Below are 92,262 nucleotides of genomic sequence, written 5' to 3'. Positions count from 1 at the left end.
GGGCGACCGCCGGCGCAGCGCCCGCGCCGAGATAGATGTGGTTGAAGTCATACTGGCCCTCAGGATCCAACGCCTTGAGTCGGCGCACCCCCTCTCGCACCGAGACGCCCGTCGGCAGGCCCAGGGTCACGGTGCTGAGGTCCAGCCCCTCCAGCCGTGTCTCCGAGCCCACGTGGAACCCAGCCTTGCTGGCGATGGCCAGGGACTGCTGGGATGGCGATAGGATCAAAACCTCCCCGCGCACCACCGCCTGGCCCTGGTCGTCCACGTCGATGAGGTCGGCATGCTCGCGGATCAGGGCCTGGACCTGCTGGCCCCGTAGGGCGGTCAGGGCCTCTGCCGCCAGAACCTCAGTCTGTCCGACCAGGCCGCGCACCGTGGAGGGCAGGGCCGACGCCGCTGGCAAGGGGAGGGACGGGGCCGGCGCCCTCGGTGCGCGCGGCGCCATCGGTGTGCGTGGCAGGTCGGGCAGTCCGCCCATCGGCGATCCGCCGCCAACGCCGCCGGGCAGTCCGCCACCGACCCCAGGCATCGACGGCAGACCTACGCCGCCCAGTTGCGCGCTGGCCGGCAGGGCCATCACGCTCAACGCCACGACGCTCAGCGAGCGGACGATCCAGCGATGACAAGGCCCCATCGTGAATTCCTCTTCCCGACGGACCTCTAAGCACGGCAGTGGCGTTTTGTTCCGCATAAGCGTTTTCAGACGAAGTGGGCGCAGGCTCATCGTTGAAAAACGCGACCGGCTAGAGGGGGCGATGGATGAAACGACCCGGCGTCGTCGTTTCATCCCCAGACAGAGGCGAGGTCTTGGAAGGCTTTCAGCGTGAGATCGTCGAACTGCTTCCCCGGCTGCGCCGTCTGGCGCGGGCGATCACCCGGGACGTCGCGGACGCCGACGACCTGACGCAACTCACTGTGGAACGCGCCCTCGTGCGCGCCGATCAGTGGGCGCCGGGGACCCGCCTGGATAGCTGGATGTACAAGATCATGAAGAACGCCTGGATCGACGAAGCCCGCGCCCGGACCCGCCAGAGCCGCGTCTTCGCGCCGGAGGAGCAGGGGCTGAACATCGGAACCGATGGCGCGGCGGCCATGGAGGCTCACCTGCAGGCCGCCTCGGTGGAACAGGCCATGGCGCGCCTGCCCGCCGATCAGAGAGTGGCCGTGGCGCTGGTGCTGGTGGAGGGATTATCCTATCGCGAGGCGGCGGCGGTGCTGGAGGTTCCGGAAGGAACCCTCACCAGCCGCCTGGTCCGGGGCCGCAACGCCCTGTTGGCCGATCTCAGGGGTGCTGCATGAAAATCGATGACCGCAAACTGATCGCCTATGTCGACGGCGAACTCGACGCCGTCGGCCGCGCCCAGGTCGAGGCCGCCGTGGCGGCCGACCCGGTGCTCGGCGTGCGGCTGGAGGAACACCGTCTGCTGCGCTCCAAGGTCGCCGGAGCCTATGCCGGCGTCGCTCAGGAAAGCGTGCCGGCCCAGCTCATGGCCGCCGCCAAGCTCGATTCCGACAATGTGGTGAAGCTCGCCGACCGCCGCAAACCGCCGCCTGTCGCCAAGCCGCAGGTGAAGGTCTCCTTGCCCGCCTGGAGTTCGGTGGCCGCGACCCTGATGGTGGGGGTGGTGGCCGGCTATCTGATCTCGCAACAGAACGCCGGCGTGCTGGCGCCCAGCATGGACGGGTCCCTGGTGGCGCGCGGCGGCCTGGCCCGGGCGTTGAACAACAATCTATCGGCCAGCTCCGGACCGGCTCGCCTGGGCCTCAGCTTCAAGACCGCCGACGGCCGCTATTGCCGCACCTTCCAGGCCGACGCCCAGCGCATCGCCGGGATCGCCTGCCGGGAGGGCCCACGCTGGATCGCGCGCATGACCACCGCCGCCCCGGCGCCCACCAAGACCCACGACTACCGGATGGCGGCCAGCGCGACGGCGCCGGCGGTGCTGGCGGCCGTGGACGGCATGATCGAGGGCGAGCCCCTGGACCGCGCCGGCGAAATGGCGGCCAAGGCGCGTCGCTGGCGGAGCTAGGTCCGAAGGTCGAACAGGGTGCCCTGCGCCTTGTCCTGCACGCGCTGGCGCGTGACCTGTTCGTCCGTCTCGCGATTTTTTACCTGGTCAGGCTTGGCCTGAAGGTACTCGCGCATATCGCCATTTTTGGTCACCGGCGTCTCCATGCCCTCGGGGCGGGACGAGGCGGGCGGTGCGACGATCTTCGGCGCGGCAGTGTCGCGGGGCCGAACGGGGTAGTCTGCATAGGATGAGGTGGCGCGGGTTGGGTCCATGGGCGGAGAATGACAGCTCAGCCATAAGCTTTCGTTCATCTTTGGCGTTAATTGGCGCCAACCATATCGCGGATATGCGAACGGCCGACCCGTTGTCGGGGCCGGCCGTTCCATTGTCGGACCGCTCAGCGGTCCCGCAAACCTGAAGCGCTTACGCGCAAGCCTCGTAAGCGGAGGCCCAGATCACGGTTTCCACCTGCGGATGAAGACAATGAGACACTGGGTCACCTCCTTTCAGTTGTTGAACAAGACCTCGAATATGGGACCGATTTGATCGTTCCGCAAACGGCGCTGTTGACTCATGCCGATTTCGTGTTCCGGCGCCTGTTTCCTCCCCTGTGCAGCGGAGCGGAACGGGGGTCGAAGGCGGATTACAAAACGCATCGCGTTTTGCCGCCGGAGCGGACCGCGCCGCAGGCGTGGTGGAGGGGGCGAGCGGCAAGCTCGGCGCCCGGTCGGGCCCCCTCCACCGCCGGTCGGCGGTCCCCCTCCCCCATAAATGTAGGGCTATCGCATATCGAAGATCCTCCCCCAGGCCGCAGGCCGATGTGGGGGAGGTGGCGCGGACCTTTAGGTTCGCGACGGAGGGGGATCAACGTAGTTGACCCTTACGACCCCAAAACAAGAGTCAAAGTCCCCCTCAGTCAGCTTCGCTGACAGCTCCCCCAGGAGGGGAGCATCTCGCGAGCGTGAGCCAGAGTTCATATGCGATAGGCCTGCCCGCAAATTGGGGAGGAAAACCTACCGTCGGCCGCTGGCCAGCGCCTTCTGTCGCAGGCTCGGCCGCCGGCGCAGATCGGTGACGGGCACGCTCAACTTGTCGAGCGCCTGGTTCATCGCCTTGTAGCCGCCGGCCACGGCGGGGTCATAGGCGGCCCAGTCGCGAATTTCCACGCCGGTCACGTCCGGCGTCACCAACACGTCGGTGGCGTCGCGGGCCGCGGCCAGGTCGCGGCCGGAGGAGACGGTGGCCGCCCGCATCAGCAGCGACACGATGGGCGGGCCCTTGCGCCACTGTCCGGAGAAGATCCAGCGCCAGACCGAGGACGGGCGCGCCACGTCGGCGGCGGTGATCGAGCGCCCGCGCGAGACGTCGATGCCGATGATCGGCCCCAGCTCGTTGATCCGCATCACGTCGGCGGGGAAGTTCTTCATCACCGCCCCGTCCACCAGCACATCGTTGTTGTGGGTGGCCGGCGGCAGGACGCCAGGCAGGGAGATGGTGGCCCGCAGGGCTTCGCGCAGCAGGCCGCGGCGGTGCAACTGGTAGGTGCCGGTGGTGAGGTTCGAGGACAGGCAGAAGAAGGGCAGCCACAGGTCGGCGATCTGCACGTCGCCGAAGTGCTCGGCGAGCCGCTCGCGCACCTTTTCGCCCCGGGTCATGGCCAGCAGGGGGATGGCGATGTCGTCCAATGGACTGGTGTTGACGAAGGCCGCGCGGATCCGCCGCTCCATCTCGGCATCGTCCCACCCCAGCCCGACCCCGGCGGCGACGATGGCCCCCATGGAGACCCCGCCCACGAAGTCGATGGGCACCTTGCGCTCGCGCAGCGCCTTCACGGCTCCAATATGGGCGTAGGCCCGGGCGCCGCCCCCCGATAGCACCAGGCCCACCGCCTGGCCGGTCAGGACCCGGGCGATGCGCTGAATGTCGCCGGCGTGGTCGCGGCGCATGTGGAACAGCCGCGCGGGCTTGGCGGCGTCCATCCAGGCCTCGGAGCCGACGGGCTTGGCCGCCCCGCGCTTCTGGACGAGAATCAGGTCCACCAGGTTCTGACCCTGCAGCGGTTCGTTGACATGGGGATGGGTGGCGGGCGGAGTGACGTCGCCGCGCCCGATCCGGAACAGCCGGTCCACCTGCCGCCCCACCACCTGGCGCCAGCCCAGGTCTGCGGCCTCGGCGCAATAGAGGACGAAGTCGTAGTCGCGCTCGACCTCGGAGAACCATTCGGTGGGGGCGTGCTGGGCTTCCACCCCCACGACGGTGACCGAATAGCCGAGCTTGCCGACCTCGCGCGCGATGCGGTCCACCTGCGGACGCACGGCCACGGGCTCGCCGATGGTGACGAAGCCGAACACCGAGGGCGCGGCCCCCGAGGATTTGGTGGCCGCCTGTCGGCTGCGCAGGATCATCAGGCGGGCCAGTTCGACCATCACCTCGGAATCGTCGTCGCAGGCGTCGAAGAAGGCTTCGCGGGGCAGGGCGAAGATTTCCGAATCGCGCAGGGCCACCACGTGGCCCGAATGCGGCACGCCGGAGATCATCGACATTTCGCCGGCCGGCTCTCCTGGACGGATCACGCCCAGGAACTGCGGCTCGTGGCCTTCCTCGCGGCGGAAGGCGCCCAGGCGCCCGGCGCGCACGAAATACAGATGATCGGCCGGTTCCCCGGCGTCGAACAGGGTCACGCCGCCCGGCAGGGAGAACCAGGTGGCCTCGCCCTGGGCGCGTTCATCCTCGAACAGCCGCGAGAGCGCCGAGTCGGTCGATATGCCGGGAAGGTTCGCCACGAAGCGGGAGCCTAAGGTGCGTCCGGCCGGGTGGAAACCGATTCTGCGTGGCGCGCCCTCGGCAGCCGACGGGTGGCCGGTTTGATCTGCCGCATGGTGGGCTTCGGCGATCGGCGCCAGGATCGCCTCATGACTCAAAGCTCTCACTTTCGGCAGCTCCTCGAGGCCGCCGCCGCCCAGCCCGATCCGCAGCGCCTGCTGTTCGTCTTCGCCGCCGCCGAACTGCCCGACGGGGCCACCGAGGCCCAGCGTGAGCGCTTCCTGGCCGGGGAGGGCGGCGCGCTCGCGCCCCTGATGTGCGTCGACAAGGCCCCAGGCGAACTGGCGAATTTCGAGGCGCTGTTGGCGGAATCCCGACGCGCCGGGCCGCCTTGGCAGGTGGCCTTCGCCGCGAGCCTGTCCGGATCGGGCGGGGCGGCGCCCACCACGGCCCAGATCGAGGTGGCCCTGCAGGCCATGGTCGACGCCGTCCGTGTCGGCGGTGTCGGTCGCTTCGCCGCCTACGACCCGGACGGCGAGCCCATCCTCTTCCAATAGGGCGCGAGGGGCGCGGCCCTAGCCTGCATCGCCGGGCCCGGCTATGCCTTGGCCATGCCCATACTGAAGTCCGTCATCGACACGAACGGCGAGGCCTTCCAGGCCAATGATCAGGTCAATCGCGCCCTGGCGGCGCAACTGCGCGAGCGAGTGGCCGCCGCGGCCCTCGGCGGGCCCGAGGAGTCCCGCAAGCGCCACGAGGCGCGCGGCAAGCTGCTGCCCCGCCAGCGGGTGATGCGCCTGCTGGACGCCGGATCGCCCTTCCTGGAGGTCGGCGCGCTCACCGCCCACGGCCTGTATGATGGCGAGGCGCCCGGCGCGGGCGTCATCACCGGCATCGGCCGGGTCTCCGGCCGCGAGGTGATGATCGTCGCCAACGACGCTACGGTGAAGGGCGGGGCCTACTTCCCCCTCACCGTAAAGAAGCACCTGCGAGCCCAGGAAGTGGCCATGCAGAACCGGCTGCCCTGCATCTATCTGGTGGATTCCGGCGGCGCGAACCTGCCGCACCAGGCCGAGGTCTTCCCCGACCGCGACCATTTCGGCCGCATCTTCTTCAACCAGGCCCGCATGAGCGCCGAAGGCATCGCCCAGATCGCCTGCGTCATGGGCTCCTGCACCGCCGGCGGGGCCTATGTGCCGGCCATGAGCGATGAGACCGTCATCGTGCGCGGCGCCGGCGAGGAGAGCCAGGGGACCATCTTCCTGGGCGGCCCGCCCCTTGTGAAGGCCGCCACCGGCGAGGTGATCAGCGCCACGGAGCTCGGCGGCGCCGACACCCATGGCCGGCGCTCGGGCGTGGTGGACCATGTGGCTGTGGACGACGAACACGCCCTGCAGATCGTCCGCTCCATCGTCGCCAATCTGAACACCCGCAAACCTGACCAGGTGGTGCTGGCGCAGCCGCGGGAGCCTCTATTCGATCCCGAGGAGCTCTACGGCATCGTCCCCACCGATGTGCGGGCCCCCTATGACGTGCGCGAGGTGATCGCCCGCATCGTCGATGGCTCGGAGTTCGATGAGTTCAAGGCGTTGTACGGCACGACCCTGGTCACCGGCTTCGCGCGCATCTGGGGCCAGCCGGTCGCCATCCTGGCCAACAACGGGGTGCTGTTCTCGGAAAGCGCGCTGAAGGGCGCCCACTTCATCGAGCTGGCCTGCAAGCGGGGTATCCCGCTGGTGTTTCTGCAGAACATCTCCGGCTTCATGGTGGGCGGGAAGTACGAGGCGGGCGGCATCGCCAAGGACGGCGCCAAGCTGGTGACGGCCGTCGCCTCCGCCGAGGTGCCCAAGTTCACCGTCCTGATCGGCGGTTCCTTCGGCGCCGGCAACTACGGCATGTGTGGCCGCGCCTATTCCCCGCGCTTCATGTGGAGCTGGCCCAACAGCCGGATCAGCGTCATGGGCGGCGAACAGGCCGCCAGCGTGCTGGCCACCATCCGCCGCGACGGGGTCGAGGCCCGGGGCGGCGAGTGGCCCGCCGCCGAGGAAGAGGCCTTCAAGGCCCCGATCCGCGATCGCTACGAGAGCGAGGGCGACCCCTATTTCGCCACGGCCCGGCTGTGGGACGACGGCATCATAGATCCGGCCCAGACGCGTGATGTCCTGGGCCTCTCGATCTCGGCGGCCCTCAATGCGCCGATCCCGGAGACCAGGTTCGGCATCTTCCGCATGTAGCGGGCCTGGCGAGCGGACGCTCTGGTGCGCCCGGACTAGCCGCCGATCAGGGCGCGGCCGAGCCCGCCCACCAGCATGCCGAGGCTGACCGCGGTGGCCATGACGCCCACGGCCAGGGCCAGTTTGGCCGTCGCGCGCCGCGCCGCGGTGGCCCGCATGCGGGGGGCCATGCCAGGCGTCCGGGCGGCGAGGCGAAGCATCTGGGTCAGGGACGGGGCGTCGCTGGTCATGGGCATGGCTCGATCCTTCGCGCGGCGGTGTGGGAGGTCGCCGCGCCTCGTCCCGCTCTTTCGGATAGAGCCGCGTCGTGATCAACCGGCATTCGACCCGCAATGGGGTCTTCGCTAGGGTCTGGTGACAGAATCGACACGTCTGCCTCAGCGCGGCCGTCGGCCTATGTCCAAGTCAGCGCGTTCGGCCTATGTCCGCACCACGCAGTTCTCAATGAGGCTCCCATGACCAATCCCATCGCCGATCCCCTGGTCGAGGTTCCCGACACCGACGTGGATGAGACCCTTGTGCAGATCGAGGCCACGGTCGAAGGCGTCGCCATGGTGACGATCAATCGTCCGGAGCGGCGCAACGCCTTCGACGCCCGGCTGATCGCGGCCCTGCACGAGGCCTTCGAGACCCTGCAGGGCGCCGAGGGCGTGCGGGTGGTGTTCCTGCGTGGCGCGGGCGGAATCTTCAGCGCCGGCGCCGATCTCGACTGGATGCGCGAGGCCGTCGACCGCACCGAGAGCGACAACCGCGAAGACGCCTACGCCATGGCCAAGATGCTCAAGAGCCTCTGGGACATTCCGGCTCTGACGGTCGCCCTGGTGGAAGGCGGGGCCTTCGGCGGCGGCGCCGGCCTGGCGGCGACCTGCGACCTGGCCGTCTCCACGGCGGACGCCAAGTTCAGTTTCTCCGAGGTTCGCCTGGGCCTGATCGCCGCCACCATCAGCCCCTATGTGGTGGGTGCGGTGGGCCCTCGGACGGCGCGCGCCCTGTTCGCCACCGGTTCGGTGTTTGACGCCGCCTATGCCGAGAAGGTCGGCCTGATCACCGAGGTGGTGGCCGACACCGCGGGCCTCGACGCCGCCTGCGCCCGCATCGCCGCCGAGATGATGGCCTGCGCCCCCGGCGCGGTCGCCGACTCCAAGAAGCTGGTGGAAGATGTGGCCTACAAGCCCATCGAGGATGTCATGGAAGAGACCGCCAAGCGCATCGCCCGCACCCGGGTCAGCCCGGAAGGGCAGGAAGGCGTCCGCGCCTTCCTCGAAAAGCGTAAAGCCTCCTGGGTCGTTTGATCCGCCGCTGGCAGGACTCTCCACGGCCAACTAGGATCGCGGCATGATCAGTTCCGTGCTCGTCGCCAATCGTGGAGAGATCGCCCGCCGCGTCTTCAGGACCGCCCGGCGCATGGGGATCGCGACGGTGGCGGTCTATTCCGAGGCCGACGCCGACGCGCCCCATGTGCGTGAGGCCGACCAGGCCGTGCTGATCGGCCCTGCGTCCGCGCGCGAAAGCTATCTGGCGGGCGAGAAGATCATCGCCGCCGCCCTGCAGACCGGCGCCGAGGCCATCCACCCCGGTTACGGCTTCCTGTCGGAGAACGCCGCCTTCGCCGAGGCGGTTATGGGCGCCGGCCTGATCTGGATCGGCCCGCCGCCCGCCGCCATCAAGGCCATGGGTTTAAAAGACGCCGCCAAGTCCTTGATGCAGAAAGCTAATGTTCCGGTGACGCCGGGCTATCTGGGAGACGACCAGTCCCTGGAACAACTGCAGGCGGTGACCAAAGATATCGGCTACCCCGTCCTCATCAAGGCCGTGGCCGGCGGCGGCGGCAAGGGCATGCGCAGGGTCGACCGGCCCGAGGACTTCGCCGCCGCGCTCGCCTCCTGCCAGCGCGAGGCCGCCGCCAGCTTCGGCGACCCCAAGGTGCTGATCGAGACCTACGTTTCCCGGCCCCGCCACATCGAGGTGCAGATCTTCGGCGACAGCCACGGAAACGTCGTCCACCTGTTCGAGCGCGACTGCTCCCTGCAGCGCCGCCACCAGAAGGTGATCGAGGAGGCTCCCGCGCCGGGGATGAGCGCCGCAGCCCGCGAGGCGGTGACCCAGGCCGCGATCAAGGCCGCCAAGGCCGTCAATTACATCGGCGCGGGCACGGTGGAGTTCATCGCCGACGCCAGCGCGGGCCTAGCGCCCGACCGTATCTGGTTCATGGAGATGAACACCCGCCTGCAGGTGGAGCATCCGGTCACCGAGGCGGTCACCGGAGTCGATCTGGTAGAGTGGCAGTTCCGCGTCGCCTCTGGCGAGCCCCTGCCGCTGACGCAAGGTCAGATCCAGCTGAACGGCCATGCGGTGGAAGCCCGCCTGTATGCCGAGAACCCGGCGGCAGGCTTCCTGCCCTCCATCGGCGTGCTGGAGCACTTCGTCCTGCCAGGTGGCGTCCGGGTCGACACCGGCGTGGAGGAGGGCGGCGAGGTCAGCCCGTTCTACGACCCGATGATTGCCAAGCTGATCGGCCATGCCCCGACCCGGGAGGGCGCCAGCGACCAACTCGCCCAGGCCTGCGCCGAGGTGGAGATCTGGCCGGTGAAGACCAATGCCGGCTTCCTGGCCCGCTGCCTGGACCATCCCGAGTTCATCGCCGCCGAGATCGATACGGGCTTCATCGAGCGTCATCTCGACGCCTTGGCGTCCACGCCCGCCCCGTCGGACGAAGCTCTGGCGGTGGCCGCAGCCGCGGCCCTGGCCGAGGGGGACGACGACGCGGCTGGCCCCTGGAAGGGCCTCACCGGCTTCCGCATGAACGCCGCGCCGCAGACGTCGGTGCGTCTGTTTCTCGATGGTCGGCCCGTCGACGCCCCCTTGCCGGACGGCGATATCGAGGCCGACATCCTGATGACGGAGGACGGCGAGGTCGTGGTCTTCGAGGGCGGCGAGACCTATGTGCTCGCCACCCGGCCGCCCCTGCGCGACCTGGACGACATGGCCGGTGACGCCCAGGTGCGCTCCCCCATGCCGGGCAAGGTGGTGGCCGTGGCGGTCTCCGTCGGCGACGCCGTGGTGCGCGGGCAGCCCCTGCTCACCCTCGAGGCCATGAAGATGGAACACGCCCTGACCGCGCCCTTCGACGGGGAGGTGGAGGCTCTGAACGTCTCGGTCGGTGACCAGGTCAGCGAGGGTGTCACCCTGGCCCGCCTGAAGGCTTCGAGCTGATGGCCCTGCACATGCTGCGGCTCTGCGTCGGCTGCGACACCATCGAGGATTTGCTGGCCTATCACCCCGACGACAGCGAGCCCTGGCTGCTGCATACCCGGATGAGCCCCAAGCGCGCCGATGAGTTGCTGGACGGCGGCTCCCTCTACCGGATCTTCAAGGGCATGATCCTCTGCCGCCAGCGGATCCTGGCGGTGCGCACCGTGGGCGAGCACCCCAACGCCCGCTGCGAGATCACCCTGGAGCCCGAGATCATCCGCGTCGCCCCGACACCGCGCCGCGCCTTCCAGGGCTGGCGCTATTTCGATCCCAAGGACGTGCCGCCGGACCTCGACACCAGCGCGGACGGCGAGATTCCGATGGAGCTGGCCCGCCAGCTTCGCGAGGTCGGCGCCTGGTAGGCTAGACCGCCATGTTGTCGATCAGCCGGGTCTTGCCCAGGATCCCGGCGGCCAGGACCCGGGCCGGCCCGGTGATGGGCCCCGGGCCAAGTTCCGCCAGGCTCGCCGCGTCGCGGACCTCGAAATAGTCGATGCGGCTGAAGCCGGCCCGCTCCAGGGCTGCGCGGCCGGTGTTCTCCACCCGATCCACAGGTGTCCCGGCGCGCAGGCGCTCCACGGCGTCACGCAGGGCGGCGGCCAGGCTGGGGGCGGCCTCGCGTTCGGCCGTCGTCAGGTAGGCGTTGCGGGAGGACAGCGCCAGGCCGTCCTGCGCCCGCGCCGTGGGTGCGCCGATCACCTCCACGGGGATGTCCAGGTCAGCCACCAGCCGCTTGATCACCTGCAGCTGCTGATAGTCCTTCTCGCCGAACACCGCGACGTCGGGTCCGCACTGCAGGAGCAGCTTGCTCACCACGGTGGCCACGCCGGCGAAATGGCCTGGCCGCGCTGCGCCGTCCAGAGGCTCGGAGACCCCGCTCACCGTCACGGTGGTGGAAAAGCCCGGCGCGTACATCTCGGTCACGGTCGGCGCGAACAGCAGGTCACAGCCCACGCTCTCCAGCAGGGCCGCGTCCTTGGCCTCGTCCCGGGGATAGGCGTCGAAGTCCTCATGCGGCGCGAACTGGGTCGGGTTGACGAAGACGCTGGCGACCACCCGCTGGGCTCGGGTCTTGGCCAGGGTCACCAGGGACAGGTGGCCCGAGTGCAGCGCCCCCATGGTGGGAACCAGGCCGACGTTTTCCCCGGCCCTGCGCCAGGCGGCGACCTGGGCTCGGAGGTCTGCGACCGTGCGGACGATGGCGAGGGGCATGGGGGGAGGCTCCGTCACGAAAAGGCGGGCCGCTTATGACTTTGAAGCGGGCATCCGTCCACAGGCGGCGGCGTCTGGCGCGTTGACGGGGCAGGGGTGGCGGCCTCACCTGTTAACCAATCGAATCAGCGCAACGACGCTGGCTGAGATGGTGTGGAGTTTTAAAGAACCATGTCCCAACCCAAGGTTATTGTGGTCGGTAACGAGAAGGGTGGCGCGGGCAAGTCGACGCTGGCCATCCACATCGCCACGGCCCTGCTGCACGCCAACGCCCGGGTCTCGGTGCTGGACCTCGACCTGCGCCAGCAGTCCATGGGCCACTTCTTCGCTCACCGCGCCGCCTGGCTGTCCGCCAACGGCGTCAGCGCCCCGATGCCCGTCGAACACCCGCTGAGCGCCGATCTGGCCAAGGCGTCCGACGAGGAGGCGCTCGCGCGCTTCGAGGAAGCCTTCAACGCCGCCGAGGCCTCCGACTACATTTTGATCGACACCCCGGGCGGCGACACCGCCGTCAGTCGCGCCGCCCACGGCATGGCCGACCTGATCGTCACCCCCATGAACGACAGCTTCGTGGACTTCGACATGCTGGGGGTCGTCGATCCCGTCACCCTCGATCTGAAGCGCCCCAGCCTCTATTCCGAGACCGTCTGGAACAGCCGCAAGATCCGAGCTGCGGCCAGCGGCAAGTCCATCGACTGGGTGGTGCTGCGCAACCGACTGGCCCCAACCGAGGCCCGCAACCGCCGTCGGGTGGATGAGCGCGTCCAGGCCCTCTCGCGTCGGGTCGGGTTCCGCGTCGGACCGGGCCTGCGTGACCGCGTGATCTATCGCGAGCTCTTCCCCTTCGGCCTGACCATCGCCGACCTCTCCCCCACGATTCGTCCCGTGGCCATGTCGCTGCAGCACGTGGCCGCGCGCCAGGAGCTGCGCGCCCTGGTGGGGTCGCTCGGCCTGGACGTGGGCGATGAGCTGATGGCCGCCCAGTAGTGTCCTATATCGCGCTGGGTTGCGTGATCCTGGCGCTGCTGATGTGGGCGGGCGGCGGCAAGGCGATGCTCAAGCGCCGCGAGTGGCGCTTCATCTCCGGCGGCTTTGCAATCATGGCCTTCGCCGGCGCGGCCTATGTGGGCCTTGTAGGGAAGTGGGGCTCGGCCATCGTCCTGGTGGTGCTGGGCCTGGGGCTGGCGGTCTCCACCCGGCGTACGGGGGTCATGCCGCCCAGCAAGGGCGCGACCATGAGCGAGACCGAGGCCCGCTCGATCCTCGGGGTCGGGGCCAATGCCACCGTCGAGGACGTCCAGGCCGCCTATAGCCGCCTGATGCGCCTGGCCCATCCCGACAAGGGCGGCACCGATGGCCTGGCCGCCCAGCTCAATGCGGCCCGCGACAGGCTGACCCGCAGATAGGGCGTCAGCCCGGCTTCACGACCATGCAGGGGACCTTCTTGGCCTTCAGGGCGCCGCAGGCGTCCTTGGCGGAGGCCTCGGTGAATCCCTTGAAGCGGGCGCGATAGGTGCCGCCGACGGAGTCGGTGGCGCCGTCGGCCTTGCCGAAGTACTTGCCGAACCGCTTCTCCACCAGGGTGAGCTGTTCCTTGGCCAAGGCCTTGGACTTGAAGGCGCCGACCTGGACCACCCACTTGCCGGCCGGCTTGCGATCTTCCTTCTCGGCCTTCTTGCTCTCGGTCTTGGGCTTGTCGGCCGATTGCGAGCCGCGCAGCAGGTTGCGGGTGGGGGAGACGAAGTCGTTGCTGGAGAAGGAGGGCGGCGGCGGGGCCGAGGCCAGTACGATCCTCAACCCGTCCTGCTCGCCATCGCCCTGTTCGACCGACGGACGCTCGATGGGGCCGATGGGTTCGGGCTCGAACAGGTTCTGGGCGATGGTGATCTTCTCGCCGCGGGCGCGGCGGTTCATCACGTCAAAGCCGGTGAGCAGCAGGTCCTCGGCGTTGTTGTTGCGCTTGGCGGTGGACGGCGCGCCCAGCACCACGGCGATCAGGCGGCGGTTGTCGCGCACGGCCGAGATCGCGATGTTATAGCCCGACGCGTTCGTATAGCCGGTCTTCAATCCGTCCACGCCGGGCATCGCGCCCAGCAGGCCGTTGTGATTGCGCATCGGCGTGCCGCGGAAGGTGAACTGCTGCTGGCTGAACAGCCGGTAGTACTGCGGATAGTCGCGCATCACGGCGCGTGACAGGATGCCGAGGTCGCGGGCGGTGGAGACCTGGCGGCTGTCGGGCAGGCCCGAGGCGTTCACGAAGCGGGTATTGGCCATGCCCAGCTCCTGGGCCCGCAGGGTCATCATGGCCGCGAAGCGGGCTTCGGATCCTCCCAGCTTCTCGGCCATCGCCACGGCGATGTCGTTGGCCGACTTGATGGCCAGGGCCTGCATCGCCTCCTGGACCGTCAGCGACTCGCCGGCGGAAAGGCCCAGCTTGGTGGGCGCCTGGGCGGCCGCGCGCGGCGAGATCATGATCCTGTCGTCGGGCTGCAGGCGGCCTGAGCCCAGGGCCTCGAAGGCCAGGTACAGCGTCATGATCTTGGTGATGGAGGCGGGATAGCGGGGGCTGTCGGCGCGCTTCGCGTAGAGAACTTCACCGGTCTTCGCATCCACGACGATGGCCGCGTACTTCGGCGCCGTGGTGGGCAGGGACGGCATCGAGAGGTAGGGGATCTGCGCCTGGGCTGAGGTCGCCAGGGGCGAGACCGCCGTCAAGGCGGCGGCGCCAAGGGCGAGGAACAGGCGGCGGGCGCGCTCGAACATTGCGGTTCGTCCGTCGAATCAAAGGGTTGGGCGACCCCCCGGTCGCCGTACTGAAACCCTATCATGACAGGTAGGAGCTTGCGCGAGAGTAAACACCTCTTGAGCGAGCGCTTTTGTCGCGTTTCAGGTTATGCGGGCGCCAGGACGAATTCGCGCAGACGGCGATTGTGCACTGCAACAAAGTGGCTTGACTGCTGCACTGCAACATGAGAAATAGGCTGCGAGATCAAACAGCCGCAACGCCCGACTGGTGCGACGCGGCATAGCCCGTCAACCACGTTCCCCGGAGTCTTATCATGGCCGCCGCCGAAACCGTCAAGAACACCGTCGAGCAGTTCACCACCGCCGGCAACACCGCCTTCAAGGACGCCATCGAAAAGTCGCTGGCCGGCCTCAATGAAGCCAACGCCCATTCCAAGAAGAACCTGGAAGCCGTCATCGCCTCGGTGACCGCCGCCACCAAGGGCGCTGAAGCGCTCGGCGCCCAGGCCACCGCCTATTCCAAGAAGGCCGTGGAAGCCAACGTCGCCGCCGCCAAGTCGCTCTCGGGCGCCAAGTCGATCCAGGAAGTGGTCGAGCTGCAAACCAGCTTCGCCAAGTCCGCCATGGAAGCCTACATGGCCGAGCTCTCCAAGATGGGTGAGATCGTGCAGGCCTCGGTGAAGGACTCCATGAAGCCCCTCAACGAGCGCGTCACCGCCGCCGTCGAGAAGCTGCAGGCCGTCCGCTAAGCCTTCTAAAGTCCCTCCAGCCGCGCCTGCGTATTTGGCGCGGACCCTGCGGAGGCCCGGACCGGAAACGGTCCGGGCCTTTTGCGTATTCAGCTCCTGACAGGACCCCTGAATCCCCGGCGAGGCTTTGGATCAGATGGACTTCCAACTGATCTGATCAAAAGGCTCGAATTTGAAGAATTAGAGCGCGTCGGACGGGCGAACCGGCTTCCACTTCGCCCTGTCGCGCTCTAGACCGTTGGTCATGTCACAGGTCGAAGAACGCTTGGCTGCGCAGGGGATCACCCTCCCGCAGCCCGTCGCCCCGGTCGCCAACTATGTCCCGTTCGTGCGGGTCGGCGACCTTGTCCACATATCTGGTCAAGTATCCTTGGATGCCAGTGGGGGCGTCCGCGGGATCGTCGGCGAGGATGTCGACATGGAGACCGCCAAAGGCGCCGCGCGCCTGTGCGGAATCAACCTGATCGCCCAGATGCGCGCCGCCTGCGACGGCGACCTCGACCGCGTCGTCCGGGTGGTCAAGCTCGGCGGCTTTGTGCAGGCCGGGCCCGGCTTCTTCGAGATCCCCCAGGTGGTGAACGGCGCCTCCGATGTGATGGTCGCCGCCTTCGGGGACGCCGGAAAGCACGCCCGCTCGGCGGTGGGCGTCTACCGCCTGCCGATGAACTTCGCCGTCGAGGTCGACGCCGTGGTGGAAATCCGATGAAGGACCTCAAGAACACCTTCGGCGAGGCCTGGGACTTCCTGTTCCACCCGCCTGTCGCCCACCGTGGCCTATGGTCTCCGGACGGCGCGCCGGAGAATTCCCTGGGCGCCTTCCAGGCCGCCTGCCAGGCCGGCTACGGCGTCGAGCTGGACGTCCACCTCTCCGCCGACGGCGAGGCCATGGTCTTTCATGACCACAGCCTGAAGCGGATGACCGGGGTCGAGGGCAAGCTCCGGGACCGCACCGCCGCCGACCTTGGCGAACTGCGGCTCAAGGGGACCGACGAACGCATTCCCACCCTGATGGAGACCCTGGCCCTGATCGGCCACCGGGCCATGGTCCATGTGGAGCTGAAGACCGACTTCGGCGCCGTGGGCCCCCTGGAGCAGCGGGTGCACGAGATCCTCATCGACCACGCCGGTCCGACCTGCGTCATCGGCTTCAATCCCTATTCCCACGCCTGGTTCGCCGACCGCTTCCCCGGCGTCCTGCGCGGCCTGGACAGTTACAGCTGGGAAGAGGACACGCCCCACCTCTCCGCCGAGCAGCGCAAATCCTTCGCCCGGCTGGAGCAGGTCTCCATCGCCCGGCCGCACTTCCTGGCCATGAGCCTGGACATGGTCCGGAGTGACGCCGCCGTGAAGCACCGCGCCGAGGGCATGCCCGTCGTCGCCTGGACCGTGCGCAAACCCGAGCAGTGGGACGCCCTGAAGGACCACTGCGACAACCTGATCTTCGAGGGCTGGGCCGCGTGAGTCTGAAGGCGGCGGTGAAGGTCAGCCGCCGGATCGCCGAGATTGGCCGCGAGGGCTGGGAGGCCTGCGCCGGCAATCCGGACTACGCCGCCAACCCCTTCGTTTCCTTTGATTTCCTGGACATTGTCGAAGAGTCCGGCTGCGCCGTCGAGCGCATGGGCTGGGGCCCGCAGCACCTGTCGGTGGACGACGAAGACGGCAAGGTGGCGGCGGTGATGCCGCTCTATCTGAAGTCCCACAGCCAGGGCGAATACATCTTCGACCATAGCTGGGCAGAGGCCTATGAGCGGGCGGGCGGGCAGTATTATCCCAAGCTGATCTCCGCGGCGCCCTTCACCCCGGCCACCGGCCCGCGCCTGCTGGTACGGCCGGACGTCGACGTCGAGACCGCCCGCAAGACCCTGCTGACCGGCGCTGTCACCCTCTGCGAGCGCTACGGTTCCTCGGGCGTCCACATCAACTTCCCGACGGACGACGAGTGGACCTGGCTGGGCGGGCAGGGGCTCTCGATGCGCGAGGGCCAGCAGTACCATTGGGAAAACGCCGGCTACGCCGACTTCGACGCCTTCCTCGCGGCCCTGTCCTCAGGCCGCCGCAAGACCATCCGGCGTGAGCGCCGTGAGGCGCAAGGTGCTGTCGAGATCCTGCCCCTGACCGGCGCCGACATCACCGAGGAACACTGGGACGCCTTCTACGGCTTCTACATGGACACCGGGTCGCGCAAGTGGGGCCGGCCCTATCTGAACCGGCTATTCTTCTCCCTGCTGGGGGAGCGGATGGCCGACCGGGTGCTGCTGTTGATGGCCCGGCGCAATGGCCGCTGGGTGGCCGGCGCGCTCAACCTGATCGGCGGCGACTGCCTCTACGGCCGCAACTGGGGCTGCGTCGAGGACATCCCCTTCCTGCACTTCGAGCTCTGCTACTACCAGGCCATCGAGTGGGCCATCGGCCGGGGCCTGGCCCGGGTGGAGGCCGGCGCGCAAGGCCAGCACAAGATCGCCCGCGGCTACCTGCCGAGCCCCGTCCGCTCGGCCCACTTCATCGCCGACCCCATGCTGCGCGGCCCCGTCGAGGACTTTGTAGCCCGCGAGCGTGAGGCGGTGGAGGGCGAGATGGAGTGGCTGGCGGAAGAGTTTTCGCCCTTCCGCCAGGAACCCGATCAGTAGCGCAGGGTGAAGGCGAGGCCGCCGCCGATAGTCAGCTGGCCTCCCAGGCCTGCCTGATCAGCGCCACGAGCTTGGCGTCCAGGTCGGCCGGAGAGGTCAGGGTGAGCTTGGACTTCAGCCGCTCCGACCAGCCCTCGGCCTTGGCCGGCGTCAGCCTGGGATCGGCGTCGGGGGGCACGGCCAGGCCCAGCACCACCTGGCCGCCCTTGGCGGGCTTGGCCGAGGCGAACTGGAAGTTGCGGGAAAATCCGGTGAAGGCCTTCCGCTGGCCGGTGACCACGTCGGGCAGGGCGGCCGCCGCGCGCTCGATGGCCTCGAAGATCGCCGTCGCGGCCGGATCGCTCCACACCTGGGCTCGCAGCGTCTCCGGCTGGTCCCAGCCCGCGCCGGTGGGGAAGGCGGCCGACATCACCATGTTGGCGCGGTTCATCCCCAGGCCGTGATGTTCCTTCATCCAGGCGATCCGGGTCATGGTCTTGGTCTCGGGACAGGTCCTGGCGATGGCCACCCACTCGTCCATCGTCCTGCCGGTCTCTTTCTCGAGGCTGGCGCGGGCGGTGGCGAAGTACTTCTGCTGGCGCGGGCTCAGGCCCTTGGTGTTGTCGGCGTCACCGGTTCCCATACAGGGCCCCCTCTGTGCTAGGACGCTTCCAAGACCTCAGCAGGAGCGCGCCATGAGCTTGGACGGGACCTATGACGACGGCAATATCTTCGCCAAGATCCTGCGCGGTGAGATGCCGAGCGCGCGGGTGTTCGAGGACAGCCACGTCTACGCCTTCATGGACGTCTTCCCCCAGGCCCGTGGCCACACCCTGGTGATCCCCAAGCACTCCACGGCCCGCAACCTGCTGGAGGAGGACCCCGCCACCCTCGCGCCTCTGATCCTGGGCGTGCAGCGGGTGACGCGGGCGGTGCGCGCGGCCTTGAAGCCGGACGGTATCGTGGTCACCCAGTTCAACGGCGCGCCGGCCGGCCAGACCATCTACCACCTGCACTTCCACATCATCCCGCGCTGGGAAGGCCAGGCCCTGGGGCGGCACGGGGAGGGCGGGATGGCCGATCCCACGGAGCTGAAGGCCTTGGCGGACCAGATCGCCGCTCAGATCGCCTAGGTTTCTCAGGCGGTGGCGGTCTCCGGCCATGAGGGGCCGGCCGCCGCTCGCCAGGGATGAACGGCAGCGGCCACCAGCTGCTCCTGCTCTATGGGCTTGGGGAGGTGGGCGTTCATGCCGGCCTCGTGGCAGCGGACCACATCCTCAGGCAGGGTGGCTGCTGTGATCGCCACCACGGGGGTGTTGGCCCTGTCGCCTTCCAGGGCCCGGATCGCGCGGCAGGCTGCCAGGCCGTCCATGACCGGCATGTGGATATCCATGAACACGACGTCGAAGGGGCGGCTGCGCACCGCCTCCACCGCCTGAGCGCCGTCCTCGGCTGTCTCCACGTCGAACCCCGCGGCCAGCAGCATCATCGAGGCCACCTGACGGTTCACGGGATGGTCGTCGACCACCAGGATGCGACCGGCGCCGAGACTGCTGCTCTCGGCCGAGGGGGCCTCAGCTGACGCTTCAAGGCGGGGCAGCGGGATCTCGAACCAGAATTCCGAACCCTCGCCGAGAACGCTCTCGACCCCGATCCGCCCTTGCATCTGCTCGACCAGGGACTTGGAGGTGGCCAGGCCCAGGCCGGCGCCCTCGAACCGGCGCGTGGCGCTGGTGTCGGCCTGGGTGAAGGGCTGGAACAGCTGGGTCATCGCCTCGGGGGCGAGGCCGACGCCCGTGTCGCGCACACTCACCCGCACCCGGTCGGCGCCCGTCTCAGGCGACAGCGTCACCCGCACCGCGATATGACCCTGGTCGGTGAATTTCACAGCATTGCCCAGCAGGTAGAGAAGGAGCTGGAGGATGTGGTCCTCGTTACCTTCATGGACCACGCCCTCGACCGCCGAGACATCAACCCTCAGGGTCAGGCGCCCCAGGCTCGGCCCTACGATGCCGCCGGCCGTCCGTACGAGGTCGGCGAGGACGAGGGGGGCAGGGGCGGGGAGGGGCGCACCGGAACCCAGCCGCGAATAGTCCAGGATATTGGTGATCAGGGAGAGCAGCACCTGGCATGAGGCCTGGATCACACCCAGTTGCTCCCGCGCCTGGGGCGCCAGGTCGGCGCGCGCGGTCAAGAGTTGGGCATGGCCCTTGATGCCGTTCAGGGGCGTGCGCATCTCGTGGCTCATGATCGCCAGGAAACGCCCCTTGGCGCCGTCGGAGGCCACCGCGTCGCGGCGGGCGGCGCGCGCCACGGCGAGGGCCCGGCGCAGGCTGACCTGGGCCGCGGCGCGCTGGGCCAGCACGCTGGACAGGATGAGGGCCGAGCTCACCAGGGTGGCCAGATAGAGCTGCAGCACCAGTATCTGGCGCGGCATGTCACCCGGGAACTGGGCCACGATGGGCCCTTGGCCCGCCACGGTGGCGCTTGCGGCGATGAACGACACCAGCATGGCCATCAGCGCCGTGTAGGGACTGCTGAGCCGGATCACCACCAGCAGGCCCAAGGGAAACATCAGGAAGAGGGCGGGCAGGGGCGTGGCGAAGATCAGGGCGGCCGCCCCAAGCACCAGGCCGATCAGGCCAAAGGTCTCGAAGCGCGATGCCGCCGCGCCGACGTCATAGCGTCGGAACCGCGCCAGCAGCAGGGCGGCCGGCGCCCCTACGATCATCCCCAGGGAGTCCCCGAACACCCAGGTCTTCCAGGCCGTCACGAAGTCGTCCCTGAACATCAGGGCCGCGAGGCAGGCGCCGAGGGTGCCCACGGTGACCGTGGCCGGAAGGGCCGCCAGCAGGACGAAATTCCGGAACCGGGGCAGGACATTCATGTCCAACCCGGCGCCGCACACGCGTCGGGCCAGGATCGCGGCGAGGACCGCTTCGGTTAAGTCGCACCCTGCGATGAGCGCGGCCCGCAAGGGCGCGCTGCCGCTATTCAGAGCGGCCAGAAAGTCGATGGTCGTGCACAGGACGGCCAGCGCGATGGCCTGTTGACGCGGCAGGAGGAGCAGGCCGGCGGTCAGTAGGCCGTTGCAGATCCAGAGCACGGCGAGGCCGTTGATGCTGGTGGTCCAGGCGTAGGCCAGCAGGGCGCAGATCGCGTAGGCCGCCAGGAAGGCCAGGTCCAGGCCATCGGCGCGAGGGGCCTGGGCCGGTCGAAAGAGCTCGATACGCGACGCCACTGAACCACCCCCTGGTTGGCATAGACCCTAGGCCTGGGCTCAATCGTGGGTCGGGAAGTACGACCATGGTGGAGGTTATGGGTGGGCGGTGTGATTCGGCCACCACCCGTAGATGGCGCAACAAAGAACCCCAGGCTGAGGGCCTGGGGTTCGATTGTGCTCGAAGTCGGGAGTCTGTCCTTAGCCGGCCAGCTCCGGCGCGGCGTTGGCCGCGTCCTCGGCGGGGTTCTCGATGATCGGCGCGCCGGGCTCGGTGTTCTCGCCCTCGATCTCGAAGGCCAGCTTGGAGTCCTTCAGCACCACCTTCACGTGGCCACCCTTCACCAGCTTGCCGAACAGGATCTCGTCGGCCAGCGGCTTCTTGATGTGCTCCTGGATGACCCGGGCCAGCGGCCGGGCGCCGTAGAGCTCGTCGAACCCGTTCTTGGCAAGCCAGTCGGCGGCCTCGTCCGTGGTCTCGATGGTGACGTGACGGTCGGCCAGTTGCGCTTCCAGCTGGATGACGAACTTCTGAACCACCTGGCGGATGATGTCCTGGGTCAGCGGCTTGAACGCCACCACCGCGTCGAGGCGGTTGCGGAATTCCGGCGTGAACAGGCGCTTCAGGGCTTCGTCGACCTCGTCAGCCTGCTTCCCGCGGCCAAAGCCGATGGCGTTGCGCTGGGCGTCGGAGGCGCCGGCGTTGGTGGTCATGATCAGGACAACGTTACGGAAATCGACCTTCTTGCCGTTGGAGTCGGTGAGAACCCCGTGGTCCATGACCTGCAGCAGGATGTTGAAGACGTCCGGGTGGGCCTTTTCGATCTCGTCCAGCAGCACCACGCAGTGCGGGTGCTGGTCGACGGCGTCGGTCAGCAGGCCGCCCTGGTCGAACCCGACATAGCCGGGAGGCGCGCCGATCAGGCGGCTGACCGTGTGGCGCTCCATGTATTCCGACATGTCGAACCGCAGCAGCTCGATGCCCATGGTGCCGGCCAGTTGCCGCGCGGTCTCGGTCTTGCCGGTGCCGGTGGGGCCCGAGAACAGGTAGCAGCCGATCGGCTTGTTGGGATCGCGCAGGCCGGCGCGAGCCATCTTCATGGCCGCCGACAGTTGCTCGATGGCGTCGTCCTGACCGTAGACGGCGCGCTTGAGGTCCTCGTGCAGCTGCTTCAGCGCCTCGGTGTCGGTCTTGGAGACCGACTTCGGCGGGATGCGGGCGATCTTGGCCACGACGGCCTCGACCTCCTTCAGGCCGATGGTCTTCTTGCGACGACCCTCCGGCAGCAGCATCTGGCTCGCGCCCGCCTCATCGATGATGTCGATGGCCTTGTCGGGCAGCTTGCGGTCGGTGATGTAGCGGGCCGACAGCTCCACCGCCGCCTTGATGGCGTCGTTGGTGTAGCGGAGCTTGTGGAAGTCCTCGTAGTAGGTCTTCAGCCCCTTGAGGATCTTGATGGTGTCCTCGATGGTCGGCTCGTTCACGTCGATCTTCTGGAAGCGCCGGACGAGCGCCCGATCCTTCTCGAAGTGCTGACGGAACTCCTTGTAGGTCGTCGAGCCCATGCAGCGCAGGGAGCCCGAGGCCAGGGCCGGCTTCAGCAGGTTGGAGGCGTCCATGGCCCCGCCGCTGGTGGCGCCGGCGCCGATCACCGTGTGAATCTCGTCGATGAACAGGATCGCGTCGGCGTGGTTTTCCAGTTCCTTGACCACCTGCTTCACGCGCTCTTCGAAGTCACCGCGATAGCGGGTGCCCGCCAGCAGGCTGCCCATGTCGAGCGAGAAGATGGTGGCGTTGGCCAGCACCTCGGGGACCTGGTGATTGACGATCTTGCGCGCCAGGCCCTCGGCGATGGCGGTCTTGCCCACGCCGGGGTCGCCCACCAGCAGGGGATTGTTCTTGGTGCGGCGGCACAGGATCTGGATGCAGCGCTCCACCTCGGACGACCGCCCGATCAGGGGGTCGACCTTGCCCTGCTTGGCTTTCTCATTGAGGTTGACGCAGTAGGCCTCAAGGGCCTCGCCACCGGTCTTCACCGCGGGCTTTTCCTCGTCTTCCGAACCCTTGACGGGCTTGGCCGCGCCCTCGGCGCCGGCCTTCTTGGCGATGCCGTGGGCGATGTAGTTCACCGCGTCATACCGCGTCATGTCCTGCTCCTGCAGGAAGTAGGCGGCATGGCTCTCGCGCTCGGAGAAGATGGCCACCAGCACGTTTGCGCCGGTCACTTCTTCGCGGCCCGAGGACTGCACGTGGATGACCGCGCGCTGGATCACGCGCTGGAAGCTGGGCGTGGGCTTGGCGTCCTCGCCATCGTCCACCACCAGCGAGCGCAGCTCGTTGTCCACATAGTTGGTCAGGGTCGTCTTCAGCGACGGAAGCTCGACGTCGCAGGCTTTCATCACGCCAGCGGCGTCCTCATCGTCAATGAGGGACAGGAGCAGATGCTCCAGGGTCGCGTACTCGTGCTTTCGCTGGTTGGCGAAGGCCACCGCGCGGTGGAGGGATTCTTCTAAGTGGCGTGAGAATGACGGCAATCTGGGCCTCAATCCTTTTCCATAGTGCATTGCAACGGATGCTGATGCCGGCGCGCGGTATCAACGACCTGGGCCACCTTTGTTTCCGCCACTTCGTAGGTGAACACGCCGCAGACGCCCACACCGTGTTGGTGGACATGCAGCATGATCGTCGTCGCCTCTTCGCGCGACTTATGGAAGTACTGCTCAAGCACATAAACGACGAACTCCATCGGAGTGTAGTCGTCGTTGAGGAGCAGCACCCGGTACAGAGACGGCTTTTGCGTCTTCGGCTTGGTCTTGGTGATGACCGCCGATTTTACGCCCGTCTCCTGATCACCTTGCTTTCGCTCGGCCATCGAACAGGTCTCCTCGGCGGTCACGGGACCGCCCTACAGATGGATTAGATATGGAAAAGACGGCCGTATGGAAGGGTCGAAATGGTCGCGCGATGCGAGTTCGTCCGAAAGGCCACAGTTTTTACCATGCTAACAGGCTGGCAGATGGGCGCCGGCCCCCTGGTATTCAATCCTGAGCCGAGGATTTCCCGCGCAAGGCGCGCGCGGAGGTCAGCGCTGTGGCTCCGAATCGCGCCCGGATCGCGTCAGCGGTCTTCTCTCCGGCCAGGGTCCGGCGTTCGTCGCCCCCGAAGAAGTCGTCCTCCACGTCCTGCGGTTCGATGAGATCGGTGATGCCGACCCCGATCAGCCGCCAGGAGCGGTTGGCGCCACCGCTCTTCAGTTCGGCCGCCAGCAGTTCCTTGCCGATGGCCAGGATGGACCGGGTCGTCTGGGTGGGGACGGGCAGGGTCTTGCGCCGGGTGATGATCTTGAAATCGGCGCCGCGCAGTTTCAGCGTCACCACCCGGCCGGCCACATTGCCGCTCCGGGCCTGACGCCCGACCTTTTCCGCCAGCCACGGAAGTTGCTCCTCCAGGTCGGCCTGCCTGCGCAGGTCTTCGTTGAAGGTGGTCTCGGCGCTGATCGACTTGCGGATCTGGTCGGGATTGACCACCCGGGTGTCGCGGCCATGGGCCAGGGCGTGCAGGCGCAGGCCGTTGGGGCCAAACCGGGCGGCCAGGTCCTTGATGTCGGCGCGCGCGATATCCCCCACGGTGACGAAGTTGGAGCTTTCCAGGCTGGACACCATGGCCGGTCCCACGCCCGGCAGGATGCCCACAGGCTTCCGGGCCAGAAACTCGGTCGCCTCGGACCCGATCACCGAGAAGCCGCGCGGCTTGTCCAGATCCGAGGCGATCTTGGCCAGGAACTTGTTGGCCGCCAGGCCGATGGAGACGGTGATCCCCACCTCGGACTCAATGCGGGTCTGCAGCCGGGCCAGGGTCTCGGCGGGCTTGGCGCCGTGCAGGCGCTCGGTTCCCGACAGGTCCATCCAAGCCTCGTCCAGGGACAGGGGCTGAACCAGAGGCGTCAGGTCGGCCATCATCGCCATGATCCGCCGGCTCTCGGTGCGGTACTTGTTGAAATCCGGCTTGATGATCACCGCCTGGGGGCAGGCCTTGATGGCCTTGAACATCGGCATGGCCGATCGCACGCCATTGATCCGGGCGATGTAGCAGCAGGTGGTCACCACCCCGCGCCGGCCGCCGCCGACGATCACCGGCAGGTCCCGCAGCTCGGGCCGGTCGCGCTTCTCCACCGAGGCGTAGAAGGCGTCGCAGTCCATGTGGGCGATGGACAGGCTGTCCAGCTCGGCGTGCGCGACGATCCGCGGCGAGCCGCAGGCGGGGCACCTGCGCTCGAAGTCGCCATGATGGAAGCAGTCGCGGCAGAGCGCGCTCACGACTCTTTCTCCACGGGGCCGGTCATGCGGGCGACCATACCCGTTTTGTTCTGCTAGCCGATAGTCTGCTCGATGGCCGCCCGCAGTTCGTCCCAGTCGTCGATGCGGGTGTGCAGGTCCGGCTTGGACGGGGCTAGCGGGCGCAGCCTCGGGTCGGCCACATGCTGGAAGCGGGTCACGTGAGGGGCCACCTCCGCCACCGAGTCGAGGTTGGAGATCAGATCGTCGATGAACACCGAGGGCCCGGCGGTCTGGGCCGCGAGGCCGGCCGCCAGCGGGCCCTTGGGTCCGGTGTTGAGGATCAGCGGATAGTCCATGCCGTGCCGCCCCAGCCAGCGGGCGCGGGCCAGGCGGGCAGGGCCCGGCGCATTGGTCAGGATCACGATGGCCGCCTGCTCCGACAGGCCCTGCAGGGCCTGGGCGCCGCCCGGCGTCGGCGTCATGTCGCCGCAGCCATATCGAAAAAAGTCCTCGTAGTGCTTACGTCCGTCGTCGATCGCCAGGTGTTCGCTCTCGCCTGGACGGTAGATGTTCTGAAACAGCGCGAACTTGTCGACCCGGAACTCCAGGCCCCGGCCCTCCAGAAAGGTCCCAAAGCCTTGCATGAACAGGCCCAGCACCTCGTCGACGTCGACGATCAGCAGCGGCCTGTCGGTCTTGACGCCCAGGTCGGAGAGCCGAGGGGCGCGGGGCTGTTCGGCCACGGGGGGCCTCCGAATGCGACTAACGCGGATTTAAGGATATCCGTGGGATCAAGGGGCTCAAGGTGAGGTCGGTTACCGATTCGCCAGACCAAGGATCGTCAGACGAAAATGGCCAAGAAGGTCCTCATCGTCGAGGATAACGAGCTGAACATGAAGCTCTTTCATGATCTGCTCGATGCCCAAGGCTACGAAACGCTGCAGACCCGTGAGGGATTGCAGGCGCTGGCGCTCGCCCGCGAACACCGCCCGGACCTGATCCTCATGGATATCCAGCTCCCCGAGATCTCGGGCCTGGAGGTCACCAAGTGGCTGAAGGAAGATGACGAACTGGCCCACATCCCCGTGGTCGCCGTCACCGCCTTCGCCATGAAGGGGGATGAGGAGCGTATCCGCGAGGGCGGCTGCGAGGCCTACATCTCCAAGCCCATTTCAGTGTCACACTTCCTCGACACCATCCGTCGTCTTTTGAGTTAGCCGCCATGACCGCGCGCATCCTTGTCGTCGACGATATCGAAGCCAACGTCCGGCTCCTCGAAGCCAAGCTCTCGGCCGAGTACTACGAAGTGCTCATCGCTTATGACGGTCCGACCGCGCTCGCCATCGCCGCCAAGGAAAAGCCCGACATCGTCCTGCTGGACGTCATGATGCCCGGCATGGACGGCTTCCAGGTCTGCCGCCGGCTGAAGGACGATCCCGAGACCCGCCATGTGCCGGTGGTGCTGGTGACCGCCCTGGACGGCCGCGCCGACCGCATCGCAGGCCTCGAGGCCGGGGCCGACGAATTCCTCACCAAGCCCATCGACGACGTCATGCTGTTCGCCCGGGTGCGCAGCCTGACCCGCCTGAAGATGGTGATCGACGAACTGCGCGACCGCGAGGCCTCGGGCCGTCGCATGGGGGTCATCGCCGGCGCCGCCTCGCGGCTCGGCGGCTCTGGCGGCCGGGTGCTGATCGTCGACGATCACGAACGCCAGGCCCAACGCGTCGCCTCTGAACTGGCCATCGAGCACCGTCCGATCATCGAGAGCGATCCCGAAAAAGCCCTGATGACCGCCAAGGGTCCGGTGGACCTGGTGATCGTCAATGCGGCCGCGCGGTCCTTCGACGGTTTGCGCTTCACCGCCCAGCTTCGCTCCGACGAGGCCACCCGTCACCTGCCAGTCCTGGCCATCGTCGACTTCGACGAGCGTCAGCGCCTGGTGAAGGCCCTGGAGATCGGGGTCAACGACATCCTGGCCAAGCCGATCGACCCGCAGGAGCTGTCGGCCCGCGCCAAGACCCAGATCCGGCGCAAGCGCTACACTGACTATCTGCGCGACAACCTCGATCACTCCCTGGAACTGGCCGTCACCGACCAGCTCACCGGGCTGCACAATCGCCGCTACATGGTGGGACAGCTGGAGGCCCTGGTGAAGCGCGCCACCCTCGGGGGCGATCCCGTCGCCTGCCTGCTGATCGACATCGACCACTTCAAGAAGATCAACGACGGCTACGGCCACGATGTCGGCGACGAGGTGCTGCGCGAGTTCGCCGTGCGCCTGGCCTCCAACGTGCGCGCCATCGACCTGCCGTGCCGCTACGGCGGCGAGGAGTTCGTGGTGGTCATGCCCGACACCAAGATCGAGGACGCCGAGCGGATCGCCGAACGCATCCGGCTGCACGTCGCCGGCTCGCCCTTCCGGGTGATGAACGGCGCCGAGCTGCTGACCGTCACCATCTCCATCGGCGTGGCCGCGACGCTCGGGGCCGAGGACCGCCCCGAAGCCCTGCTCAAGCGCGCCGACGAGGCCGTCTACGAGGCCAAGGCCTCAGGCCGCAACAAGGTCATCGCCCGGGCGGCCTAGGCTCTCGGCTTGCCACTCTCGTCCGTCATCCATCTCCGCATCCTAGGCCTTGTGCCTAGGATGACGGCGGAAGAACGAAAAACGCCCGGTCTCGCGACCGGGCGTTTTTTAAATCTCGTGTCGGTCGGCAGATCTACTTGATCTTGCCTTCCTTGAACTCGACGTGCTTGCGCACGACGGGGTCGTACTTCTTCATGACCAGCTTGTCGGTCTTGGTCCGCGCGTTCTTCTTCGTCACGTAGAAGAAGCCGGTGTCGGCCGAGGAGTTCAGGCGGATCTTAATTGAGGCGGGCTTCGCCATGGTCGGTCCTCGCGCGGCCGGCTGCGCAGTCGCGCCGGCTGGGTTCTAAAGAGCCGCGGACAATACGAATCCCGAACCCAAAGTCAATCGGCGCCTAGAGAATCCTTGGCTTTGTCGGTCCGGAGCGGAAGCGCATGTAGGGGATGGGCCGTTCCGGCTCGTCCAGGCGCGCCATCACCTCGGTGATCACCGAGCGGGTGACCATGGGCAGCTTGAGGTCCAGCGCCTCCTGGAAGTCGAACCAGGCGATCTCCTCCAGCTCGCCGCAATCGGGCTGGCGCTCCAGGCTCACCAGATGCTCGGCGTCGGCCATCAGGAACCAGGTGTCGAACCGCTTGGCCAGCATCGGCGGCGTCACGGCCCGGTAGACGAGGCTGAGCGCCTCCAGGTCGGGCGCGGCGCCATGGGCCATGAACTCGCGCCAGGGGCCCAGGGCGGGGCGGGCCTCCACAGGCTTGGCCAGCAGCAGGCCGGCCTCCTCGAAGGTCTCGCGGATCGCCGCCAGGCCCAGGGCGCGGGCCTTGCCCGGCGTGACATGGGCGTGGAACTTGGCCGCCACCTCGGGCCGCAGGTCAGTGGCGAAGGGGCCTTTGAAATCGGTCTTGTCGACCCGCCCACCCGGGAAGACCCACAGGTTGGCCATGAAGTCGTGCCCGCCGTGGCGCTTGCCCATCAGCACGCGAGGCTTGGGGCCATCGCGCCGAATGATGAACAGGGTGGCGGCGTCGCGCGGCTTGACGGCCTTGACGCCGGCTTGGCGCACACGGTTGCCCTCGGTGGGACGGGAAGCTTGGTTCGCATCGGTCATGAAACAACTGTATGACCCGAGTCTCCCCGAGGGAACGGCGCCGTAGGGTCACAGGCGAAATTTCTGACCCTCAGCCTAGCGTCGCTTGCCCTTTCGGACCCCCTTGGGTGGGCCACCCTTGCGCTTGGCGTCGAAGGAGCCGGGCGCGCGGCGGATGGCGCCGATGCGCGGCCGGGCGGCGTTGGGATCGCGGGGTTGCGGCTCGCTCAGCATCTCAAACAGCAGGCCTCCCGTGATCGGCGTGGCCTCCACCAGCTTGACCTCCACCTGCATCCCCAAAGGCCAGCGGGCGCCGGAACGCTCCCCCACCAGGGCGTGGCTGCGGTCGTCGTGGATGAAGAACTCGCCCCCCAGCTTGGACACCGGGACCAGGCCGTCGGCCCCGGTCTCGGCCAGGCGGATGAACAGCCCAAACCGTGTTACCCCGGTGATTCGCCCGGCGAAGGTCGCCCCGACCCGGTCAGCCAGGAAGGCGGCCACATAGCGGTCGGTGGCGTCGCGCTCGGCGGCCATGGCCCGGCGCTCGGCCACCGTGATCTGCTCGGCCGTGGACTTCATCTGGCTGATGTCCTGGTCGCTCAGCCCGTCGTCCCCCAGCCCCAGGGACCGGACCAGGCCCCGGTGCACGATGAGGTCGGCATAGCGACGGATCGGCGAGGTGAAGTGGGCGTAGCGGGCCAGGTTCAGACCAAAGTGACCGATGTTCTCGGTGGAATAGATCGCCTGCATCTGGCTGCGCAGCACCACCTCATTGATGATGTCGGCGTTCGGCCCCTCACGGGTCTCGGCCAGCAGCTTGTTGAAGCGGTCGGTGCGCGGCGCCTCGCCCTTGTTCCAGGGGATATCCAGGGTGGCCAGGAACTCGGCCAGGGACTGCACCTTCTCCTGGCTGGGGGTGTCGTGGATCCGGTAGATCAGCGGGGTCTTCTTGGCTTCCAGCGTCTCGGCCGCGCAGACATTGGCCTGCACCATCATCTCCTCGATCAGCTTGTGCGCTTCGAGCGCGGCGCGGGGCGTGATCGCGGTGATCTCGCCTTCGGGATTGATCAGGATGCGGCGCTCGGCGCTCTCGATGGCCAGGGGGGAGCGGGCGAGCCTGCCCTGCAGCATGCACCGATAGGCGGCCCACAGGGGCTCCAGGATGGGCGCCAGCAGCGGGCCGGTCACATCGTCCGGCTCGCCGTCGATCGCCGCCTGGGCCTGCTCGTAGGAGAGCTTGGCGGCCGAGCGCATCAGGCCGCGCACGAACCTGTGGCCCTTCTTGCGGCCCGACTTGTCGAACACCATCCGCACGGCGATGCAGGCGCGGTTCTCGCCCTGGCGCAGGGAGCACAGCCCCGCCGACAGGCGCTCGGGCAGCATGGGCTCCACCCGGTCGGGGAAGTAGACGCTGTTGGCCTTTTCCCGCGCCGTGACGTCCAGGGACGAGCCGGGGCGCACATAGGCCGCCACATCGGCGATGGCGACCCAGACGATCCAGCCGCCCTTGTTTCCCGCGTCATCGTCAGGCTCGGCATAGACGGCGTCGTCGTGGTCGCGGGCGTCCGGCGGGTCGATGGTGATCAGCGGCACCTGGCGCAGGTCCTCGCGCCCAGTGAGCGTCGGCGGCTGGGCCGCTTCGGCCTCGGCCTCCGCGGCCGCCGGGAAGCCGGTGGGGATGCCGTGGGAGTGGATGGCGATCAGGGAGGCGGCGCGCGGCTGGTCCTCGCGGCCCACCACCTCCAGCAGCTTGCCTCTCTTCGGCCCATAACGCTGCTCGGAGGTGCCGACCTGGGCCAGGACCAGGTCGCCGTCCCGCAGCTCCTGGGCCTTGGGATCGGTGAGGATCAGGCTCTCCTTGGACTTGCGGTCCACCGGCTCGACCCGCACCTCGCGGTTGGACTTGCGGACCACGCCCAGGATCTTGTGGACGCTGGCCCCCAGCCGCTTGATCAGGCGTGCCTCGGTCTCGCCGTTCTCCAGGGTCTCGAACCGCACCAGCAGGCGGTCGCCGACCCCGGGGGCCGGGCCGATGGGATCGGCGCGCCCAGGCGCCAGCCGCACCAGGCCCGTGTCGTCGCCCTTGGTCAGGCGAACCATCAGGTCGCCGTCGGTGTCCTTCTCGATGACGTCCACAACGCCCACCGGGGGCAGGGCGCCGGCCTGGGCCAGGCCGCGCCGGCCACGACGGCCCAGCTCGCCACCCTCCTGCAGCTCCTTGAGCATCTCGCGCAGGGCCTTGCGGTCGGCGCCCTTCAGCCCGAACGCCTTGGCGATCTCGGCCTTGTCGGTCTCACCCGCCTCGCGGATGTATTTCAGCAGGGTTTCGCGGTCGGGCAGGCCCTGGGTCGGCTTGGCCGCGGAGGACTTGAAGCGGGACGCCTTGGGCGCACGAGTCTTGGGCATGGGCTCTTGTAACGCGCCTGCGCCAAACTCGCTTCCTCAAACGATGCGGGCGACTATCCCGGCAGGCGCTCGAAGCTCGGAATGCCGGCGGGCACGTGATGGAAGGCTTGCTGATCCACCGTGAAGATCGCCATGCCCGGGGTGAACACGCTGGGGTCGTCCAGGGAGCCGACCTTCAGGATCACCGCCGGAAAGCCCGGCGAGCGGGCCAGGATGTGCGACCCGCACTCCGCGCAGAACTCCCGGGTGACCGGACGCTCCAGATCGGGGCGCGTGAAGCTCTTGGGGGCGCCCTTGGTGTAGCGGAAACCCGGGATCGGCATGGCGATGAACACATTGGGCGAGCCGCCGCTGATGTGCTGGCACTCCCGGCAATGGCACTGGGCCTGCATCATCGGCTCGCCCTCGGCCTCATAGCGCAGGGCGCCGCAATAGCATCCGCCTTCAAGTTTCATGGTGTCCTCCCGACCTGTTGGCGGAACTCTAGGCGCGGGGAGGGGACTGTAAAGCCTGTCCCTCAGTCATCCTCGCGGAAGGTCCCCAGCCGGGTCAGGCCCTTGATGGTGGTGGCGCCGTCGGTCTTGGTCACTGTCCGCACCGAACCCACCGTCGTGGCCGCGATCTCGGCGGCCAGGGCCTCGGAGTGGGTCACCAGCCAGAGCTGGGATCGGTCGGCGGCCTGGCCCACCAGGCGGGCCAGGGGCTTCATCAGGGCCGGATGCAGGCTGGACTCCGGCTCGTTCAGGGCCACGAAGGCGGGCAGGCGATAGGCCATCAGGGCGCCGGCCAGGGCCAGGAACTTCAGCGTCCCGTCCGACAGCTCGGCGGCCTCGAACACGCGGCGGGGAAAGTCCGGGAAGCTCATGCCGAAACTGGCGGTGCGGTCCGGCTGCGGAACCACCAGCCGCGCGCCCGGAAAGGCCTGGTCGATCACCGCGTCCAGGTCGGCGGTGTCCTCGCGGATATGGGCCAGGGTCGCGAACACGGCCGCCAGGTTGGAGCCGTCCGACGCCAGGGTGGGGCTGGCCACCGCCGTGCAGGGCCGCCGCAGCGGCGAGGCCGCATCGGTGCGCAGGTCATGGTAGAACCGCCACTCCAGCAGGGTGCGTCGCACGATATCCAGGCCGGGATACTTGCCGGGGTCCTCCAGCCGGGCCAGCACGGTCTCCGAGGCCAGCAGGTCGATGTCCACCTCCTGCGGACGGCCCTCCTCGTCGCGGGCCATCACTGAGGCGTTCTTGCGGTCCAGCAGCCGCACCGGCCGTCCGCCGCTCAGATAGGACAGCTGCTCGGTCTTGATCTGCGGCTCGGTGGGAAAGGCCGGCGCGGTCGGGAAGGGGAAGCCGACCTCCACCTCGTAGCGGTAACCCACGGCCGGGCGGCCCGGCACGGCCAGGTCGACGGAAAAGCTCATCCGCGCGGGCTCGTTCTTCCGCCGCGGCCCCGCCCAGAAGGCCGCCGCCATGCCCTCGCGGGCCAGCTCGGCGCCCAGCGTATTGGTGGCCGCCGCCCGCAACAGCTCCAGGGCCCGGTACAGGTTGGACTTGCCGACTCCGTTGGCGCCGACGAAGACCTCCAGGTTGGTGACCGGATAGGCGATCTGCGCCAGCGACCGGTAGCCCGAAGCGGAGAAGTCGCTGACGGGCAGCAGCATCGATTCCTAGGCCTTTACCGCCTTCTTGGCCGCCGGCTTCTTCGCGGCCGGTTTCTTGGCGGCGGTCTTCTTGGCCGCGGGCTTCTTCACCGCCGCCGTCGCCCCGGCCTCCGCCTTGGGCTTGGCCGCCGCCTTGGCCTTGGGGGCCGCCTTCTTCTTCGCGGGCTTCTTGCCGCCGCCCTTTTCCACTCGCTCGGCGATCAGCTTGACGGCCTCTTCGAGGGTCAGGTCTTGCGGGTCCGACCCCTTGGGCACATTGGCGTTGGTGGAGCCGTGCTTGATGTAGGGCCCATAGCGGCCGGCCAGCACCTTCACGGGCTGACCGTCCACCGGGTGGGCGCCCAGGTCCTTCAGGGCCGCGGATTCGCCGCGACCGCCCCGGCCGCCAGCGCGCTTCTCGGCCAGCAGGGTGACGGCGCGGTTCAATCCCACCTCGAACACCTCGTCGGCGGTGGGCAGGTTGGCATAGGTGCCGTTGTGCAGGACGAAGGGCCCGAACCGGCCGATGCCGGCGGTGATCATGATCCCGTCTTCCGGGTGGGCGCCGACCTCGCGGGGCAGGCGCAGCAGTCGCAGGCCCTTCTCCAGGTCCATTGCGGCGGCCGACCAGCCCTTGGGGAGGCTGGAGCGCTTGGGCTTCTCGCCGTCGCCCAGCTGGACATAGGGACCAAAGCGGCCGGACTTCAGGAACACCGTCTCGCCGGTCTCCGGGTCGACCCCCAGTTCGCGGTCGCCGCTCTCGCCCTCGGCGTCATCCGCCGACTGGGCGATGGGCCGGGTGTAGCGGCACTCCGGATAGTTCGAGCAGCCGATGAAGGCCCCGAACTTGCCGGTCTTCAGGGACAGCTGCCCCGCCCCGCAGGTGGGGCAGGCGCGCGGATCGGAGCCGTCTTCCTTCTGCGGGAAGATGTGGGGGCCGAGCGCCTCGTTGAGCGCGTCCAGCACATGGGTGACGCGCAGTTCGGCGATCTCGCCGACGGCGGCGTGGAAGTCCTGCCAGAACTCCCGCAACAGGGCCTTCCAGTTCAGCTCGCCGGCCGAGACCAGGTCGAGCTTTTCTTCCAGGGCGGCGGTGAAGTCGTACTGGACGTAGCGGTTGAAGAACTGCTCCAGGAAGGCGGTGACCAGCCGTCCCTTGTCCTCCGGGATGAACCGGTTCTTGTCCATGCGGACGTATTCCCGGTCGCGCAGCACGGTCAGCACCGAGGCGTAGGTCGAGGGCCGGCCGATGCCGAGCTCCTCCATCTTCTTCACCAGGCTGGCTTCCGAATAGCGCGGCGGCGGTTCGGTGAAGTGCTGGTCGGCGCGGGCGGTGATCACCTTGGCGGCGGCGCCCTCGTTGACCTGGGGCAGGCGGCCGCTCTCCTCGTCGCCCTCGTCGTCGCGGCCTTCCTCGTAGACGGCCAGATAGCCGTCGAACAGCACCACCTGGCCGGTGGCGCGCAGGCCGGTCTTGCCGTCGGCGCTCTCCAGCTCGATGGTGGTCCGCTCGATGCGGGCGGCCTCCATCTGCGAGGCGATCATCCGCTTCCAGATCAGTTCATAGAGCCGGCCAAGGTCGCTCTCCAGCCGCAGCGAGCCGGGGTTGCGGGCCAGGCTGGTGGGGCGGATGGCTTCGTGCGCCTCCTGGGCGTTCTTGGCCTTGGTCTTGTAGATCCGCGCGGTCTCGGGAACGTATTCCTTGCCGTAGACGCCGCCGATCACCTCGCGCGCCTCGTCCAGCGCCTCGGGCGCCGACTGCACGCCGTCGGTCCGCATATAGGTGATGAGACCCACGGTCTCGCCGCCGATGTCGATGCCTTCGTACAGCTTCTGGGCGGCCTGCATGGTGCGCTGGGTGGAGAAGCCCAGCTTGCGGGCGGCCTCCTGCTGCAGGGTCGAGGTGGTGAAGGGCGGGGCAGGGGACCTGCGCGCTGGCTTCTTTTCCACCGAGGCGATCTTCAGGGTCGCCCCGTCCACCGCGGCCTTGGCGGCCAGGGCGGTGGTCTCGTCGCCCAGGTCGAACTTGGTCAGCCGCTTGCCGTCATGTTTGACCATGCGGGCCAGGAAGGGGTCGCCCCCGGCGCTGACATCGGCCTCGACCGTCCAGTATTCCTGGTTCTTGAAGCGCTCGATCTCGATCTCGCGGTCGACCACCAGACGCAGGGACACCGACTGCACCCGGCCCGCCGAGCGCGAGCCCGGCAGCTTGCGCCACAGCACCGGCGAGAGGGTGAAGCCCACCAGATAGTCCAGGGCGCGGCGGGCCAGATAGGCCTCCACCAGCTCCATGTCGATGTCGCGCGGATGCTTCATCGCCTCGGTGACGGCGGCCTTGGTGATGGCGTTGAACACCACCCGCTGGACGGTGGCGCCCTTGATGGCCTTCTTCTTCTGGAGAACCTCCAGCACGTGCCAGGAAATGGCCTCACCCTCGCGGTCGGGGTCGGTGGCCAGGATGATCTTGTCGGCGGTCTTGGCGAAGTCGGCGATCTCCGACAGCCGCTTGGCGGACTTGGCGTCCACGTCCCACAGCATCAGGAAGTCCTCGTCGGGCTTCACCGAGCCGTCCTTGGCCGGCAGGTCGCGCACGTGGCCGTACGAGGCCAGGACCTTATAGTCCGAGCCCAGGTACTTGTTGATGGTTTTGGCCTTGGCCGGGCTCTCGACGACGACGAGGTTCATGCGGTTTTAAGGGTGGTCCAAGGGCCGAAGCGCCCGAAATTCAAGGGCCCGGAAGGTGGGGTGTCCGCCTAGGCCCTGTCAACGGGCCGATTGCACTTCAAGCTCTACAAGTCAGGATTGAGGCGGGGCCTGCCCGCCCCCGGGCTGCCCGCCGCACGGCCGGGTCAGGCGCGCGACACCATGCCGCCGGGCAGCAGCTCCGCGCGGCCGGCCAGGGACAATTCCATCAGCGCCGCCAGGACGGCGGGCAGGGGCGCCCGCGCCGCGCGCACGATCTCGTCGCGCGACACCGGGGTGGGGGAGAGCAGCTCGGCGATGGCCTCGCGTAGCTTTTCCGCCGCAGCATCCGAGATGTCGGCGGTCACGGCGTAGCGGTCCTGGTCCGGCTCGCGGAAACCGCCGAAGCCCTCCAGCGCCCGCAGCACGTCCTCCGCGCCCTCGCAGATCGCCGCCCCCTGACGGATCAGGTCGTTGGTCCCCTTGGCGCGCGGGTCCAGCGGCGAGCCCGGCACCGCCAGCACCTCGCGCCCCTGCTCGGCGGCGAGCCGCGCCGTGATCAGCGAGCCCGACCGGATCTCGGCCTCAACCACCACGACCGCTCGGCTGAGGCCCGAGATGATCCGGTTGCGGCGGGGAAAATCCTTGGCCTGGGCGGTCTGCCGGGGCCGGCTCTCGGAAACCACGCAGCCGGCCTCGACGATGCGGGCGTGCAGGTCGCGGTGCTCCGGCGGATAGATGTCGGCGATCCCGCCGCCCAGGACGGCGATGGTCCCGGTGGGCAGCGACCCCTCGTGCGCCGCGCCGTCCACGCCCCGCGCCAGGCCCGAAACGATCACCTGTCCCGCCTGCCCCAGGTCGCTGGCCAGGCCGCGAGCGAACCTCTGTCCCGCGGCCGAGGCGACCCGCGCCCCCACCACGGCGACGATCGAGCGCTGCAGAAGCTGGGCGTCCCCCCAGGCCCATAGCACCGGTGGCGGTGGATCGAGCGCCGCCAGGGGCTGAGGGAATTCCGCCTCGCAGGCGCAGAGCAGGCGGGCGCCCAGGGCGGCGCCGTCGGTCAGCTCGGCCTCGACATCCTCGACGCTCGGCACGCCGAGCGGCGACACCCGCCCCCCGCGCCGCGCGAGGTCCGGCAGGGCGGCCAGGGCCAAGGAGGCCTCGCCATAGCGGGAGATCAGCTGGTCGAAGGTGACCGGCCCCACATTCTCGGTGCGCGCCAGCCGTAGCCAGTCGCGCCGCCCGGCCTCGGTCAGGGTTCGGCTCAAGCGGGGTCCTTCTTGTCGCCCCCGATGCGCGGCTCCTCGCCCTTCAGCAGGCGGCGGATGTTCTCGGCGTGGCGGAAATAGATCAGCACCGCCATGAACAGGGCGAGCCAGGCGATGGGCAGGGGCCGGTCGAAGACGAAGGCGGCGTAGATCGGGGCGAGCGCTACGGCGGTCAGGGCCGCCAGCGAGGAGATCCGGAACAGGAAGGCCATGACGATCCAGGTCGCGCCCGCCGCGATCCCCACGGGCCAGGCCGCCGCCAGCAGGGTGCCGAAGAAGGTGGCCACCCCCTTGCCGCCCTTGAACTTCAGCCAGACGGGGAACAGGTGTCCCAGGAAGGCGCTCGCCGCGGCGATGGAGGTCAGCAGGGCCTGGACGTCCTTGGTGCTCTCCCGCGTCGCCAGCCAGGCGATCAGCACCGCCACCGCCCCCTTGCCGCCGTCCCCCAGCAGGGTGATGGCCGCCAGGTCCTTGCGGCCGGTGCGCAGGACGTTGGTCGCCCCGATATTGCCCGAGCCGATATTGCGCAGGTCGCCCGCGCCCCCCAGCCGGGTGGCGATGACGCCGAACGGAATGGAGCCCAGCAGGTAGCCGCCGATGACGGCCGCGGCGATCAGCGCGGGACTGAGTGACTCAAGCATGTAATTCCCCCCAATTGCCGAGAGCCTAGCCTTCCGGCGCGCTCTCGTCATCCAGCGCGGCGCGGACCCTGACCGCCAGGGCCGTGATATCCACCGGCGCCGTGGTGTCGACCTCGATCACCCGGCCCAGGCCCACCGGCCCGTCGTACTCCGCCAGCAGGGATGCGGGCAGGTCGCGCAGGGTGTGGATGGCGTGGCGTTCCCCGATCAGCGACCGCGCCGAATACCGCCGGCTGGCCTCGTCCGGCGGGCAGCGGCAATAGACCTCCACCAGCCGGCCGCCCAGCCCGGTCAGCATGCGGCGCTCATAGGCGCTCCTGGGCCGGAAATTGGCCTCCAGCACCACGGCGGGTGACAGCGCCGCCAGGGTCCAGATCAGCTCCATGGACGCGCTGCCGAGCGCCTTGGTCCAGACCTCCGGCTCGGCCCGCTGCCCCAGCACGTCGGCCAGCCGCTCCTTGATCACGTCCTTGGACAGCAGGGGCAGGGCCAGGGCCTGGGCCAGCGGCAGGGCCAGGGTCGACTTGCCCGCCCCCGGCGCGCCCGAGACCATCACCACCTGGCGCACGGATCAGACCTCTTGCGCCAGCACGGCGGTCAGGGCGGCCAGCGCCGCCTCGTCGCGCCGATAGAAGGTCCACTGCTTGATGCGCCTGGGCGTCACCAGCCCGGCCTGGGTCAGCACCCGCATGTGTTCCGACAGGGTCGGCTGGCTGACCCCCAGCTTCTCGGCGATCCGCACGCCGCAGACCCCGTCCTCCACCAGGTCCCCGTCCACCTGCGGCGGGAAATTGGCGCGCGGGTCCTTCAACCAGGCCAGGATCTGCAGCCGGCGGTCGTTGCCCAGGGCCTTGAAGGCGAGTGCGTTCGTCATATCGCCAATTGGCTAAGTTTCGGCCGGAACCTAGGTCGCGGCGCGGCCGCAGACAACCTCAGACCCGATAGACGACGCGGCCGTCCACCAGGGTCATGCGGATCTCGCCCTGCAGGCGGCGGCCATCGAAGGGGGAGTTCTTGGACTTCGAGCGCAGCCGGTCGGCGTCGATGACGATGGGGGCGTTCAGGTCGCACAGCACCAGGTCGGCCGGCGCGCCCTTGGACAGCGTCCCGGCGTTCAGGCCCAGCAGCCTGGCCGGCCGGCTGGTCACCGCCGCCATCAGGTCGATCAGCGGGATCCGCCCCTCGTGGTGGAAGGCCAGCAGGGCCGGCAGCAGGGTCTGCAAGCCGATGGCGCCGGGCGCGGCCTCATCATAGGGCAGGCGCTTGTCCTCGGCCGGCGCCGGGGCGTGGGCCGAGACCACGATGTCGATCAGCCCCGTGGCCAGGGCCTCGATCACCGCCTGGCGGTCGTCCTCGCCGCGCACCGGCGGATCGAACTTCATGAAGGTGCGGTAGTCGCCGATGTCGATCTCGTTGAACGACAGGTGGTTGATCGAGGTCGTCGCCGTGATCGGCAGGCCCCGGGCCTTGCCCCGCGCCAGGGTCTCCAGGGCGCAGGCGGTGGTCACCTGGTCCACCAGGAACGGCGCCCCGGTCATCTCCACCAGGGCCAGGTCGCGCTCCAGCATGATCTTCTCGGCGAAGGTCGGCACGCTGGGCAGGCCCATGCGGCCGGCGAACTCCCCCTCGGTGGCCGCCGCGCCGGCGCTCAGCCAGGGGTCGGCCGGGCGGTGGGCCACCAGAACCCCGAAGCTCTTGGCGTAAGCCAGCACCCGGCGCAGCACCTTGGAGTCCACGATCGGCCGGTCGGCGTCGGTGACATAGACGCAGCCCGCCTCGGCCATCAGGCCGATCTCGGCCATCCGCTCGCCCCGCGCCCCCTTGGTGGCCGCCCCGGCCGGGTAGACGTGGACCAGCTCGATATCCCGCGTCCGGCGCAGGATGAAGTCCACCACCGAGGCTTCGTCGATCACCGGATCGGTGTCGGGCTGCAGCACGATGGAGGTCACCCCGCCGGCCGCCGCGGCCAGCCCCGCCGACTTCAGCGTCTCCTTGGTCTCCGAACCTGGCTCCCCGGTCTTGACCCGCAGGTCCACCAGGCCGGGCGCCAGCATGGCGCCGCGGGCGTCAATCACCTCGATGTCGGGCGACAGGCTCCCCAGGTCGCCGCCGTGGCTGACGTCGGCGATCTTGCCGCCCTGCACAAGCAGGGCGCCGGGGCCGTCCCAGCCGCTGGCCGGATCGACGATGCGGGCGTTCACGAAGGCGGTCGGCTGCGCGCTCATAGTTCCTGCCGTCCGATCCATTTTTCCACGACCGGCGGCTTGTAGGCGGCGAGCGCGTCCAGCATCGCCCCGCAGTCCTGGCTGAACACCAGCATGTCGCGGTGCGGCGCCTTCAGGAACGCCTCGCCCACCGCGTGGTCCACAAAGGCCCGCAGGTGATCGAAGTATCCCAGCACGTTGAGGAACCCCGCCGGCTTGGCGTGGAAGCCCAGCTGGCCCCAGGTCCAGATCTCGAAGATCTCCTCCATCGTGCCCACCCCGCCGGGCAGGGCGACAAAGCCGTCGGCCATCTCCGCCATCCGCGCCTTGCGCTCGTGCATGGAGGGCACGACGTCGAGCCGGGTCAGGCCGGTATGGGCGATCTCCTTGTCCATCAGCGCCTCGGGCATCACTCCGAACACCTCGCCCCCGGCCGCCAGGGCGGCGTCGGCGAGGCCGCCCATAAGCCCGACCTTGGCCCCGCCATAGACCAGGGCCAGGCCCCGGCCGGCGATGGCGACGCCCATGGCGCGGGCGGCCTCCATATAGGCCGGGTCGCCGCCAGGGCTCGCGCCGCAGAACACCCCCACTGCGCGCATCAGTCGTTGTCCAGTCGGGCGGCCATGGAGGCCAGCACCGCCATCCGCGCGGCCACCCCCATCTCCACCTGATCCTGGATCAGGCTGACCGACAGGTCGTCGGCCACGTCGGAATCGATCTCCACGCCCCGGTTCATCGGCCCCGGATGCATCACCCGCACGCCCGGCGCGGCGCAGGCCAGCTTCTCGCGGTCCAGGCCGTAGAAGCGGAAATACTCCCGCTGCGACGGCGCCATCACCCCGTCCATGCGCTCCAGCTGCAGGCGCAGCATCATCACCACGTCGCAGCCCTCGATGCCCTCGCGCATGTTGTGGAACACCTGGGCCTTCCAGCGGTCGACGGCGGCCGGCATCAGGGTCGGCGGCCCCACCAGCCGGACCTCGGCCCCCAGCATCTGCAGCAGGCTGACATTGGACCGCGCCACGCGGCTGTGCAGGACGTCGCCGCAGATGGCGACCCTCAAGCCCGCGATCCGCCCGAAGGCGCGCCGCATGGACAGCGCGTCCAGCAGGGCCTGGGTCGGGTGCTCGTGCTGGCCGTCGCCGGCGTTGATCACCGAGCAGGTGACCTTCTGCGCCAGCAGGCTGGCCGCGCCGGAGGAGGCGTGGCGCACCACCAGCAGGTCCGGCTGCATGGCGTTCAGGGTCACGGCGGTGTCGATCAGGGTCTCGCCCTTGGCGATCGACGACGACCGCGGGCTCATATTGACCACGTCGGCCCCCAGCCGCTTGCCGGCCAGCTCGAAGGAGCTCTGGGTCCGCGTCGAATTCTCGAAGAAGAGATTCATCAGCGTCCGACCCTTCAACAGGTCGAGCTTCTTGGAGGTTTGGCGGTTGAGCGACACAAAGCCGTCGGCGAGATCCAGGAGGCTGGCCACCTCCACCTCGTTCAGATCGGTGACGGACAGGAAGTGTCGCCGCGGGAACGGGAAGGTTCTGCCAAGAACCTCGTTCAGACCAGGGGGCAGGGTTGTCATTAAAGGCGCGTCGTAGCGGAGGCCGCCCGCGGCGCCAAGCGAACTCGCCTTTTCGCCCACAGCTGTCGCAGAGGTGAGGATCGCACCCGCACCTTCCCGCCCGCCCCGCTTGACATTTCGAAGATTCGTGAAATATAGAAATGGCAGACAAGCACTGAACCCGGAGCAGACCCATGAAGCGCATCCACCTCCACGTGAGCGTCCCCGACCTCGCCCAATCGATCCAGTTCTACGAGACCCTGTTCGGCACCCCCGCCTCGGTGGTGAAGGACGACTACGCCAAGTGGATGCTCGACGATCCGCGCGTGAACTTCGCCATCTCCCAGCGGGCGCGGGCAGGGGGCGTCGACCATGTCGGCATCCAGGTCGACAGCACCGCCGAACTGGGAGAACTCGCCACCCGTCTCAAGGCCGCCGGCGCCATCACCTTCGACCAGGACGCCACCACCTGCTGCTACGCCAAGTCGGACAAGAGCTGGGTGAGCGACCCCTCCGGCCTGCGCTGGGAAACCTTCCACACCTTCGGTGAGGCCACCCGCTACGGCGAGGACGAGGCCACCGCGGAGATCACCGCCGCCCCCCGCGCCGACATCCCGGCCTGCTGCTGAGGGACGCGGTAAAGGCCGTCGAGGGGGGAGGGCGACTAGTCGCCTAACCCCCGCAGCCGCTCCAGCGCCCCCTGCAGGATCCACCCCGCCGCCATCTTGTCCACCACCTCGGCGCGGCGCGCCCGATTGATGTCGGCCTCGTCGATCAGGAAGCGGTTGATGGCCATGGAGCTCATCCGCTCGTCCCAGAAGGCGATCACCAGCTCGGGGCGCAGGCGCAGCAGGTTGCGGGCGAAGGCGCGGCTGGACTGGGCGCGCGGCCCCTCGCTGCCGTCCATGTTCACCGGCAGGCCGATGACAATCCCGGCCACCTCGCGGCCGTCCATCAGCTTGAACAGCGCCTTGGCGTCGTCGGTGAACTTGGTCTTGCGGATCAGCTCCAGGGGGCTGGCCACCATCCGCGTGGTGTCCGACACCGCCACCCCGATGGTCTTCTCCCCCAGGTCGAGCCCCACCAGCGCGCCATAGCGCGGCAGCAGGGGCGGGAGCTCGGTGATGTCGACGACGGCCATGAGGCTTCCATAGGCCTTCACGCCGTGCGCCGCCAACCCGCGACTCTGGCCGGGCCCTTCACCGCTTCAGGAAGGCCCGCTTCTCAGCGGCCCGCCCCTACATCCGGGCCAGTTCCTCGGCCACGATCGCCTGGACCAGGCGGATGCGAGGGCTCGAATGCAGTTCCTGATGGGTGACCAGCCAGATCGGCGCCGGGATCGACGCCATGTCCGGCAAGAGATTGACCACGCCGGGCGTCCGCTCCGCCACTTCGCGCATCATCACGGCCACACCCATCCCGCGTTTGACCATTTCCCAGATCACGACCGAGGCCTCCGACACGATCCGGAGATCCTCGGTGGCGATGGGAATACCGATCTCGCGCAGGCGTTCGCAGAAGCGGGGGTCATCGAAGCCCATCAGACCCGCCGTGGCCAGATCGGCAGGACGCTTGGGCAGGCCGTTGCGGGCGACCCAGTCCTCGGAGGCGAAGAAACCTGCCTCGGTGTCGCGGATATGCCGGCCCACCAGACCGGGGCGATCAGGACGGACATGGCGTATGGCGATGTCGGCTTCACCCCGGTGAAGATCGCTGATCTCGTTGGAGGCGACGATCGCGATCGTGATCTGCGGCGCCTCTGTTCTGATGCGCGCCACGATCTCGGGAAGAACATAGGCCGCGAAGGTGTCGGTGGCGGAGATACAGACCCGCCCGCCGGTGTCCTGCACCCGGCCACTGGCGGCGAGAACGAACGTCTCCGCCGCCTCACCCATGAGGCGCGTGTGATCGAGCAGGTCCATCCCGGTCTGGTTCAGAACCAGCTTGCGGCCCCGCCGTTCAAACAGGGTCACCCCCAGATCGGCTTCAAGCGCCAGAACCTGCCGCGACAAGGTGGGCTGGGTCAGACCTAGCTGCCGCGCCGCGGCGGACAGCGATCCGGCGGCGGCGGTGGCGTGAAACGCCCGAATATGGTTCCAGTCCATCGCCTTCATGCAAATGCGTATATCATGCCTGCGAATTTCAGCAATTTGCACGATTTACGCATATGCTATTCTGCGTCGCACAGGAGCACTCCACCATGAGTACAGCCAGCGACGCGCGGTTCTGGGACAAGATCTCGCGCAAATACGCCAGGGACGCCATTGCCGATCTGGGCGGCTATGAGCGCACCCTGGATCGGACCCGGGCGCTGCTGAACCCGGACGACCAGGTGCTCGAACTGGGCTGCGGCACCGGCAGCACGGCCCTGCGACTGGCCGGCGATGTGCGGCGCTATCTGGCGACCGACCTTTCCGCCGGAATGATCGCGATCGCCAGGGAGAAGCAGGACGCCAGTCCTATCCCGGCCCTCGCCTTCCAGGTCGCCACCGCCGAGGCCCCGACCCTCGAGACCGGACGGTTCGATGCGGTTCTGGGGTTCAACTATCTGCACATGGTTCGCGACGTGCCGGGAACCCTGCGCCGGATCCACACCCTGCTCGCCCCGAGTGGTCTGTTCGTCTCCAAGACGCCCTGTCTTGGAGACATGAACCCGCTGCTGAGCGGTGTCCTGTTGCCGGCCATGCGCGCGGTCGGCAGGGCGCCCTATGTCAGCGTCTTCCGCCAGGCCGAACTCTGCGAGCTCGTCAGCGCAGCAGGTTTCGACATCCTCGCCGCCGAGAACCACGCCACCAAGGGCGATGATCGCCGTCCCTGCATCGTGGCCCGCAAACGGTCCGAGGCGCCCGCTGCGCCCTAGCAAGCCGCGCGACGCCTCGACTTGGGAATAGCCATGGTGGGCTGCCGGGCTTTGGGGACCTTCCATTCAGGGACTGATGCACCTGTCCCCCGCATCGCCGAGCGTCATCCCCCGGCGCTGGCCTTCGCCTGCGCCAGGGCCCACCCCGATGTCGAGGCCGCCAAGGTCCCGATTGATCGCGGAGATCCGGCCGGGCCCGTCCGCCGAGGCCTGTTCCGGCGCCCTTCGGATCCCTTCTTGGCGGCACAGAACGATGTGGCGCGCCTGCGGTCGTGGCGCAGTCTAGCTTCAGCCTTAACACTTGGGTAGACTCGCGAGCGGGGAAGCGTCGTCCGTTCCGGCCCGAGCGCAGCTCAACTGCAACTTGCCGCAAGCACCGGAGCGCTGACTCTCATGACCGGCCACACCTCCGGGCGCCCACAGCGCGGCTTCCTGGGCATGATCGAGCGCGTGGGCAACCGGCTGCCGGACCCGACCGTCCTCTTCCTCTATCTTATCGGCCTATTGATGTTGCTCTCCTGGTTCGGCGCGAGCCAGGGCTGGGAGGCTTCACTCGCCTACAGCGGCGACAAGGCGCCGGCTTACGCCGAACTCGCCAATGGCGTGCTGACCTACCGGGCGACCAACCTGTTCTCCGAGGAGAACATCGCGCGTCTGTTCACCGAGATGCCGCGCACCTACGCCAGTTTCGCGCCGCTCGGTCTCGTGCTGACGATCATGCTGGGCGCCGCCGTGGCCGAGCGGTCCGGGCTGTTCTCGGCGTTGATCCGCGCCTCGCTCGGCAACGCCCACAAGGCCCTGCTCACGCCCATCCTGGCGCTGATCGGCATGGTGTCCCACCATGCGTCGGACGCCGCCTATGTGGTCTTCATTCCCTTGGCCGCGATCGTCTTCGCCGTTGCGGGACGCCATCCGCTGGCCGGTCTGGCGGCCGCCTTCGCCGCGGTGTCGGGAGGCTACGCCGGAAACGTCGTGCCGGGGCAGATCGACGTCCTGCTCCTGGGCTTCACCCAGGAAGCCGCCCGGATTGTCCAGCCGGACTGGACCATGAACCCGCTCGGCAACTGGTACTACATTCTCGCGATCGTCGGCGTGTTCACCCCCATCATCTGGTTCCTCACCGACCGGGTTATCGAGCCGCGCCTCGGCCCGTGGGGCGGGGTCGTCGATGAGGAACTCCGTGCCGATCTCGACAAGGCGGGGATCACGGCGGAAGAGCGAAAGGGACTACGCCACGCCGGCCTTGTGGCCCTGCTGCTCACGTGCGGCTTCGCGGCCCTGGCGCTTTGGCCGGGCTACACACCCTTCATCGATGAGGCGGCCACAGGCCCGGCCCGTCTACAGCCGCTGTACGCGTCCTTGATCGCCGGCTTCTTCCTGCTGTTTCTCCTGACGGGCGCCGCGTTCGGCCGTGCCGTGGGCGCCGTGAAGGGCGCCGACGACGTCATGGAGATGATGCAGCATGGGGTTCGGACCATGGCCCCGTATCTCGTCTTCGTGTTCTTCGCGGCGCACTTTGTCGCCATGTTCAACTGGTCGGGCATCGGGCCCATCCTCGCGATCAACGGCGCGGCGGCCCTGCAGGGCATGGCCCTGTCGCCGGCGGTCCTGCTGGTCTGCGTGCTGCTGCTCTCCTCCTTCCTGGACCTGTTCATCGGCTCAGCCTCGGCCAAGTGGAGCGCGCTCTCCCCCGTGGTCGTGCCCATGTTCATGCTTCTAGGCGTCAGCCCGGAGATGACGACGGCCGCCTATCGGATGGGGGACAGCTACACCAACATCATGACCCCCTTGATGAGCTACTTCCCGCTCATCCTCGCCTTCGCCAGGCGGTGGGACAACACTGTCGGGGTCGGTTCGCTGCTCGCGCTGATGCTGCCCTACGCCCTGGGCTTCATGATCGCCGGGATCGCCATGACCGCCGGATGGGTGCTCCTCGATCTCCCACTCGGCCCCGGAGCCCAGGTGTACTACACGCCGCCCGGGCGCTGACCACGCGCGGCCCGTCCAGGACTAGGGTGACGCTGGGAATTACGGTGACGAATTACGGTGACAGTGCATTAATTAGTATGCAGCTCGTCGCGAGCCGCGCTCAGAATTACGGTGACGGTGCACTCATATCCCTGCCTTCGCAGCTAGGCCGAGGTCGCTGAATTTGGTGCACTGTCACCGTAATTCCTGTCACCGTAATTCGTGTTTCGCTCGGTGGGCCGTCCTTGAGCGCAAAGCGAGCACCCCTTGCAGGTCCCTGAACTCCAGCGTGCGGTGGCTGCGGCCCTCTCGATCGCCAGGGCGCTTGGCCTCGAGACCGACAACGCGGTCGTTCTTCACAACTCCAACAAGCTGGCCCTGCGTCTGCAGCCCTGTGACGCCTTCGCCCGGGTCGCGCCCATGACAGGGCAAGTGGCGCAGTTCGAGATTGGGCTGGCCGGGCGGCTCGCCGAGGCCGGGTGTCCTGCTGCGGCTCTTGATCCCAGGGTTCCGCCGCGCGTCTACGAGCGCGACGGCTTTGCGATCACGCTCTGGACCTACTACACGCCCGTGGCGCCGGACCTCGCGCCGGACCTCGCGCCGGCCGACTATGCGGATGCGCTCCGGCGTCTGCACGCCGGCATGCGGACCGTCGAGATCGCAGCGCCGCATTTCACCGACCGGGTCGCCGAAGCCCAGGACCTCGTGGCGAACCGGGACCGAACCCCGGAGCTCGCCGACGCCGACCGGCGCCTTCTCAGCGACATGTTGCATAGCCTCACGGCGACGATTGTCGGTCGCGGCGCAGCCGAGCAGTTGCTTCACGGCGAACCGCACCCCGGCAACCTGCTCAGCACAAAGATCGGCCCACTCTTCATCGACCTTGAGACCTGTTGTTTCGGGCCGATCGAGTTCGACCTGGCCCACGTGCCTGAGGCGGTCCCCGAGCATTATCCGGGCGTTGATCAGGCGTTGCTGAGCGACTGCCGCGCCCTGGTTCTCGCGATGGTCGCGGCGTGGCGGTGGGACGCCGACGACGAGTTCCCGAATGGCCGACAGTGGGCCGACCACTTCATCGACACCCTGCGCGAGGGCCCGCCATGGCCGTCGCTCCAGGCCATGGCTCGGCAACTTGAGGGGCGTGGCTGACGGATTACGGTGCGGATTACGGTGACAGTGCATTTAATTAGTATGCAGCCCGTCGCGAGCCGCGCTCAGAATTACGGTGACGGTGCACTCAAATCCCTGCCTTCGCAGGTAGGCCGAGGTCGCTGAATTTAGTGCACTGTCACCGTAATTCGATGACCGGATTGCAGGGGCCGCTCGCCGAGCCGCGACGTCCTGCCGCACCCCGCCCGAACGGTGTTCACCCGACCTTAGAATCTCTCGGCTAGTCATTGCTCCACGTCAGGTGGCGGTCGCCACCTCCGGGGATGACCGACAGGAATGCCGAAGCTTCCGAACCTGGCCGGGATGCTCCAGCGCGGCGCCAGCCTGCGCGCGCCCCGCTTCACGCACCTGCGCACCAAGCTGACCGTGCTCTATGCGGGGCTGTTCGTGGCCATCCTCTTCGTCATCCTCTCGGCGGTCTATGCCGCCGTCGCCCGCAACGCCGAGCGCATCGTCCGCGACGAGCTGGCGGTCAGCGGCCTGGTCTTCGACCGCATCTGGGCTCTGCGCTCCCGCGAGCTGGAGAGCGGCGCCAATGTCCTGGCCCGCGACTTCGGCTTCCGCGCCGCCGTGGCCACCCAGGACGCGGCCACCATCCAGTCAGCCCTGGACAACCTGCGCGCCCGGCTGGGGATCGACGCGGCCTTCGTCGTGGGACTGGACGGCCGGGTGCTCACCGCCTCCAGCACGTCGCGGGCCCGTCCCAGGGACGCCGTGCTGCAAGCCATCGCCGCCCGGGACACCGCCTCGGGCGTCTTCGTCATGGCTGGCGTCCCCTATGAGGCGGTCTCCGCCCCCATCCTGACCCCCATGCTCAGCGGCTGGGTGGTGTTCGCTGTCCGCCTGGACCAGGCCGAGATGAAGGCCCTGGAGCAGCTCTCCGCCATCCCCCTGCAGCCGGTGGTCCTGGTGCGCGGCGTCGACGGCGGCTGGAAGGCCAACACCTGGGCGGTTTCCACCGCCGAGCTGGAGGCGGTGGGCGCCTTCCTCGACGCGCCGAAATCCGAGCGCCAGGCCGCTGTCACCCGCATCGGCCCAGCCGTGGCGGTGATCAAGCCCCTGACCGCCATCGCCCAGGACCGGGTGGTTCTGCTGCTGCGCTATCCGCTGGCCCGCGCGCTGGAGCCCTACAACTGGCTGCTGGGCGCCATGCTGCTGTTGGCCTTGCTGGGGGTCGGCGTGATCGCCGCCGGCAGCTGGGCGCTCGCCCGCAACGTCACCCGGCCCCTGCTGGCCCTGCGGGACGCCGCCGAACGGCTGGAGCGCGGGCAGGACGTTCAGGTCGAGGCCGCCGGAACCGACGAGATCGGCTCCCTGGAGCGCAGCTTCAACGCCATGGCCCAGGGAATCCGCGAACGCGAACGCGCCTTGAAGCTCTCGACCGAGAGGGCGCAGGCCGCCAACCGCGCCAAGAGCGAATTCCTCTCCAACATAAGCCATGAGATCCGCACCCCCCTGAACGGCATCCTGGGCATGGCGCAGATCATGGCGCGCGAACCCGCCGACGCCGCCCACGCCCAGCGCCTGACGGTGATCCGCGAGTCCGGCGAGGCCCTGCTGAAGATCCTCAACAGCGTTCTGGAGATCTCCAAGCCCGACAAGGCCACCCTGGAGGTCGCCGACTTCGACCTCGCCGCCGTGGTTCGCAAGGCCTGCAAGGCCGAGATGGCGGCGGCCGCGGCCAAGGGGCTCAGCTTCGACATCGCCGTGGCCGCCGAGAGCCAGGGCCGCTGGCGCGGCGACGCCGGGCGTCTGGCCCAGGTGCTGGCCAACCTGGTCTCCAACGCCGTGAAGTTCACCCCGGCCGGCGGGGTCACCGTGGCTGTGGACCACGCGGACGCGATCGTCCGGTTCCGGGTCGCTGACACCGGTGTCGGCATCCCGGCCAAGTGGATCGAGGAGGTCTTCGAGGCCTTCAGCCAGGTGGACGCCTCGGCCACGCGGGCCACCGGCGGCGCCGGCCTGGGTCTTTCCGTCGCCCGCGAGATGTCCGCCGTGATGGGGGGGCGGATCACCGCCGCCAGCCAGGAGGGCAGGGGCTCTGTCTTCACCCTGGAGGTTCCGCTGGAGAGGCGGGCCGCCGCCACGCCCGCTCGCGAGGCCACAGCCGACCTGGAGCCCGACGCCGACGCCCCGCCGCTGCGCGTCCTGGCGGCCGAGGACAACAAGACCAACCAGCTGATCCTGACCTCCCTGCTGGAGCCCTTCGGCGTCGATATCACCATCGCCGAGAACGGGCGCGAGGCCGCCGAGCTGTTCGCGGCCGGCGGTTTCGACCTGGTGCTGATGGATATCCAGATGCCCGAGATGGGTGGGGTCGAGGCCACCCGGGCCATCCGCCAGGGCGAGGCCGAGCGCGGCGCGGCGCCCACCCCCATCGTGGCGGTCACCGCCAACGTCATGGCCGAGCAGGTGGCCGAGTATCTCGCCGTCGGCATGAGCGGCGTCGTGGCCAAGCCCATCGAGGCCGAGAAGCTGTTCGCCGCCATCGAGGCCGCCCTCGACGGCGCCTCCGAGCCCGCCGCCCAGGCCGCCTGAGACGACTTCCGCACAGGGATCGCTTGTCAAAGGCGGGGCCGCACGGCTAACCCCTGCGTCGAACAATCAGGAGGCCCCCATGGCCATCGACGCGGCGACCGTCCGAAAGGTCGCCAGACTGGCCCGCATCGCCGAGCCCGAAGACCGCATCGAACCGCTGGCCAAGGAGCTCAGCGGCATCCTGGCCTGGATCGAGCAGCTGTCCGAGGTCGACACCGACGGCGTGGAGCCGATGACCTCCGCCGTCGCCGTGGCCGCCCCGATGCGCGACGACGTGGTCAGCGAAGGCGGCGACTCCGCCCGGGTGCTCTCCAACGCCCCCAGGACCGTGGGCGGCTTCTTCGTCGTCCCCAAGGTGGTCGAGTAAGATCATGTCCAACCTGACCTCCCTGACCCTCAAGGCCGCGCTGGCGGGCCTCGCCGACAAGTCCTTCTCCTCGGTCGAGCTGACCCAGGCCCACGTCGACGCCGTCGCCGCCGCCCGGCCGCTGAACGCCTACATCCTCGAGACGCCCGAGAAGGCCCTCGACATGGCCGCCGCCTCCGACGCCCGCCGGGCCAAGGGCGAGGCCGGCGCCCTGGACGGCGCGCCGCTCGGTATCAAGGACCTGTTCTGCACCGAAGGCGTGCGCACCACCGCCTGCTCCAATATCCTGGGCAACTTCATCCCCACCTACGAATCCACCATCACCAGCCAGTTGTGGCGCGACGGGGCGGTGATGCTGGGCAAGCTCAACCTGGATGAGTTCGCCATGGGCTCGTCCAACGAAACCAGCGCCTTCGGGCCGGTGGTCAATCCCTGGCGCGCCGAGGGTTCAAACGCCAAGCTGACCCCCGGCGGCTCGTCGGGCGGGTCGGCCACGGCCGTCGCCGCCGACCTCTGCCTGGGGGCCACGGCCACTGACACCGGTGGCAGCATCCGCCAGCCCGCCGCCTTCACCGGCACCGTCGGGATCAAGCCGACTTATGGCCGTTGCTCGCGCTGGGGCGTGGTGGCCTTCGCCTCGTCCCTGGACCAGGCCGGCCCCATCGCCAAGACGGTGGAAGACGCCGCCATCCTGCTCAAGTCCATGTCCGGCCACGACGCCAAGGACTCGACCAGCCTGGACATCGAAGTCCCTGATTTCCCGAGCTTTGTCGGCAAGTCGGTCAAGGGGCTGCGGATCGGCATTCCCAAGGAATACCGCGTCGACGGCATGCCCGCCGAGATCGAGAAGCTCTGGGAACAGGGCATCGCCTGGCTGAAGGACGCCGGCTGCGAGATCGTCGAGGTCTCCTTGCCCCACACCAAATACGCCCTGCCGGCCTATTACATCGTGGCGCCCGCCGAGGCGTCCTCGAACCTCGCCCGCTATGACGGCATGCGCTACGGCCTGCGGGTCGACGGCGCCAACCTCACCGAGACCTATGAGAAGACCCGCGCCGCGGGCTTCGGGACCGAGGTCAAGCGCCGCATCATGATCGGCACCTATGTGCTCTCGGCCGGCTATTACGATGCCTACTACGTCAAGGCGCTCAAGGTGCGGCGCCGCATCGCCGACGATTTCGACCAGGCCTTCCAGAAGGTCGACGCCCTGCTGACCCCCACCGCGCCGTCCGCCGCCTTCGCCCTTGGCGAGAACGCCGACGATCCCGTGGCCATGTACCTCAACGACATCTTCACGGTGACGGTGAACCTGGCGGGCCTGCCCGGCATGAGCATCCCGGCCGGCCTCGACCACAAGGGCCTGCCCCTCGGCCTGCAGCTGATCGGCAAGGCGCTGGACGAGGGAACCCTGTTCTCCCTCGGCGGAGCCCTTGAAAAGGCTGCGGATTTCCGCGCCAAGCCCACCCGCTGGTGGTGACAAAAAAGGCCCCCGCCGTCGCCGGCGGGGGCCCCCTGATCTAGTTCAGAAACCTGCCTACTTCGGCAGGGCGTCCAGGTCGGCCTGAACCTTCTTGATGATCTCGTCGGTCACGGCGCCCTGGCTCATCGGGGCGACCTGGGTCAGCGTCATGGCCTTGAACTGGTCATAGGCTTCATGGGTGCTGATGCCCGGGATGTTCTTTTCCAGGACCGCCTTGGCGGCCGGGTTGGCCACCAGGGTTTCGATCGGCGTGGAGTCGGTGGAAAGCGCGGCGGCGGCTTGCGCCATGGCCGGAGCGGCGGCCATCAGGCCGAACGAAAGCGACAGGCCGACGAGGCCGGCGGCGAGGGTCTTCTTCATGGTGGGTTCCCTTCCCCGAGGGGGTGTTTTTACGCTGTCAGCAAAGCTGCAAAATCGCTGCCCGCGCAAGGTGCTTTCGTTGGCGCGTCGCCCGGTTTAGGAAAGCGTCATGACTGACACCTCCAAGCTGATCGTGGGCCGCACAGGCTCGTGGGAAATGGTTCTCGGGCTGGAGATCCACGCCCAGGTGGCGTCCAAGGCCAAGCTGTTCTCCGGCGCGGCGGTCGGCTTCGGCGCCGGCCCCAACGAGCAGGTGAGCCTCGTGGACGCCGCCATGCCGGGCATGCTGCCAGTGATCAACCGCTTCTGCGTCGAGCAGGCGGTGAAGACCGGTCTTGGCCTGAAGGCCCAGATCAATCTGCGCTCCAGCTTCGACCGCAAGAACTACTTCTATCCCGACCTGCCGCAAGGCTATCAGATCAGCCAGTTCAAGGACCCCGTCGTGGGGGAGGGCGAGGTCATCGTCGAACACGACGACGGCTCCACCTTCACCGTGCGCATCGAACGCCTGCACCTGGAGCAGGACGCGGGCAAGTCGCTGCACGACCAGGACCCGAACGCCACCTATGTCGACCTGAACCGCGCCGGCACCGCCCTGATGGAGATCGTCTCCAAGCCCGACATGCGCTCGTCGGCCGAGGCCGCGGCCTATGTGAAGAAGGTCCGCACCATCCTGGTCTATCTCGGCACCTGCGACGGCGACATGGAGAAGGGCAACCTGCGCGCCGACGTCAACGTCTCGGTCTGCCGCCCCGGCGCCTACGAGAAGTTCCGCGAGACCGGCGACTTCAGCCACCTGGGCACGCGCTGCGAAATCAAGAACGTCAATTCCTACCGCTACATCCAGCAGGCTATCGAGTACGAGGCCCGCCGCCAGATCGAGATCATCGAGGATGGCGGCAAGGTGGTCCAGGAGACCCGGCTGTTTGATCCCAGCAAGATCGAGACCCGCTCGATGCGTTCGAAGGAAGAGGCGCACGACTATCGCTACTTCCCCGACCCCGATCTCCTGCCTCTGGTTCTCGACCCGGCCTGGGTCAAGCGGATCGAGGACTCCCTGCCGGAACTGCCGGACGCCAAGAAGGCGCGCCTGCAAAGCCAGTATGGCCTTTCGGCCTATGACGCCGGCGTGCTGATCACCGAGCAGGCGCGGGCTGACTTCTTCGAGGAGGCCGCCAAGGGCCGCGACGCCAAGCTGACCTCCAACTGGGTGACCAACGAGCTGGCCGCCCGGCTGACCGGGTCTGGTCAGGACATCGAGGACAGCCCGCTGAAGCCCGCCGACATCGCCGAGCTGGTGGCCCTGATCGAGGAGGGGGTCATCTCCTCCAAGATCGCCAAGGACGTCTTCGACCGCATGTGGGCTGGCGAGGGCGGCGCGCGCGCCATCGTCGAGAAGCAGGGCCTGCAGCAGGTCTCCGACACCGGCGCCCTGGAGAAGATCATCGAAGACCTGATCGCCGCCAATCCGGGCCAGGCGGCCGCGGTGGTCGAAAAGCCCCAGGCCGTTGGCTGGTTCGTGGGCCAGGTGATGAAGGCCACCGGAGGCAAGGCCAATCCGGGCACGGTCAACCAACTGCTCAAGGCGAAGCTCGGCCTCGAATAGCGCCGGCTATATGAGAAAGACCCCGGAGCCTGAGCTCCGGGGCCTTCTGAGGCCAGGCCGAGGCCGGGCTAGTTGTTGTTGATGATCTCGAAGATGATGCCGGTGGCGATGGCCGCCAGCACATAGTCATTGCCGGCGCGGTACCAGGCGTAGCCGCGCGGGGGCTGGCGCAGGCGATAGCGGCCGTAGTCGTACATCGGATAGCCGCGGTAGTAGGCCGGCAGCGGCGCCCCACGCCGCCACTGGCTATAGCCCGGGCGGTAGTAGGGGTTGCCGTAATAGGCCTGGGGCGGCGGACCGTAGTTCCAGCGGTCGCCATAATAGTAGCCGTTGTGACGGCCACGATCCCAGTCGCGGCGGTCGTAGCGGTCAGGACCGCGATAGTCTCTGCGGTCACGATGATCGCGGTAGTAGCCCTGCGCCTGGGCCGTTGTGGCGGTGGCGGCCATGGGGCCCGCAACGGCCGCGACGGCGGCCAGGCTCAAGATCAGACGCTTCACGTCGACGTCTCCTTCACCACGCCCATACGGGCGAACATCCCTCGATATTTACCATGTCCCGATCCGCCTGAACCGGGGCTGAACGCGACCTGCGAGGAACGCCCGCGCGCGGGCCACGGTTCAGGGGAAGGTGACGATCCGCTGGACCTCGCCGGAGGAGGTGCTGGCCAGGATGTATTCGTTGCCGACCCGGTACCAGGCATAGCCCCGCTTACGGGCCAGTCGGTTGTCGGTGACCATGTAGCCGCGGAAGTAGGGCGGCAGGATCAGGCCGGGCCGGAAGGTGCTGCGGCCCGGCTCGTACTGCTCGAAGTAGCCCATGTTGTTCTGTCCGCCGCCGGCGGGGGCGTAGTAAGCGCCGCCCACAGGCGGTGGCGGAGCATAACCTTGGCGGTTGTCCTGATGCCCGCCATGATATCCGTGGCTGCGCTCGTCGTGCGGGTAGTTGTCGCGGCGCGCGCCGTAGTCATAGCAATCGCAGTATTCCTCGCGGCTCTGACGGGAATAGCTCGAACTGGAGCGGGAATCCCAGGACTGGGCCTGGGCCGCGGCGGACATCGCCAGGCCACCGGAAATCGCCGCCAGGGCGGTCATGCTCAAACCAAAACGCTTCACGCCGATCTCTCCCGGTCGAACCGCCCCGGGCGCGCAGCCAAGGGGTGTGTTTCGCAGGGCTACGCAATCTAAGCGCGGCTGTAAGCTCACTTCGCGCGGAGGGCGATGAAGGCTCGCGCCCGGCGGTAACCGGCGGCGAAGGCGCCCAATTTGGGTATGCAGCGAACAGTGGAGGTTTCCTCGCGAGTAACGCCCGCGAATGCTGCGTTGATGTGCGGCCGAACAACGCAGTCTTTCAGTTTAACCATATGTTTAGTCGCTATCGACTTCTCTGGTGCCGTGAAGATCGGAGACACGCCCTCAGAATGGGGGATGGCCGGTCAGGAGAGGGAATTTAGTCATGCTTACGAGCGTGGAACCGGAAGGCGGCCTGCCGCTGCCGACCGCCGAAGCCTCCGGGGACGAACTGTTCCGCATGGGCCTGTTGTACTCGACCGGTCAGGGCGGTGCGCCGCTGGACTATGTCTCGGCCCACATGCTGTTCAACCTGGCCGCCATGCGCGGGTCGATGGAAGCCAAGATCTACCGCAAGGAACTGAGCCAGGAGATGGCCTCCGATGAGGTCGCCGAAGCCCAGCGCCAGGCGCGTGAGTGGCTGGCCCACGGCTAAGACGCCATGAGAGCCGTTCGACGCCGGCGCCCGCCGGCGTCGTTGACCGTGACTATTGGCCGGCCGCCTGCGCGCCGAGCGCGTAGCTGAATCCGAACTGGATCGGCGACAGGTCGCGGAAGTACTGCTGAACGAACAGGGCGGCGTTGGCCACGCCGCTGCGCGGCACGTAGACGATGTCGAACCGGCGCAGGGGCGCCAGGTCCGCGTTCGGATTTCGAAGGCCCTTGCCCAGCTTGACCGTCCGCATCATGCCCCGCCCGTCGGGCCCGCGCCGCAGGATGATCACGTCGTCCCGAGCCGCCGTCACCTTGAAGTCGCCGGCCTGGATCACCGCGCGCAGGGCGTCGGCGTCGCCCGCCATGTCGAAGATCCCGGGATTGCCCACCTCGCCACCGACGAACACCTTCAGGGGCGCGGCCTTGGGGGTCACGTCCACCGCCGGCCGCAGCAGCAGGCTGGCATAGGCCTGTGACAGTGACCCTTGCAGTTCAGGCACGGTCCGGTCCGCGGCCATGACCGCCGGGATCAGGGGCAGGGAGATGCGCCCGTCGGGCTGCACCGTAACGGTCTTGTTCAACTCCGGGGCGGAGGGAAGGGCGACCTCGATCTCGTCGCCCGGATAGAAACGATAGGGCGGCTCGTAGTCGCTCCAGGTCGCATAGGGAATGTTGTTGAAGCCGCCGCCGTCCTCCCGCGCCTCCCGATCCCGGCGCGCCTCGCGGCTCTCTGGCTCGTCGATCCGTCCGAGCAGGTCCATGCGCGGGAGCCGGGCGCTGCAAGCGCTGAGCGCGAGGCTCGCGCAGGCCATCAGGAGGAGGGCGAATTTCGGGCTGGGACGCATGACCGCAAACCTTAACGACAATGGGTAATGGAACGTTAATCGTCCCCCGCCACGGTCCCTCCGTAGGGCTAGAACAGTCGGAATCGCATGGCCGCGCCAGGGGCTTGGACAATCAGACCGCACGATCAGCCGATCCGGACCGACTGGGCCGGGCGGCCACGCTATGCCGTCTCCGACTTCGGCCCCCTACTGTGGCGGGAACGCTATCTGATGCTCGCCGTGTTCGCGATCATCTTTGTCCTGGGGGCGGCGGCCGCCTTCACGATGAAAACCAGCTATCCGGCCAACGCCAGCGTGCTGGTCCGTCTTGGTCAGGAATATGTCTACGAGCCCTTGTCGGGCGACGCGGCCCGCGGCGCGGTGCCCGAGGCCGACGCCCTGATCCAGTCTGAAACCGAAATCCTCGGGTCCGCGGCCCTCAAGCAGCGGTTGATCGACAGGCTCGGCCTAGCGCGCATCTATCCTAAGATGGCGGTCAAGTACGCCGCGGCCACCGCCTTCGAGAAGAAGATGATCATGGGCTCGGCCTTGCGCGCCCTGGACACCAACACCAAGATCGAAACAGCGCCGGACACTCCGATCATCCGGGTCAGCTTCACCCATGAGAATCCCGAAACCGCCGCGCTGGTGCTCAATACGCTCCTCGAGGAGTACCTGATCTACCGCCGCTCGGTGCTCATCGACCCTACCTCGCCGGCCCTGGCGCGGCAGAGGGAGGCTTTCCAGCAGCGGTTGATCCAGGCCGATACGGCCTATGAGGCCTTCCTGAACAACAACCGCATCGGCGACTTCGTGGCCGAGAAGGCCTCCCTCGGCCAGCTCCAACAGCAGATCGAGCAGCAGAAGTACCAGACCGACGCCCAGCTGCAGGACCGCATGGGGCGCCTGGCCATGCTGGATTCCCAGCTCGGCCAGCTGTCACAGGAGGTGGGCCTCTATCGCGACGTCTCCAGCGCGGTGGGCGACAAGCTGGTGACGCTGAAGCTGCAGCGCGAAGACCTGCTGTCGCGCTACAAGAACGACGCGCGGCCCGTACAGGAGCTCGACGCTCAGATCGCCCAGCTGGAGGCCGGCATCGCGGCCGGCCGCACCCAGGCGGACGGCGCCAGGCGGATCGGCATCAATCCGGTCTACCAGACCATCCAGACCGAGAAAATCCAGCTCACCGCCGAGGTGGCGGCCCTGAGGCAGTCCCAGGCCGCGCTAGCCGGGCAGGTCAACCAGCTCACCGAGCGTCGTCTGCGCCTGGCCGAGCTGGAACCGAAGTTCCAGGCCCTGTCCCTGGATCGCGATGTCCTGCAGGCCAATGTCCGCGACTTCACCGTCAAGGAAGAACAGAGCCGCGCGGCCAGCGAGATCGCCTCGACCACCAACGACAATATCCGCATCGTCAGTCGCGCCGTGGCGCCAACCAAGGGCAAGAGCCTGAAGAAGCCGGTGATCGTCCTGGCTTTCCTGTTCGCCGCCTTCACCGCGCTCTGCGCCGGGCTGCTGCGGATGCTCCTGCGGCCGGGCCTGCCCACCGCCCAATCGGCCTCCCGGACCCTCGACCTGCCGGTGCTCGCCACCGCGCCGATGAAGGCTCACTAGGAGCGTTACGGAACGGACGCGGTCCGTTCGCCTTGAACTGCGGTAGTTTGGAAGCCTTACGCGTGTATCGATTCGAGGGATGGTGGACCTGAACGCCGAGATGGCCGACCTGTGGGCGTCACTGGGCGCGCCGGCCGCAGGCCGCGCGCGGGTGATCCAGGTCGTGGCCGCGCGCCGCGGGGAGGGTACGTCCACGGTGGCGCGCGAACTTGCCTGGTTCGCCGCCAAGCGCGCCGGTCGGTCGGTGTGGCTGGTGGACCTCGACCTTCTGGCCTCGCCGCAATACCTGGCTGTCCGCGACGAGGCTGAGCGCTACGGCGCCCTGGGCGAGCCCGCCGCCGCCAGTCCGGACGGCTCGATCTTCTTTACCGTGCAGCCCGCGGCCCACGGGCCCGACGGCCAGCCCTGGCCTGATGCGCGCTATCTGTCGGCCCACCGGGTCGGGTCCGCCCGGTGGTGGGTGACCCGATTCCGCCGCGAGGGGCTCAAGGGCCGTCAGGGTGTCCACATCCTGCCCACCGGGGACTACTGGACCGCGCTGCGCCGCTATGCCGACGTGATCATCGTCGACTGCCCTTCCCCGGAACGGTCCCAGGCGGCGCTGACCGTCGCCCCCTTCATGGACCAGACGGTCCTGGTCGTTGCCGCTGACGAGGCCGATGTCCGCGCCCCGGCTCAGCTTCGCGACGCCATCACCGCGGCCGGGGGCACGGTGGCTGGCATCTTCTTCAACCGCGTCACGGTGACCCAGCCGGGCTTCCTGAAGGCCATCCTGCCGTGACCCAGGCGACCTGGCCCGGCGCCGAGGTCAGCGGGAGACCGCAGGTGGACCTGTGGCGGCTGGCGATCTTCGCCGCCTGCGTCTTCATCATGCTAATTTTTAGCGAGGGCTGGGTCTTTCCCCTGCGCGGCGACGCGGGCTCCAAGACCTTCGACAGCCTGATCCGACTTGCCTATCTGCCGGCCTATGGGGCGGCCCTGGTCCTGCTGGCCCTTACGCCGCTCAGCGCCGTGAGCGCGGTGATTCGAACCCCTTTCCTGATCATGTTGATGGTGGTCGTCGGATTGTCGGTCTTGTGGTCCACGGCTCCGGACCTGACGGTGCGTCGGGTGGTGGCCGTCTACGCCACGACCCTGGCCGGCGTCGTGATGGCGTCGCGATTCCGCTGGTCGGAACTGGCCGAGGTGTTCGCCACCGCCTTCGCGATCCTGACCGTCGCGGCCTTCCTGATGGCCCTGGCGGTCCCCTCCATCGGGGTGATGCACGAGCTGTTTCCGGGCGCCTGGCGCGGGCTGTGGGCGGACAAGAACGCGCACGGCGGCATCATGACCCTGGGCTTCGCCGTCCTGGCTGCCGCGGCCATGCTCAACCCGGACCGGGCCAAGATCTGGTGGCCCTTCGCCGCCCTGGCGGTTTTGCTCGTGGTCATGTCCACCTCCAAGACCTCGCTGGTGTCGGTGATGATGGCCGTCGCGGGGTTGATGTTCGTGGCCCTTGTGCGACGCGGCCCGGCGATCGGGGTGGCCACCTCGTGGCTGGCCGTCCTGGCCCTGGTGATGGTTATGTCCGTGGCCATCTTCGCCTCCGACGTCCTGTTCAAGGCCCTGGGCAAGGACGCAACCCTCACCGGCCGGACCGAGGTATGGGCCGCCGCCATCCACCAGATCGAGAAGCGCCCTTGGACCGGCTATGGCTACGGCGCGGTCTGGGACGACACCAGCCGTTGGGGTCCGCTGCCCAAGATCGTCAAGGAGGCCGGCTGGAAGCCGCACCATTCCCACAACAGCTGGATCGAGCAGTGGCTGAGCATCGGCGTCTTCGGCCTTGCGGCCTGGGCCCTCTGCTTTCTGCAGACCTTCGTGCTGGCGGTGGTGGCGGTGTTCCGGGACAAGGGCGCCTATCTCGCCCTGCCGTTCCTCATCGTCTACGGCGTGACGTCGCTGACCGAGAGTGTCGCGGTGCTCTACAACGACTTCCGCTGGGTGATCTTCGTGGCCTTGGCGGTGAAACTCTGCTGGCCTGACCGCGAGGTCAGAACCTAGATCCCGAGACGCCGAGCGCCCTCGCGGACCGTCACCACGTCGAAGCCGTCGGCGACCGCCTGATCCAGCAGCCGCGCGAGGACCTCGGGCGTGCAGCCCCAGGGGGAGGGGGCGGGACGGACATCGTGGGTATAGAGGATAAGCCATGCGGACCTAGCCTTGGCCTGGGCCAGCCACTTCCTCGCCACCGTCTCGCCCCCGGGCCCTTCGATCCCCACGGCGGGCAGCTGGTTGAGGTCTGTCCCCTTCTCGACCAGCCCATGATGCAGGGCCCGCAGGGTGGAGAACCGCTTGGCCAGGGCGCCTTTCGCCCCCCCCGCGACGTCGCCGTAGGGATAGGCGAAGCTCACCATCTCGCTCACGTTCCAGCTGGACACGGCCTCGGCGTTGCGGGCCACGTCGGCCAGGGCCGCAGCCCCTGAGGCCTGGCCACAATCGAGGTGGGAATAGGTGTGGCAGGCGATCTCGTGGCCTGCCCTGGCCAGGCGTTGATAGTCCACCGGATCCGCGCAGACTCCCATGGGAGCCTGGGTCCCGGCCAGTCCGGCCGACACATAGTAGGTGCCGGCCAGCCCACGCGTTTCGAGCAGGGCGGCGCCCGCCACCGCCGAGGTCAGCGGGGCGTCGTCGAAGGTGAAGGACACCATGGGCTTGGCGGGCGCCGTCGCCAGGGGGCGCGTGTTGATCAGCCGCATCAGCCGCCGGCGAAGCTTGCCCTTCAGGGACCGGTCGGCGGAGTAGGCCTCGGCATAGTTTCCCATCAGACGGCCTCGGCGTAGAGGGCCGCACGGTAGAGCCGCATGGCGAAGGCCCGAGATCGGATGGGCGCGGCCTCGGTGAGGGCGTAGGCCTTCAGCATCGGCCGCCAAAGCTTGCGCAGCGGCGCGCGCTTGAGAACCCTGGCCACCTTGTAGCTGGGATAGCGGCTGATGGCCGCGTGATGGCTGGCCACGACCCGGGCGAAATTGCCGGCCGACTGCTCGTACTTGTCGGCAAGCGTGCTGGCGGTGTCGAGGCCCAGGTGGGTGGCGGTGTTCTCCACGTGCAGAATCGGCCAGCGGCTGGCGACCCGCATCCCCCATTCCACATCCTCCCAGCCCCAGCCGGCGAAGCCCTCGTCAAAGGACTCGCCGGCGAACACATCGGCCCGGACCAGCAGGTTGGAGGTGAAGATCTTCTCGGGCATCAGGGCCCGCTGGGCGGCCGGCTGGCAGTCGGACTGACCGGCCATGGCCCGGTGCAGCGCGTGGTCGGGACGCGGCGGCGCCTGATCCAGGGAGAAGCCCCCGAAGGCGACGGCCGGGTTCTCGGCGGCGATGAGGCTAAGCCAGGTGGCGATAAAGGTCGGTGTGTCGGGCAGCATGTCGCTGTCCAGGAACAGGTAATGGCCGGCGCGCGCGTGGGACACCAGGCGGTTGCGACCCTTGGAGCGGCCCTCGTTTTTCGCCAGCCGGATGAAGCGTGCCGGGAAGGGAAGGGCGGCGACGGCGGTCTCCACCCGCGCCGCCAGCTCAGGGTCATTGCTGCCGTCGTCGAGGATCACCAGTTCGGCGTTCGCCGACTCCCGGGCCAGGGCCGCCAGCAGGGGCGTCGGATCATCGCCCTTGAAGGGGGTCAGGATGGAGAGGGCTGGACGGCCCTTCGACCAGAGGGGGTTGTCGAACACAGCTTCGGTCATGCGGCGCTCCGGGCGCGGAAGGTGCGAAGGGCGTCACGGCCGCGGCTGCGCAGGGCGCCGGCGTCGATCAGGGCGATCACCGCGACATAGACCGCGGCGCCGGCGGTGGCCTTCAGGGCCAGTTCCAGCAGGCCGCCATAGGCTGGGATGCGACTGACGGCCAAGGCCATGAGCGCGCTGGCGCCGACGGCCTGAAGCAGGGTCAGCCAGGGGATCGGCAGGTTGACGCTCCGACGGCCCAGCAGGGCGGAGGCCAGCAGACCCAGGCCATAGCTCGCCGGAGTGGACCACAGGGCGCCGTCGAGGCCAAAGCGCGGGATAAGGATCAGGTTGAGCACGACATTGGCCGCCGCCGGAACCGCCATCGCGACCAGCAGGAAGCCGGTCTTGCGGCCCAGGGTGAAGGCCTGGTGAAAGTAGTAGGTGGTCAGGCCCGCCAGCAGGCCGGAGAAGGCGATCCAGGGGGTGACACGCCCTGCGCCGAGGGCGAGGTCCTCGCCGATCATCAGCTGGGCCAGGGGCTGGGCCACCAGGGCCAGACCCGTGGCCGCCGGTACGGTGAGCAACAGCATGAACTGGGCCTGCTCGCGGGCCGCCACGGCCAGGGCGGGACGACCCCCGCGCTCCAGGGCCATGATCAGGGCGGGCCCTCCCGCGGCGCCCAGCCAGATGAAGACGACGTCCAGGCTGCGGTTCGCGAGGCTGTAGCCGGCGTGGTAGACGCCCACCGCGCTCTCATCGAGGAAGGCCGACAGCAGGAATCGGTCGGTGGACGACAATACCAGGGCCAGGATCAGCGAGAGGGCGACCGGCACGCCATAGGCGGCGTAACCGCCGATGCGCTGGCGCTCCACGCGTCCGCCCGCCTGCTGGCGGTGTTCGCTGGCGACAATGAAGGGTAGGCAGGCCAGGGACGCCAGGGCCATCCCGACCAGGGGCGCGGCCCCCCCCAGGCCCGCGAGGGCGAAGGCCGCCCCCAGCAGGAAGCCGCCAAGGGTCTGGCCCATGTCCAGCAGGGCGGCGCCCTTCACCTCTCCAGCGGCGCGGCGGCGCTCCTGGGCGATCTTGACGAAGGTGCGCGGCGCCACGGTGGCCAGGCCCGCCAACACCGCCAGCTTCAGGCCCGGGGTCATCGGCAGGGCGATGGCGACGATCGCGGCCACGGGCAGCGCCGCCAGCAGCAGGAGCCAGGCGCGATAGACGGTGGCCGTATGGTCCGCCCCGCCGTCACGCACGGATTCCCCAGCCCAGAAGCGGGCCATGGCCGCTTCGTTCCAGGTGAAGACCGCGGTGTGAACCAGGGCCATGACGGAGAGGCCCAGGGCGTAGTCGCCGAACTGGGCCGGGCTCAGCAGGCGGGTGAAGGCCACGATGGTCAGCAGGCCGACGACGCCTTGCACCACATTGACGGGCAGGTAGCCGATCACCCCGCGCCAGAACATCGCCACAACCTCTTCGACCGATAGGCCCAGTGTGCCCGACCAGGCGGTTTCAAACGGTTAAGCCCGTTGGCCTCAGCGGATGTTTTCGCGATCGCCCAGCAGGCAGGGGAGGGTCATGACGATGATGTAGAGGTCGAGCAGGAGAGACTGGCGCTCGATATATTCGACATCCAGGGCCACCCGGCGCTTGACCAACTCGGGGGTGTCCACCGGACCGCGCGAGCCATGGATGGCCGCCCAGCCGGTCATGCCGGGCTTCATGCGGTGGCGGTGGGCGTACTCGGCCACCAGGCGCGCGGATTCGATGTCGCCGGTCATCATGCCCACCGGGTGGGGACGCGGGCCCACCAGGGACATTTCCCCGGTCAGCACGTTGAAGATCTGCGGCAGCTCGTCCAGCGAGGTCTTGCGGATAAAGCGTCCCACCCGGGTGACGCGGTCGTCGTCGGCCTGGGTCTGGCGGACCTTGGTCTGGGGCGCGGACTGGACCCGCATGGAGCGGAACTTCCAGACCACGATCTCCTCGTTGTTGAAGCCGTGGCGGCGCTGGCGGAACAGGGCCGGGCCAGGGCTATCCAGCTTGATGGCCATGGCCACCAGCAGCATGACGGGGGCGGCGACGGTCAGGGCCGCCAGACCGATCAGCAGGTCCTGGGCGCGCTTGACGATCGCCCGGCGCTCGTCCATCGGCGCGCCGGAGATGTGGGCCAGCGGCACATCGGCGATCCGGCTGATGGCCGCCGCTTCGTGGGCGGCGTCCTCGCCGTCCAGCAACAGGCTGACCTCGTTGGGCAGGACGCCCAGGCGCTCGATCATCTGGCCGACCCGCGCGCGGGCCTGGGACGGCACCGTGATCACGATCCGGTCCACATAGGGCATGATCCGGTGGGCCAGCAGGGCGTTGGTGTCACCCAGCACCGGCACCCCTCGGATGCCCGCGGGGCTGCGGGCCGCGCGGTCGTCGAAAACGCCGAGGATATTGGCCTCGCGGCTCAGCAGGGTCGCGACGATCAGGCGCTCGGCGGCGCCCGTGGCGCCCACCACGACGATGTTGGGGGTCAGGCGGCCGCTGGCCCGCCAACGGCGCACGCAGAGCCACCAGACGATGTGCAGCGCATAGGTCGCCGCGAAGGCCGCAGGGGCCCAAATGGCCATGGCGTGGCCCAGCGCCGCCATGGGCACGAAGGGCAGCAGCAGGGCGAAGGCGGCCCCCGCGCCCACCGCGAAGGCCCCGGTCACGCGCGTCAGGTGGAAGGCAAGCTCTTCGCGGCGATTAAAGCCATAGGCGCGGAAGATCGACAGGCTGAGCAGGACGGTGAGCGCGCCGGCGCAGGCTGCCGACAGGCCGGCCACCCCTACCGCGCCGATGGCGTGGGCGATCACGCCAGTCGCCACCAGCATGACGACGTCGCCGGCTTGGAACATGCGCGCCACCACGCGGCCCTGCAGGCGGGCGCGGGTGGGGATCAGGGCTTGGGGCCGGAAGGGACCCCGCCGGTCCTCGGTCGCACCGCGCTCGGCGTGCGGCAGGTCTGACGCCATCACCCGGGGTTCGGCCTCGCGCGCTGGCGACTCAGGGCCGGGGGTCTGGCTTTCCTTGCGCTGAAACTGGACGACGGAAGACATGGGAGGAGGCGCCGCGGACACACAGATGGGAAGCTGCAATGTGCCGCAGGGGTCTGATCGTCGGGTTAACGGGGTGGCGCGTTCCCCGAACCGCGTGCTTTCGGCGCTGCCCGGACGAAACCTTTCGACCTTGATTGCCAGCCGCATTCGAAACAGCTATCGGTCCCGCCCTTGATGGTGACGTGGCCGAGTGGCTTAAGGCAACGGTTTGCTAAATCGTCATACGTGAAAGCGTATCCAGGGTTCGAATCCCTGCGTCACCGCCAAGACCCTCGCCCTACTTCTTGAGGCACAGCCACCGCGCCCGGTGGAAGTTGCCGACATTGTCCACCCAACCGGTGATCTTCGGGCTCACCAGGTTGCGGTTCACGACGTAGTAGATGGGGATCAGGGCTTCGTCGTTCAGCGCCGCCTGCTCGGCCCGCCGCAGGATGTCGGCCCGTTTGACGGCGTCCGGCTCGCGGTCGGCGGCGTCCAGCAGGGCGTCATAGGTCGGGTTCTTGTAGTCCCCATAGTTCTGCCCGCCGGTGTCGGATTTCAGCAGGCCCAGGAAGGTGACCGGGTCGTTGAAGTCGGCGTACCAGCTCATGGCTCCGATCCCGAAGTCGCGGTTGCGATAGGCGGCGAAGGCGATCTGGCCCTCGTTCTGCACGATCCGGGCGTCCACCCCGATGGCTGCCCAATCGGCCTGGACGGCGCTGGCCAGCAGGATGGTGTCGGGGCTGTTGGCGATCTTCAGTTCAAAGCTGAGGGGGTTGTCCGGCCCGTGGCCGGCGGCCTTGAGCAACTGCCTGGCCTCGGCCTGGCGCGCCGCCAGCGGCTTGCCGGCCCAGACAGTTCGGGCCCCTTGGGCGTAGCCGGCGGTTCCTGGCGGGACGAAGCCATAGGCGGGCAACTGCCCGGCCCGCATCAGCTTGCCGGTGATGAACTCCCGGTCGACGGATTGCGACAGGGCGCGGCGCACGCGGATGTCGCGGAAGGCCGGGATGTCGCGGGTGTTGAAGGACAGGTAGGCGGTGGCCAGCGAGTTCTTGGCCCGCACGAAGTCGGGCATGGTCTCCTTCAGGCGGGTGAAGCGGTTGGACTGGAACGAGGTGTTCACATCCAGCTCGCCGCGCTGGACACGCCGTTCGGCCATCACGGAGTCAGGGGTCGGGAAATAGTGGATGCGATCCACGCAGACGTTCGCCGCGTCGTAGAAGTGCGGATTCTTCACCACCTCGATGTGGTCGCCCAGCGCCCAGCGCGTCAGCCTGTAGGGGCCGTTGCTGACATACCGGCCGGGCTTCACCCAGCCGTCGCCCCACTTTTCCACCGCATGCTTGGGCACGGGGAAGAAGCTCTGGTGCTTCAGCAGTTCGGGCAGGTAGGGGGCCGGATGCTCCAGGGTCAGTTCGAGCGTCCGGGCGTCGAGGGCCCGCGCGCCGACGGCGCTCAGCGGCGCCGTGCCCTCGTTCACCGCCTGACCGTTCTTCAGCAGGTAGATCAGGTAGGCGTAGATCGAGGCGGTCTTCGGATCGAGGATGCGGCGATAGGCGAAGACGAAGTCGTCAGCGGTGACCGGGACTCCGTCCGACCACTTGGCGTCGCGCAGATGGAAGGTCCAGGTCAGGCCGTCGGGGCTGGTCTCCCAAGAGGTGGCCATGGCCGGGATCGGGGTTCCCTCCGGCGAGTCGGTGGTCAGGCCGAAGATCAGGTCGGCGATGATGGTGAACTCGTCCACCAGGTTTGAGGTCTGCGGGTCCAGGGACCCCGGCTCCTGGCTGCTGCCATAGGCCAGGCAGACCTCACCCGCCGGGCAGGGGGGGCGGCTCACCTTGGCCTGGCATCCGGCCAGGACGAACGCCGCGGCGCCGAGGCCGGCGAGCAGGACGGGACTTAGACTCTTAAACGCCATGGCCTAGTCGTCCCACCGCCCGTCCGCCCTGTCGAGGCTTGGCCGCGCGGCGGGCAAAAACCGCGTGCATCGCCGCTGCCGCGCGCTATGTCGGACCCATCGCGCCGCCAGAGCGTACGGAGGGATCATGAGCTATTCCGAGAAGCAGTTCCGGTTTGACGGCGCGGACGGCGCCTCCATCGCCGGCTTTCGCTGGGCCGACGAGACGGTCGCCCCGCGCGCGGTCCTGCAGATCGCCCATGGGATGGGCGAGCACGCCCGCCGCTACCCCGAGCCCCTGATCCCGATCATGGCCGACGGTTTCGTCCTCTATGCCGACGACCATCGCGGACACGGCTACACCGCGCCCTCCAAGGAGGCGCTGGGCGACTTCGGCGAGAACGGCGCGGAACTGGTGGTGGAGGATCTAGCGCGCCTGACCGATCTGGCCCGCGCCGAGAATCCCGGCCTGCCGCTGATCCTGCTGGGACATAGCCTGGGTTCGTTCTTCTCCCAGGCCTACGCCTTCGACCATGCCGGCAAGCTGGACGGCATGGTGCTGTCGGGCACCGCCGCCTTTGGTGACCGCGCGGGCCCGGCGAAGAAACTGGACGAGATGAACGCTGACGGTCCCAAGCCGCGCACGCCCTATGACTGGCTGTCGCGCGACGACGCCGAGGTGGACAAGTACATCGCCGACCCGCTGTGCGGCTTCTCCCGACAGCCCAGCGCCGCCGACAGCTTCGCCCGGGTCGGCGCGCGCCTGCGCGACCCCGCCGAAATCGCCAAGATCCCCAAGGACCTGCCGCTCTACATCTTCGTAGGGGACAAGGACCCCATCAACCGGGACCTGGAACTGCTGCATCCCCTGGTGAACCGCTACCGCGACGCGGGCCTCACCCGCCTGGAGGTGAAGGTCTATGAGGGCGGGCGCCACGAGATGCTGAACGAGACCAACCGGGACGAGGTGGTGGCCGACCTGCTGGCGTGGCTGCGCAAGACGGTGGGCTGATCTAGGCCCGGTTGGCCGCCACCATGGTCTCATGGGCCATGACGTCGGAGGGATCGTCGGCGTCCATGATCTTCAGCAGCCGGGCCCGGGCGCGGTTCACCCGGCTCTTGATTGTGCCCACCGCGCAGCCACAGATATCGGCGGCCTCTTCGTAGGAAAGGCCGGCGGCGCCCACCAGGATAAGGGCCTCGCGGTGTTCGGCGGGCAAGTGCTGCAAGGCGTCCTGCATGGCGTGCATGGCCACGCTCCAGTCCTGCGTCGGCGGCGTTTTCAAGGCCCCGGCATATTCGCCCAGCTCATCGCGCACCTCCCGCCGACGGCGGACGATCTGAGTGTAGTATGTGTTGCGCAGGATCGTGAACAGCCAGGCCCTCAGGTTGGTGCCGGGCTCGAACTTGTCGCGATTGGACCAGGCCTTGATCAGGGTGTCCTGCACCAGATCATCGGCGTCTGACCCGTTGCGGCAAAGGGACCATGCAAAGGCCCGGAGCGCCGGGATCATGCGCGCGACATCGTCGCGCCAATCATCATCGCCGGTCATGGGTTCCTCGTCCGCCCACCGCGTTTCGATGACGACCGCAGCCGTCATTCGTTGGTGATCCAACGCCGGCATAGTCCATCTGTTCCCACTTGCGGTTGCAGGCTCGAGACCCAATTTATGGAACGAAGAACGGCGTTGGGCGTTTCTGCGACTTAGGCCCGAGTTTCGCCGTGGCGTCGCCTTGCCTGTCGGGCGCCTCACAGTTTCCAGGAGTATCCGATGGCGCATTCCGACGACGCAGGGCCTGTGCCCGCACCGCTTCGCAGCGCCTTGGGCCAGCCGGCGGCCCGCTATCATCGTATCCGCCAGGCCACCGAGGATCTCGTGCGGCACCTGTCGCCGGAGGACATGGCCGCCCAGTCGATGCCAGACGCCAGTCCCGCCAAGTGGCACCTGGCCCATACCAGCTGGTTCTTCGAGACCTTCCTGTTGAAGCCGAACCTGCCAGGCTACCGCGCCTTCGACGAGCGTTACGCCTACCTGTTCAACTCCTATTACGAGGCGCTGGGGGCCCGTCAGCCGCGACCCGAGCGCGGCCTGCTGACGAGGCCTTCGCGCGATGAGGTCCTGGCCTATCGCACCCATGTGGACGAGGCCATGCACCACCTGCTGTCCTCGGGCGTCGAGGGTCTCGCCGATCTGCTGGACCTGGGCCTGGCCCACGAGGAGCAGCATCAGGAGTTGATCCTGATGGATATCCTGCACCTCTTCGCCCAGTCGCCGCTGAAGCCCGCCTATTCCCCCACCACGGCCCTGCCGGTGAGCGGCGATCCCGGCCCGGCCAGCGTGGTCGACTTTGACGGCGGCCTGGTGGAAATCGGTCACTCAGGCGCGGGCTTCGCCTTCGACAACGAGGGGCCGCGTCACCAGGTCTTCGTCGCCCCCTTCAAGCTGGCGGACCGGCTGGTGACCAATGGCGAGTGGTTGGCCTTCATGGCCGACGGCGGCTACGCCAAGCCCGAGCTGTGGCTGGCCGAGGGCTGGGCGCAGGTCAGGGAGGCCGGCTGGAAGGCGCCGCTCTACTGGCAGAGGGGCGACCATGGCTGGCTGGCCATGACCCTGCAGGGCCTCCGCGCCATCGCGCCCCACGCGCCCGTCACCCACATCAGCTTCTACGAGGCCGACGCTTATGCCACCTGGGCCGGTGCGCGCCTGCCCACCGAAGCCGAGTGGGAGCACGCCGCCGCGGACCTGCCGGTGACCGGCAACTTCATGGGCTCGGGGCAGCTTGGCCCCGCCGCGGCCACCGGCGGCGAAGGGCTGCGCCAGATGTTCGGCGATGTCTGGGAATGGACCCGCAGCGCCTATTGTCCCTATCCCGGCTTCAGCCCGGCGGCCGGCGCGGTGGGGGAGTACAACGGCAAGTTCATGAGCGGTCAGATGGTGCTGCGCGGCGGCTGTCACGCGACGCCGGCGGCCCATGCCCGGGCCACCTACCGCAACTTCTTCCACCCCGATAAACGCTGGATGTTCTCGGGGCTGCGCCTGGCCTGGGACGGCGCGCCGCGCGCCCGCGCCGAGGTCGACAGCAGCTTCGCCGCCGATGTCCTGGCGGGTCTCGCACGGCCGCAGAAGACCATTCCGGCCAAGTATTTTTACGATGCCGAGGGGTCGCGCCTGTTCGAGGAGATCTGCGACCTGCCGGAATACTATCCGACCCGCACGGAGGCCGCCCTGCTGCGCGAGAAGGCCGGCGAGATGGCGACCGCCATTCCGCCCGGCGCGGCCCTGGTGGAGTTCGGCAGCGGCGCCAGCACCAAGACCCGGCTGTTGCTCGACGCCGCCCCGCAGCTGGCCGCCTACGTTCCCATCGACATCAGCAAGTCAGCCCTGGACGACGCCGCCCAGGCGATCGGCCGCGACTACCCGGGCCTGCGGGTGGCGCCCCTGGTGGACGACTTCACCACGGCGCTCAGCCTCCCGGCGCAGGTCAGCGGCCTGACCAGCGTGGGCTTCTTCCCCGGCTCCACCATTGGCAACTTCCGCCCGGACGAGGCGGTGACCTTCCTCGCCAGCGCCAGGCGGCTGCTGGGCCACGGCTCGGCCTTCCTGGTGGGGATGGACATCGTGAAGGACGAGGCCGTTCTGGTGGCGGCCTATGACGACGCCCAGGGCGTGACGGCCGCTTTCAATCTCAACCTGCTCACCCGCATCAACCGGGAGCTCGGCGGCGACTTCGACCTTGCCGCCTTCCAGCACCGCGCGGTGTGGAATGCGGTGGAGAGCCGGATGGAGATGCACCTGATCAGCAAGCGCGATCAGGCCGTGCGCGTCGCTGGCCGCCTGTTCCACTTCGCGGCCGGCGAGAGCCTGCACACCGAGAATTCCTACAAGTTCACGGTGGAAGGTTTCGGCAAGCTGGCGGCGGCGGCCGGATGGCGCCTTGAGCGCCAGTGGGAGAGCGCCGAGCCCGCCTTCGCCATGGTTCTGCTCCGCGCCTAGCAGCGCACAAGCAAACGGCCCCGAAGAGATCGGGGCCGTGGCTTAGCTCGTCGAGTCTCCGGGCGCTCAGTCTTCGAGCGGTCCGCGAGTCCGACCGCCGCCGCGGGAGGATTCTCCGCCCTTGCGGCCGGCCGAGGCCGCGAGGTCGCGGTCCTTGGCGAAGCTGCGTTTTTCGCCCGGCACGCTGGCGCCGCCCTTGCGAGCGATCTCGCGCCGGCGCTCGGGGTTCATGGCGGCGAATCCGCGACGGGACTTCGGCTTGGCGTTGGGATCGAGGTCCATGGGGTTGCTCCTACTGTGCGTGCCTTGAGGAGATGCGGGGGGCTGCATCAACTACGGTTACGCTCAGACAAACCCTCAAGGCGCCGCAGAGGTTGCGCGGAAAGTTGTCGGCCGGTCGTATTCATCCAAACGAATCAGATTGCTAGGCCGTCGGAGGCCCAGGCGACGGGGCGCGCGGGCCGGCGGACGCTCGGCGACGCACACCGATTAAAGCGGCAGTTGCACCCGCGCCGTCAGTCCGCCGCCATCGCGGTTGAGCATCACCACATCGCCGCCATGGCCGCGGGCGACGGAGCGCACCACCGCCAGGCCCAGTCCGATGCCGCCCGTCTGCCGGCTGCGGGAAGGTTCGCGGCGATAGAAGGGCTCGAACACCCGCTCGGCGTCTTCGATGGGAATACCGGGGCCGTCGTCCTCGATCTCCACATAGGCGCTGGTCGCATCGCGATAGACCCGCGCGCGGGCCCGGCCGCCGAACTTCACGGCGTTCTCCAGCAGGTTGGTGAACAGGCGGCGCAGGGCCACCGGGTCGCCTTCGATGATCACCTTGTCGCCACGCGCCACCTGGGTGTCGCTGCCGGTCTCGGCCATCTCGTCGCAGACGCTCTCCAGCAGGGAGGACAGTTCCAGGGGCGTGCGCTCTGCGGGGCCGCTGGCGTCGCGAACGAAGGTCAGGGCCGCGGAGATCATCTCCTCCATCTGGTCCAGATCACCCGCCATCTTGGCGCGGCTCTCCTCGGGTACGTTCTCGATCCGGAAGCGAAGGCGGGTGAGGGGGGTGCGCAGGTCGTGGGCGATGGCGCCCACCATGGCGGTGCGGTCCTCCACATAGCGGCGCAGCCGATCCTGCATGTCATTGAAGGCGGTGACCGCGACATTGATCTCGGCTGTTCCCTTCAGGGAGACCGGCAGGCGGGCGCCTCTCGGGTCGCGGCCCAGCTGCTCGGCGGCCTCCGCGAACAACTGGAAGGGGTGGGCCAGCCGCCGCGCGAAGATGTAGGCCACCGGCGCCAGCAGAACGCCCGACAGGAGAAGCCACAGCACGATGCGAATTTGCCAGGGGTCGAGCCCCAGCCCCAGGCGGGGTGCCGGGCGGACCATGTCCCAACGGCCATCGGCCCGCTGCACCGTGACCTCGAACGGCGCGATCAGGAAGTGATCCTCCTGCTCGCCGCCATCGCGGGCGATGCGGTCGCGGATGATGCGGAAGACGCGGCGGTCCGAGACGGGCAGGCGCGACGGAGCCGTGAAGACCACCTGGCTGGTGGCGACTCCCAGCTCCCGGGCGAGCTCGGCGCGCATCTTGGGCACCATGCGGCCTTCCATGGTGGGGGAGGAGGCGCGGTCGACGATCTTCAGTTCCAGCGGCCGCCGTTCGATCAGGCCGGGGGGGCGGCCCTTGAAGGTCTGAGCCACCTCGCTCAGCCGGTAGAAGTCCGGGGCCGGCGGCGGCAGGATGAAGATCATCGCCAGGATGATCGCCTGCGAGGCCACCAGGGTGATGCCGATCAGGGTCAGCAGGCGGGCGAACAGCGACGCGGTCGGCCGGCCCGACCAGGGCGGGGTCATACCCGCTTCACCTTGGCGGTGAACATGTAGCCTTCGTTGCGGATCGTGCGGATCAGGTCGGTGCCCCCGCCGCCGTCGTCGAGCTTGCGGCGCAGGCGGCTTATCTGCACGTCGATGGCGCGGTCGAAGGCGTCGGAAGCGGGGCCTCGGGCGAAATCGAGCAGCTGGTCGCGGGTCAGCACCCGCTGCGGCCGCTCCACAAAGGCGCGCAGCAGGGAGAACTCGCCCGAGGACAGGTTCACCACCACGCCCGGCGGCGAACGCAGCTCGCGGCGGACCAGATCGAGCCGCCAGCCCGCGAATTCGCAGCCCGCGCCGATGCTGTTGGCCTGGCCGCGCTGCTCGGCCCGGCGCAGCACGGCGCGGACCCGGGCCAGGAGTTCCCGAGGATTGCAGGGCTTGGCCAGGTAGTCGTCGGCGCCCAGCTCCAGGCCCACAATGCGGTCTGTGTCCTCGCCCATCGCCGACAGCATGATGATGGGGGGACCCTCGCCGCTGAGCCTCCGGGCGATGGACAGCCCGTCCTCGCCGGGCAGCATGACGTCGAGCACGATCAGGTCGACAGGGCCGCGTTCCAGCGCCTGCTCCATCTCGCGAGCGTCCCCGGCCGTCTCGACGAGGTAGCCGTGCTTGCCCAGGAAATCGGAGACGACGTCGAGGATGCCCGGATCGTCATCGACCATCAGGATTCGGGCCGTCGCGGGGACCTGTTCGGTGCTGGGTTCCATTCGCGCCATTTTCAGCCCTTCCCGTAACGTACAGATTTCACGGCTGAAACTGCATCAACCAGCCTCAATTCGCGGCCAGGACATCGTCGGCGACATAGCCATTGGTCTTTCGCTCAACGCCAAACCGCGACATGGGCCCGTGGCCTGAAACGAAGGCCACGTCGTCGCCGAGCGGCCAGAGCTTGCCGGTGATCGAGGCGATCAGTTGCTGAAAATCGCCGCGCGGAAAGTCGGTGCGGCCGATCGAGCCCTGGAACAGCACATCGCCCACCTGGGCGAAGCGCGCCTCGCGGTGGAAGAACACCACGTGGCCCGGTGTGTGGCCCGGGCAGTGATAGACCTCGAAACTCGTCTCCCCGAGAGTGACAGTGTCGCCATCCTCCAGCCAGCGGTCCGGGGTGAAGCCCTTGGCCTCGGGCATGCCCCACTTGGCCCCGCTGGCCTCCATCTGGTCGATCCAGAAGGCGTCGTCCCGGTGCGGCCCCTCGATGGGGACTCCGGTGATCGCCTTGAGGGCCGCCGTGCCGCCGGCGTGGTCGAGGTGGCCGTGGGTGATCCAGATCTTCTCGAGGGTCAGGTCATGAGCCTGCAGCGCCGCCAGCAGACGCGGCACCTCGCCGCCCGGATCGATGATCGCGGCCTTCCTGGTCTTCACGCACCACACGATGGTGCAGTTCTGCGCCAGCGGGGTGACCGGGGCGATGATCGCGCGGATTGGGGAGGCCTGCTCGGACATGGCCCCAGCATCGGCGTTTGGGCCGGATATGAAAAGGCCCGGGATGCGATCCCGGGCCTCTCCTTGTCGCTACTGCGCGCCGGGCATCGGGGGCACCGAGTCCGGCGGCGCGTCAGCCGCCAGTTCAGGCACGTCAATGATCCCGCGGCCCAGATGGCTGTTGCGGAAGCCGTAGGCGAAATAGACCACCAGCCCGATCGCCGCCCAGATCAGGAACATCAGCTTGGTGTCCGTCCCGAGGCTGAAGAACAGGAAGGCGCATCCGAGGATCGCGACGGGCGCCACAATCCAGACCAACGGTGTGCGGAACGGACGCTTCCGTCCGGGATCGGTCTTTCGCAGCACCATCACCGCGATCGCCACCATGGCGAAGGCGAACAGGGTGCCGGAGTTGGAGATATCGGCCAGCACCCCGACCGGGAAGAAGGCCGCGAAGGCCGAGACGCAGACCCCGGTGATGATGGTGATCACGTGGGGGGTATGGAACTTCGGGTGAATCTTGGACAGGCCCGAGGGCAGCAGTCCGTCACGGCTCATCACGAAGAAGATGCGGGTCTGACCGAACATCATCATCAGGATCACCGAGGGCAGGGCCAGGCCGGCGGCGAGGCCGAGCAGGTTCCCGATCTGGACCCAGCCGATCTCCCGCAGGGTCCAGGCGAGAGCCTCCTTGGAGCACACCACGTGGGTGTCAGCCAGCGACTGACAGGCCGCGGTCAGCTCGGGGCTACCAGGGCGCAGGCCGACGCCGGCGGCGTCCATCACCGGTTGGGCGCCCACCGTGCCGATCACGCCCGACGCCACCAGGATGTAGAAGAGGGTGCAGACCGCAAGCGAGCCGATGAGCCCGATGGGCATGTTGCGCTGGGGGTTCTTGGTTTCCTCGGCAGCCGTGGAGACGGCGTCGAAGCCCACATAGGCGAAGAAGATCGAGGCCGCTGCCGCCGCCACCCCCGAGAACCCCAGAGGGGCGAAGGGGGTGAAGTTTTCCATCTTCATCACCGGCAGGGCCAGGACACAGAAGAGGGTCAGGGCGGAGACCTTCACCAGCACCAGGACGGCGTTTACGGCCGCCGATTCCCGGGTGCCGATCACCAGCAGCCAGGTCACCAGCAGGGCGACGCCGGCGGCGGGCAGGTTGACGATCCCGCCATCCATCGGTCCCAGCACCAGGGCGTTGGGGATGTCGATCGCGAAGGCGTTCTCGATCAGGCCGACCACATAGCCCGACCAGCCCACCGAGACCGCGCCGGCGGCGACGGCGTATTCCAGGATCAACGCCCAGCCGACCATCCACGCTATCATCTCGCCCATGACGGCGTAGCTGTAGGTGTAGGCGGAGCCTGAGACCGGCACCATGGCCGACATCTCGGAGTAGCAAAGGGCGGCCACCGCGCAGACGAAGCCTGCGATGATGAAGGCCGCGATCATGCCGGGGCCCGCCTTCTGGGCGGCCTCGGCGGTGAGGACGAAGATGCCGGTGCCGATAATGGCCCCGATGCCCAGCATGGTCAGCTGGAACGCCCCCAGGGATCGATGCAGTGATTTCTTCTCAGCGGTCGCGAGGATCGCGTCGAGCGGCTTTACACGCCACATGTTCCCTCCCAATCGCGGCGGGCCCCCCGCCGCGCGAATTAAGCTTGCGCGGAACCTGCGGTCTGCTCACCCGGCGGTCAAGCGGCAAGGCTTGGCGCGGCCCCTGGGCGCGGATAGACCCCCTGCATGCTGCCTGTTGAGGAAATCCTGCCTGCCTTGCAGGCGGCGCTGGTGGAAAACACCTCGGCCGTCCTGGTGGCGCCGCCCGGGGCGGGCAAGACGACGCTGGTCCCCCTGCGCCTGCTGGACGCGCCCTGGCTGGCCGGCGCCAAGATCATCATGCTGGAGCCCCGCCGCCTGGCGGCCCGCGCCGCCGCCGACCGCATGGCCAAGACGCTGGGCGAGCGTGTCGGCGAGACCGTCGGCTACCGGGTGCGCATGCAGTCTCGGGTCTCGGCCCGGACCCGCATCGAGGTGGTCACCGAGGGGGTGTTCAGCCGCATGATTCTCGGCGACCCCACGCTGGAGGGCGTGGGCCTGGTCATCTTCGACGAGTTCCACGAACGCAGCCTGGACGCTGACCTGGCCCTGGCCCTGGCCCGCGACGCCCAGGGCCTGCTGCGCGACGACCTGCGGCTGCTGGTGATGTCGGCGACCTTGGACGGCGCGTCGGTCGCTCGCCTGCTGGACGCCCCCGTGGTGGAGAGCCAGGGCCGGGCCTATCCCGTCGACACCCGCTATCTCGGCCGCGACGACCGCCAGCGCCTGGAGGACCGCGCGGTCCGCGCCGTCGAGCGGGCGCTCGCCGAGGAAACCGGTAGCATCCTGGTCTTCCTGCCAGGCCAGGGCGAGATCCGCCGGACCGCCGACCTGCTGACCGAGCGGGTCCGCAGGCCCGACGTGCTGATCGCCCCGCTCTATGGCGCCCTCGACCCCGCCGAGCAGGACCGCGCCATTTCCCCGGCGCCGTCGGGCGTGCGCAAGGTCGTCCTGGCCACCTCCATCGCCGAGACCAGCCTGACCATCGAGGGGGTCCGCGTGGTGATCGACTCTGGCGTCGCCCGCGTGCCGCGTTTTGACCCGGCCAGCGGCCTGACCCGCCTGGCGACAGTCCGCGTCAGCCGCGCCGCCGCCGACCAGCGCCGGGGCCGCGCCGGGGCCGCGCCGGCCGCACCGAGCCCGGCGTCGCCTACCGCCTCTGGGACGAGGCCGAGACCCGCGCCTTGCCGGCCTTCGCCGATCCGGAGATCCTGGACGCCGACCTTTCGGGCCTGGCTCTCGACCTCGCCCGCTGGGGGGCCAAGGACGTGGGGGCCATGGCCTTCCTGGACGCCCCGCCCGCCGCCGCGTTCTCAGAGGCCCGCACCCTGCTGCGCCGCCTGGAAGCCCTGACCGAGGACGGCGTCCTGACGCCGCACGGCGAGGCTTTGAGCGGAATGCCCTTGGCGCCCCGGCTGGCCCACATGATCCTCAAGGCCGCGCAGACCGGCCAGGCGCACCGAGCCGCGCGCATCGCCGCCCTGGTCACCGAGCGCAACCTCGGCGGCCGCGACGCCGACCTGCGCCACCGGCTGGAGAGCTTCGAGCGCGATCGCTCGCCGCGCGCCCGCGACGCCAAGGCCCTGGCTGACCGCTGGGCCGGCATGGCGGGGCGAGCCGGGAAGGGCGAGCCCCTCGAGGACGGCCTGCTCCTGGCCTTCGCCTACCCGGAGCGCATCGCCAAGGCGCGAGGCCCCACCGGCGAGTTCCAGCTGGTCAGCGGCCGCGGGGCCTTTGTCGAGCCCACGGACGCCCTGGCCAGGGAGAAGTGGCTGGCCATCGCCGAACTGGGGGGCGGCGACCGTCGCGACCGCATCCTGCTGGCCGCCCCGTTGGACGAGGTCGAGCTGATCGCGGCCTTCGCCGACCATCTCGTCGTCGAGAGCCGGCTGGAGGAGAGCGGGGCGGGGCGCCTGCGCGCCAAGCAGATCACCCGCCTCGGCCGCCTGACCCTGCGCGAACAGATCGACGAGAATCCGGACCCGAAACTGATCGCCGCGGCCTTGGCCGATCGGGTGCGCAACGAAGGTTTGAGCGTCCTCACCTGGGGCTCGGCCGCCGAGGCCCTCAGGGCGCGCGTCGGCTTCCTGCGCGCGGGCGGCGGCGATTGGCCCGACCTCTCGGACGCCTCGCTCCTCGACAAGCTGGACGACTGGCTCACGCCCCTGCTGCCCGGCCTCCGCTCCCTGGCCGCCCTGAAGCCCGACGCCCTGGACGGGGCCTTGCGATCCTTGATTCCCTGGGACCAGCAGCGCCGCCTCGACGCCGCCGCGCCCCTGCGCTGGACGGCGCCGACCGGCAACGCCTTCACCATCGACTACACCGCAGAGGGCGGCCCCCGCGTGGATGTTCGGGTCCAGGAGGTGTTTGGCCTGACACAGCATCCCACCGTCGCCGGCGGCGTCCCGCTCACCCTGTCCCTGCTATCCCCCGGCCATCGCCCGGTCCAGACCACCAAGGACCTGCCCGGCTTCTGGAAAGGCTCGTGGAAGGATGTGCGCTCCGACATGCGCGGCCGCTACCCCAAGCATGTCTGGCCCGAGGACCCGGCCAACACCGCGCCGACCGCCCGGGCCAAGCCCCGCGGGACCTGACCGCGGCTAGGCCGTGGCCGCATAGATCATCACCCCGGTGGCCACCGACAGGTTCAGGCTGTCTGCCCGGCCGCGCATGGGGATCTTGACGTTGACGTCGCACAGGGCGGCCATCTCCGGCGTCAGGCCCTGTTGCTCGTTGCCCATGAAGACCAGGGCCGGCTTGGCGTAGGTCGCCTCGTGGTGGGCGACGGTGGCGGTCAGCAGGGTGCCGATCACCGAGCCAGGCCACTTGGCGCGCCAGTCGGTGAAGGCGTCTTCGGTGGCCCGCACGATCGGCACGGCGAAGATGGAGCCCATGGTGGCCCGCACGGCCTCCACCGAGAACGGATCGCAGCATTCGCCCACCAGGATCACCGCCCCGCAGCCCGCCGCGTCGGCCGTGCGCACGATGGTCCCCAGGTTGCCCGGGTCGCGCACCCGGTGCAGGGCGACGAAGCAGGGCGCGGTCGAAGGGGCGAGCGCCTCCAGCGGCATGAACACCTGGTGGAACACGCCGACCACCGCCTGCGGATTGTCGCGGCGCGACACCTTGGCGAGGATTTCCGGCGTGACTTCGATGACCTCACCGCCGCCAGCGCGCGTGGCGGTGATGGCCTGGCGGAGCAGGGGGTGGCCGTTCGCCTCGGCGCCGTACATCAGGATCGCCGGGGCGTGGCCGGTTTCCACGGCTTCAGTGACGATCTTCAGCCCCTCGGCCACGAAGAGGCCGGTCTCGTCGCGCGCCTTTCGCAGGTGCAGGGCGCGGACCGCCTTGACTGTCGGATTGGTCAGGGAGGTGACGGTGCGGTCGCTCACGGCGCCCACCGGGCGTAGAAGGACATGCCGATCTGCCGCGCGCCGTCCTGCTGCACCAGGGCCAGTTCGCCCCACTCGATGGCGCCGCCCCGATCCTTCAGCTTCTCCGAGAGCAGCCCGGCGAGCGCTGCGCCGGAGATTCGCTCGGCATAGGCGTTCAGCAGCAGGAATTCGGCCTTATCCGAAAGAAGTTCAGCACATAGGGTCGAAAGCTCAGGCAGGTTCTCAAAGAGTTTCCAGACCTCGCCGTCCGGCCCGCGGCCGTATTTCGGCGGGTCGAGGATGATGCCCTCGTACTTCGAGCCGCGCCGCACCTCGCGTTGAACGTAGCGGCGGGCGTCCTCGCAGATCCAGCGGATCGGCTTGTCCGCGAGGCCCGAGGCCTCGGCGTTCTCGCGCGCCCAGCCAATGGCCTTCTTCGAGGCGTCGACATGGGTCACCGCAGCGCCGGCCGCCGCGCAGACCAGGCTGGCGACACCGGTATAACCGAACAGGTTCAATACCTTGGGCTGGCCTTCTGCGGCGCGCACCTTCTCGTCCAGCCACGCCCAGTTCGCGGCCTGCTCGGGGAAGAAGGCCAGGTGTCGGAAGGCGGTGAAGCGGGCCTTGAAGCTGACCTCCCGCCAGGACAGCGGCCAGGTGTCCTTCGGCTGCTCGCGGAACCGCCAGCGGCCGGCGTCCTCCTCGTCGGTCGGATCAAACACCGCGTCGGCGTTGGCCCAGACATCCTCGCCGAGCGAAGGCGTCCACAGGCACTGCGGCTCGGGCCGGACAACAGAATAGCGTCCGTAGCGCTCCAGCTTTCGCCCATTGCCTGAGTCCAGCAGGGCGTAGTCGGCCCAGCCGGTGGTGCGCATGACGCCGGGGGCTTCGGCCACGGTGGGGGCAGGCTTGCTCATGCCTTGGCCTTACCCGTTCCGGCCTCGCGGCGTCCAGTCGGGCGGTGGCCTGTTGGGGTCCGCGGTATGGAAGGCTCGGTATGGCGCACGAGGCCGTGATGCCGCATTGTTACAGGTCTGACTTGCGCGGGGTGGGCTTTTGCTTTCCGCTGCAAGCTGTTCGGATGACGAAAGGATTCCCGTGACGACAGCAGTGACCACGAGGCGCTCGGCGCGCAAGCCCAAGGGCGATGGCCACCTTCGCAGGGCGGAAATCCTCGAGGCCGCGGAACGTATCTTCGTGGCTCAGGGCTATGAGGGCGCCACCATCCGCAAGATCGCCGACGAGGTCGGGGTCTCGTCCACCGCGCTCTATATGCACTTCCCCGACAAGGGCGCGATTCTGCTGGAAATTTGTGAGCGGACCATCATCCAGCTCCTGGAACGCAACGCCGCCATCGCCGCCAAGCCGCTGGACGCCGTCACCCGCGTCAAGCAGATGCTGGATTCCTATATGCGCTGGGGTTTCGAGCACCCGAACGCCTATCTGCTTGTGTTCGCCGGGGTTCACCCCGTATCGACCATCTGGCACGAAGGCACGGCGGACATGAGCGCGCGATGCTACGAAATCTTCAGCGGCGCGGTGCGCGAGATCGCGGCCGAGGGACGGCTGCGGACCGGCACCGGCGACAGCGCGGCCCAGGCGCTCTGGGCCGCCTGTCACGGCGTGGTGGCCCTGATGATCGGCCGCCCGAACTTCGACTGGGCGCCGGTGGACGAGGTGATCCAGGTCACCCTGGACGGCCTTATGCACGGTCTCGTCATCGACTGATCGCCGCACTCGTCGCGGCCCTGGGCTTGGCGGGCGCAGCTCAGGCCGCGCCTCGGGTCCTCTCCCTGGATCAATGCGCCGACCAGTACGTCCTGGCGCTCAGCCCACGTGCCGCCATCGTCGGGCTCTCCACCCGGGCCGACGACCCGGATTCCCGTCTGCGGGACCTGGCCCGCGGCCTCCCGCAGCGCCGTACGACCCTGGAATCAGCCCTCTCGGCCAAACCCGATCTCGTGGTCCGCTACTGGGGCGGTGATCCCCGCTTCCTGGCCCAGCTTGAGAAGCGCGGCGCCCGCGTGGTGACGATCGAAGACGCCTCGGACTTTGGCGGGGTGCGGGCCAATGTCCGCCGGGTGGCCTCCGCCATGGACCGCAGGGCCCAGGGCGAGGCCGTGATCGCTCGCATGGACGCCCGGCTGGACCGTTCCGCCGGCGCCTGGCGCGGGGCCACGGCGCTCTATGTCACCCCGGGCGGCTTCACCGGCGGGGAGGGGACCCTGGTGCATCAGATCCTGAAGTCCGCCGGCCTGACACCGGTCCCACCAGGCCCGGGCTTCCAGCCGGTCTCCTTGGAACAGTTGGCGCTGAGTCCGCCGCGCGCCCTGGTGCTGGGGTTCTTCGACGACTTCATGCTGGCCAACAACCGCTGGGGTCTGGGCCGTCATGGGGTGATGCGCCGGGTCGCCGCGGGACGCACCATCGCCAGTCTTCCCGGCTCGATGCTGGGCTGCCCCGACCCTTCGGCCGCGGAGGCGGTGGAGATCCTGGCCGCCAGGGCGCCGCGATGAGGCTGAACCTGGTTCTGATCGCCGCGCTGCTGGTCCTGCTCGCCCTGGGCCTGCTGCTGGGAGAGACGTCCCTTAGCGGCCTCCAGTACGCCCAGGCCTTCCGCGACCCGGCTTCCGGCCCCGGCGAAATCCTCTGGGCCATCCGCGCGCCCCGCGTCGTGGCCGCCGCCGTGGTCGGCGGGGCGCTGGGCCTGGCCGGTGCGGTCATGCAGGGCCTGCTGCGCAATCCCCTGGCCGATCCCGGGGTGCTGGGGGTCTCGGCCGGGGCGGGGCTTGGCGCGTCGCTCGCCATCGCCCTAGGTCTCGCCGCCATTCCTGGCGGGACGGAAGCCGCAGCCCTGGTCGCCGCTCTCGCCACCGGCCTGCTGCTCACCGCCCTGGCCGCGCGCTTTCGTGAGCCGGAGACCTTGATCCTGTTCGGTGTGGCGCTCTCGGCCTTCGCCGGCGCGCTCACCTCCCTGATCTTCAACCTGTCGCCGTCACCGGTCACAACGGCCGAGATCCTGTCGTGGCTCATGGGGTCGGTGGCCAACCGCAGCTGGGGCGACATCGGCTGGGAACTCGCGCCCATGACCCTGGGCGCCGCGCTGTGCGTCTACGCGGCCCGAGGCCTGGTGATGCTGACCCTGGGGGAAGAGACCGCCGCCATGTCCGGCCTGCCAATGGGTCGCCTGCGCGCCGCCGCCGTCGCCGGCGCCTCGCTGCTGACCGGCGCCGCCGTGGCCATGGCGGGCATCATCGGCTTCGTGGGTCTGGCCGCGCCGCACCTGGTACGCGCCGGGGCCGGCGCCGATCCCGGCAAGGCCCTGGCGCCCTCGGCCCTGGCCGGCGCGATCCTGCTCGCCGCCGCCGACATCGCCGCGCGCCTGATCCCCACCGACCAGGAACTCAAGCTCGGCGTCGTCACCGCCCTGTTCGGCGCGCCGCTCTTCGCCCTGATCGCCTGGCGCGCCGCCCGGAGCTGGCGCGCATGAGCCCGGTGCTTTCCCTGCATGACGCCACCGTGCGGCGTGGCCAGACCCCGGTGCTCACTGGCGCCAGCCTCAACGTCCGGGCCGGCGAGGTGGTGGGCGTCGTAGGCCCCAATGGCGCAGGCAAGACCACCCTGCTACGCGCCGCCCTCGGCCTGGCGAGGCTGGCCTCGGGGCGCGCCGAGCTGGCAGGGCGCGACGTGACCAGCCTGGATGACGCCACCCGCGCGGCCCTGGCCGGCTACCTGCCCCAGGAGCGCCGCGTCGGCTGGAACCTGCCAGCCTGGCGCATCGCCAGCCTGGGGGCGGCGCTGAAGCCGCCGGCCCTGGCGCGGACAGCGGCCCTGGAAGCCCTGGCCCGGGTCGGCCTCTCGTCGCTGGCCGAGCGCGGCGTGCTTGATCTCTCGGGCGGCGAGCGGGCGAGGGTGCTCCTGGCCCGGCTGCTGGCCACCGCCGCACCCCTGCTGGTGGCCGACGAGCCTGCCGCGGGCCTCGACCCCGACGCACAGCTGCTGTCTCTCGATCTCTTCCGCGAGGAGGCCGCGCGGGGCGCCGCCGTGGTCCTGACCCTGCACGACCTGGGCCTCGCCGCTCGGGCCTGCGACCGGCTGGTGGTGGTGGGGCAGGGCCGCATCGTCGCCGACGCCGCGCCTCGGGACGCCCTGACGCCCCAAGTCCTGCGCGAGGTCTTCGGGCTGGACGGCGGATTGGAAGAAACCTCGGCAGGCCTGACCCTCGCCGCGCGGAGACATCGGTCATGAAGGTGCTCGGACTGCCCGGCCGCAAGCCGGAGACCCTGGGCCAGATGCAGGCCTTGATCGACCGCCTGGAGATCGGCCAGACGGAGGCCGTCGTGCGACCCCATAGCTTCTGGGACCGTGCCGACGTCAGCAATCCCGATATCTCGCCGGACGCTCAGGCGGTGAGCGAAAGCGGCGCGGACCTGGTCATTTCCAAGTCGATCGGAAACCTGATCGTCATGTTGGCGGGCGATCGGCATGGCTTCGCGCCCCAGGCCTGCGTCTTCCTGGCGACCCCGCTGGCGCGGTTCATTCCGGAGGGATGGATCCCTCTGCTGGAAGCCCACTGCGCAGCGGTGCCCACGCTCTTCATCCAGCAGACCGCGAACTACAACGGCGCCTATCGCGACCTCGCCGCTATTGTGGCCAGGCATCCCCTCTGCACCGCCCGGGAAATCCCCGGCGATGATCATCGCTACGAGGACGTCGAGCTCGTCGCGCCCCTGATCGAAGCCTGGGTCAATGAGCCCTAGTTGGGGATCGGCTGCATTCCGCCGCCGGCCTGGGTCGGGACAGCGTACTGGGTCTGTACCGTGCCTGAGGGCGTATAACCCATCCCGTATCCGCCGCGCTTGAGGTCCGCCGAAAGGGTGATGGGCGTCACGCCCCCATTGAGGCGCGCGCGGTAGACCAGCATGCCCTCCATGACCCGCATCACATAGTTGCGGGTCTCGGAGAACGGGATGCACTCGATGAAGTCTATCGGATCGGTGGTCGCGCCACGCGGGTCGCCGCAGAAGGCCGTCCAGCTCGCAGGCCGTCCGGGTCCGGCGTTGTAGGCGGCGATGGCCATGGGGTAGGAGCCTGAGAAGTTGTCCACCATCTGGCCCAGATAGGTCGTGCCCAGACGCATATTGTAGTCGGGGTCGTCCAGCATCCCCAGCGAGTAGCCGACGCCGAGGCGGCGGGCGGTGGCGGAGGCGGTGCCCGGCATCAGCTGCATCATGCCCCGCGCCCCCGCGCCCGATCGGATCAGCGGATCAAAGCCGCTCTCCTGGCGGGTGATGCCGAGGATGAGGGCCGGTTCAGGGGCGTTTGCAAGGTTTGGGGTGGAGCGCATGGGATAGCCGCGCTCGGGCAGGATGAAGCCGCGCTGGGCGGCGGCCCGCACCACCTTCATGCCGGTGTCGATGTCGCCATAGCCGCGGACCATATCCACCAGCAACGCCTCTTCCTCGGCAGTCGGCAGCACGTCGTCCAGGGTCAGGACGAAGGTCTTGAACAGGTCCTTGTTGCCAATCTCGTACAGCATGCGCGCGGCGCGCACGGCGTCCCGGCCCTCGAAGCGGTTGCGGTCGGACTGGGTGATGGTGGGGTCGCGACCCAGGTTCAGCCTGTGGCCGCCGACCTTCTCCCCGGCCAGCTGGCCGTAGAAGGTCGTATTGTGCTTGGCCGCCGCGCCGTAGAAGCCCTGGGCGCGGTCCTGCTGGCCGCTGGCCTCCGCCGCCCGGCCCCGCCAGTAGAGGGCCCTGGCGCGGGTGATGGGAGACGAGCCGATCTTCTCGATGGCGGCGAAGTGCCGGTCGGCGTCCTGGGGACGCTTGAGACGGGTCAGGGCGATCCAGCCGGCGTAGAACTCCGCCTCGGCGGCGTCGGCGCCCTCGGTCAGGCCGGTGTTGGCGGCGGCCAGGTAGGCGCCCTGGGAGTCGCCGTTGCGCAGCGAGGTGATCACCAGCTGGTAGCGCTCGTCCCAGATGCGCGCGCCCATCTCGGGGAAGGCGATCTCGGTGGGGAAGTTGCGCACCAGGCCCAGCGCCACCTGGTCCATGCCCCGACGCCGCATATAGGCGGCCCGCTCGAAGGCCAGGCCCGAGGAGTTGGAGACGCTGGCCGGCAGGCTGTTCACCAGGGCGTTGGCGTTGGCGGAATTCTGACGCAGCGCCATGCGCGCCTGGGCCAGCTGCGCCTGGTCGGCGGGCAGCAGGGGGATCATGTCCCGGGCCGCCGGTCCCTGGCTGCCGAACAGGATGACGTCGGCGCGGCGGATGTGGTCGTCGGGGGTCAGGACGTCTCCGAACCGCGCCAGCATCGACCGCTGCGGGTCGGCCTCGAACAGGTCGTTGCGCCAGGTCTTGCGGATAAGGGCGGCGGCCTCCTTGTTGCGCCCCGTGGCGCGATAGGCCGAGGCCAGGGCCATGGCGCCCTCGGCGGTGGTCGGGTCGGCGCCACCGAACCAGTCGATGACCCGCTGCGGGCTGAGGCCGCCGGTCTCCAGCAGCTTCTCGGCCGCCACTTGCCGGCGCGAGGCGCGCGGCCAGCCGGCCAGGTCACGGCGCGCTTGGTCGATCTCGAAGAAACTCAGGGAGTCAGCAGCGGAATCGGCCATCGCCCAGATGGCGATCTTCTTGGCGATGGGGTCGTTGATCATCGCGATCGCGGTGCGCGCGCCGGTCACGTCGGCCCGCTTGGCGCTGTCCAGCGCGCTGCGCAGCGCCGCGCCGTCGGCGTCCGACAATCCGCGGCGGTAGGCTGTCGGCTGGGTCTGGGTCAGCTCAATGGGCGGAGGCGGGCCCTCATAGGGCGCGGGCCCCTGCGTCGGCTGTTGCGCCTCGGCCACGCCGGTCAGCAGAACAGCGGCGGCTGCGGTGAAGAGTGCCTTGCGGGCCTTTGACGCCAAAACGAATATCTCCGGATCCATCGAAATACGGAACAAGTCTGGTTGCGGCTTAGGGCCTGCCCGCCATATTGTCCGGCCAAATCTTGAGGCCGCAACATCTGGCCTCGCTTTCACGGCTTTTTGCAGACCATGTCCGAACCTTTGTTCAAGGGCGTTATGCCGGCCCTCGTGACGCCGTTTCGCGACGGCGCAGTCGATGAGCAGGCCTTTGTCGCCCTTGTCGAGCGCCAGATCGCGGGCGGTGTCCACGGGCTGGTGCCCGTTGGCACCACAGGCGAAACCGCCACCCTGAGCCACGACGAACACCGTCGGGTTGTGGAACTGTGCGTCGCCACCGCCGCCGGGCGCGTGCCGATTATCGCCGGCGCGGGCTCCAATTCGACGGCCGAGGCCATCGAACTGGTTCACCACGCCAAGACCGTCGGGGCCCATGCCGCCCTGGTGGTGACCCCCTACTACAATCGTCCGAGCCAGGAGGGCCTCTATGCCCACTACGCGGCGATCAACGAGGCGGTGCAGCTTCCGGTCCTGGTCTACAACGTGCCCGGCCGCACCAGCATCGACATCGCCGACGCCACCCTGGGCCGGCTCTCCAAGCTGCCCAATATCGTCGGGGTCAAGGACGCCACCGGCGACATGACCCGGGCCACGATGCAGCGCCTGTTGTGCGGCCCCGACTGGGTGATGCTGTCAGGTGATGATCCCACGGCCCTCGGCTACATGGCCCACGGCGGACACGGCTGCATCTCGGTGACCTCCAACGTCGCGCCGGACCTTTGCGCCGCCTTCTACAACGCCGCGATGGCCGAGGACTGGAAGACCGCCCTCTACTGGCAGGACCGCCTTCTGCTGTTGCACAAGTCGCTGTTTTCCGACGCCTCGCCGGCCCCCACCAAGTTCGCCATGGCGCATTTGGGCCTCTGTCAGGAAGACGTTCGCCTGCCGATCACCGCCTGTTCGGACGCCGCCCGCCACGAGGTTCTCGCAGCGCTGCGGGAAACCGGACTGATCTGATGGCCGGCAAGCTGATCGCCGAGAACCGCCGCGCGCGATACGACTACTTCCTGGAAGAGACCTTCGAGGCGGGCATCATGCTGACCGGCACCGAGGTGAAGTCCCTGCGCGTGGGCCGCGCCAATATCGCGGAGTCCTACGCCTCGGTCGAAGGCCGGGACATCGTGCTGATCAACGCCGACATCCCGCCCTATGGCCAGGCCAACCGCTTCAACCACGAGCCCCGCCGGCACCGGAAGCTGCTGCTGCACAAGAAGCAGATCGAGAAGCTGATCGGCGCCGTGCAGCGCGAGGGCCGCACCCTCATTCCGATGAAGCTCTATTGGAACGAAAAGGGCCTCGCCAAGCTCGAGATCGCGCTCGCCAAGGGCAAGCAGAACCACGACAAGCGCCAGGCCACAGCTGACCGCGACTGGCAGCGGGACAAGGCGCGCCTGCTGCGCGACCGGGGCTGATGGTCGAGGCCGGCCAGGTCGAAACTATCGAACGCGCAACCCTGGCCGCCGTCGCGCCAGAGGAAGTGCTGGAGATCGAAGGCTGGCTGGTGGGCCTCGATCCTGGCTCCATCCGCCGCGCGGCCAGCGCCGTACCCTTGCGCCACGACCTGCCGGCCGACAGCGCCGTCTTCGACCGTATCGAGCAAGCCTATGCCGGGCGCGGCCTGAAGCCGGCTTTCCGTGTCGCCGACGGCCCGGGCCTGGAACAGATTCGCGCCGAACTGATCCGCCGCGGCTACGCCTGCGAGCAGCCGACCCTGGTGAAGATCTCGGCGACCGCCGCCGTCACCGCCGTTACCGATCGCCCCCCCGCCGAGATCGCCGAACGCCCTGACGAGGCCTGGGCGGCCGTCTTCCTGGGGGAGGGGTTTGATCCCGTCGACGGCGCCTATCGGGTCAAGGCGCTGAGTCGTGCGCCCGGCGGCCGGTTCGGCATGGTGCGGGACGGGGACAAGACCGTCGCGGTCGGCTGCGGATCCTTCGGCCACGGCTGGGTCAGCTTCCATGGCATGCGCACCGATCTGAGCCGCCGCGGGGAGGGCCTGGCCGGGCGCGTTCTGGCGGGGCTGGCGGGGGAGGCCCTGGCCCGCGGAATCGACCGCGCCTTCCTGCAGGTGGAGGAGAAGAACACGCCCGCCCGGGCGCTGTATCGCCGGGCCGGCTTCGAGCAGGCCTGGCGCTATCTCTACTGGAGCCGGCCCGCCTAGCTGTCGATCAGCTCGCGGGCGCGCCGGAACACCGCCTCGAACATCTCCCCGGTCAGCCGCCCGGTGTTCGTGTTCAGACGTGAGCAGTGATAGCTGTTGAGGATCACATAGGGCCCGGCCTGGAACTCGGTCCCATGGCCCGGCGGGCCGGCGGACGGCTTGAGCCCAACCGCCTTCAGCACATTGCGCCGCGACACGTCCCCCAGGGTGATGATCACCTTCAGGCGGGGCAGGGCGGCCAGCCGCGCGGTCAGGAACGGACGGCAGGTGTTCTCCTCGCTGGTCTCGGGCTTGTTCAACGGCGGGGCGCAGCGGACCGCATTGGTGATCATGCAGTCGACGAGCTCGAGGCCGTCGTCAGGCCGCGCCTGATAGACGCCCTTCGCGAACCCCGTCTTCAACAGGGTCTCGTACAGCATCACCCCGGCGCCATCGCCGGTGAAGGGGCGGCCCGTGCGGTTGGCGCCTGTGCGGCCGGGCGCCAGGCCCGCCACCAGCAGGCGCGCGTTCTCGTCGCCGAAGGAGGGGGCGGGGCCGTTCCACCAGTCGGGATGCTCGGCGCCGTTGGCCATCCGATAGGCCACCAGGCGCGGACAGAGCGGGCAGTCCCGTGGCGGCTCGGCCACGGCGGTCGCAATGGGCATCAGGCCTCGGCGTCCGCCTCGCGGTCAGCCCCGGTGCGGCTTTCCTGGATGAAGCGCGGCAGGCGCGAGGGCCGGCCGATGATATCGGCCAGATCGGACAGGTCGATGAAGTGGTCGGCCTGGCGGCGCAGGTCGTCGCTGGCCATCGGCGGCTGGGACTTCACGGTGGAGACCACGGTCACCCGCGCGCCCTTGCGCTGGACTGCTTCCACCAGACAACGGAAGTCGCCGTCGCCAGAGAACAGCACCAGGTGGTCGGCGTGGGCGGCCATTTCCAGCATGTCGACGGCGATCTCGACATCCATGTCGCCGCGCCAGCGCTTGCGTCCCTGGGCGTCGGTGTATTCCCGGGCCGGCTTCGTCACCAGGCGGAAGCCATTATAGTCCAGCCAGTCCACCAGCGGGCGGATCGGCGAATACTCCTGATCCTCCACCAGGGCGGTGTAGTAGTAGGCGCGCACCAGGACGCCGCGCGTGCGGAACTCTTCCAGCAGCTTGCGATAGTCGATATCGAAGCCGAGCCCCTTGGCGGCCGAATACAGGTTCGCGCCGTCGATGAAGAGCGCCAGCCTGTCCGTGGGGTAAAATGTCATTGGGATCGGAAATCCAAAAAGGGGGCGGGGGGCGCATGGACCTGGACGGGGCCGTCATCGTCGCGCTGGGCGGTAATATGGCCGGCGACTATGGTTCGTCCGAAGCTCTTCTTGAGGCGGCGCTCGCTCGTTTCGCCCAGGCGGGATTGCCTGTGGTCGCCCGGTCGTCCTGGTGGAGCTCTGCCGCCTGGCCGGACCCGACCGCCAACGAGTATCGCAACGGCGTCGCGCTTGTCGAGACGAAGCTGGCTCCGCTGCAAGCTCTGCATACCCTTTTTTCAATCGAGGCCGAGTTTGGTCGCGTGCGGAGCGAGAAGAACGCACCTCGCACCCTGGATCTCGACCTGATCGCTCATGGCCGGGCCGCTCTGGCGGCGGAGGATCTCGTGCTGCCCCATCCCCGCGCCCATGAGCGGCTTTTCGTCATGGGGCCGCTGGCCGAGATCGCGCCGGGGTGGCGCCATCCGACCCTTGGAAAGACCGCGCGGGACCTGGCGGCGGCCGCCACGGTGGGCCTGGATGCGCGCCCCGCCTCGAAAAAGGCGCGAAACCAGCCGGTCTGACGCGGCATGCGGCGTTGCACAACGCCGTCAAACCCTCTATTTTGTTCGGTTCTACTCGCGACTTGAGGATTCCATGGCCCGCGTCACCGTCGAAGATTGCATCGAACGAGTTCCGAACCGCTTCAGCCTTGTGCTGCTGGCGGCCCACCGGGCCCGCGCCATTTCGGCCGGCTCGGCCATCCTGGTCGATCGCGACAACGACAAGAACCCCGTCGTCTCCCTGCGTGAAATCGCTGATGACGTGGTGGACGCCGAGGAACTGCGCGAGACCCTGATCGGGACCCTGCAGCGCGTCGACGAGCGCTCGGAAGCCGAGGAAGAGGCCGAAACCCTCGCCCTGCTGGCCGATCCGACCCACATGCAGATGAGCGAGCTGGAACTGGTTCGCGCCCTGCAGAGCGACCGCGATGGCGGTCAGGAGGAGCGGTACTGAGCCCGGAAGGCGCAGAACCCCTCACGCTTACGGCGGCGCCTGACCCCGCCGTCGACCAGAAGATTGCGCCGCCGAGTCCAACTCGGCCCCCGCGCATGCTCCGTCAGTATGAGCTGATCGAGAAGGTCCGCTCCTACGATCCGACCGCCGACGAGGCGATCCTGAACCGCGCCTATGTCTATGCCATGCGCATGCATGGCTCCCAGAAGCGTGCCTCCGGCGACCCCTATTTCGCCCACCCCATCGAGGTGGCGGGCATCCTCACCGACTACCGGCTGGACACCGCGACCATCGTCACGGCCCTGCTGCACGACGTGATCGAGGACACGCCGGTCAGCGCCCAGGACATCACCGACCTGTTCGGCGCCGAGATCAGCGAACTGGTCGAGGGGGTCACCAAGCTCACCAAGCTGGAGCTCAACAGCGAGCACACCAAGCAGGCCGAGAACCTGCGCAAGTTCATCCTGGCCATTTCCAAGGACGTCCGCGTCCTGATGGTCAAGCTGGCCGACCGCCTGCACAACATGCGGACGCTGCACTACATCAAGAGCCCGGCCAAGCGTGAGCGGATCGCCCGAGAAACCCTGGACATCTACGCCCCGCTCGCCCGCTCCATCGGCTGTCACCGCATCTGTTCGGAGCTGGAGGAGCTGGCCTTCGAGCACCTCAATCCGGTGGCCCGCGACGCCATCGGCCGCCGGCTGGAGGCGCTGCGCATCGAGCAGGGCGGGGCCGTCGCCGTGGTCTCGGCGGAAATCGCCGCCAAGCTGGAGGTCGGTGGTCTTTCGGCCCGGGTCTTCGGCCGCGAGAAGAACCCCTATTCCATCTGGCGAAAGCTGCAGCGCAAGTCGATTGGCTTCTCCCAGCTCTCCGACATCTACGCCTTCCGGGTGATCGTGGACTCCGAGGAGGACTGCTACCGCGCCCTCGGCGTCATCCACCGCGCCTGGCCCAGCGTGCCCGAGCGGTTCAAGGACTTCATCTCCACGCCGAAGCGCAACAACTACCGCTCGATCCACACCACCGTGGTTGGGCCGCGGGGGATGCGCATCGAGATGCAGATCCGCACCGAGGCCATGGACCGGGTGGCGGAGGAGGGCGTGGCCGCCCACTGGCGATACAAGGACAAGTCCTACGGCTTCGACGCCGAGGCCCAGGCCGACGCCGGCGGCCGCGATCCGCTGCTCAACCTGCGCCATCTGGTCCAGGTGCTGGAGCACGGCGGCGACGTCGAGGAGCTGGTGGAGCACGCCAAGCTCGAGATGTATCTCGACCAGGCCTTTGTCTTCACGCCGAAGGGCAAGTTGGTCAGCCTCCCCCGAGGCGCGATGCCGCTCGACTTCGCCTATGCCGTCCACACCGACGTGGGCGACACCTGCATCGGCGTGAAGATCAACGGTGAACTCAAGCCCTTACGGACGACTCTTCAGAATGGAGATGTGGTCGAGGTGATCCGCGGGGCCAAACCCGTCGTGCCCCCCGACTGGCGCTCCCTGACGGTCACCGGCCGGGCCCGCTCGGCCATCCGCCGCCATATCCGCCAGACGGAGAAGGAAGAGTTCACCCGCCTGGGCCGCGCCACCGTGGACCAGACCTTCGAGCGCGCCGGCAAGGCCCGCAAGGACGTCTCCCTGAAGCCCGCCCTGGAACGCTTCGCCGTCGCCATCGAGGACGACCTGTTCGAGATCGTCGGCCGCGGCCGCATCTCGCCGACCCAGGTGCTGGACGTGATCTTCCCGGGCCTGAAGGCGTCGGACCGCGAGGCGGCCACCGCCGTGCGGCGGATCGAGGGTGGCAAGGCCGCCCGCCTCTATGTGCGCGGCGGCGGCCTGACCGCGGGCGTCTCCCTGCATTTCGGCCAGTGCTGCACCCCGGTGCCCGGCGACCGCATCGTCGGCATCATCGAGCCTGACGGCGGGGGCCTGACGGTTCACACCATCGATTGCGCCAAGCTGGCGGAATACGAGGACAAGGAAGACCTCTGGCGCGACCTGCAATGGACGCCCGAGGCCGAGCGGAACACCGTCACCCTGTCGCGCCTCACCGCCACCATCCGCAATGCGCCGGGCGTGCTGGGCCAGGCCTGCACGGTGATCGGCGAGGCGGGCGGCAACATCGTCAACCTGCGCATGCACCGCCGCCACGCCGACTTCTTCGACGTCGATTTCGATGTCGAGGTGAAGGACGCTCGCCACCTCACCCACATCGGCGCCGCCCTGCGCGCCAACCCCGCCGTCGAGACGGTGGAGCGGGCGAAGGGCTAGACCCTTTCCGGATCAGGTTGAATCAACCTGATCGGATAAAAAGGGTCTATCTTCTTGAATCTAGAGCATGTCC

General features: G+C 68.6%; 87 protein-coding genes, 1 tRNA gene and 2 pseudogenes. 43 read left to right on the top strand and 47 right to left on the bottom strand.

Features of this window, described 5'->3' with window-relative positions; genetic code table 11:
• Positions 1 to 637: pseudogene (locus OCL97_RS10245) on the bottom strand (hypothetical protein); the annotation flags it as partial.
• A 173-nt stretch (positions 638 to 810) separates the two neighbouring features.
• On the opposite strand from OCL97_RS10245, the gene OCL97_RS10240 reads away from it, so the two are divergent.
• Both OCL97_RS10240 and OCL97_RS10235 read left to right on the top strand, forming a co-directional pair.
• Positions 811 to 1,302, top strand: coding sequence for an RNA polymerase sigma factor (locus OCL97_RS10240; RefSeq protein ID WP_305338647.1), 492 nt, complete (start codon positions 811 to 813; stop codon positions 1,300 to 1,302).
• Positions 1,299 to 2,033, top strand: coding sequence for an anti-sigma factor family protein (locus OCL97_RS10235; protein ID WP_377369869.1), 735 nt, complete (start codon positions 1,299 to 1,301; stop codon positions 2,031 to 2,033). The genes OCL97_RS10240 and OCL97_RS10235 overlap by 4 nt, the downstream gene beginning before the upstream one ends.
• On the opposite strand, the gene OCL97_RS10230 is transcribed toward OCL97_RS10235, so the two are convergent.
• Positions 2,030 to 2,167: a hypothetical protein gene (locus OCL97_RS10230; RefSeq protein WP_377369867.1), complete on the bottom strand. Its 138-nt coding sequence runs from the start codon at positions 2,165 to 2,167 to the stop codon at positions 2,030 to 2,032. The genes OCL97_RS10235 and OCL97_RS10230 overlap by 4 nt on opposite strands.
• An 861-nt stretch (positions 2,168 to 3,028) precedes the next feature.
• Positions 3,029 to 4,798, bottom strand: a complete 1,770-nt coding sequence (locus OCL97_RS10225; protein WP_377369865.1) for a patatin-like phospholipase family protein — start codon at positions 4,796 to 4,798, stop codon at positions 3,029 to 3,031.
• A 129-nt stretch (positions 4,799 to 4,927) separates the two neighbouring features.
• Between OCL97_RS10225 and OCL97_RS10220 the strand changes: the two genes are divergently transcribed.
• Positions 4,928 to 5,335: a ribonucleotide reductase subunit alpha gene (locus OCL97_RS10220; protein ID WP_377369863.1), complete on the top strand. Its 408-nt coding sequence runs from the start codon at positions 4,928 to 4,930 to the stop codon at positions 5,333 to 5,335.
• 54 nt (positions 5,336 to 5,389) lie between these two features.
• Positions 5,390 to 7,012: a carboxyl transferase domain-containing protein gene (locus tag OCL97_RS10215; RefSeq protein WP_377369871.1), complete on the top strand. Its 1,623-nt coding sequence runs from the start codon at positions 5,390 to 5,392 to the stop codon at positions 7,010 to 7,012.
• 35 nt (positions 7,013 to 7,047) lie between these two features.
• Here OCL97_RS10215 and OCL97_RS10210 read toward each other — a convergent pair whose 3' ends face one another.
• Positions 7,048 to 7,248, bottom strand: a complete 201-nt coding sequence (locus OCL97_RS10210) for a hypothetical protein (RefSeq protein WP_304778256.1) — start codon at positions 7,246 to 7,248, stop codon at positions 7,048 to 7,050.
• A gap of 219 nt (positions 7,249 to 7,467) precedes the next feature.
• On the opposite strand from OCL97_RS10210, the gene OCL97_RS10205 reads away from it, so the two are divergent.
• Genes OCL97_RS10205 through OCL97_RS10195 form a run of 3 tightly spaced genes read left to right on the top strand, consistent with a single transcriptional unit; the run spans position 7,468 to position 10,626 of the window.
• Positions 7,468 to 8,304 (top strand): enoyl-CoA hydratase-related protein, encoded by an 837-nt coding sequence (locus OCL97_RS10205; RefSeq protein ID WP_377369861.1) that lies wholly within the window; start codon positions 7,468 to 7,470, stop codon positions 8,302 to 8,304.
• A gap of 43 nt (positions 8,305 to 8,347) precedes the next feature.
• Positions 8,348 to 10,225 (top strand): acetyl/propionyl/methylcrotonyl-CoA carboxylase subunit alpha, encoded by a 1,878-nt coding sequence (locus OCL97_RS10200; protein ID WP_377369859.1) that lies wholly within the window; start codon positions 8,348 to 8,350, stop codon positions 10,223 to 10,225.
• Positions 10,225 to 10,626 carry a DUF1489 family protein gene (locus tag OCL97_RS10195; RefSeq protein ID WP_304778249.1) on the top strand — a complete coding sequence of 134 codons (402 nt, stop codon included), beginning with the start codon at positions 10,225 to 10,227 and terminating at the stop codon, positions 10,624 to 10,626. Before OCL97_RS10200 ends, OCL97_RS10195 begins: the two co-directional genes overlap by 1 nt.
• 1 nt (position 10,627) lies before the next feature.
• Here the strand turns inward: OCL97_RS10195 and panC are convergent, their stop codons facing one another.
• Positions 10,628 to 11,476, bottom strand: coding sequence for a pantoate--beta-alanine ligase (panC, locus tag OCL97_RS10190; RefSeq protein WP_377369857.1), 849 nt, complete (start codon positions 11,474 to 11,476; stop codon positions 10,628 to 10,630).
• Between the two features lie 171 nt (positions 11,477 to 11,647).
• Between panC and OCL97_RS10185 the strand changes: the two genes are divergently transcribed.
• Both OCL97_RS10185 and OCL97_RS10180 read left to right on the top strand, forming a co-directional pair.
• The gene (locus OCL97_RS10185) at positions 11,648 to 12,463 is read left to right on the top strand and encodes a division plane positioning ATPase MipZ (protein ID WP_377369855.1); all 816 of its coding nucleotides are present in this window, start codon (positions 11,648 to 11,650) and stop codon (positions 12,461 to 12,463) included.
• Complete coding sequence (locus tag OCL97_RS10180; RefSeq protein WP_377369853.1) at positions 12,463 to 12,882, top strand: J domain-containing protein; 420 nt, start codon at positions 12,463 to 12,465, stop codon at positions 12,880 to 12,882. Before OCL97_RS10185 ends, OCL97_RS10180 begins: the two co-directional genes overlap by 1 nt.
• Positions 12,883 to 12,886: 4 nt before the next feature.
• On the opposite strand, the gene OCL97_RS10175 is transcribed toward OCL97_RS10180, so the two are convergent.
• Positions 12,887 to 14,239: a D-alanyl-D-alanine carboxypeptidase gene (locus OCL97_RS10175; protein WP_377369851.1), complete on the bottom strand. Its 1,353-nt coding sequence runs from the start codon at positions 14,237 to 14,239 to the stop codon at positions 12,887 to 12,889.
• 296 nt (positions 14,240 to 14,535) lie between these two features.
• On the opposite strand from OCL97_RS10175, the gene OCL97_RS10170 reads away from it, so the two are divergent.
• The 4 genes from OCL97_RS10170 to OCL97_RS10155 all read left to right on the top strand — a co-directional run bounded on the left by OCL97_RS10170 (position 14,536) and on the right by OCL97_RS10155 (position 17,597).
• Positions 14,536 to 14,970: a phasin family protein gene (locus tag OCL97_RS10170; RefSeq protein WP_304778235.1), complete on the top strand. Its 435-nt coding sequence runs from the start codon at positions 14,536 to 14,538 to the stop codon at positions 14,968 to 14,970.
• Between the two features lie 244 nt (positions 14,971 to 15,214).
• On the top strand, positions 15,215 to 15,676 hold the full coding sequence (locus tag OCL97_RS10165; protein ID WP_377369849.1) for a RidA family protein: 462 nt from the start codon (positions 15,215 to 15,217) through the stop codon (positions 15,674 to 15,676).
• The gene (locus OCL97_RS10160) at positions 15,673 to 16,431 is read left to right on the top strand and encodes a glycerophosphodiester phosphodiesterase (RefSeq protein WP_305703272.1); all 759 of its coding nucleotides are present in this window, start codon (positions 15,673 to 15,675) and stop codon (positions 16,429 to 16,431) included. Before OCL97_RS10165 ends, OCL97_RS10160 begins: the two co-directional genes overlap by 4 nt.
• Positions 16,428 to 17,597 carry a GNAT family N-acetyltransferase gene (locus tag OCL97_RS10155; protein ID WP_377369847.1) on the top strand — a complete coding sequence of 390 codons (1,170 nt, stop codon included), beginning with the start codon at positions 16,428 to 16,430 and terminating at the stop codon, positions 17,595 to 17,597. Before OCL97_RS10160 ends, OCL97_RS10155 begins: the two co-directional genes overlap by 4 nt.
• A 31-nt stretch (positions 17,598 to 17,628) precedes the next feature.
• On the opposite strand, the gene OCL97_RS10150 is transcribed toward OCL97_RS10155, so the two are convergent.
• Positions 17,629 to 18,219 (bottom strand): DUF5655 domain-containing protein, encoded by a 591-nt coding sequence (locus OCL97_RS10150; RefSeq protein ID WP_377369845.1) that lies wholly within the window; start codon positions 18,217 to 18,219, stop codon positions 17,629 to 17,631.
• Positions 18,220 to 18,271: 52 nt separating this feature from the next.
• On the opposite strand from OCL97_RS10150, the gene OCL97_RS10145 reads away from it, so the two are divergent.
• Positions 18,272 to 18,709 carry an HIT family protein gene (locus OCL97_RS10145; RefSeq protein ID WP_304778224.1) on the top strand — a complete coding sequence of 146 codons (438 nt, stop codon included), beginning with the start codon at positions 18,272 to 18,274 and terminating at the stop codon, positions 18,707 to 18,709.
• A 5-nt stretch (positions 18,710 to 18,714) separates the two neighbouring features.
• Here OCL97_RS10145 and OCL97_RS10140 read toward each other — a convergent pair whose 3' ends face one another.
• From OCL97_RS10140 to OCL97_RS10120, 5 genes are all read right to left on the bottom strand, one after another.
• The gene (locus OCL97_RS10140; RefSeq protein ID WP_377369843.1) at positions 18,715 to 20,817 is read right to left on the bottom strand and encodes a response regulator; all 2,103 of its coding nucleotides are present in this window, start codon (positions 20,815 to 20,817) and stop codon (positions 18,715 to 18,717) included.
• 180 nt (positions 20,818 to 20,997) lie between these two features.
• A complete protein-coding gene (gene clpA, locus OCL97_RS10135) occupies positions 20,998 to 23,331 on the bottom strand; it encodes an ATP-dependent Clp protease ATP-binding subunit ClpA (RefSeq protein WP_377369841.1) in 2,334 nt (777 codons plus the stop codon).
• Between the two features lie 8 nt (positions 23,332 to 23,339).
• Entirely contained in the window at positions 23,340 to 23,669 is a 330-nt protein-coding gene (gene clpS, locus OCL97_RS10130; RefSeq protein WP_293493014.1) for an ATP-dependent Clp protease adapter ClpS, read from the bottom strand.
• 166 nt (positions 23,670 to 23,835) lie between these two features.
• Positions 23,836 to 25,113 (bottom strand): DNA polymerase IV, encoded by a 1,278-nt coding sequence (locus tag OCL97_RS10125; protein WP_377369839.1) that lies wholly within the window; start codon positions 25,111 to 25,113, stop codon positions 23,836 to 23,838.
• A gap of 53 nt (positions 25,114 to 25,166) precedes the next feature.
• Positions 25,167 to 25,817, bottom strand: a complete 651-nt coding sequence (locus tag OCL97_RS10120) for a hypothetical protein (RefSeq protein ID WP_377369837.1) — start codon at positions 25,815 to 25,817, stop codon at positions 25,167 to 25,169.
• A 108-nt stretch (positions 25,818 to 25,925) separates the two neighbouring features.
• Between OCL97_RS10120 and OCL97_RS10115 the strand changes: the two genes are divergently transcribed.
• Together OCL97_RS10115 and OCL97_RS10110 are read left to right on the top strand one after the other, a co-directional pair.
• Positions 25,926 to 26,291, top strand: a complete 366-nt coding sequence (locus OCL97_RS10115) for a response regulator (RefSeq protein WP_293493017.1) — start codon at positions 25,926 to 25,928, stop codon at positions 26,289 to 26,291.
• A 5-nt stretch (positions 26,292 to 26,296) separates the two neighbouring features.
• Positions 26,297 to 27,661, top strand: coding sequence for a PleD family two-component system response regulator (locus OCL97_RS10110; protein WP_304778210.1), 1,365 nt, complete (start codon positions 26,297 to 26,299; stop codon positions 27,659 to 27,661).
• 133 nt (positions 27,662 to 27,794) lie between these two features.
• On the opposite strand, the gene rpmG is transcribed toward OCL97_RS10110, so the two are convergent.
• The 13 genes from rpmG to OCL97_RS10045 form a co-directional block, all read right to left on the bottom strand.
• The gene (gene rpmG, locus OCL97_RS10105; RefSeq protein WP_215340033.1) at positions 27,795 to 27,962 is read right to left on the bottom strand and encodes a 50S ribosomal protein L33; all 168 of its coding nucleotides are present in this window, start codon (positions 27,960 to 27,962) and stop codon (positions 27,795 to 27,797) included.
• Positions 27,963 to 28,056: 94 nt separating this feature from the next.
• Positions 28,057 to 28,770, bottom strand: a complete 714-nt coding sequence (locus OCL97_RS10100) for an NUDIX hydrolase (protein ID WP_377369834.1) — start codon at positions 28,768 to 28,770, stop codon at positions 28,057 to 28,059.
• A gap of 75 nt (positions 28,771 to 28,845) precedes the next feature.
• Positions 28,846 to 31,155 carry a ribonuclease R gene (gene rnr, locus OCL97_RS10095; RefSeq protein ID WP_377369832.1) on the bottom strand — a complete coding sequence of 770 codons (2,310 nt, stop codon included), beginning with the start codon at positions 31,153 to 31,155 and terminating at the stop codon, positions 28,846 to 28,848.
• Positions 31,156 to 31,208: 53 nt separating this feature from the next.
• Positions 31,209 to 31,610 (bottom strand): GFA family protein, encoded by a 402-nt coding sequence (locus OCL97_RS10090; RefSeq protein WP_304777182.1) that lies wholly within the window; start codon positions 31,608 to 31,610, stop codon positions 31,209 to 31,211.
• Between the two features lie 62 nt (positions 31,611 to 31,672).
• Positions 31,673 to 32,809, bottom strand: a complete 1,137-nt coding sequence (locus tag OCL97_RS10085) for an AAA family ATPase (protein WP_377369829.1) — start codon at positions 32,807 to 32,809, stop codon at positions 31,673 to 31,675.
• Positions 32,810 to 32,815: 6 nt separating this feature from the next.
• A complete protein-coding gene (topA, locus tag OCL97_RS10080; RefSeq protein WP_377369827.1) occupies positions 32,816 to 35,473 on the bottom strand; it encodes a type I DNA topoisomerase in 2,658 nt (885 codons plus the stop codon).
• Between the two features lie 164 nt (positions 35,474 to 35,637).
• The gene (gene dprA / locus OCL97_RS10075; protein ID WP_377369825.1) at positions 35,638 to 36,738 is read right to left on the bottom strand and encodes a DNA-processing protein DprA; all 1,101 of its coding nucleotides are present in this window, start codon (positions 36,736 to 36,738) and stop codon (positions 35,638 to 35,640) included.
• Positions 36,735 to 37,379 carry a glycerol-3-phosphate 1-O-acyltransferase PlsY gene (gene plsY, locus OCL97_RS10070; RefSeq protein WP_377369823.1) on the bottom strand — a complete coding sequence of 215 codons (645 nt, stop codon included), beginning with the start codon at positions 37,377 to 37,379 and terminating at the stop codon, positions 36,735 to 36,737. The genes dprA and plsY overlap by 4 nt, the downstream gene beginning before the upstream one ends.
• Before the next feature lie 25 nt (positions 37,380 to 37,404).
• The gene (locus tag OCL97_RS10065) at positions 37,405 to 37,947 is read right to left on the bottom strand and encodes an AAA family ATPase (protein WP_377369822.1); all 543 of its coding nucleotides are present in this window, start codon (positions 37,945 to 37,947) and stop codon (positions 37,405 to 37,407) included.
• A 3-nt stretch (positions 37,948 to 37,950) separates the two neighbouring features.
• On the bottom strand, positions 37,951 to 38,253 hold the full coding sequence (locus OCL97_RS10060) for an ArsR/SmtB family transcription factor (RefSeq protein ID WP_304777189.1): 303 nt from the start codon (positions 38,251 to 38,253) through the stop codon (positions 37,951 to 37,953).
• Between the two features lie 58 nt (positions 38,254 to 38,311).
• On the bottom strand, positions 38,312 to 39,604 hold the full coding sequence (pyrC, locus tag OCL97_RS10055; RefSeq protein WP_377369819.1) for a dihydroorotase: 1,293 nt from the start codon (positions 39,602 to 39,604) through the stop codon (positions 38,312 to 38,314).
• Positions 39,601 to 40,182: an LOG family protein gene (locus OCL97_RS10050; protein ID WP_377369817.1), complete on the bottom strand. Its 582-nt coding sequence runs from the start codon at positions 40,180 to 40,182 to the stop codon at positions 39,601 to 39,603. Before OCL97_RS10050 ends, pyrC begins: the two co-directional genes overlap by 4 nt.
• Positions 40,182 to 41,159: an aspartate carbamoyltransferase catalytic subunit gene (locus tag OCL97_RS10045; RefSeq protein WP_377369815.1), complete on the bottom strand. Its 978-nt coding sequence runs from the start codon at positions 41,157 to 41,159 to the stop codon at positions 40,182 to 40,184. The genes OCL97_RS10050 and OCL97_RS10045 overlap by 1 nt, the downstream gene beginning before the upstream one ends.
• A 173-nt stretch (positions 41,160 to 41,332) precedes the next feature.
• Between OCL97_RS10045 and OCL97_RS10040 the strand changes: the two genes are divergently transcribed.
• Positions 41,333 to 41,767 carry an ArsI/CadI family heavy metal resistance metalloenzyme gene (locus OCL97_RS10040; protein ID WP_377369813.1) on the top strand — a complete coding sequence of 145 codons (435 nt, stop codon included), beginning with the start codon at positions 41,333 to 41,335 and terminating at the stop codon, positions 41,765 to 41,767.
• 35 nt (positions 41,768 to 41,802) lie between these two features.
• Here the strand turns inward: OCL97_RS10040 and ruvX are convergent, their stop codons facing one another.
• Together ruvX and OCL97_RS10030 are read right to left on the bottom strand one after the other, a co-directional pair.
• Positions 41,803 to 42,279, bottom strand: a complete 477-nt coding sequence (ruvX, locus tag OCL97_RS10035; protein ID WP_377369811.1) for a Holliday junction resolvase RuvX — start codon at positions 42,277 to 42,279, stop codon at positions 41,803 to 41,805.
• A gap of 97 nt (positions 42,280 to 42,376) precedes the next feature.
• Positions 42,377 to 43,252 (bottom strand): LysR family transcriptional regulator, encoded by an 876-nt coding sequence (locus OCL97_RS10030; protein ID WP_377369809.1) that lies wholly within the window; start codon positions 43,250 to 43,252, stop codon positions 42,377 to 42,379.
• An 86-nt stretch (positions 43,253 to 43,338) separates the two neighbouring features.
• On the opposite strand from OCL97_RS10030, the gene OCL97_RS10025 reads away from it, so the two are divergent.
• The 6 genes from OCL97_RS10025 (at position 43,339) to gatA (ending at position 51,518) form a co-directional block, all read left to right on the top strand.
• Positions 43,339 to 43,998, top strand: a complete 660-nt coding sequence (locus OCL97_RS10025; RefSeq protein ID WP_377369807.1) for a class I SAM-dependent methyltransferase — start codon at positions 43,339 to 43,341, stop codon at positions 43,996 to 43,998.
• A 393-nt stretch (positions 43,999 to 44,391) separates the two neighbouring features.
• Positions 44,392 to 45,987 (top strand): AbgT family transporter, encoded by a 1,596-nt coding sequence (locus tag OCL97_RS10020; protein WP_377369805.1) that lies wholly within the window; start codon positions 44,392 to 44,394, stop codon positions 45,985 to 45,987.
• Positions 45,988 to 46,260: 273 nt separating this feature from the next.
• Positions 46,261 to 47,115 (top strand): phosphotransferase, encoded by an 855-nt coding sequence (locus OCL97_RS10015; protein WP_377369803.1) that lies wholly within the window; start codon positions 46,261 to 46,263, stop codon positions 47,113 to 47,115.
• 297 nt (positions 47,116 to 47,412) lie between these two features.
• Positions 47,413 to 49,674 (top strand): ATP-binding protein, encoded by a 2,262-nt coding sequence (locus tag OCL97_RS10010; RefSeq protein ID WP_377369801.1) that lies wholly within the window; start codon positions 47,413 to 47,415, stop codon positions 49,672 to 49,674.
• 79 nt (positions 49,675 to 49,753) lie between these two features.
• Positions 49,754 to 50,041 carry an Asp-tRNA(Asn)/Glu-tRNA(Gln) amidotransferase subunit GatC gene (gatC, locus tag OCL97_RS10005; protein WP_305337204.1) on the top strand — a complete coding sequence of 96 codons (288 nt, stop codon included), beginning with the start codon at positions 49,754 to 49,756 and terminating at the stop codon, positions 50,039 to 50,041.
• A gap of 4 nt (positions 50,042 to 50,045) precedes the next feature.
• Complete coding sequence (gene gatA, locus OCL97_RS10000) at positions 50,046 to 51,518, top strand: Asp-tRNA(Asn)/Glu-tRNA(Gln) amidotransferase subunit GatA (RefSeq protein ID WP_377369799.1); 1,473 nt, start codon at positions 50,046 to 50,048, stop codon at positions 51,516 to 51,518.
• Positions 51,519 to 51,575: 57 nt separating this feature from the next.
• Here gatA and OCL97_RS09995 read toward each other — a convergent pair whose 3' ends face one another.
• A complete protein-coding gene (locus OCL97_RS09995; RefSeq protein WP_377369797.1) occupies positions 51,576 to 51,881 on the bottom strand; it encodes a hypothetical protein in 306 nt (101 codons plus the stop codon).
• Positions 51,882 to 51,990: 109 nt separating this feature from the next.
• Between OCL97_RS09995 and gatB the strand changes: the two genes are divergently transcribed.
• Entirely contained in the window at positions 51,991 to 53,487 is a 1,497-nt protein-coding gene (gatB, locus tag OCL97_RS09990; RefSeq protein ID WP_304774315.1) for an Asp-tRNA(Asn)/Glu-tRNA(Gln) amidotransferase subunit GatB, read from the top strand.
• Between the two features lie 68 nt (positions 53,488 to 53,555).
• Here the strand turns inward: gatB and OCL97_RS09985 are convergent, their stop codons facing one another.
• Both OCL97_RS09985 and OCL97_RS09980 read right to left on the bottom strand, forming a co-directional pair.
• Complete coding sequence (locus tag OCL97_RS09985; RefSeq protein ID WP_305337201.1) at positions 53,556 to 53,987, bottom strand: RcnB family protein; 432 nt, start codon at positions 53,985 to 53,987, stop codon at positions 53,556 to 53,558.
• A 120-nt stretch (positions 53,988 to 54,107) separates the two neighbouring features.
• The gene (locus OCL97_RS09980; RefSeq protein WP_377369794.1) at positions 54,108 to 54,602 is read right to left on the bottom strand and encodes a hypothetical protein; all 495 of its coding nucleotides are present in this window, start codon (positions 54,600 to 54,602) and stop codon (positions 54,108 to 54,110) included.
• Positions 54,603 to 54,942: 340 nt separating this feature from the next.
• On the opposite strand from OCL97_RS09980, the gene OCL97_RS09975 reads away from it, so the two are divergent.
• A complete protein-coding gene (locus OCL97_RS09975; protein WP_304774321.1) occupies positions 54,943 to 55,212 on the top strand; it encodes a sel1 repeat family protein in 270 nt (89 codons plus the stop codon).
• A 52-nt stretch (positions 55,213 to 55,264) separates the two neighbouring features.
• On the opposite strand, the gene OCL97_RS09970 is transcribed toward OCL97_RS09975, so the two are convergent.
• Positions 55,265 to 55,972, bottom strand: coding sequence for a polysaccharide biosynthesis/export family protein (locus OCL97_RS09970; RefSeq protein ID WP_304774323.1), 708 nt, complete (start codon positions 55,970 to 55,972; stop codon positions 55,265 to 55,267).
• A gap of 294 nt (positions 55,973 to 56,266) precedes the next feature.
• Here OCL97_RS09970 and OCL97_RS09965 point away from each other — a divergent pair, with 294 nt between their 5' ends.
• The 3 genes from OCL97_RS09965 to OCL97_RS09955 all read left to right on the top strand — a co-directional run bounded on the left by OCL97_RS09965 (position 56,267) and on the right by OCL97_RS09955 (position 59,689).
• A complete protein-coding gene (locus OCL97_RS09965) occupies positions 56,267 to 57,646 on the top strand; it encodes a GumC family protein (protein WP_377369792.1) in 1,380 nt (459 codons plus the stop codon).
• A gap of 79 nt (positions 57,647 to 57,725) precedes the next feature.
• A complete protein-coding gene (locus OCL97_RS09960; protein ID WP_377369790.1) occupies positions 57,726 to 58,427 on the top strand; it encodes a P-loop NTPase family protein in 702 nt (233 codons plus the stop codon).
• On the top strand, positions 58,424 to 59,689 hold the full coding sequence (locus OCL97_RS09955; protein ID WP_377369788.1) for an O-antigen ligase family protein: 1,266 nt from the start codon (positions 58,424 to 58,426) through the stop codon (positions 59,687 to 59,689). Before OCL97_RS09960 ends, OCL97_RS09955 begins: the two co-directional genes overlap by 4 nt.
• Here OCL97_RS09955 and hfsH read toward each other — a convergent pair.
• From hfsH to hfsE, 4 genes are all read right to left on the bottom strand, one after another.
• Positions 59,686 to 60,450: an oligosaccharide deacetylase HfsH gene (gene hfsH, locus OCL97_RS09950; protein ID WP_377369786.1), complete on the bottom strand. Its 765-nt coding sequence runs from the start codon at positions 60,448 to 60,450 to the stop codon at positions 59,686 to 59,688. The two genes, OCL97_RS09955 and hfsH, sit on opposite strands and share 4 nt — an antisense overlap.
• Positions 60,450 to 61,367 carry a polysaccharide biosynthesis protein HfsG gene (hfsG, locus tag OCL97_RS09945; RefSeq protein WP_377369784.1) on the bottom strand — a complete coding sequence of 306 codons (918 nt, stop codon included), beginning with the start codon at positions 61,365 to 61,367 and terminating at the stop codon, positions 60,450 to 60,452. The genes hfsH and hfsG overlap by 1 nt, the downstream gene beginning before the upstream one ends.
• Positions 61,364 to 62,809: a polysaccharide biosynthesis protein HfsF gene (gene hfsF / locus OCL97_RS09940; protein ID WP_377369782.1), complete on the bottom strand. Its 1,446-nt coding sequence runs from the start codon at positions 62,807 to 62,809 to the stop codon at positions 61,364 to 61,366. Before hfsF ends, hfsG begins: the two co-directional genes overlap by 4 nt.
• A gap of 72 nt (positions 62,810 to 62,881) precedes the next feature.
• Positions 62,882 to 64,435: a polysaccharide biosynthesis protein HfsE gene (gene hfsE / locus OCL97_RS09935; RefSeq protein WP_377369780.1), complete on the bottom strand. Its 1,554-nt coding sequence runs from the start codon at positions 64,433 to 64,435 to the stop codon at positions 62,882 to 62,884.
• 176 nt (positions 64,436 to 64,611) lie between these two features.
• On the opposite strand from hfsE, the gene OCL97_RS09930 reads away from it, so the two are divergent.
• Positions 64,612 to 64,701: transfer RNA gene (locus OCL97_RS09930), tRNA-Ser, on the top strand.
• An 11-nt stretch (positions 64,702 to 64,712) separates the two neighbouring features.
• On the opposite strand, the gene OCL97_RS09925 is transcribed toward OCL97_RS09930, so the two are convergent.
• On the bottom strand, positions 64,713 to 66,332 hold the full coding sequence (locus tag OCL97_RS09925) for a peptide ABC transporter substrate-binding protein (protein ID WP_377369778.1): 1,620 nt from the start codon (positions 66,330 to 66,332) through the stop codon (positions 64,713 to 64,715).
• Positions 66,333 to 66,459: 127 nt separating this feature from the next.
• Between OCL97_RS09925 and OCL97_RS09920 the strand changes: the two genes are divergently transcribed.
• The gene (locus tag OCL97_RS09920; protein WP_377369776.1) at positions 66,460 to 67,323 is read left to right on the top strand and encodes an alpha/beta fold hydrolase; all 864 of its coding nucleotides are present in this window, start codon (positions 66,460 to 66,462) and stop codon (positions 67,321 to 67,323) included.
• Position 67,324: 1 nt separating this feature from the next.
• On the opposite strand, the gene OCL97_RS09915 is transcribed toward OCL97_RS09920, so the two are convergent.
• On the bottom strand, positions 67,325 to 67,864 hold the full coding sequence (locus OCL97_RS09915) for a sigma-70 family RNA polymerase sigma factor (protein WP_377369774.1): 540 nt from the start codon (positions 67,862 to 67,864) through the stop codon (positions 67,325 to 67,327).
• A gap of 219 nt (positions 67,865 to 68,083) precedes the next feature.
• Here OCL97_RS09915 and egtB point away from each other — a divergent pair, with 219 nt between their 5' ends.
• Positions 68,084 to 70,306 (top strand): ergothioneine biosynthesis protein EgtB, encoded by a 2,223-nt coding sequence (gene egtB, locus OCL97_RS09910; RefSeq protein WP_377369772.1) that lies wholly within the window; start codon positions 68,084 to 68,086, stop codon positions 70,304 to 70,306.
• A gap of 66 nt (positions 70,307 to 70,372) precedes the next feature.
• On the opposite strand, the gene OCL97_RS09905 is transcribed toward egtB, so the two are convergent.
• The 5 genes from OCL97_RS09905 to OCL97_RS09885 form a co-directional block, all read right to left on the bottom strand.
• Entirely contained in the window at positions 70,373 to 70,639 is a 267-nt protein-coding gene (locus OCL97_RS09905) for a con-10 family general stress protein (protein ID WP_377369770.1), read from the bottom strand.
• A 156-nt stretch (positions 70,640 to 70,795) separates the two neighbouring features.
• The gene (locus OCL97_RS09900; protein WP_377369768.1) at positions 70,796 to 72,157 is read right to left on the bottom strand and encodes a sensor histidine kinase; all 1,362 of its coding nucleotides are present in this window, start codon (positions 72,155 to 72,157) and stop codon (positions 70,796 to 70,798) included.
• Positions 72,154 to 72,885, bottom strand: coding sequence for a response regulator (locus OCL97_RS09895; RefSeq protein WP_304774349.1), 732 nt, complete (start codon positions 72,883 to 72,885; stop codon positions 72,154 to 72,156). The genes OCL97_RS09900 and OCL97_RS09895 overlap by 4 nt, the downstream gene beginning before the upstream one ends.
• A 64-nt stretch (positions 72,886 to 72,949) precedes the next feature.
• Positions 72,950 to 73,621: an MBL fold metallo-hydrolase gene (locus tag OCL97_RS09890; RefSeq protein WP_305337192.1), complete on the bottom strand. Its 672-nt coding sequence runs from the start codon at positions 73,619 to 73,621 to the stop codon at positions 72,950 to 72,952.
• A gap of 69 nt (positions 73,622 to 73,690) precedes the next feature.
• On the bottom strand, positions 73,691 to 75,217 hold the full coding sequence (locus OCL97_RS09885; protein ID WP_377369765.1) for an amino acid permease: 1,527 nt from the start codon (positions 75,215 to 75,217) through the stop codon (positions 73,691 to 73,693).
• A 126-nt stretch (positions 75,218 to 75,343) separates the two neighbouring features.
• Between OCL97_RS09885 and hrpB the strand changes: the two are divergent.
• Positions 75,344 to 77,790: pseudogene (gene hrpB, locus OCL97_RS09880) on the top strand (ATP-dependent helicase HrpB).
• 6 nt (positions 77,791 to 77,796) lie between these two features.
• Here the strand turns inward: hrpB and OCL97_RS09875 are convergent.
• Positions 77,797 to 78,588, bottom strand: coding sequence for a TrmH family RNA methyltransferase (locus OCL97_RS09875; protein ID WP_377369763.1), 792 nt, complete (start codon positions 78,586 to 78,588; stop codon positions 77,797 to 77,799).
• Positions 78,585 to 79,487, bottom strand: a complete 903-nt coding sequence (locus tag OCL97_RS09870; RefSeq protein WP_377369761.1) for a class I SAM-dependent methyltransferase — start codon at positions 79,485 to 79,487, stop codon at positions 78,585 to 78,587. The genes OCL97_RS09875 and OCL97_RS09870 overlap by 4 nt, the downstream gene beginning before the upstream one ends.
• 181 nt (positions 79,488 to 79,668) lie before the next feature.
• Between OCL97_RS09870 and OCL97_RS09865 the strand changes: the two genes are divergently transcribed.
• The 5 genes from OCL97_RS09865 to OCL97_RS09845 are packed head-to-tail and all read left to right on the top strand — an operon-like array spanning position 79,669 to position 83,330.
• On the top strand, positions 79,669 to 80,298 hold the full coding sequence (locus tag OCL97_RS09865) for a TetR/AcrR family transcriptional regulator (RefSeq protein WP_305337803.1): 630 nt from the start codon (positions 79,669 to 79,671) through the stop codon (positions 80,296 to 80,298).
• A gap of 26 nt (positions 80,299 to 80,324) precedes the next feature.
• The gene (locus OCL97_RS09860) at positions 80,325 to 81,086 is read left to right on the top strand and encodes an ABC transporter substrate-binding protein (RefSeq protein ID WP_377369759.1); all 762 of its coding nucleotides are present in this window, start codon (positions 80,325 to 80,327) and stop codon (positions 81,084 to 81,086) included.
• Positions 81,083 to 82,060, top strand: coding sequence for a FecCD family ABC transporter permease (locus tag OCL97_RS09855; RefSeq protein WP_377369757.1), 978 nt, complete (start codon positions 81,083 to 81,085; stop codon positions 82,058 to 82,060). The genes OCL97_RS09860 and OCL97_RS09855 overlap by 4 nt, the downstream gene beginning before the upstream one ends.
• Entirely contained in the window at positions 82,057 to 82,818 is a 762-nt protein-coding gene (locus tag OCL97_RS09850; RefSeq protein ID WP_377369755.1) for an ABC transporter ATP-binding protein, read from the top strand. The genes OCL97_RS09855 and OCL97_RS09850 overlap by 4 nt, the downstream gene beginning before the upstream one ends.
• Positions 82,815 to 83,330, top strand: a complete 516-nt coding sequence (locus OCL97_RS09845) for a hypothetical protein (protein ID WP_377369753.1) — start codon at positions 82,815 to 82,817, stop codon at positions 83,328 to 83,330. The genes OCL97_RS09850 and OCL97_RS09845 overlap by 4 nt, the downstream gene beginning before the upstream one ends.
• On the opposite strand, the gene OCL97_RS09840 is transcribed toward OCL97_RS09845, so the two are convergent.
• Positions 83,327 to 85,474 (bottom strand): lytic transglycosylase domain-containing protein, encoded by a 2,148-nt coding sequence (locus OCL97_RS09840; RefSeq protein WP_377369751.1) that lies wholly within the window; start codon positions 85,472 to 85,474, stop codon positions 83,327 to 83,329. The genes OCL97_RS09845 and OCL97_RS09840 overlap by 4 nt on opposite strands.
• A gap of 129 nt (positions 85,475 to 85,603) precedes the next feature.
• Between OCL97_RS09840 and dapA the strand changes: the two genes are divergently transcribed.
• Genes dapA through OCL97_RS09825 form a run of 3 tightly spaced genes read left to right on the top strand, consistent with a single transcriptional unit; the run spans position 85,604 to position 87,692 of the window.
• A complete protein-coding gene (dapA, locus tag OCL97_RS09835) occupies positions 85,604 to 86,488 on the top strand; it encodes a 4-hydroxy-tetrahydrodipicolinate synthase (protein ID WP_377369749.1) in 885 nt (294 codons plus the stop codon).
• The gene (gene smpB / locus OCL97_RS09830; protein ID WP_304774373.1) at positions 86,488 to 86,943 is read left to right on the top strand and encodes an SsrA-binding protein SmpB; all 456 of its coding nucleotides are present in this window, start codon (positions 86,488 to 86,490) and stop codon (positions 86,941 to 86,943) included. Before dapA ends, smpB begins: the two co-directional genes overlap by 1 nt.
• Positions 86,943 to 87,692, top strand: coding sequence for a GNAT family N-acetyltransferase (locus tag OCL97_RS09825; protein ID WP_377369747.1), 750 nt, complete (start codon positions 86,943 to 86,945; stop codon positions 87,690 to 87,692). Before smpB ends, OCL97_RS09825 begins: the two co-directional genes overlap by 1 nt.
• Here the strand turns inward: OCL97_RS09825 and OCL97_RS09820 are convergent.
• Both OCL97_RS09820 and OCL97_RS09815 read right to left on the bottom strand, forming a co-directional pair.
• On the bottom strand, positions 87,689 to 88,336 hold the full coding sequence (locus OCL97_RS09820; RefSeq protein WP_377369745.1) for a uracil-DNA glycosylase: 648 nt from the start codon (positions 88,334 to 88,336) through the stop codon (positions 87,689 to 87,691). The genes OCL97_RS09825 and OCL97_RS09820 overlap by 4 nt on opposite strands.
• The gene (locus OCL97_RS09815) at positions 88,336 to 88,929 is read right to left on the bottom strand and encodes a LabA-like NYN domain-containing protein (protein WP_215340093.1); all 594 of its coding nucleotides are present in this window, start codon (positions 88,927 to 88,929) and stop codon (positions 88,336 to 88,338) included. The genes OCL97_RS09820 and OCL97_RS09815 overlap by 1 nt, the downstream gene beginning before the upstream one ends.
• Before the next feature lie 35 nt (positions 88,930 to 88,964).
• On the opposite strand from OCL97_RS09815, the gene folK reads away from it, so the two are divergent.
• From folK to OCL97_RS09800, 3 genes are all read left to right on the top strand, one after another.
• Entirely contained in the window at positions 88,965 to 89,492 is a 528-nt protein-coding gene (gene folK, locus OCL97_RS09810; RefSeq protein ID WP_377369743.1) for a 2-amino-4-hydroxy-6-hydroxymethyldihydropteridine diphosphokinase, read from the top strand.
• A gap of 73 nt (positions 89,493 to 89,565) precedes the next feature.
• Positions 89,566 to 89,925 (top strand): DNA-directed RNA polymerase subunit omega, encoded by a 360-nt coding sequence (gene rpoZ, locus OCL97_RS09805; RefSeq protein WP_215340105.1) that lies wholly within the window; start codon positions 89,566 to 89,568, stop codon positions 89,923 to 89,925.
• Between the two features lie 95 nt (positions 89,926 to 90,020).
• Positions 90,021 to 92,189 carry a RelA/SpoT family protein gene (locus OCL97_RS09800; protein WP_377369741.1) on the top strand — a complete coding sequence of 723 codons (2,169 nt, stop codon included), beginning with the start codon at positions 90,021 to 90,023 and terminating at the stop codon, positions 92,187 to 92,189.
• Positions 92,190 to 92,262: the final 73 nt, after the last annotated feature.

It is taken from the genome of Phenylobacterium ferrooxidans, assembly GCF_042714595.1.
Classification (GTDB): domain Bacteria; phylum Pseudomonadota; class Alphaproteobacteria; order Caulobacterales; family Caulobacteraceae; genus Phenylobacterium; species Phenylobacterium ferrooxidans.
The sequence above is the reverse complement of the archived record's forward strand: the minus strand, read 5'-3'. Positions and strand labels throughout refer to the sequence as shown.

Coding starts and splice junctions, on each gene's coding strand:
- OCL97_RS10235 (WP_377369869.1), top strand. CDS start 1,299: ATGAAAATCGATGACCGCAAACTGATCGCCTATGTCGACGGCGAACTC.
- OCL97_RS10220 (WP_377369863.1), top strand. CDS start 4,928: ATGACTCAAAGCTCTCACTTTCGGCAGCTCCTCGAGGCCGCCGCCGCC.
- OCL97_RS10215 (WP_377369871.1), top strand. CDS start 5,390: ATGCCCATACTGAAGTCCGTCATCGACACGAACGGCGAGGCCTTCCAG.
- OCL97_RS10210 (WP_304778256.1), bottom strand. CDS start 7,248: ATGCCCATGACCAGCGACGCCCCGTCCCTGACCCAGATGCTTCGCCTC.
- OCL97_RS10205 (WP_377369861.1), top strand. CDS start 7,468: ATGACCAATCCCATCGCCGATCCCCTGGTCGAGGTTCCCGACACCGAC.
- OCL97_RS10200 (WP_377369859.1), top strand. CDS start 8,348: ATGATCAGTTCCGTGCTCGTCGCCAATCGTGGAGAGATCGCCCGCCGC.
- OCL97_RS10195 (WP_304778249.1), top strand. CDS start 10,225: ATGGCCCTGCACATGCTGCGGCTCTGCGTCGGCTGCGACACCATCGAG.
- panC (WP_377369857.1), bottom strand. CDS start 11,476: ATGCCCCTCGCCATCGTCCGCACGGTCGCAGACCTCCGAGCCCAGGTC.
- OCL97_RS10185 (WP_377369855.1), top strand. CDS start 11,648: ATGTCCCAACCCAAGGTTATTGTGGTCGGTAACGAGAAGGGTGGCGCG.
- OCL97_RS10175 (WP_377369851.1), bottom strand. CDS start 14,239: ATGTTCGAGCGCGCCCGCCGCCTGTTCCTCGCCCTTGGCGCCGCCGCC.
- OCL97_RS10170 (WP_304778235.1), top strand. CDS start 14,536: ATGGCCGCCGCCGAAACCGTCAAGAACACCGTCGAGCAGTTCACCACC.
- OCL97_RS10165 (WP_377369849.1), top strand. CDS start 15,215: ATGTCACAGGTCGAAGAACGCTTGGCTGCGCAGGGGATCACCCTCCCG.
- OCL97_RS10160 (WP_305703272.1), top strand. CDS start 15,673: ATGAAGGACCTCAAGAACACCTTCGGCGAGGCCTGGGACTTCCTGTTC.
- OCL97_RS10150 (WP_377369845.1), bottom strand. CDS start 18,219: ATGGGAACCGGTGACGCCGACAACACCAAGGGCCTGAGCCCGCGCCAG.
- OCL97_RS10145 (WP_304778224.1), top strand. CDS start 18,272: ATGAGCTTGGACGGGACCTATGACGACGGCAATATCTTCGCCAAGATC.
- clpS (WP_293493014.1), bottom strand. CDS start 23,669: ATGGCCGAGCGAAAGCAAGGTGATCAGGAGACGGGCGTAAAATCGGCG.
- OCL97_RS10115 (WP_293493017.1), top strand. CDS start 25,926: ATGGCCAAGAAGGTCCTCATCGTCGAGGATAACGAGCTGAACATGAAG.
- OCL97_RS10110 (WP_304778210.1), top strand. CDS start 26,297: ATGACCGCGCGCATCCTTGTCGTCGACGATATCGAAGCCAACGTCCGG.
- rpmG (WP_215340033.1), bottom strand. CDS start 27,962: ATGGCGAAGCCCGCCTCAATTAAGATCCGCCTGAACTCCTCGGCCGAC.
- OCL97_RS10100 (WP_377369834.1), bottom strand. CDS start 28,770: ATGACCGATGCGAACCAAGCTTCCCGTCCCACCGAGGGCAACCGTGTG.
- rnr (WP_377369832.1), bottom strand. CDS start 31,155: ATGCCCAAGACTCGTGCGCCCAAGGCGTCCCGCTTCAAGTCCTCCGCG.
- OCL97_RS10090 (WP_304777182.1), bottom strand. CDS start 31,610: ATGAAACTTGAAGGCGGATGCTATTGCGGCGCCCTGCGCTATGAGGCC.
- OCL97_RS10085 (WP_377369829.1), bottom strand. CDS start 32,809: ATGCTGCTGCCCGTCAGCGACTTCTCCGCTTCGGGCTACCGGTCGCTG.
- topA (WP_377369827.1), bottom strand. CDS start 35,473: ATGAACCTCGTCGTCGTCGAGAGCCCGGCCAAGGCCAAAACCATCAAC.
- plsY (WP_377369823.1), bottom strand. CDS start 37,379: ATGCTTGAGTCACTCAGTCCCGCGCTGATCGCCGCGGCCGTCATCGGC.
- OCL97_RS10060 (WP_304777189.1), bottom strand. CDS start 38,253: ATGACGAACGCACTCGCCTTCAAGGCCCTGGGCAACGACCGCCGGCTG.
- pyrC (WP_377369819.1), bottom strand. CDS start 39,604: ATGAGCGCGCAGCCGACCGCCTTCGTGAACGCCCGCATCGTCGATCCG.
- OCL97_RS10050 (WP_377369817.1), bottom strand. CDS start 40,182: ATGCGCGCAGTGGGGGTGTTCTGCGGCGCGAGCCCTGGCGGCGACCCG.
- OCL97_RS10045 (WP_377369815.1), bottom strand. CDS start 41,159: ATGACAACCCTGCCCCCTGGTCTGAACGAGGTTCTTGGCAGAACCTTC.
- OCL97_RS10040 (WP_377369813.1), top strand. CDS start 41,333: ATGAAGCGCATCCACCTCCACGTGAGCGTCCCCGACCTCGCCCAATCG.
- ruvX (WP_377369811.1), bottom strand. CDS start 42,279: ATGGCCGTCGTCGACATCACCGAGCTCCCGCCCCTGCTGCCGCGCTAT.
- OCL97_RS10030 (WP_377369809.1), bottom strand. CDS start 43,252: ATGAAGGCGATGGACTGGAACCATATTCGGGCGTTTCACGCCACCGCC.
- OCL97_RS10025 (WP_377369807.1), top strand. CDS start 43,339: ATGAGTACAGCCAGCGACGCGCGGTTCTGGGACAAGATCTCGCGCAAA.
- OCL97_RS10020 (WP_377369805.1), top strand. CDS start 44,392: ATGACCGGCCACACCTCCGGGCGCCCACAGCGCGGCTTCCTGGGCATG.
- OCL97_RS10010 (WP_377369801.1), top strand. CDS start 47,413: ATGCCGAAGCTTCCGAACCTGGCCGGGATGCTCCAGCGCGGCGCCAGC.
- gatC (WP_305337204.1), top strand. CDS start 49,754: ATGGCCATCGACGCGGCGACCGTCCGAAAGGTCGCCAGACTGGCCCGC.
- gatA (WP_377369799.1), top strand. CDS start 50,046: ATGTCCAACCTGACCTCCCTGACCCTCAAGGCCGCGCTGGCGGGCCTC.
- OCL97_RS09995 (WP_377369797.1), bottom strand. CDS start 51,881: ATGAAGAAGACCCTCGCCGCCGGCCTCGTCGGCCTGTCGCTTTCGTTC.
- gatB (WP_304774315.1), top strand. CDS start 51,991: ATGACTGACACCTCCAAGCTGATCGTGGGCCGCACAGGCTCGTGGGAA.
- OCL97_RS09975 (WP_304774321.1), top strand. CDS start 54,943: ATGCTTACGAGCGTGGAACCGGAAGGCGGCCTGCCGCTGCCGACCGCC.
- OCL97_RS09970 (WP_304774323.1), bottom strand. CDS start 55,972: ATGGACCTGCTCGGACGGATCGACGAGCCAGAGAGCCGCGAGGCGCGC.
- OCL97_RS09965 (WP_377369792.1), top strand. CDS start 56,267: ATGCTCGCCGTGTTCGCGATCATCTTTGTCCTGGGGGCGGCGGCCGCC.
- OCL97_RS09960 (WP_377369790.1), top strand. CDS start 57,726: ATGGTGGACCTGAACGCCGAGATGGCCGACCTGTGGGCGTCACTGGGC.
- hfsH (WP_377369786.1), bottom strand. CDS start 60,450: ATGGGAAACTATGCCGAGGCCTACTCCGCCGACCGGTCCCTGAAGGGC.
- hfsG (WP_377369784.1), bottom strand. CDS start 61,367: ATGACCGAAGCTGTGTTCGACAACCCCCTCTGGTCGAAGGGCCGTCCA.
- hfsF (WP_377369782.1), bottom strand. CDS start 62,809: ATGTTCTGGCGCGGGGTGATCGGCTACCTGCCCGTCAATGTGGTGCAA.
- hfsE (WP_377369780.1), bottom strand. CDS start 64,435: ATGTCTTCCGTCGTCCAGTTTCAGCGCAAGGAAAGCCAGACCCCCGGC.
- OCL97_RS09925 (WP_377369778.1), bottom strand. CDS start 66,332: ATGGCGTTTAAGAGTCTAAGTCCCGTCCTGCTCGCCGGCCTCGGCGCC.
- OCL97_RS09920 (WP_377369776.1), top strand. CDS start 66,460: ATGAGCTATTCCGAGAAGCAGTTCCGGTTTGACGGCGCGGACGGCGCC.
- OCL97_RS09915 (WP_377369774.1), bottom strand. CDS start 67,864: ATGACCGGCGATGATGATTGGCGCGACGATGTCGCGCGCATGATCCCG.
- egtB (WP_377369772.1), top strand. CDS start 68,084: ATGGCGCATTCCGACGACGCAGGGCCTGTGCCCGCACCGCTTCGCAGC.
- OCL97_RS09900 (WP_377369768.1), bottom strand. CDS start 72,157: ATGACCCCGCCCTGGTCGGGCCGGCCGACCGCGTCGCTGTTCGCCCGC.
- OCL97_RS09895 (WP_304774349.1), bottom strand. CDS start 72,885: ATGGAACCCAGCACCGAACAGGTCCCCGCGACGGCCCGAATCCTGATG.
- OCL97_RS09890 (WP_305337192.1), bottom strand. CDS start 73,621: ATGTCCGAGCAGGCCTCCCCAATCCGCGCGATCATCGCCCCGGTCACC.
- OCL97_RS09885 (WP_377369765.1), bottom strand. CDS start 75,217: ATGTGGCGTGTAAAGCCGCTCGACGCGATCCTCGCGACCGCTGAGAAG.
- OCL97_RS09870 (WP_377369761.1), bottom strand. CDS start 79,487: ATGAGCAAGCCTGCCCCCACCGTGGCCGAAGCCCCCGGCGTCATGCGC.
- OCL97_RS09855 (WP_377369757.1), top strand. CDS start 81,083: ATGAGGCTGAACCTGGTTCTGATCGCCGCGCTGCTGGTCCTGCTCGCC.
- OCL97_RS09850 (WP_377369755.1), top strand. CDS start 82,057: ATGAGCCCGGTGCTTTCCCTGCATGACGCCACCGTGCGGCGTGGCCAG.
- OCL97_RS09845 (WP_377369753.1), top strand. CDS start 82,815: ATGAAGGTGCTCGGACTGCCCGGCCGCAAGCCGGAGACCCTGGGCCAG.
- dapA (WP_377369749.1), top strand. CDS start 85,604: ATGTCCGAACCTTTGTTCAAGGGCGTTATGCCGGCCCTCGTGACGCCG.
- smpB (WP_304774373.1), top strand. CDS start 86,488: ATGGCCGGCAAGCTGATCGCCGAGAACCGCCGCGCGCGATACGACTAC.
- OCL97_RS09825 (WP_377369747.1), top strand. CDS start 86,943: ATGGTCGAGGCCGGCCAGGTCGAAACTATCGAACGCGCAACCCTGGCC.
- OCL97_RS09820 (WP_377369745.1), bottom strand. CDS start 88,336: ATGCCCATTGCGACCGCCGTGGCCGAGCCGCCACGGGACTGCCCGCTC.
- OCL97_RS09815 (WP_215340093.1), bottom strand. CDS start 88,929: ATGACATTTTACCCCACGGACAGGCTGGCGCTCTTCATCGACGGCGCG.
- folK (WP_377369743.1), top strand. CDS start 88,965: ATGGACCTGGACGGGGCCGTCATCGTCGCGCTGGGCGGTAATATGGCC.
- rpoZ (WP_215340105.1), top strand. CDS start 89,566: ATGGCCCGCGTCACCGTCGAAGATTGCATCGAACGAGTTCCGAACCGC.
- OCL97_RS09800 (WP_377369741.1), top strand. CDS start 90,021: ATGCTCCGTCAGTATGAGCTGATCGAGAAGGTCCGCTCCTACGATCCG.